Origin of the sequence: Actinomadura madurae (assembly GCF_900115095.1) — a bacterium.
GTDB lineage: Bacteria > Actinomycetota > Actinomycetes > Streptosporangiales > Streptosporangiaceae > Spirillospora > Spirillospora madurae.
The window spans coordinates 1-112819 of record NZ_FOVH01000016.1 but is presented as its reverse complement, the minus strand read 5'-3'; the positions used below and the strand labels follow the sequence as shown (position 1 = coordinate 112819).

General features: G+C 70.8%; 109 protein-coding genes, 1 tRNA gene, 6 pseudogenes and 1 riboswitch (1 of these 117 cut by a window edge). Of the genes and pseudogenes, 78 read left to right on the top strand and 38 right to left on the bottom strand.

What is annotated here, in order from left to right; genetic code table 11:
• Together BM339_RS35610 and BM339_RS35605 are read left to right on the top strand one after the other, a co-directional pair.
• On the top strand, positions 1-134 hold the end of the coding sequence (locus tag BM339_RS35610; RefSeq protein WP_075023738.1) for a CaiB/BaiF CoA transferase family protein. It extends 889 nt beyond the left edge of the window; 134 of the gene's 1023 nt are visible here — the last part of the coding sequence; its start codon lies beyond the left edge, outside the window; it ends in the stop codon at positions 132-134.
• 79 nt (positions 135-213) lie between these two features.
• The gene (locus tag BM339_RS35605; protein WP_075023737.1) at positions 214-1395 is read left to right on the top strand and encodes a thiolase family protein; all 1182 of its coding nucleotides are present in this window, start codon (positions 214-216) and stop codon (positions 1393-1395) included.
• A 71-nt stretch (positions 1396-1466) separates the two neighbouring features.
• On the opposite strand, the gene BM339_RS51920 is transcribed toward BM339_RS35605, so the two are convergent.
• Together BM339_RS51920 and BM339_RS52765 are read right to left on the bottom strand one after the other, a co-directional pair.
• Positions 1467-1982 (bottom strand): LysR family transcriptional regulator substrate-binding protein, encoded by a 516-nt coding sequence (locus BM339_RS51920; protein ID WP_256255640.1) that lies wholly within the window; start codon positions 1980-1982, stop codon positions 1467-1469.
• A 197-nt stretch (positions 1983-2179) separates the two neighbouring features.
• A pseudogene (locus tag BM339_RS52765) lies at positions 2180-2353 on the bottom strand (LysR family transcriptional regulator); the annotation flags it as partial.
• A gap of 109 nt (positions 2354-2462) precedes the next feature.
• On the opposite strand from BM339_RS52765, the gene BM339_RS35590 reads away from it, so the two are divergent.
• The 9 genes from BM339_RS35590 to BM339_RS35545 all read left to right on the top strand — a co-directional run bounded on the left by BM339_RS35590 (position 2463) and on the right by BM339_RS35545 (position 14198).
• A complete protein-coding gene (locus BM339_RS35590; protein WP_256255629.1) occupies positions 2463-4277 on the top strand; it encodes a hydantoinase B/oxoprolinase family protein in 1815 nt (604 codons plus the stop codon).
• A gap of 5 nt (positions 4278-4282) precedes the next feature.
• Positions 4283-6382: a hydantoinase/oxoprolinase family protein gene (locus BM339_RS35585; RefSeq protein WP_075023796.1), complete on the top strand. Its 2100-nt coding sequence runs from the start codon at positions 4283-4285 to the stop codon at positions 6380-6382.
• Positions 6383-6422: 40 nt separating this feature from the next.
• Entirely contained in the window at positions 6423-7724 is a 1302-nt protein-coding gene (locus tag BM339_RS35580) for an MFS transporter (protein ID WP_075023795.1), read from the top strand.
• Between the two features lie 49 nt (positions 7725-7773).
• Positions 7774-9405, top strand: coding sequence for a dihydroxyacetone kinase subunit DhaK (locus BM339_RS48130; protein WP_083598339.1), 1632 nt, complete (start codon positions 7774-7776; stop codon positions 9403-9405).
• Between the two features lie 17 nt (positions 9406-9422).
• Positions 9423-9662 (top strand): (2Fe-2S)-binding protein, encoded by a 240-nt coding sequence (locus BM339_RS35565; protein ID WP_033329715.1) that lies wholly within the window; start codon positions 9423-9425, stop codon positions 9660-9662.
• On the top strand, positions 9659-11110 hold the full coding sequence (locus BM339_RS35560; RefSeq protein WP_083598338.1) for an FAD/NAD(P)-dependent oxidoreductase: 1452 nt from the start codon (positions 9659-9661) through the stop codon (positions 11108-11110). The genes BM339_RS35565 and BM339_RS35560 overlap by 4 nt, the downstream gene beginning before the upstream one ends.
• Positions 11107-12240, top strand: coding sequence for an NAD(P)/FAD-dependent oxidoreductase (locus BM339_RS35555; RefSeq protein WP_177287858.1), 1134 nt, complete (start codon positions 11107-11109; stop codon positions 12238-12240). The genes BM339_RS35560 and BM339_RS35555 overlap by 4 nt, the downstream gene beginning before the upstream one ends.
• On the top strand, positions 12237-13610 hold the full coding sequence (locus tag BM339_RS35550) for an MmgE/PrpD family protein (RefSeq protein WP_075023734.1): 1374 nt from the start codon (positions 12237-12239) through the stop codon (positions 13608-13610). The genes BM339_RS35555 and BM339_RS35550 overlap by 4 nt, the downstream gene beginning before the upstream one ends.
• A 279-nt stretch (positions 13611-13889) precedes the next feature.
• Positions 13890-14198 carry an SH3 domain-containing protein gene (locus tag BM339_RS35545; protein WP_021592018.1) on the top strand — a complete coding sequence of 103 codons (309 nt, stop codon included), beginning with the start codon at positions 13890-13892 and terminating at the stop codon, positions 14196-14198.
• A gap of 21 nt (positions 14199-14219) precedes the next feature.
• Here the strand turns inward: BM339_RS35545 and BM339_RS35540 are convergent, their stop codons facing one another.
• A complete protein-coding gene (locus BM339_RS35540; protein ID WP_075023733.1) occupies positions 14220-15836 on the bottom strand; it encodes a GMC family oxidoreductase in 1617 nt (538 codons plus the stop codon).
• A 74-nt stretch (positions 15837-15910) separates the two neighbouring features.
• Positions 15911-16903, bottom strand: a complete 993-nt coding sequence (locus tag BM339_RS35535; protein WP_024934026.1) for a methyltransferase — start codon at positions 16901-16903, stop codon at positions 15911-15913.
• Between the two features lie 211 nt (positions 16904-17114).
• Between BM339_RS35535 and BM339_RS35530 the strand changes: the two genes are divergently transcribed.
• From BM339_RS35530 to BM339_RS35480, 11 genes and pseudogenes are all read left to right on the top strand, one after another.
• Positions 17115-17912 carry a helix-turn-helix domain-containing protein gene (locus BM339_RS35530; protein WP_143118739.1) on the top strand — a complete coding sequence of 266 codons (798 nt, stop codon included), beginning with the start codon at positions 17115-17117 and terminating at the stop codon, positions 17910-17912.
• Between the two features lie 28 nt (positions 17913-17940).
• Positions 17941-18246, top strand: a pseudogene (locus BM339_RS52760) (aldo/keto reductase); the annotation flags it as partial.
• A 37-nt stretch (positions 18247-18283) separates the two neighbouring features.
• Positions 18284-19303: an FAD-dependent monooxygenase gene (locus tag BM339_RS35520; protein WP_083598336.1), complete on the top strand. Its 1020-nt coding sequence runs from the start codon at positions 18284-18286 to the stop codon at positions 19301-19303.
• Positions 19304-19652: 349 nt separating this feature from the next.
• Positions 19653-20084, top strand: a complete 432-nt coding sequence (locus BM339_RS35515; protein WP_218163838.1) for a fumarylacetoacetate hydrolase family protein — start codon at positions 19653-19655, stop codon at positions 20082-20084.
• Positions 20081-20629 (top strand): amidohydrolase family protein, encoded by a 549-nt coding sequence (locus BM339_RS51915; RefSeq protein WP_083598335.1) that lies wholly within the window; start codon positions 20081-20083, stop codon positions 20627-20629. The genes BM339_RS35515 and BM339_RS51915 overlap by 4 nt, the downstream gene beginning before the upstream one ends.
• A 411-nt stretch (positions 20630-21040) precedes the next feature.
• A complete protein-coding gene (locus BM339_RS50925) occupies positions 21041-21217 on the top strand; it encodes a hypothetical protein (protein WP_218163837.1) in 177 nt (58 codons plus the stop codon).
• 80 nt (positions 21218-21297) lie between these two features.
• The gene (locus BM339_RS52755; protein WP_075023727.1) at positions 21298-21690 is read left to right on the top strand and encodes a cyclase family protein; all 393 of its coding nucleotides are present in this window, start codon (positions 21298-21300) and stop codon (positions 21688-21690) included.
• Positions 21681-21956 carry a hypothetical protein gene (locus BM339_RS51910; protein ID WP_256255626.1) on the top strand — a complete coding sequence of 92 codons (276 nt, stop codon included), beginning with the start codon at positions 21681-21683 and terminating at the stop codon, positions 21954-21956. The genes BM339_RS52755 and BM339_RS51910 overlap by 10 nt, the downstream gene beginning before the upstream one ends.
• Positions 21957-21993: 37 nt before the next feature.
• A pseudogene (locus BM339_RS52750) lies at positions 21994-22125 on the top strand (fumarylacetoacetate hydrolase family protein); the annotation flags it as partial.
• On the top strand, positions 22112-22522 hold the full coding sequence (locus BM339_RS35485; protein WP_256255639.1) for a fumarylacetoacetate hydrolase family protein: 411 nt from the start codon (positions 22112-22114) through the stop codon (positions 22520-22522). The pseudogene BM339_RS52750 and the gene BM339_RS35485, both read left to right, overlap by 14 nt.
• A 706-nt stretch (positions 22523-23228) precedes the next feature.
• Positions 23229-24563: a DUF1996 domain-containing protein gene (locus BM339_RS35480; protein ID WP_075023724.1), complete on the top strand. Its 1335-nt coding sequence runs from the start codon at positions 23229-23231 to the stop codon at positions 24561-24563.
• 129 nt (positions 24564-24692) lie between these two features.
• Here the strand turns inward: BM339_RS35480 and BM339_RS52880 are convergent, their stop codons facing one another.
• Both BM339_RS52880 and BM339_RS52875 read right to left on the bottom strand, forming a co-directional pair.
• The gene (locus BM339_RS52880) at positions 24693-25523 is read right to left on the bottom strand and encodes a transposase family protein (protein WP_420883415.1); all 831 of its coding nucleotides are present in this window, start codon (positions 25521-25523) and stop codon (positions 24693-24695) included.
• A pseudogene (locus BM339_RS52875) lies at positions 25487-25846 on the bottom strand (transposase family protein); the annotation flags it as partial. The gene BM339_RS52880 and the pseudogene BM339_RS52875, both read right to left, overlap by 37 nt.
• Between BM339_RS52875 and BM339_RS35470 the strand changes: the two are divergent.
• Together BM339_RS35470 and BM339_RS49110 are read left to right on the top strand one after the other, a co-directional pair.
• On the top strand, positions 25743-26045 hold the full coding sequence (locus BM339_RS35470) for a transposase (protein ID WP_075023723.1): 303 nt from the start codon (positions 25743-25745) through the stop codon (positions 26043-26045). The pseudogene BM339_RS52875 and the gene BM339_RS35470 sit on opposite strands and share 104 nt — an antisense overlap.
• Complete coding sequence (locus BM339_RS49110) at positions 25988-26611, top strand: IS3 family transposase (RefSeq protein ID WP_143118738.1); 624 nt, start codon at positions 25988-25990, stop codon at positions 26609-26611. Before BM339_RS35470 ends, BM339_RS49110 begins: the two co-directional genes overlap by 58 nt.
• A gap of 300 nt (positions 26612-26911) precedes the next feature.
• Here the strand turns inward: BM339_RS49110 and BM339_RS49105 are convergent, their stop codons facing one another.
• Positions 26912-30079: a WD40 repeat domain-containing protein gene (locus BM339_RS49105; RefSeq protein ID WP_143118737.1), complete on the bottom strand. Its 3168-nt coding sequence runs from the start codon at positions 30077-30079 to the stop codon at positions 26912-26914.
• A gap of 456 nt (positions 30080-30535) precedes the next feature.
• Positions 30536-30820: pseudogene (locus BM339_RS52745) on the bottom strand (hypothetical protein); the annotation flags it as partial.
• 1016 nt (positions 30821-31836) lie between these two features.
• Between BM339_RS52745 and BM339_RS35450 the strand changes: the two are divergent.
• The 3 genes from BM339_RS35450 to BM339_RS35440 all read left to right on the top strand — a co-directional run bounded on the left by BM339_RS35450 (position 31837) and on the right by BM339_RS35440 (position 33419).
• Entirely contained in the window at positions 31837-32169 is a 333-nt protein-coding gene (locus BM339_RS35450; protein ID WP_075023720.1) for a hypothetical protein, read from the top strand.
• 51 nt (positions 32170-32220) lie between these two features.
• On the top strand, positions 32221-32493 hold the full coding sequence (locus tag BM339_RS35445; RefSeq protein ID WP_075023719.1) for a hypothetical protein: 273 nt from the start codon (positions 32221-32223) through the stop codon (positions 32491-32493).
• 614 nt (positions 32494-33107) lie between these two features.
• A complete protein-coding gene (locus tag BM339_RS35440; RefSeq protein ID WP_075023718.1) occupies positions 33108-33419 on the top strand; it encodes a hypothetical protein in 312 nt (103 codons plus the stop codon).
• A 620-nt stretch (positions 33420-34039) separates the two neighbouring features.
• Here BM339_RS35440 and BM339_RS35435 read toward each other — a convergent pair.
• Both BM339_RS35435 and BM339_RS35430 read right to left on the bottom strand, forming a co-directional pair.
• On the bottom strand, positions 34040-34234 hold the full coding sequence (locus tag BM339_RS35435; RefSeq protein WP_075023717.1) for a hypothetical protein: 195 nt from the start codon (positions 34232-34234) through the stop codon (positions 34040-34042).
• Between the two features lie 53 nt (positions 34235-34287).
• A complete protein-coding gene (locus BM339_RS35430; protein WP_075023716.1) occupies positions 34288-34680 on the bottom strand; it encodes an ATP-binding protein in 393 nt (130 codons plus the stop codon).
• Between the two features lie 118 nt (positions 34681-34798).
• Between BM339_RS35430 and BM339_RS52740 the strand changes: the two genes are divergently transcribed.
• From BM339_RS52740 to BM339_RS52540, 4 genes and pseudogenes are all read left to right on the top strand, one after another.
• On the top strand, positions 34799-35206 hold the full coding sequence (locus tag BM339_RS52740) for a helix-turn-helix domain-containing protein (RefSeq protein WP_083598333.1): 408 nt from the start codon (positions 34799-34801) through the stop codon (positions 35204-35206).
• The gene (locus BM339_RS35420; RefSeq protein ID WP_369076970.1) at positions 35121-35612 is read left to right on the top strand and encodes a DUF5753 domain-containing protein; all 492 of its coding nucleotides are present in this window, start codon (positions 35121-35123) and stop codon (positions 35610-35612) included. The genes BM339_RS52740 and BM339_RS35420 overlap by 86 nt, the downstream gene beginning before the upstream one ends.
• Positions 35603-35656: pseudogene (locus tag BM339_RS52545) on the top strand (hypothetical protein); the annotation flags it as partial. The gene BM339_RS35420 and the pseudogene BM339_RS52545, both read left to right, overlap by 10 nt.
• A gap of 26 nt (positions 35657-35682) precedes the next feature.
• Entirely contained in the window at positions 35683-35775 is a 93-nt protein-coding gene (locus BM339_RS52540) for a DUF397 domain-containing protein (RefSeq protein ID WP_337959941.1), read from the top strand.
• A 762-nt stretch (positions 35776-36537) separates the two neighbouring features.
• Here the strand turns inward: BM339_RS52540 and BM339_RS48095 are convergent.
• Positions 36538-37479 carry an HNH endonuclease gene (locus BM339_RS48095; protein ID WP_083598331.1) on the bottom strand — a complete coding sequence of 314 codons (942 nt, stop codon included), beginning with the start codon at positions 37477-37479 and terminating at the stop codon, positions 36538-36540.
• 579 nt (positions 37480-38058) lie between these two features.
• Between BM339_RS48095 and BM339_RS49095 the strand changes: the two genes are divergently transcribed.
• The gene (locus BM339_RS49095; RefSeq protein WP_143118736.1) at positions 38059-38454 is read left to right on the top strand and encodes a hypothetical protein; all 396 of its coding nucleotides are present in this window, start codon (positions 38059-38061) and stop codon (positions 38452-38454) included.
• A 60-nt stretch (positions 38455-38514) separates the two neighbouring features.
• On the top strand, positions 38515-39348 hold the full coding sequence (locus BM339_RS35405) for a hypothetical protein (RefSeq protein ID WP_075023712.1): 834 nt from the start codon (positions 38515-38517) through the stop codon (positions 39346-39348).
• Between the two features lie 55 nt (positions 39349-39403).
• On the opposite strand, the gene BM339_RS35400 is transcribed toward BM339_RS35405, so the two are convergent.
• Entirely contained in the window at positions 39404-40069 is a 666-nt protein-coding gene (locus tag BM339_RS35400) for a GntR family transcriptional regulator (RefSeq protein ID WP_075023711.1), read from the bottom strand.
• 150 nt (positions 40070-40219) lie between these two features.
• Between BM339_RS35400 and BM339_RS50310 the strand changes: the two genes are divergently transcribed.
• The 16 genes from BM339_RS50310 (at position 40220) to BM339_RS35330 (ending at position 51401) form a co-directional block, all read left to right on the top strand.
• Entirely contained in the window at positions 40220-40366 is a 147-nt protein-coding gene (locus BM339_RS50310; RefSeq protein ID WP_157419387.1) for a hypothetical protein, read from the top strand.
• Positions 40367-40477: 111 nt separating this feature from the next.
• Entirely contained in the window at positions 40478-40795 is a 318-nt protein-coding gene (locus BM339_RS35395) for a WhiB family transcriptional regulator (protein WP_075023710.1), read from the top strand.
• Positions 40795-41262, top strand: coding sequence for a DUF3307 domain-containing protein (locus tag BM339_RS35390; RefSeq protein WP_075023709.1), 468 nt, complete (start codon positions 40795-40797; stop codon positions 41260-41262). The genes BM339_RS35395 and BM339_RS35390 overlap by 1 nt, the downstream gene beginning before the upstream one ends.
• Position 41263: 1 nt before the next feature.
• On the top strand, positions 41264-41398 hold the full coding sequence (locus tag BM339_RS51905) for a hypothetical protein (RefSeq protein ID WP_256255622.1): 135 nt from the start codon (positions 41264-41266) through the stop codon (positions 41396-41398).
• 88 nt (positions 41399-41486) lie between these two features.
• On the top strand, positions 41487-41750 hold the full coding sequence (locus BM339_RS35385) for a hypothetical protein (RefSeq protein WP_075023708.1): 264 nt from the start codon (positions 41487-41489) through the stop codon (positions 41748-41750).
• Complete coding sequence (locus tag BM339_RS35380; RefSeq protein ID WP_075023707.1) at positions 41747-42160, top strand: RRQRL motif-containing zinc-binding protein; 414 nt, start codon at positions 41747-41749, stop codon at positions 42158-42160. Before BM339_RS35385 ends, BM339_RS35380 begins: the two co-directional genes overlap by 4 nt.
• Positions 42157-42426, top strand: coding sequence for a hypothetical protein (locus tag BM339_RS49090; RefSeq protein ID WP_075023706.1), 270 nt, complete (start codon positions 42157-42159; stop codon positions 42424-42426). Before BM339_RS35380 ends, BM339_RS49090 begins: the two co-directional genes overlap by 4 nt.
• Positions 42423-43718: a DUF2637 domain-containing protein gene (locus BM339_RS35370; protein WP_075023705.1), complete on the top strand. Its 1296-nt coding sequence runs from the start codon at positions 42423-42425 to the stop codon at positions 43716-43718. Before BM339_RS49090 ends, BM339_RS35370 begins: the two co-directional genes overlap by 4 nt.
• On the top strand, positions 43715-45964 hold the full coding sequence (locus BM339_RS35365) for a P-loop NTPase family protein (protein ID WP_075023704.1): 2250 nt from the start codon (positions 43715-43717) through the stop codon (positions 45962-45964). The genes BM339_RS35370 and BM339_RS35365 overlap by 4 nt, the downstream gene beginning before the upstream one ends.
• 142 nt (positions 45965-46106) lie before the next feature.
• Complete coding sequence (locus tag BM339_RS35360) at positions 46107-46376, top strand: hypothetical protein (protein ID WP_075023703.1); 270 nt, start codon at positions 46107-46109, stop codon at positions 46374-46376.
• Between the two features lie 152 nt (positions 46377-46528).
• The gene (locus BM339_RS35355) at positions 46529-46882 is read left to right on the top strand and encodes a hypothetical protein (protein ID WP_143118735.1); all 354 of its coding nucleotides are present in this window, start codon (positions 46529-46531) and stop codon (positions 46880-46882) included.
• A complete protein-coding gene (locus BM339_RS35350) occupies positions 46879-47568 on the top strand; it encodes a DNA cytosine methyltransferase (RefSeq protein ID WP_075023701.1) in 690 nt (229 codons plus the stop codon). Before BM339_RS35355 ends, BM339_RS35350 begins: the two co-directional genes overlap by 4 nt.
• Positions 47569-47632: 64 nt before the next feature.
• Complete coding sequence (locus BM339_RS35345; protein ID WP_075023700.1) at positions 47633-48595, top strand: bifunctional DNA primase/polymerase; 963 nt, start codon at positions 47633-47635, stop codon at positions 48593-48595.
• A complete protein-coding gene (locus BM339_RS35340) occupies positions 48592-49788 on the top strand; it encodes a DUF3631 domain-containing protein (RefSeq protein WP_075023699.1) in 1197 nt (398 codons plus the stop codon). The genes BM339_RS35345 and BM339_RS35340 overlap by 4 nt, the downstream gene beginning before the upstream one ends.
• Positions 49789-50028: 240 nt before the next feature.
• Positions 50029-50229, top strand: coding sequence for a helix-turn-helix domain-containing protein (locus BM339_RS35335; protein ID WP_256255619.1), 201 nt, complete (start codon positions 50029-50031; stop codon positions 50227-50229).
• Positions 50226-51401, top strand: a complete 1176-nt coding sequence (locus tag BM339_RS35330) for a site-specific integrase (RefSeq protein WP_075023697.1) — start codon at positions 50226-50228, stop codon at positions 51399-51401. The genes BM339_RS35335 and BM339_RS35330 overlap by 4 nt, the downstream gene beginning before the upstream one ends.
• Positions 51402-52059: 658 nt before the next feature.
• On the opposite strand, the gene BM339_RS35325 is transcribed toward BM339_RS35330, so the two are convergent.
• Positions 52060-52133: transfer RNA gene (locus BM339_RS35325), tRNA-Pro, on the bottom strand.
• Positions 52134-52304: 171 nt separating this feature from the next.
• Between BM339_RS35325 and BM339_RS35320 the strand changes: the two genes are divergently transcribed.
• From BM339_RS35320 to BM339_RS35270, 11 genes are all read left to right on the top strand, one after another.
• Entirely contained in the window at positions 52305-53093 is a 789-nt protein-coding gene (locus tag BM339_RS35320) for a hypothetical protein (RefSeq protein ID WP_083598328.1), read from the top strand.
• Between the two features lie 180 nt (positions 53094-53273).
• Entirely contained in the window at positions 53274-55136 is a 1863-nt protein-coding gene (locus BM339_RS35315; RefSeq protein WP_021594580.1) for a PP2C family protein-serine/threonine phosphatase, read from the top strand.
• A 455-nt stretch (positions 55137-55591) separates the two neighbouring features.
• Positions 55592-55749, top strand: a riboswitch (cyclic di-AMP (ydaO/yuaA leader).
• An 11-nt stretch (positions 55750-55760) separates the two neighbouring features.
• On the top strand, positions 55761-56519 hold the full coding sequence (locus BM339_RS35310) for a CHAP domain-containing protein (RefSeq protein WP_075023695.1): 759 nt from the start codon (positions 55761-55763) through the stop codon (positions 56517-56519).
• Positions 56520-56682: 163 nt separating this feature from the next.
• Complete coding sequence (locus BM339_RS35305) at positions 56683-59577, top strand: bifunctional glycosyltransferase/CDP-glycerol:glycerophosphate glycerophosphotransferase (RefSeq protein ID WP_075023792.1); 2895 nt, start codon at positions 56683-56685, stop codon at positions 59575-59577.
• A complete protein-coding gene (locus BM339_RS35300) occupies positions 59561-60856 on the top strand; it encodes a glycosyltransferase (protein WP_075023694.1) in 1296 nt (431 codons plus the stop codon). Before BM339_RS35305 ends, BM339_RS35300 begins: the two co-directional genes overlap by 17 nt.
• 24 nt (positions 60857-60880) lie before the next feature.
• A complete protein-coding gene (locus tag BM339_RS35295; protein WP_024936375.1) occupies positions 60881-62080 on the top strand; it encodes an acyl-CoA dehydrogenase family protein in 1200 nt (399 codons plus the stop codon).
• Entirely contained in the window at positions 62077-62856 is a 780-nt protein-coding gene (locus BM339_RS35290) for an SDR family oxidoreductase (protein ID WP_021598128.1), read from the top strand. The genes BM339_RS35295 and BM339_RS35290 overlap by 4 nt, the downstream gene beginning before the upstream one ends.
• A gap of 11 nt (positions 62857-62867) precedes the next feature.
• Complete coding sequence (locus BM339_RS35285; protein WP_021598127.1) at positions 62868-63485, top strand: TetR/AcrR family transcriptional regulator; 618 nt, start codon at positions 62868-62870, stop codon at positions 63483-63485.
• Positions 63486-63509: 24 nt separating this feature from the next.
• Positions 63510-64664, top strand: a complete 1155-nt coding sequence (locus BM339_RS35280) for an acetyl-CoA C-acetyltransferase (RefSeq protein ID WP_021598126.1) — start codon at positions 63510-63512, stop codon at positions 64662-64664.
• A 2-nt stretch (positions 64665-64666) separates the two neighbouring features.
• Complete coding sequence (locus BM339_RS35275) at positions 64667-65833, top strand: NADH:flavin oxidoreductase (protein ID WP_075023693.1); 1167 nt, start codon at positions 64667-64669, stop codon at positions 65831-65833.
• A gap of 150 nt (positions 65834-65983) precedes the next feature.
• The gene (locus BM339_RS35270; RefSeq protein ID WP_083598327.1) at positions 65984-66790 is read left to right on the top strand and encodes an HTD2 family dehydratase; all 807 of its coding nucleotides are present in this window, start codon (positions 65984-65986) and stop codon (positions 66788-66790) included.
• Here BM339_RS35270 and BM339_RS35265 read toward each other — a convergent pair.
• The 3 genes from BM339_RS35265 to BM339_RS35255 all read right to left on the bottom strand — a co-directional run bounded on the left by BM339_RS35265 (position 66787) and on the right by BM339_RS35255 (position 70949).
• Positions 66787-68451 (bottom strand): glycerol-3-phosphate dehydrogenase/oxidase, encoded by a 1665-nt coding sequence (locus BM339_RS35265; RefSeq protein WP_021598123.1) that lies wholly within the window; start codon positions 68449-68451, stop codon positions 66787-66789. The genes BM339_RS35270 and BM339_RS35265 overlap by 4 nt on opposite strands.
• Before the next feature lie 104 nt (positions 68452-68555).
• Complete coding sequence (glpK, locus tag BM339_RS35260) at positions 68556-70073, bottom strand: glycerol kinase GlpK (RefSeq protein WP_075023692.1); 1518 nt, start codon at positions 70071-70073, stop codon at positions 68556-68558.
• 45 nt (positions 70074-70118) lie between these two features.
• Positions 70119-70949, bottom strand: a complete 831-nt coding sequence (locus BM339_RS35255; RefSeq protein ID WP_021595882.1) for an MIP/aquaporin family protein — start codon at positions 70947-70949, stop codon at positions 70119-70121.
• A gap of 247 nt (positions 70950-71196) precedes the next feature.
• Here BM339_RS35255 and BM339_RS35250 point away from each other — a divergent pair, with 247 nt between their 5' ends.
• Together BM339_RS35250 and glpK (BM339_RS35245) are read left to right on the top strand one after the other, a co-directional pair.
• On the top strand, positions 71197-71964 hold the full coding sequence (locus BM339_RS35250; protein ID WP_024936373.1) for an IclR family transcriptional regulator: 768 nt from the start codon (positions 71197-71199) through the stop codon (positions 71962-71964).
• Positions 71965-72021: 57 nt separating this feature from the next.
• Positions 72022-73548, top strand: a complete 1527-nt coding sequence (gene glpK / locus BM339_RS35245; RefSeq protein WP_024936372.1) for a glycerol kinase GlpK — start codon at positions 72022-72024, stop codon at positions 73546-73548.
• Here the strand turns inward: glpK (BM339_RS35245) and BM339_RS35240 are convergent.
• Positions 73545-74696, bottom strand: coding sequence for an acyl-CoA dehydrogenase family protein (locus BM339_RS35240; protein ID WP_021595886.1), 1152 nt, complete (start codon positions 74694-74696; stop codon positions 73545-73547). The genes glpK (BM339_RS35245) and BM339_RS35240 overlap by 4 nt on opposite strands.
• A 117-nt stretch (positions 74697-74813) precedes the next feature.
• Between BM339_RS35240 and BM339_RS35235 the strand changes: the two genes are divergently transcribed.
• The 7 genes from BM339_RS35235 (at position 74814) to BM339_RS35205 (ending at position 81832) form a co-directional block, all read left to right on the top strand.
• A complete protein-coding gene (locus BM339_RS35235) occupies positions 74814-75509 on the top strand; it encodes a GntR family transcriptional regulator (protein ID WP_075023691.1) in 696 nt (231 codons plus the stop codon).
• 69 nt (positions 75510-75578) lie between these two features.
• Positions 75579-76379 (top strand): enoyl-CoA hydratase/isomerase family protein, encoded by an 801-nt coding sequence (locus tag BM339_RS35230; protein ID WP_075023690.1) that lies wholly within the window; start codon positions 75579-75581, stop codon positions 76377-76379.
• A gap of 20 nt (positions 76380-76399) precedes the next feature.
• Positions 76400-77572: an acyl-CoA dehydrogenase family protein gene (locus BM339_RS35225; RefSeq protein WP_021595889.1), complete on the top strand. Its 1173-nt coding sequence runs from the start codon at positions 76400-76402 to the stop codon at positions 77570-77572.
• On the top strand, positions 77569-78789 hold the full coding sequence (locus BM339_RS35220) for a CaiB/BaiF CoA transferase family protein (RefSeq protein ID WP_075023689.1): 1221 nt from the start codon (positions 77569-77571) through the stop codon (positions 78787-78789). Before BM339_RS35225 ends, BM339_RS35220 begins: the two co-directional genes overlap by 4 nt.
• A gap of 59 nt (positions 78790-78848) precedes the next feature.
• Positions 78849-79709, top strand: coding sequence for a helix-turn-helix transcriptional regulator (locus tag BM339_RS35215; RefSeq protein WP_075023688.1), 861 nt, complete (start codon positions 78849-78851; stop codon positions 79707-79709).
• A 108-nt stretch (positions 79710-79817) separates the two neighbouring features.
• Entirely contained in the window at positions 79818-80822 is a 1005-nt protein-coding gene (locus BM339_RS35210) for an aldo/keto reductase (protein ID WP_075023687.1), read from the top strand.
• Positions 80822-81832, top strand: coding sequence for a quinone oxidoreductase family protein (locus BM339_RS35205; RefSeq protein WP_075023686.1), 1011 nt, complete (start codon positions 80822-80824; stop codon positions 81830-81832). The genes BM339_RS35210 and BM339_RS35205 overlap by 1 nt, the downstream gene beginning before the upstream one ends.
• On the opposite strand, the gene BM339_RS35200 is transcribed toward BM339_RS35205, so the two are convergent.
• From BM339_RS35200 to BM339_RS35180, 5 genes are read right to left on the bottom strand one after another with little or no spacing between them, the layout of a single operon-like run.
• Complete coding sequence (locus BM339_RS35200; protein ID WP_075023685.1) at positions 81786-82364, bottom strand: peroxiredoxin-like family protein; 579 nt, start codon at positions 82362-82364, stop codon at positions 81786-81788. The two genes, BM339_RS35205 and BM339_RS35200, sit on opposite strands and share 47 nt — an antisense overlap.
• 26 nt (positions 82365-82390) lie before the next feature.
• The gene (locus BM339_RS35195; protein WP_021595895.1) at positions 82391-83452 is read right to left on the bottom strand and encodes an NAD(P)H-dependent flavin oxidoreductase; all 1062 of its coding nucleotides are present in this window, start codon (positions 83450-83452) and stop codon (positions 82391-82393) included.
• Positions 83452-84198 carry a CoA-transferase subunit beta gene (locus BM339_RS35190; protein WP_075023684.1) on the bottom strand — a complete coding sequence of 249 codons (747 nt, stop codon included), beginning with the start codon at positions 84196-84198 and terminating at the stop codon, positions 83452-83454. The genes BM339_RS35195 and BM339_RS35190 overlap by 1 nt, the downstream gene beginning before the upstream one ends.
• On the bottom strand, positions 84195-85055 hold the full coding sequence (locus BM339_RS35185) for a CoA transferase subunit A (RefSeq protein WP_075023683.1): 861 nt from the start codon (positions 85053-85055) through the stop codon (positions 84195-84197). Before BM339_RS35185 ends, BM339_RS35190 begins: the two co-directional genes overlap by 4 nt.
• The gene (locus BM339_RS35180) at positions 85052-85798 is read right to left on the bottom strand and encodes an enoyl-CoA hydratase family protein (RefSeq protein WP_021595898.1); all 747 of its coding nucleotides are present in this window, start codon (positions 85796-85798) and stop codon (positions 85052-85054) included. The genes BM339_RS35185 and BM339_RS35180 overlap by 4 nt, the downstream gene beginning before the upstream one ends.
• Before the next feature lie 66 nt (positions 85799-85864).
• On the opposite strand from BM339_RS35180, the gene BM339_RS35175 reads away from it, so the two are divergent.
• Together BM339_RS35175 and BM339_RS35170 are read left to right on the top strand one after the other, a co-directional pair.
• Positions 85865-86692, top strand: a complete 828-nt coding sequence (locus BM339_RS35175) for an SDR family oxidoreductase (RefSeq protein ID WP_083598326.1) — start codon at positions 85865-85867, stop codon at positions 86690-86692.
• Positions 86692-87600 (top strand): SDR family oxidoreductase, encoded by a 909-nt coding sequence (locus BM339_RS35170; protein WP_075023682.1) that lies wholly within the window; start codon positions 86692-86694, stop codon positions 87598-87600. The genes BM339_RS35175 and BM339_RS35170 overlap by 1 nt, the downstream gene beginning before the upstream one ends.
• 22 nt (positions 87601-87622) lie before the next feature.
• Here BM339_RS35170 and BM339_RS35165 read toward each other — a convergent pair whose 3' ends face one another.
• On the bottom strand, positions 87623-89047 hold the full coding sequence (locus BM339_RS35165) for a serine/threonine-protein kinase (protein ID WP_075023681.1): 1425 nt from the start codon (positions 89045-89047) through the stop codon (positions 87623-87625).
• Positions 89048-89261: 214 nt separating this feature from the next.
• Between BM339_RS35165 and hrpA the strand changes: the two genes are divergently transcribed.
• Positions 89262-93194, top strand: a complete 3933-nt coding sequence (gene hrpA, locus BM339_RS35160; RefSeq protein WP_075023680.1) for an ATP-dependent RNA helicase HrpA — start codon at positions 89262-89264, stop codon at positions 93192-93194.
• Positions 93195-93209: 15 nt separating this feature from the next.
• Here the strand turns inward: hrpA and BM339_RS35155 are convergent, their stop codons facing one another.
• Positions 93210-93434, bottom strand: coding sequence for a hypothetical protein (locus BM339_RS35155; RefSeq protein WP_021599100.1), 225 nt, complete (start codon positions 93432-93434; stop codon positions 93210-93212).
• Positions 93435-93489: 55 nt separating this feature from the next.
• On the opposite strand from BM339_RS35155, the gene pip reads away from it, so the two are divergent.
• A complete protein-coding gene (gene pip, locus BM339_RS35150; RefSeq protein WP_021599101.1) occupies positions 93490-94449 on the top strand; it encodes a prolyl aminopeptidase in 960 nt (319 codons plus the stop codon).
• 98 nt (positions 94450-94547) lie between these two features.
• On the top strand, positions 94548-96041 hold the full coding sequence (locus tag BM339_RS35145) for a coiled-coil domain-containing protein (RefSeq protein WP_075023679.1): 1494 nt from the start codon (positions 94548-94550) through the stop codon (positions 96039-96041).
• Between the two features lie 12 nt (positions 96042-96053).
• Here the strand turns inward: BM339_RS35145 and BM339_RS35140 are convergent, their stop codons facing one another.
• From BM339_RS35140 to BM339_RS35130, 3 genes are all read right to left on the bottom strand, one after another.
• On the bottom strand, positions 96054-96269 hold the full coding sequence (locus BM339_RS35140; RefSeq protein WP_021598398.1) for a hypothetical protein: 216 nt from the start codon (positions 96267-96269) through the stop codon (positions 96054-96056).
• A gap of 145 nt (positions 96270-96414) precedes the next feature.
• The gene (locus tag BM339_RS35135) at positions 96415-97104 is read right to left on the bottom strand and encodes a hypothetical protein (RefSeq protein WP_083598325.1); all 690 of its coding nucleotides are present in this window, start codon (positions 97102-97104) and stop codon (positions 96415-96417) included.
• Positions 97105-97619: 515 nt separating this feature from the next.
• Positions 97620-98135: a hypothetical protein gene (locus tag BM339_RS35130; protein ID WP_075023677.1), complete on the bottom strand. Its 516-nt coding sequence runs from the start codon at positions 98133-98135 to the stop codon at positions 97620-97622.
• Positions 98136-98321: 186 nt separating this feature from the next.
• Here BM339_RS35130 and BM339_RS35125 point away from each other — a divergent pair, with 186 nt between their 5' ends.
• A complete protein-coding gene (locus tag BM339_RS35125) occupies positions 98322-99110 on the top strand; it encodes an ABC transporter ATP-binding protein (protein ID WP_021598401.1) in 789 nt (262 codons plus the stop codon).
• A 60-nt stretch (positions 99111-99170) separates the two neighbouring features.
• On the opposite strand, the gene sigJ is transcribed toward BM339_RS35125, so the two are convergent.
• Complete coding sequence (gene sigJ / locus BM339_RS35120) at positions 99171-100076, bottom strand: RNA polymerase sigma factor SigJ (RefSeq protein ID WP_075023676.1); 906 nt, start codon at positions 100074-100076, stop codon at positions 99171-99173.
• Positions 100077-100224: 148 nt separating this feature from the next.
• On the opposite strand from sigJ, the gene BM339_RS35115 reads away from it, so the two are divergent.
• Positions 100225-102402 (top strand): MMPL family transporter, encoded by a 2178-nt coding sequence (locus tag BM339_RS35115; protein WP_177287855.1) that lies wholly within the window; start codon positions 100225-100227, stop codon positions 102400-102402.
• Positions 102403-102447: 45 nt separating this feature from the next.
• Here the strand turns inward: BM339_RS35115 and BM339_RS35110 are convergent, their stop codons facing one another.
• The 9 genes from BM339_RS35110 to BM339_RS35070 form a co-directional block, all read right to left on the bottom strand.
• Positions 102448-103812 carry an AAA family ATPase gene (locus tag BM339_RS35110; RefSeq protein WP_235206589.1) on the bottom strand — a complete coding sequence of 455 codons (1365 nt, stop codon included), beginning with the start codon at positions 103810-103812 and terminating at the stop codon, positions 102448-102450.
• A complete protein-coding gene (locus BM339_RS35105) occupies positions 103809-105281 on the bottom strand; it encodes a hypothetical protein (protein ID WP_075023674.1) in 1473 nt (490 codons plus the stop codon). Before BM339_RS35105 ends, BM339_RS35110 begins: the two co-directional genes overlap by 4 nt.
• Before the next feature lie 7 nt (positions 105282-105288).
• Complete coding sequence (locus BM339_RS35100) at positions 105289-106383, bottom strand: hypothetical protein (protein ID WP_024936672.1); 1095 nt, start codon at positions 106381-106383, stop codon at positions 105289-105291.
• Entirely contained in the window at positions 106380-107213 is an 834-nt protein-coding gene (locus tag BM339_RS35095) for a hypothetical protein (RefSeq protein WP_075023673.1), read from the bottom strand. Before BM339_RS35095 ends, BM339_RS35100 begins: the two co-directional genes overlap by 4 nt.
• Before the next feature lie 68 nt (positions 107214-107281).
• Positions 107282-107887: a class I SAM-dependent methyltransferase gene (locus tag BM339_RS35090; RefSeq protein ID WP_075023672.1), complete on the bottom strand. Its 606-nt coding sequence runs from the start codon at positions 107885-107887 to the stop codon at positions 107282-107284.
• Between the two features lie 18 nt (positions 107888-107905).
• Entirely contained in the window at positions 107906-108295 is a 390-nt protein-coding gene (locus BM339_RS35085) for a VOC family protein (RefSeq protein ID WP_075023671.1), read from the bottom strand.
• Positions 108296-108349: 54 nt separating this feature from the next.
• The gene (locus BM339_RS35080) at positions 108350-109216 is read right to left on the bottom strand and encodes an NAD(P)-dependent oxidoreductase (RefSeq protein WP_075023670.1); all 867 of its coding nucleotides are present in this window, start codon (positions 109214-109216) and stop codon (positions 108350-108352) included.
• Positions 109217-109362: 146 nt separating this feature from the next.
• Positions 109363-110454: a phosphotransferase enzyme family protein gene (locus BM339_RS35075; RefSeq protein WP_256255606.1), complete on the bottom strand. Its 1092-nt coding sequence runs from the start codon at positions 110452-110454 to the stop codon at positions 109363-109365.
• Positions 110455-110576: 122 nt separating this feature from the next.
• A complete protein-coding gene (locus BM339_RS35070; protein WP_021598175.1) occupies positions 110577-110978 on the bottom strand; it encodes a nitroreductase family deazaflavin-dependent oxidoreductase in 402 nt (133 codons plus the stop codon).
• A 172-nt stretch (positions 110979-111150) separates the two neighbouring features.
• Here BM339_RS35070 and paaI point away from each other — a divergent pair, with 172 nt between their 5' ends.
• Positions 111151-111546 (top strand): hydroxyphenylacetyl-CoA thioesterase PaaI, encoded by a 396-nt coding sequence (gene paaI, locus BM339_RS35065; RefSeq protein ID WP_052357972.1) that lies wholly within the window; start codon positions 111151-111153, stop codon positions 111544-111546.
• Positions 111547-111557: 11 nt separating this feature from the next.
• On the opposite strand, the gene BM339_RS35060 is transcribed toward paaI, so the two are convergent.
• A complete protein-coding gene (locus BM339_RS35060) occupies positions 111558-112424 on the bottom strand; it encodes a helix-turn-helix domain-containing protein (RefSeq protein WP_083598354.1) in 867 nt (288 codons plus the stop codon).
• Between the two features lie 189 nt (positions 112425-112613).
• Between BM339_RS35060 and BM339_RS35055 the strand changes: the two genes are divergently transcribed.
• The coding region (locus tag BM339_RS35055; protein WP_143118734.1) for a transposase at positions 112614-112819 on the top strand (206 nt) is incomplete at its 3' end.

Below are 112819 nucleotides of genomic sequence, written 5' to 3'. Positions count from 1 at the left end.
ACGGTGACTGCTGCGTCTCGCCGGTCCTCTCTCTGCGCGAAGCGCCGGCGGACGCTCACAACCGTGCCCGAGGGGTCTTCCGCGAGCGCGACGGCCGCACCGAGCCGGCGCCGGCGCCGCGGTTCAGCGGCTGATCACGTCCCAACCGAGCACGGCGATGCCCGCCGGACCAATCCTCAGACGATCCATGACAGGCAACGGACGGAGAGCGAGATGCGGAACGGGAAAGGGAAGCTCGGCGGCCGCGAGGTCGTGATCGTGGAGGCGGTCCGCACACCGATCGGACGCGGACACCCCGAGAAGGGCTACTACAAGGATCTCCACCCGTCCAACCTCCTCGCCAGGACCTACGCGGAACTGATCTCGCGGACCGGGATCGACCCGATGGAGGTCGGCGATGTGATCGCGGGCTGCGTCCAGCAGTTCGGCACCCAGACGATGAACATCGGCCGCAACGCCTGGCTGGAGGCCGGCCTGCCCGAGGAGGTCCCGGCGACCACGGTCGACCGCCAGTGCGGCTCGGCCCAGCAGGCGGTGAACTTCGCGGCCACCCTCATCGCCTCCGGCGCCCACGACGCGGCGATCGGCGGCGGGGTCGAGCACATGGGCAGGAACTCGTTCGCCGTGGCGGGCGAGGTCGTGGCCGAGCACGGCTCGCCCTACTCGTCCGAGCTGCTCGAACGCCACGACCTGGTCTCGCAGGGCCTCGCGGCCGAAATGATCGCCGACGGGTGGGGAATCCCCCGGCCCGAGCTGGACGAGATCGGGCTGCGCTCGCAGCGACTGGCGCGGCGGGCGACCGACGAGGGCCGCTTCGCGCGCGAGATGATCCCCTACCGGGTCGGCGGCCACACCCACGTCACCGATCAGGGCCTTCGCGAGACGACCCTCGAAGGACTGGCGCGGCTGCGGCCCGCGTTCCGGGAAGACGGCAGGATCACCGCCGGGAACTCCTCGCAGGTCTCCGACGGCGCCGCCGCGGTGCTCTTGATGACCCGTGAGAAGGCCGAGGCCCTCGGGCTGAGGCCGCGTGCGCGGATCTACGACATCACCACTGTCGGGACCGACCCGGTGACCATGCTGACCGGCCCGATCCCGGCCACGCGCAAGCTGCTCGACCGCAACGGAATGAAGATCGACGACATCGACCTGATCGAGATCAACGAGGCGTTCGCCTCGGTCGTCGCGGCCTGGCGGCGCGAGATCGGACCCGACATGGACAGGGTCAACGTGAACGGCGGCGCGATAGCGCTCGGCCACCCGCTCGGCTCGACCGGTGCTCGGCTGATCACCACCCTGCTGCACGAGATGGAGCGCTCCGACGGGGAGATGGGCCTGGTGACCATGTGCTGCGGCGGCGGCCTCGGGACGGGAACGCTGATCCAGCGGGTCTAGGCGTGGTGTCGGTCGGGTGATGGGTGGCCTGTCGCTCGATCTGTGTGGCCTGCCGCTCCTTTGGAGCCTGCTCATTCTGGTGTCGACGTTCTGATGTGGTGAAGGAAGGCGGCGGCGGCCGGTGCGAGGTGTCGGCTTTCACGCCAGATCAGGGACAGCGGCGGCCTTATCGGCGGGTCGAACGGGATGCTCCAGATGGGCTGGAAGGCGAGAGCGACGAAGCCCCGGGGGATGATGCCGAGCCCGAGGCCATGGGCGATCAGGCCGAGCAGGACCGATACCTCGTTGGACTCGATGACGATGTTGGGCACCACACTGGCTTCTCGCAGGACGGTATCGGCGGCATCGCGCAGTCCGGCGCCTTTGCGGAAGCTGATGAGGTCCATGCCGTCGAGGGCATGGGCCGGTGCGGTGTCGTAGTGCTCGAAGGGATGCCCCGGCGGCCCGGCGAGGACGAGGTGGTCGTGGTCGACGACCACGCCGGTGGTCCCGTGGGGGAGCTGGAGTGGGTCGATCGACACCACGGCGAGGTCGATGGTGTCCTGCTGGACCATGGAGACCAGTTCCTGCCTGGTCCCCTCGCGCAGCCTGACACACGTACGCCCGGGTAGCGGCGACGGAAGCCGGCCAAGATCCCGGGCAGGTCGAGTGACGCGGTGGGCAGGGTCGAGCCGAAGGTCACCTCTCCGACGGTGTGGCCCCGAAGGCTGGACAGTTCGTCCCGTGCCGCGGCCACTTCGGCGAGGATTTTGACCGCCCGCGCGGCGAACAATTCGCCCGCCGGTGTGGGAAGGATCTTGGGTCGCTCCCGCCGGAGCAACTGAACGCCCATGTCTCGTTCGAGCTTGGAGACGTGGTGGGAGACGGCGGACTGCGCGATGTGCAGCCGGGACGCCGCTTTCGTAAAAGAACCCTCGTTGAGGATGGTCACCAAGTATTCGAGCTGCCGCAGTTCCATCTCATCTCGCGATCGTCACGTGCTCGAATCTGTCATCGACAGATGCTGGATTGGGCGGGCATGCTACTCCGCATCAGCTACCTGCGACAACAGCGAGGAGTGACCGATCTTGTCCGTCAAGTCACCGTCCGCGGCAGGCGTCATCAACGCGGCAGATGCGTCCGAAATCGATCCGATCACACTCGAGGTCGTGCGCAGCGGACTCGATTCGCTGGCCGACCAGATGGCGCTGACCGTGTCGCACACCGCCTATTCGGGAATCGTCCGCGACGTCCTGGATTTCTCCACCGCTTTCTGTGACGTCACGGGCGAGATGATCGCCCAGGGCCTCACCTTGGTCTGCCATCTGGGTTCGTTTCCCGCCGCGGTGAAGTCGGTGCTGACCAAGTTCAGCGGGTGCATCCACCCCGGCGACATCTACATCATGAACGATCCCTATTCCTCGGGCGGTATCCACCTGCCCGACATCTTCATCATCAAGCCGGTCTTCGTCGCCGACCGGCTCGAAGGCTTCGTCGGCGCCGTCGCTCACCAGATCGATGTCGGCGGCGCGGTGCCCGGCAGCCAGTGCACGGGGGCCACGGAGATCTTCCAGGAGGGGCTCATGATCCCCACCATGAAGCTGTACGAGCGGGGCGAGGCGAACGAGGCGGTTTTCGACTTCCTGCGGACGAACGTGCGGATCCCGTACAAGGTGCTCGGCGACGTCCGGGCCGAGATAGCGGCCGTCAACGTGGGGGAGCGCGAGTACAAGGTGCTGGCCGGGCGCTACGGGCCCGATGTCGTCCGCCGGTGCACGCGCAGCCTGCTGGACCTGAGCGAGCGCATCGCCCGCTCGGACATCCGCGAGATGCCGGACGGCGTCTACTCCCACACGAGCTACATCGACGGGGACGCCGTGCTCGACGAGCCGGTGGTCATCAAGGCCGAGGTCACCATCGAGGGTGACGAGATCACGATCGACCTGACCGGGAGCTCGCCGCAGGTGGCGGCGGGAGTCAACTCGCCCATCGCGTTCACCGAATCCACCGCGCGTGGGGCCGTCCGTACGCTGCTGAGCGCCGATGTCCCCAACGCGGCAGGGTACTTCCGGGCGATCCACGTGCTGACCAAGGCGGGAACGGTCGTCCGCCCCGTACTGCCCGCCGCCTGCGCGGTGCGCGGCATCACCGGGGCCCGGATCATGGACTGCGTGCTCGGGGCGCTCGCCCAGGCCGTTCCCGAACGCGTGCCGGCGGACGGAGAAGGCGGCAACACCTGCATCTGCATCGGTGGCGAGGCCGCGCCGGGCGACGAGCGCTTCATCTACGCGGACGCGTTCGCGGGGGCGCGCGGGGGAGCACCGTGGGGGGACGGTGTCGAGGGAATGCCGCACTCGTACGCCAACATCGCCAACACGCCGGTCGAGCTCATCGAGCACGACCACCCGCTGCGCGTGGAGCGTTACGCCATCATCCCCGACTCCGCCGGAGCGGGTATGCATCGTGGGGCCCTCTCCCAGGTCCGTTCCATCCGGATGCTCGCCCAGGCCGGCACCATGGAGATTCGCTCGGACAAGCGGACGCATCTCCCGTACGGGCTGCAAGGAGGGTCGCCCGGCACCCCGTCCGTCAACATCCTGCACCGCGACGGCGCCGAGATGGTCCTGCCGACGCTGGTCAGCAAGCAGATCCTGCGAAAGGACGACGTGGTCGTCCAGGTCCTCGCAGGCGGCGGAGGCTGGGGCGACCCCCTCGATCGGGATGTCGCCGCCGTTGAGCACGACGTCCAGCAGGACAAGATCACCCCGGCGAAGGCGTCCGCCGACTACGGAGTCGTCGTCGATCAGGAGACCGGGGAGGCGGACGGGGAGGCCACGGCGCACCTGCGGGCTCGCCTGCGTACGGAACGGCAGCAGGGCGCCGGCGAGCTGGACGGGGTGTGATGACGATGCCCGGAACGAACACCGGCCCGTACCGAGTCGGCGCCGACATCGGCGGAACATTCACCGATCTGGTTCTCAGCGGCCCCGACGGCATCGTCACGACGGCGAAGGTGCTGTCCACTCCGGATGAATACGGCCGGGGAATCATCAGCGGGCTGAACCAGATGCTCGATACCTCGGGCGTACCCGCGCAGGAGATCTCGGGCATCGTCCACGGGACGACGGTGGTCACGAACGCACTGCTGGAGAACCAGGGCGCCCGCACCGCCCTGATCACGACCCATGGGTTCAGAGACGTGCTGGAGCTGCGGCGGCTTCGGGTTCCGCAGCTCTACAACCTCGCGCACCGACCGCCCCGGCCGATCGTCGATCGGCGCCTGCGCTACGAGATAACGGAGCGGATCGCCGCCGACGGGACGGTGATCGAGCCGCTGGACGTGGCGGCGCTGCGGCGCATCGCCGACGAGCTCGCGATGATGCAGGTCGGCTCCGTCGCCGTGTGCCTGCTGCACTCGTACAAGAACCCGGTCCACGAACGGGCCGCGGCCGAGATCATCCGCGAACGCCTGCCCGATGTGTACCTGTCGCTCTCGGTCGACGTGCTCCCGGAGATCCGTGAGTACGAGCGGACCAGCACCACGGTCGTGAACGCCTTCGTCGGACCGATCGTCAAGAACTACCTCACTGCCCTGCGCCGCAGCCTGGACGGCGTCGGCGTCCCCGCCCCGCTGCTGATCATGCAGTCCAGCGGCGGGGTGATGTCGGCGTCGCTCGCCGCCGAGAAGCCCGCCCACATGGTGGAGTCCGGCCCCGCCGCGGGCGTGATCGCTGCACAGGTGATGGGCGGCCGCAGCCGGCTGACCCGGCTCATCGCCTTCGACATGGGCGGTACGACCGCGAAGGCCTCCTTGATCGAGGACGCCGAGGTCAGCCGGACCACCGAGTACGAGGTGGGCGCGTCCATGAACCATGCGACGCCGTTCGTCACCGGCACCGGGCACGCGCTGAAACTGCCCATGATCGACATTGCCGAGGTGGGCTCGGGCGGCGGCAGCATCGCCACGGTCGACCGCAGCGGGAGCCTGAAGGTCGGCCCGCGCAGCGCCGGCTCCGTCCCCGGGCCCGCCTGCTATGGCCGCGGCGGGTCCGCGCCGACGGTGACGGACGCGAACGTGGTGCTCGGCTACATCAACCCGGGCCAGCTCGCCGGCGGCAACCTCACCTTGCGGCCGGAACTCGCGGAGGACGTGCTGAACGAGCACGTGGCGCGGCCGCTCGGGCTCTCTGTGCACCAAGCGGCGTACGGCATCCATACCGTGGTCAACGCGAGCATGATCCGGGCGATCAAGTCGGTGTCAACGAACCGCGGCCGGGACCCGCGCGATTTCGCGCTGTTCGCCTTCGGGGGCAACGGGGCGGTGCACGCGGCCGCGATCGCCCAGGAGATGGGCATAAGGCAGGTCATCGTGCCGCCGCGCACCGGCGTGCTTTCCGCCGTCGGCCTGCTCGAGGCCGGCATCGAACACCATTTCGTGCAGACGTTCATACACGCAACCGCGGCCGTGCCGCTCGACCGTCTCGACGCCGCCTTCGCCGCACTGGAGCAACGCGCCATGCGCGCGATGGGCAGGGAGAGCACCGCGCAACCAGGTGAAGAGCGGCTGCAGTATCTCGCCGATGTCCGCTACATCGGCCAAGCGCACGAGATAACAGTTCCATTCGCCCGGCGGCCGACCCTCCACGAGCATGTGGCCGCCCTTGAGGAGGACTTCGCCCGCGAGCATGAACGCACGTACGGTCATCGCAGCCCGGACGTGCCGACGGAATTCTTCAACCTCCGCGTCATCGCAAGCGTGGAAGAGCCGCGCGCACCGGTGCTGTCACAGGTACCGCAGATCGCCGACCCCCGTGGCCGGCGCCGGGCCTACTTCGGACCCGCGCTGGGACTGCTCCCCACACCCGTGGTGACCAGGTCGGCCGTGGGCGCGGAACGCACGTCGGGCCCGCTGATCGTCGAAGAGCAGGACGCGACCGTGGTCGTCCCGCCCGGGTGTTCGGTGTCGCGGGACTCCTACGCCAACCTGATCATCGAAATCGCCGGATGACGAACAGCATCAAGACGGGAATCACGTCATGGTCCAGCAGATGGAAAATGAGCATGACCGAAATGAAGTGAAGCCGGCGGCGCTCCGCAAGGCGATATTCGGCGGCGCCATCGGAAACGCCGTGGAATGGTTCGACTACACGGTCTACGGCTATCTGGCCGTCGTCATCGGTGGCGTCTTCTTCCCCTCCGACAACCCCACGGCCTCGCTGCTGGCCAGCTTCGCGGTCTTCGCGATCGCGTTCGCCGTCCGGCCGCTCGGCGGCTTCTTCTTCGGCTCGCTGGGCGACCGGATGGGCCGCCAGCGGACCCTGGCGACGGTCGTGCTGCTCATGTCCGGCGCGACGTTCGCCGTGGGGCTGCTCCCCGGCCATTCGACGATCGGCATCCTCGCTCCCGTCCTGCTCGTCGCGCTGCGACTGCTGCAGGGCTTCTCGGCCGGGGGAGAGGTGCCCGGTGGCGCGTCCCTGCTCGCGGAGTACGCCCCGCCGGGCCGCCGGGGATTCGTCACCTGCCTGCTCCAGGCGGGGTCGGGGCTGGGCATCGGGCTGAGCGCCGTGACGGTGCTCATCCTCAACTCCTCCCTCTCCGAATCCGCCATGGAGTCCTGGGGATGGCGCGTCCCCTTCCTGCTGGCCGGCCCTATCGGCGTCATCGGCCTCTACATAAGGCTGCGCCTGGAGGACACTCCGGACTTCCTGGCCTTGAAAGAGGCAGGCGAGACCTCCGAGGCGCCGTTGACCGAGGCCATCAGCGGTTACTGGCGACGCATCATCCGCGTCATCGGACTCACATTGGTGCAGGTCGTCAGTTTCTACATCGTGCTGGTCTACGCGCAAACGTACTTCACCGGCCAGCTGGGGTTCAGCTCCACCACCGCGTCCGTCTCGGTCATCCTGACCCTGGTGGTCCAGGTCGCGCTCATTCCCGTCATGGGAGTGGTGTCCGACCGCATCGGCCGCAGGCCGGTGCTCGCCGGGGCGAGCCTGGGCTTCGCGGTGCTGACCTATCCGATGTTCGTGCTGATGAACACGGGTGCTCTGGGGGCGGCGATGGCAGGCCTCCTGGTGCTCGCCGTGCTGCTGGCGGTGTTCCAGGGCGCGGCGATGGCCACCCTGACGGAACTGTTCCCCACCCGGGTCCGCTACGCCGGTTTCAGCGTCGGCTACAACGTCTCCACCGCTCTGTTCGGCGGGACGACACCGTATCTCGCCGCATATCTGATCTCCACCACCGACGACCATTTCGCGCCGGGCTATTACCTGATCGTCGCGGCCGTCGTCAGCCTCATCTCCGCGCTGACGCTCACCGAAACCGCCAAGACGCCCCTGTCCGCAACCTGATTCGGAGACCTCGGTGCGTGAATTCACAGTGCATACAGTCGTCCGGACCATGGCCGAAGCAGCCTTGAAGTATCGGGACGAGTGGAATGAACTCGACGCCGCGGCAGGCGACGGCGACTTCGGCACCACCATGGCCCGGGGATTCGGCGCGGTCCTCGACGAATGGGAGGAACTGGCCACCCGGCCGGAAGGCGCGCTCCTGCGCGCCGTGGCGGAGAAGCTCAGCCGCGCGATGGGCGCGAGCAGCGGCCCGCTGCTCGCGGCGTCGTTCCAGCGGGCGGGCGAGGCATGGGAAGCGGCCGAGGGGGTGACCGGCGCGCTCGATGCCGCCGTGGCTGCCATCGCGGATCGCGGCGGGGCGCGCGTCGGAGACAAGACGCTCCTCGACGCCCTGGTGCCCGCCGTCGACGCCGTGACCAGCGCGTACGGCGCCGGTGAGACCCGCCCCGCGAGGCTGGCCGAGGCGGCCGCCGCCGCGGCGCGGACCGGGGCGGCCGCCACGGCGGGAATCGCCGCCCGCCGCGGCCGCGCCGCATATGTCGGAGACCGCGGCATCGGCACGGTGGATCCCGGCGCGGCGGCGGTCGCCGTCCTCGCGACCGAGGTGGCGGCATTGGCCGGCGGAGACTCCCCGCCGCCGGCGCGGAAGGTGACCGAGCCCGCGCCGGTGCCCGAACCCCCGGCCGCAAAGCACCTGGTCAATGACCCGGCCGACGCGGTGGACGACGCGCTGAGCGGGTTCGCCCTGGCTCACCCGGACATGATCACGTGGGACCGGGCGCGCCGGATCGTCGTGCGCGCCGCCCCCGGCGCCGGACGGGTCGGCGTGGTCTCCGGCGGGGGCTCGGGCCATGAGCCGATGCATGTCGGTTTCGTCGGCCCCGGGATGCTGACGGCGGTGGCGCCCGGTCCCGTCTTCGCCTCACCCACGGTCCACCAGATTCTCGACGCGACGCTCGCCGCGGACTCCGGCGCGGGGGTGCTGCACCTGGTCAAGAACTACACCGGCGACGTCATGAACTTCGCGATGGCCGCGGAGCGCGCGGCGGAGCGAGGAGTGGCGGTCCGGACCGTCATCGTCATGGACGACGCGGCGACCCGCGACGTGGCGTCGGAGGTCGGTCCGCGCGGAACGGGGGCGACCGTGCTGGCCGAGAAGATGGCCGGCGCCAAGGCGGAGTCGGGCGGCCGTCTCGACGAGGTCGCCGCGGTCGCCCAGCGAGCGGTGGACCAGGCGGCGAGCTTCGGTGTCGCCCTCGGGTCCTGCACGCCGCCCGGCGGGGAGCGTCTCCTCGACCTCGGCGGCGACGAGATCGAGATCGGTGTGGGCATTCACGGCGAGCCCGGCATGCGGCGAAGCGCCATCGCCCCGGCCGGGAAGATCGTCGAGGAGGCGGCGCGAACCCTGCTGGACTGCTTGCCGGTGACGCCGGGCGACGAACTGCTCGCGTTCGTGTCGGGTCTCGGTGGGACACCCCTGCTCGAGCAGTACCTCGCCTATGCCGAGCTGGAGAGCGCGCTGGGCAGGGCGGGCCACCGGATCAGCCGCCGCCTGGTCGGGCCGTACCTCACCGCTCTCGACATGCCGGGGGTCGTGATCACCCTGCTGCGGCTGGATGACGAACTGACCGGGCTGTGGGACGCTCCAGTCTGCACGCCGGGGCTGCGGTGGGGCGGATGAGCGCGGATACCGTACCGGTGACCATAGACGGAGACGTGCACCGCGCCCGCACCGGCGACACCGTCGCCGCCACTCTTCTGCGGCGGCCCGTGCGCGCGTGGCGGCGTACGAACGGCGGTGATCTCCGCGGTCTGTTCTGCGGCATCGGCGTCTGCTTCGACTGCACGCTGACGGTGGACGGGGAGCCCCACGTGCGCGCCTGCCTGACGCCCGTCCGGGCGGGCATGGTCATCGAAACCCATGGCGGTGCGGTGTGATCACCAATGCGTCCACCGGTACGTGCCGTGACTCGTGCTTCGACGTCGCGGTCATCGGCGCCGGACCGGCCGGGCTGGGCGCCGCCGCGGCCGCCGCGGCCGCGGGCGCCGCCACGATCTGCATCGACGGTCAGCGGCGGCCGGGCGGTCAGTACTACCGGCAGCCGGCCGGGGCCGCGGCGGCATCCGCGGACCGGCGGCAGCGAAGCGGGGCCGCGCTGTACGAGGCAGCCGTGAACGCCGGAAGCAGCTATCTGCCAGGCACCGGCGTCTGGGGTCTGAGCGAGGACCCGCACACGACGACGGTTCGGCGCGTGGAGCTGGTCACGGACGGGCGACTGTCCCAGGTGTCGGCCCGCAGCATCGTCGTGGCCGCCGGGGCGCGGGAAAGGTGCGCGGCGTTCCCCGGCTGGACGCTGCCGGGGGTGCTCACTGCGGGAGGCGTTCAAGCCCTGTACAAGCAGCACCGGATCGTCCCGGGCAAGCGGATCCTGCTGGCCGGCTCCGGCCCGCTTCTGCTGGTCGTCGCCGCCGCGATGGTCCGCGCGGGGGGCGAGGTCGTGGCCGTCGTGGAGGCCGCCCGCGTCGGCGGTCACTCCCTGCGGCATCCCTTGTCGACCACCGCGACCATGGTCCGCCAGCCGGCGAAGATCTGGGAGGGCGTGCACAGCGTGGCGGCCCTGGCCCGGCACGGCGTCCGGGTTCGCACAGGCTGGGGCGTCGTCCGGGCACACGGCCGCACCGAGGTCACCGGGGCGACCATCGCCAGGCTCGACCGCCAGTGGCGGCCCATTCCGGGGACAGACCGCTACCTGGACTGCGACACCATTGCGATACATCACGGCCTCGTGCCCGCCACCGAAATGTTGCAGCTACTCGGCGTGTCTCTGTCCTATCAGCCGGCGCTGGGCGGGCATGTCCCAGTACGGGACGACACCATGGCGACCGACGCGGCCGGCGTGTTCGCCGCGGGCGACGGAGCCGGGGTCGGCGGTGCCGGCCTGGCTCTTGTCGAAGGCGAGATCGCCGGTGCCGCGGCGGCGGCCCACGCGCTGGGCATGCCCTACTCCACGGCCGACCTCACCAGGTCACAACGGGTGCGGCTGCGCCGCGAACGCCGGTTCCAGAAGCACTACAGCGAGCTGTTCCGGTCACGTCCCGGTCTTGCGGACCTTGCCGGCCCCGACACCCCGCTGTGCCGCTGCGAGAACGTGCCGGAACGGGAGGTGTCCGCTGTGATCAACGCGGGCGCCACAACGGTGACGGCGGTGAAATCGCTCACCAGATGCGGCATGGGCAACTGTCAGGGGCGGGTGTGCGCTCCCCTGATCCAGGACTGCCTCACCCGGCACCTCGGTCCGCCGCCGGAACAGCCACCCCCACTGCGTGCCAGGACTCCGCTGGAACCGGTGCCACTGTCCGCGTTCGCCTCCGAGGCGGGGCAATGATCCCACCGGAGCAGATGCCCGCAGTGGTGATCGGCGGTGGTGTCATCGGCTCGGCCGCCGCGTACTACCTGGCGCAGGCCGGGATCAAGCCGATCGTGCTGGAACGGGATCCCATGCCGGCGCAGGCGTCGGTGCGCAACGCGGGCGGCGTACGGGCCCAATGCCGCAGCCGCGTCGAGCGCCTCCTCGCGATGCGCAGCATCGACCTGTGGGCGAAGTTCACCGCGGACACCGGAGATGACCTTGAGTATCACCGGGGCGGCAACCTCCGGCTGGCGCTCAAGGAGAGCGGCCTGAAGACCTTCGCCGCCGAGGCGGTCGAGGAGGCGGCCGACGGCCTGCACACGGAGATCTGGGACCGAGGCGACCTCCGGCGACGGGCCCCTTACCTGTCCCCGCGGTTCGCCGGCGCCAAGTACTGCGCGAGCGACGGACACGCCAACCCGATCCTCGCCACGTGGGCGATGACCCGCGCCGCGGCCCGTGCCGGGGCGGTCATGTGGTGGGGAGCGCGGGCCGAGGGCATCGAGACCCGGGGCCGCCGGGTCGTCGGCGTCCGTGGGTCCGCCGACGGTGCGCCGTTCCGCATCGCCACCCCGCTGGTGATCCACGCCGCCGGGCCCTGGACCTCGAAACTGGCCGCTGACCTCGGACCCCAGTTGCCGCTCACACCGGCGCGCAACGCCATCCTCGTCACCCAGGCCGCGGCGCCGCTGTTCGGCACCTTCGTCTCGTCCCACGAGTTGGGGGTCTACATGCGGCAGGCCCGCGCCGGGCAGGTGCACATCGGCGGAGTCTCCAATGTGCTGGGCACCTTCGACCAGGAGGTCACGACCGGGGAGATCACCTCACTCGCCCGGGCGTGCGAGGTGATCCCGGAGCTCGGCGGCATGAACGTGCTGCGCGTGTGGTCGGGAACCCTCGACATGACGCCGGACCACCTGCCGATCATCGGCCGACCGGCCGGGATCGACGGCTACATCGTCGCGGCGGGTTTCAGCGGCCACGGCTTCTGCCTCAGCCCGGCGGTCGGCCGCACGCTGTGCGATCTGGCGTGCGAGTCCGCCCCGGGCCTGGATATCTCGACCCTGAGTCCGGACAGGTTCTCGACCGGCGGTGGCACGGCATGACCGGCGAGCTCGCACTCGAACGCTTCGCCCGTGAACTGATGTCGTCCCGTGAGCGCCGACCCGGACCGTCCGCCCGCCGGATGGCGCACCGTTGCCTGTCGGATGCGCTCGCCTGCGCCGCCGCCGGCGTCCTCACCCCGGCGTACGAGCGGGCCAGGACAGCGGCGGGCCAGCTGTTCGGCGCGGGCGACGCCACCGCCACGGTCTGGTTCGACGCGGTTCCCGCACCGGCGTTGCAGGCCGCCTTCCTCAACAGCGTCGCGGTGTCGGCGCACGATCTCGACGACGGCCATCGCGCCGCCGCCGGTCATCCGGGCGAGGCGGTCGTCCCCGCGGTCATCGCGGAAGCCGAATCACAGGGCCTGCCCGATGTCGATGTGCTGCACGCCATCGTCGCCGGCTACGAAGCCGGCGTCCGCATCGCCGCCGCGCGAGACACCTCGGCCCTGACCACGCTCGCCACCGGGCGCTGGGCCGGTTTCGCCGCCGCGGCGGTGAGCTGCTGGATCGCGGGGGACGATCCCGGGACCGCCGCGGCCGCGCTCGCGCACGCGGGGTCGCTGTCCCCGCAACTGATCGCGCCGGATCCGCGGCGGGTGGACGGGCTGAAGGAGGCTACTCCGTGGGGAGTCACCGCCGGCCTGGCGGCGGCGCGGCTGGCCCGGGCGGGCATCCCGGCTCCCACCTACCTCCTTGAGGCACACCCCGATTTCCGGCCAGAGCGCCTCGGCGCGGTACGAGTCGACCATGAAGCGGCCATACTCGGTACATACTTCAAACGCTATTCTTGCTGCCGCTGGATCCATCCGGTCATCGATGGGCTCAGCGCGATCCGAGCGCGGCGGAAACTCCGCATCGACACCGTCGAGCAGATCGAGATCCTGACCTTCGGTCGCAGCCTGACGCTGAGCAATGTGGTTCGCCCGCAGACCACCGAAGAGGCCCACTACAGCTTCCCGTTCTGCGCGGCGCTGAGCCTCGTGCGCGGCCCGTCGGCCCTGCTGCCCATATCCGCGAGTTCACTGCACGACGCCCAGGTCATCGAACTCGCCGACCGTGTAGTCGTGCGGGCCGACCCGGACCTGGAGAGGCTGTTTCCAGCGAACACGCCCGCGATTGTGCGCGTATACGCCGGTGACGAGGTGCACGAAAAGCGGATGGACACCGCGCGCGGCGACCCCGGCCTGCCTTTCCGGCCGCAGACACTACGCGCCAAGCACCGGCGTCTGCTCTCACACCTCCCGAGCGGTGCGACCGCGGTGGCGGACGCCCTCAACACCGCCGGCAAGACCGACCTCGGTGCTCTCACAACCGCGCTCCGCGCCACCAACCACAACGACGAGGGCCTGCCGGGTGGGGACCTTTATTGAGGCGGTTTCATCCGCAGATTCGGACTGCCCAAAACGATCTTAGACCGTCGATCGCCCAAAGTCGAGCATGTGCGTCGATTGTCACCCCTCACGCGAAAGCGACCCATGCCAAGAGGGTGGCCGCCCGATGCCGAGAAAAAGGGGCGCCGGTCGACTCTTGACATCGAATAAACGAGAGATCACCATGATCACAAGTCGCTCGAAAGATCCCCTGGCCGCTACGGCAATCCCCTGCGCTGCGGCTATTTCGAGCCGGTGACCTCGACCGAGGGAGAGACAATGCGCAAGCGAGCCGTGTCCGTGATGATTGCTGCGATGATGGCGATGCCCGTCCTGACCATTGCGCCCAGCGCGGCAGCGGTTTCATGTTCGGACCGCAACTTCATTGTGGAAGTCGTCGTCAACAGCGCTCCGGTGCATTCGAACTACTATGGGTCGGCTCCCGTCATCGCGAGGTTCAACGACGGCAAGCTCATCCATATCGACAAGCTGTGCATAAACAATTTCGGTAACCTGTGGTACCACACGGACTGGCCCAGCACGAAGGGCTGGATCTACCGGGACTATGTGGAGTACTACTCGGGCTGATTCCGCCCGTCCTGCCCGGCCTCAGGTGGCGGTGGTGATGAGGTCGGCTGCTCGCCAGGCCAGGGCGGAGACGGGGCCGTTGAGGTTGCCGGCGACCATCGTGGGCAGCACGGAGGCGTCCACGACGCGCAGGCCGGTCACGCCACGGACCCGCAGCCGGGGGTCGACGACATCGTCGTCGTCCGGGCCCATCGCGCAGGTCCCGATGGCGTGGTAACCGCAGGTGCCCTGCTCCAGCCCGGCGGCGATGATCTCGTCGTCGCCCTGGACGCCCGGCCCGGGGACCGTCTCGTGCTCGATGCGGCTTGCGAGGGGCTCGGTGGCGAACAGGCGGCGGATGGCGCGGAAGACGTCGACCGTCCCGGTGCGGTCGTGCTCGGTGGCGAGGTAGTTGGCGTCGATCTCCAATGGAGCGTCGGGATCGGCCGAGGTGATGCGGATGCTGCCCTCGCTGTCGGGCCGCAGGACGTAGCCGATGCACGCCATGCCGGGCTCCCGCTCCATCTGCAGTGGCCGCTCGCCGGGTTCCGGCGGCAGCAACGAGAACGGCGCGATCTGGATCTGGGCATCGGGCCGGTCGAGCTCCGGACGGGTCTTGAGGAAGCCGACGATCTCGAACCCCGGCCCCGCCAGCGGCCCCCGCCGGGTCGCCTCGTACCGCGACGCCGCCGCCTCTTGGCCCGGCTCGGTGCTGAGCAGCCTGTTGTAGCCGAGGTCGCCGGCGAGGCGGAACTGCAGCAGCAGCACGCGGTGCTCGCGGAGCCTGGCGCCGACGTTGGGGCTGTCGACGACGACGTCGACGCCCGCGGGCCGCAGCACGTCCACGGGACCGATGCCCGAAAGCTGCAGGATCTTGGGCGTGGCGATCGCACCTGCCGCCAGGATCACCTCGCGGGCGGCGCGGTGCTCGACGGCCTGCCCGTTCCGGCGGCCCCGCACGCCGACCGCTCGACCGCCGTCGAGCAGCACCCGATCGACGGCGAAGCGGAGGGCGACGGTCAGGTTGGGACGGCCGGCGACCGGGTGGAGGAACGCGTCGGCCGCGCTGCACCGGCGGCCACGCCGGATCGTCGCCATCGCGTAGCCGATGCGCTCCTCGTCGGCCTCGTTGAGGTCGCGCGTCCGGCGCCAACCGAGCCGGGTGCCGGCGGTGATGACGTCGTCGAGCAACGGGTCGGCCTTGTCGGCGGTCTCCTCGACGGACGAGATCCGCAGCGGACCACCCGCGCCCCGCACGTCGGAGCCGCCGAGCTCGTTGTCCTCGATCTCCTTGAAGACCGGCAGCATCTCGTCCCAGGCCCACCCCGGGTTGCCGAGGCGCTCGAGCGCGTCGTAGTCGGCTCGGTGGCCGCGGTTGTAGATCATGCCGTTGACCGAGCTCGACCCGCCGAGGGTCTTGCCGCGCACCCAGTGCTCGACGTGCCGCGACGGTCCGAACGGGCGCACGGGGTAGTGCCATGCGGTGGCCGGGTCGGCCAGCAGCCGGGCGTAGCCCATGGGCATGGCGATGAGCGGGTCGGCGTCGTCGTCGCCGGCCTCGACCAGCAGCACCTCGACCCCGGGGTCCGCGGAGAGGCGGTTGGCGAGCACGCATCCCGCCGGTCCGGCGCCGACGATGACGTAGTCGAACTCTGTCACGGGTGACTCCCTTCGCTGCAGTCGCCCTTCGCGTCGGCGACCGGGCTGACCGACGGCACGGCCGCCCCGCGGGCTCAGGGCTTGCGGGCCATCACCACGCCGTTGGCGCCGGGCGCCTGGAAGGAGACGACCTGGGGATCGACGAAGCCGACGTCGGTCAGCCAGTCGCTGTACTCGGCCGCGGTGTAGTTGCGCCCTTCGGTCTCGACCAGCATGTTGAGGCTCATGAGAGCTGCCGGGACGGGCCCCGCCTTGTCGTCGTCGACGAGCAACTCGCAGATGAGGACCGCGCCGCCGCTGTCGAGCGCCTCGAACGACTTGCGCAGCAGGAGGCGGTCGCGCTCCTCGTTCCAGTCGTGCATGATCATCGAGAACAGGTGCAGGTCGTGGCCGGCGGGGAAGCCGGGGTCCTCGAAGAAGTCGCCGGGCGTCACCGCGATGCGGTCGGCCAGACCGGCGTCCTCCACGTTGCGGGCGGCGATGTCGGCCACGAACTCCAGGTCGTAGACGGTGGCGCGGAGTTCCGGGTAGCGGTGGCACAGCGCGATGTCGAAGGCGGCGGAGCCGCCACCGACGTCGAGCAGCCGGCGGAACCCGCCGGCGTCGAACGCCGCCCCCAGTGCCTGCCCGGTCAGCGTGGAGAGGGAGTGCATGGCCTCCCAGAAGGTGGCCAGCACCTCGGGGTCGGTGCTCTCGAACATCGACCGCTCACGGTCGGGGTCCCAGGTGGTCGGCCGATTGGTCCGGATGGCCTGGGTCAGCTTGTCCCAGCCCGCGTAGAGCCGCCGGTCGAACATGGTGACGAGGCCGCCGAAGTGGCGGGGCTTGCCCGGCACCAGGTACTCGTCGCTGAGGGGGCTGTTGACGTAGCGGCCGTCCTGGTTCTGCAGCAGGCCCAGCGCGGCGCAGCCGGTCAGCAGCATCTCGGCCGGGCGCGACGCGATCCCGAGGCGGTCGGCGAGCTCGCCCGCGGTGGTGCCGGACGTGCCCGACAACTGCTCGAACAGCCCCAGCTCGCAAGCCGAAGCCAGGGTCTTGAACGACCAGAAACCGGTCGCCAACTCCATCAGAGGCAGTGGTGAGGGCGTATGGCCAGGCATGGGTTCCTCCCGAGCGTGTTCGAGGCAGGCTCCCTGCCTCCAGGTCTTCTACCGGCCACGATGCGATGACGAGCGGTTGCGGTATTGAATTTGTTTAACCTCGACCGGTTCCAGGCCGACCCGTCAGGGCGTAGCGGGCGATGCCGGTGGGTTCGTGGGGTTAGGTAGCCTCGTGGCCATGTCGGAGGAGGTGGCATCCCAGGGCCGGGAGCCGGCAGGCGTCGAGCATGAGCTTTCGCCGAGCATCGTGTTGCCGGCGGATGCCCGCCTGCGGCCGTGGGTCGCCCGTGACCACGAGGGGTTCGACGAGGCGGCATTTCCACGAGGCGACTTCGTGGACCCCGCCACGCTGGTGACAGTGCTGGCCGTGAAGGTGACGGACCAGCCGTGGCATCCCCCGGTGCTCGTCAACGCCCCGAGCACGACCTTCACCCGCGTCCAGGGGCCGTGGGCGCCCGCCATCGTGGCGCGCCTGGCCCCTCTCGGCGCCTACAAGCTGCTCGGGCCCGCCCTCTCGGAGATCAGCGGATCGTCGTACGTCGCTCTCGAGGACATCGTCGGCGCGGAGGCCCGCCGGCTCGGCGAGCAGGTTCAATCCGCCCCGACGTGGGACGAGCGTCGCCGGCTGCTCAATGACTTCCTGCTCGACCGCGCCACCAGAGGACCGCAGCCATCGCCCGAGGTGACCAGCGCCTGGCACCTGCTCGTCCGCTCCGGCGGGAGGAGCACGATCACGAGCGTCGCCCGCCAGGTGGGCTGGAGCCACAAGCACCTCATCACGAGGTTCAAGCAGCAGGTCGGCGTGACCCCGCAGATGGCGGCCCGGCTCGTGCGGCTCTCGACCGTGTGGCGGCACCTCGACCACGAGCAGAGCTGGGGCCGCATCGCCGCCGAGTCCGGCTACGCCGACCAGGCCCATCTCATTCGCGAGTTCCGCCACTTCACCGGCACCACCCCCGCCGCGCTCACCACCTGACCACGACACGGTCGCGGAAAACCGCTCTTTGACCTGGAGCGCGCTCCAGGCTGCATGGTGCCCCTATCGACCACTTCGAAGGGGAGGCCACCATGACGACGCATCGATATCACCTGCTCGGGCGTACGGACTCCGGGTCTCACTGATCGCGCTGGGCGCCTTGACGTTCGGCGAGGGCGGCTGGCGCGCGGGTGAGGACGCCGCCGACTCGATCTTCCTCCGCTACATCGAGGCGGGCGGCAACGTCATCGCCACCGCGATCAACTACGCCGGCGGCCGTAGCGAGGAGATGCTGGGAACGTTCATGAACGAGACCGGAATGCGAGACCGGCTCGTCGTCGCGACCAAGTTCGCCGTCGCCACCCGTCCCGGTGACCTCAATTCCGGAGGAAACGACCGCAAAACATCGTGGCCTCGCTCGACACATTCGCGACTACTGCGGCGGCTTCATCGGGCTGCTGCGCCCCGAGCTTTACGAGCGGCGGCGGGCCGCCCTGCCGGACGGCGTCCTGCGGGTCAACCGCCGCGTTGAGCGCCTGGAGCAGGACGAGTCCGGCGTGCGCCTGCACATGGCCGACGGCGACGTCCACGAGTGGGACGTAGTGGTGGTGGGGGCCGGCGGCATCGACTCGCTGGTCCGCCGCAGTCTGTGGGGCGAAGCGCCCAAACGGGAGCACAACCTGCACATCTTCGGCGGCTTCGTTCTGAGCGACGACATCAAGGCCGAACGGGGCCTGTGCCTCGTCACCCACAGCCGCACCACCCAGGGCGCCTGGACGTCCATCCGCCACAAGGGCCGCGACGGCTTCCAGTGGTGGACGCTCACCGCCCACGACGCGCGCGAGGAGTTCACCGGCGACCTGCACGCCACCGCCACCGAACTGGCCCACGAGTTCCCCGACCCGCTGCCGCGGCTCATCGCCGCCACCGACCCCGCCGCCGTCCAGCGCTGGGTGCTCCGCGACCGCAAACGGCTCAAGCAGTGGTCCAAGGGCCGTGCAACCCTTGCCGGAGACGCCGCTCACCCCACGTCTCCGTACGCCGCCTACGGGGCGGGCATGGCCACCGAAGACGGCTACTTCATCGGCCGTCGCCTGGTCGGCGTGGATCTGCGCGACTACCAGGCGGTTCGCGCCGCGCTGCAGGCTTACGAGACCCCGCGCAAGCCGCATACCGCCCGTCAGGTGCAGCAGGCGTTCATCCTCGGCAAGGTTTTCCACCACGCCCCACGCCCCCTGCAGACGGTCCGCGACCTCATCCTCGGCCGTACGCCCCTACTGCAGAAGACGGTCGGGGAGTCCTCACCTGGAGAGATCCTCAAGCAGATCGCCGAGATCGACGCCGCCGAAGGCGCCTTCCGCGCTGCTCTCGGCAAGGCGACCACCGAATGACGAATCCACCACTTCGAGGAGTCCCGTCCACGCAGGTATCCGGCATCGACCACGCAGGCATCTGGGCGCTGGGCGGAGCCTCCCGCGACGGAGGCCGCCCGGTACCGGCGGAGGCCGCCCGGTACCGGCGCTCGGCGCGCACGACCGGTACCTCGACCTGTCCGACCGGGAGAAGCTCGACCGTCCCGCCACGACGGCGGCGCTGCTGGAGGCCTGGGACGAGGCGCTGCCGGTCCTGGAACGACTGGCGGCCGACGAGCAGGCGCCCTGGCGCCTCTCGACGGCCTGACCTGGTACAGCCCGGTCGAACCGCGCAGGGTTTTCCAATGCGGTGCCAACTACCGCACCCATGTGGTCGATCTGGCGGCCGCCGACCACGACTGCTCGGGTCAACGACCTCACCCTGCGTGAGCGGGTCTTCCGCAAGGACATCCCGGAGCTGGGCGCCGACTGGCTGGCCTCGAAGGACTCGCCGACGTTCCTGCCGACCGGCCCGGCCCTCGTCCCGAGCGGGGCCGTCCCTGACCCCTCCGACCTGCGCATCGCCCTGCGCCTCAACGGCGAGGTCAGGCAGGACGAGTCGACCAAGAACTTCGAAGCGGCGCGGATCATCGCGCACTACTCGGACGTCTCGACGCTGCTGCCCGGTGACCTCGTCCTGACCGGCAGCCCCGCGGGCAAAGGCATGACGCACGGCCGGTTCCTGAGTCACGGCGACGTCATGACCGCCACGATCAGCGGCCTCGGTCGGCAGGTCAACCGCTGCGTGGACGAGCGATGACCGTCCCGAGCAGCGACGTCCACGCCCACCTGGCCGTCCCGGCCGTCGACGAGCTGATCGCCGACGAACCGGGCCTGGCCCGCCGGCGGCAGGCCGACGCGGCGACCCTCGGCCCGGCGGCCCTGGCCTACAGCCAGGCGCACATCGCCGACCTGGCGCCCCGGCTCACCGACCTCGATCTGCGCCTGGAGGCGATGGACCGGGCGAAGGTCGACATCCAGGCCGTCACGGCGGTGCCGCTGCTCCACCTGTGGGCCGACCAGCGCCTCGCGACGAGGATCGTCGCCGTCACCAACGAGGCCATCGCCTCCTACTGCCGGCTGGTCGGTGTGGGGACCGTCTCGCTCCAGCACCCCGGCCTGGCCGTGGCACAGATGACGGATGCCATGGAGACCTTCGGCTGCGCGGCGTGCAGATCTCCACCTCGGGCGGGCCGGGCATGGAGCTGGACGACCCGCGCCTGGCGGAGTTCTGGGCGGCGGCCGATGACCTGGGAGCCGCCCTCCTCATCCATTCCTGGGGCTGCGCTCTCGGTGAACGCCTGAACGCCTTCTACCTGTTCAACACCGTCGGCAACCCCACCGAGACGGCCCTGGCCCTCTCCCGGATCGTCTTCTCCGGTCTGCTGGAACACCACCCGGGCTTCGCATATAGTCCGCGCACGGAGGCGGCTACCTGGCCAGCTACTTCGGCCGCGCGGACCATGCCTGGGCCGCCGTCAAGACGCACGCACCACCCAGCGACGAGCGCAAGCGCATCGAAGCCGCCCGGTTCGTCCGCCGCGGCGCGTCGTTCAGCCTCTCCCTGCCGTTCGACGAGAACGGCCCGCAGAACGGCTGGCGGCGCAGGGTCAACCCGGTGCACACCATGATGTCCACCGGCCAGGACACCGCCGAGCGCCTCGGCCTCCCGCACGGCCTGACCGTGGCCGACGACGCGGTGTTCATGCCGCTGCAGTGCAGAACCAATGGGACGGGCTCGGCCACGTCTTCGACCACGGCATCACCTGGAACGTGCGCAGGGGCGCCGACGTGGTCACCAGCGAGGGCGACTTCGCCACCGGCATCGAGCGGATCGCCGCACCGGTGATCGGACGGCGGGGTCCTGCTCGACGCCGGCCGCGCACTCGGTGAGAACGGAGAGCTGCCCGACGGAAGCGCGATCACCAGTGACGATCTCGCCGAGGTGATCCGCCGGCAGGGAGACCTCCGCGGTGGGTCGCGGCGACATCGTCCTGGTGCGCACCGGCCGGCTGTCCCGGGTCCGTCACGGGGACGGATGGGGCAGCTGCGCGGGCGGGCCCGCCCCGGGCCTGTCGTTCGAGACGGCCGGCCGGCTCCACTCCACCGGGATCGCCGCGATCGCCACCGACACCTGGGGCTTCGAGGTGCGGCCCAACGAGTTCCAGGATTCCTTCCAGCCGCTGCACCAGGTGGCGTCGCCGCACATCGGCCTGCTGGCGGGGGAGATGTGGACTGGCGGCCGACTGCGCGCGGGATGGCGTCTTCGAGTTCTTCCTCGCCGCCCAGCCGCTGCCGTTCACCCACGCGGCCGGCTCCCCGGTCAATCCGGTCGCCGTGAAGTGAGGGGACCGCGATGCGACTGACCACTGTGATCACCCCTGGAGGGACACGGGTCGGCGTGCTGGACGGCGACGTCGTCCGGCTGCTCGACCCGGGCGCGGCGCTGCTCGACGTCGTCCAGGGCGGGCAGGAGACCCTGGACGACGTGGCGCGGCGGGTCCGCTCCGGCGACACCGTCCCGGTGGCCGAAGCCTCCTTCGGCCCGCTGTCCCAGCCGCCGACCGTGCGGGACTTCCTCACCTACGAAAAGCACATCGACGCTCTCGCCGGGGGAGTGCCCGACGAGTGATACGAAGAACTGCTGTTCTACTTTCTCCAACTCTGCCGCCATCGTCGCCCCGTACGCGGAGGTCGCCATCCCGCCCGGCGTACGGCAGATCGACTATGAGCTGGAGGTGGCCGCCGTCGTCGGCCGCGCCGGCTCGAACCTGACGCCCGAGCAGGCTGCCGACCAATGACGCGGCGACCACCCTCGGCCCATGGCTGATGACCGCGGACGAGTTCGTCGACCGCGTCGAGGACGGAAGACTGGCGCTTTGCCCGGAAGTGCGCCTCAACGAGACGTGCACCGGAGGCGACACCACCGCCAACATGTCCTGGTCGTTCGCCGACCTGGTGGCCTATGCCTCGCGCTGCACCGCCGTACGGCCCGGCGACGTACTCGGCTCCGGCACGTGCGGCACCGGCTGCATCGCCGAGCTCAACGCACGCCGCCCCGGCCTGGCTCGCTCCTGGCGACGTCGTGCGGATCGACGTCGAAGGGCTCGGGTATGTCGAGGACAGGCTCGTGCCCGGCCCCGCGCCCGTTTCCATCCCCCAGACCGGCGCCGCATCGTTCCGGGTGTGCCGTCATGACCGTCCAGCGTGTGCTCAGCCAAGGCGGCGCTGTCTTTTCCCACCGGGCGCCGAGCGGCCCATCATGATCGCCACCTTGCAGGCCGGGCTCATCGCACCGCTGGGCCATCTGCGGCATTGACCCGGAACCCGTCACCGTCCTCGGTGATTTGCGTGTCGATGTACGAACGCGCTCGTCCCGCCGTCGGTGTACTGGCCGCCCACGAGCGGAAATCAGCCGGACTGAAGCGAGAGGAATCGCTTCGGCCACATCAATCTCCCGCCGAGCAACGCGCAGCGTCGGCGTGCCTGAACGGGCCTTCTCGACCAGCGATATGAAGACCCTCGGTCGTGAGGGCCGCGTTGATCAGGCCGACCGAATGGCTCCAAAAGTCGGCGAGGGCACCGCCAGCTCTAGAAGCCAGGATGAACGACAGGTGCCGGCGGTAGGTATAGCGAATCCGGGAGGGCCGTGAGGACATTCCGTTCCTGTTAAAAGGTGAGCGGAAGTTGTGCCGAAAGATGCTGTGCCTTGGAAGGTCCAGGCTGATCGGCTGATGATTCCTTTCGGGCAAGGAGAACATCACGGTCGGTCACCTCTTACGAGGTTGTTACATGAGCGTGATGGAGGTCGAGTTCCGCAGTCCGTCTTGCCACTGTGATCCCAGTGATCGCAATGAGATCACTTCACCGCTCCCATCCCGCTAGGGAACGGCAAGGAGGAACCATGCGAAAGCAGCACCGACAACAGGGGCGCAGGCTCGCCCAACATCCTCGCGTCACGGCTCTCGCCTCAGCGGTCCTGGCCTCAGGACTCGCCGTCGTCGTGACCGGCGCGCCCGCGCTTGCTCAGGCGCCGCGGCCGCCCGCGGAGCAGTCGATCACCTGCCCGCCCGTAGCCGCCGAACTCCCCCCTGTCTCGGTCGCCGCGCGGGCCGAGGTCGACAGAAACCTGGCACTACTGGACGCTCAGATCGCCCAGGCCAACCGGCGGCTGGCCCGGTCGGCAGGCGAAGGTGGCCCAAACTTCGTCCGAAACGCCATTCTCGGCCCTCTCAAGGACAAGCGACTCGCGACGCTGAACCGCATCGCAACGGCCATCGGCCGCTCTGGATCTCGTCCGAGCGGCCTCGGGAGGCTGGCCGCCTGTTCCCTCAGCGATCGACCCGGCGGTCAGAACTCCGGTAGCCCGACCCCGGCGGACTTCATCGACATCCGCAAGGTCCCGGTCAACGTCCAAGCGCCCCGCAAGACATCCGCCGCGTCCCGCGGCAGCTTCGTCTCTCGCTGCGGGCGCAACGCTCAAGGGCAACACAATTCCGACAACGTCATCACATCGCCCGGAGTCAGCAACGGCGCCCACCACGTCCACGACTACGTCGGAAACACCTCCACCAGCGGCCAGTCCACCGACGCAACCCTGGCGGCCGCCGGAACCACATGCCTCAACGGGGACAAGTCCACGCACTACTGGCCGGTCCTGCGGCTGCGCAACGGCTCCGACTCCGATGCCAACGCACCCGGCGGAGGCAAGGACGGCAACATCGGAAGAATCCTCACACCAGCGAGCGTCACCCTGCGGTTCACTGGAAATCCGAGGAGCAAAGTAGTGGCAATGCCGCGCTTCATTCGGATCATTACCGGAGACGCCAAGGCGTTCACCAACGGCGGCGCCAAGGCCAACGCGCAGTGGACTTGCACCGGATTCGAAAACCGCCGTGTCGCCGACAAGTATCCGCTGTGCCCGAGGGGAAGCCGGGTGGAACGGATCCTGCAATTCCAAAGCTGCTGGGACGGTGCCAACACCGACAGCGCGAACCACCGTGACCATGTTGCCTTCACCACCCGCAACGGCACATGTCCTGCCGGTACCAAGGCCATCCCCGCCCTCGAGCAGCGAATCACCTATGCGGTTCCCCGCGGTGTGGTCTACGCCCTCGACACGTTCCCCGAGCAACTCCACAAGCCCATCACCGATCACGGCGACTTCATCAACGTCATGCCCGACGCCCTGATGAAACGGGCCGTCAATTGCATCAACACCGGTCGGCGCTGCACCTGACCTGACGTGTCTCCCTCGCCTCACCAGGTGCGGGCGAACGAGAGTAGGTCCTCCCTCGTAGCGCTGGATCCGAAGCAACGATCGGCTCTCAGCGTTACGAGGGAAGCGCGCTAACACGACCGGGAGAACTCAACGGTCATCGGGTGGATATCGACCCTCTAGAGCCAGGAGGCGGTAGCTCAGTCTTGCGTGGGTGTCCAGGGCCAGTGAGGTGGGGGCACCGCCATCGAGAGACTGGCGGCACACGAAATGCAGCGTGACAGTTCGGCACCTCGAAGCGCGCACGGGCCGTGGACGCGGTCGGCGAGGTGCCGTCGCACCACTTCGGTGGAACTTTGTGACCAGGTCGGCGTAGTGCTCGTCGCTGTACGGAAGGACCGAAAGCGTGGAGGCATCGCCTTTGTCGCGGCGCGAGCGTGAGCGACGCCATTCAGTCTCATGTGCACCGGCCGTCTCCAGGATCTCCAGTACGGGCGTGACGGCGTCGCAAGGAATCAATGTTGAGACGATGCCGATGTCGCGGCACCCGGAGCAAGTTACCGGTACACGTCCCCTAAGCAGCCGGCACCACCGTCCGAAAACCTTCCAGGGCGCGTCCTGCCCAATCGGTGAGCCTTTCTCAGCGTGATGTGGTCTCGCGGCGTTGCAGGGTGTGGATGGCTTTGGCGAGGCGGCCAGCGCGGGGAGGCAGCAGCGCAGTTTCCGTAGGATTCTCCATAATTTGAGCTGGGCGTTCGCGCGTTCACCGGGTCCGCGGAGCTTGGCGTGTGCGCGGTTGGCGTCCCTTTGTGGCTCGGGCTTGTCGCGTCCCTTGTAGGGCGTGAGGATGTGCGTGCCGGCGCCCTGGAAGGCCTTATCGGCCAGCACAAGTAGCCCGGTGGTGGCCAGCGCGCAGATGAGGCCCCAGATCCGGCGGCTTTCAGGTCGTGGACCGAGCCGCGCAGCGGTCCCGACGCCCACAGCAGCCCTTCGTCTGGGGCAGCGATGACCTGGAGGTTCATGCCGTGGCGGCGGTGCTTTCCCGAGTAGAAGGTCGGGTTGGCAGCGACCCGGTCGATTGAGATCAAGGTGCCCTCCAGCACCAGGCAGGGCAGCCCGGCTTTGACTGAAGCCCACCGGGTTCGGTGAAGTCCTTCAAGCCAGTCATGATCTCGGCTGGCAGGGAGGAGAGTCACCGCGATGGCAGTACCACGCAAGTACCCCCAGGAGCTCCGGGACCGGGCTGTGCGGCTGGCGTTGGAGTCCGACCGTCCGATCGCCCAGATCGCGGCCGATCTGGGCATTCACCGCGAAGCCCTGCGCACCTGGGTCCGCCAAGCCCAGGCTGATGCCGGCAAGCGCCCCGAGCAGTTGACCACCGCCGAGCGTGACGAACTCAAACGGCTGCGCCGCGAGAACTCCGAGCTCAAGCGGGCCAACGAGATATTGAAGGCCGCCACCGCGCTTTTCGCCGCCGAGCTCGGCCAGCCCCGGACGAAGTAGTCATGCCGGTCGACCAGTTGCGTGACCGCTTCGGGGTCGAGCCCGTCTGCCGGGTCCTGGACCGGTGCCCGGGCACCTACTACGGTCGCAAACACCGCCCGCCCTCAGCCCGCGCCCAGCGCGATGCGGTTCTGATCGAGGAAATCGAGGCCGTTCATCAAGCCAGCCATGGCACTTGCGGTGCCTACCGCGTGCACAAACAACTGCGCCGACAAGGCATGCAGGTCGCCCGGTGCACGGTGGAACGGCTGATGCGCGCCCATGGCTTGCAAGGCGTGCACCGCCGCGACCGGCGGCGCACCACCACCCCCGACGAGTCGGCGCCGCGGCCGCCGGACCTGGTCAATCGGCAGTTCACCGCCGACCGGCCAGACCGGTTGTGGCTGGCCGACATCACCTATGTGCGCACCTGGGAGGGGTTGGTGTACGTGGCTTGTCTGCTGGACGTCTTCTCCCGCCGGATCGTGGGCCGGAGTCGGCCGAAACTGAGGATCAAGCCAAAGACTGGATCGACGAAATCCAGAAGGGTGCCCGCGCGGGTATCGACCCGGCCACCTTCACCATGACCCTTGCCGAGTACGGCGAGAGCGTGATGACGCTGGCCACGCGGGGACTGGAGAGCAAGACCCTGGACCCGTACATGGCGGGATGGGGCTGCCGGGTCGTCCCGTCGCTCGGGCATCTCCGGGTCCGCATGATTACCAACGGGGCCGTAGACCGCACAGCCTATGCGTGGATCTCGGACGAATGCCTGGTGGCCCGCCGCCGCAGACATGCTCAGCCAGCATCACTACGTTCGCATTGCTCAGGCTAGACCAGTAATTCAACACTCGAGAAGTACATGCTTAGGCGGCCAAGTCAAGGTGCTAACTTCGACTTACGTTGCCGAAGTTACAAGCTCTATTCGGACCGTGTGACATGGTAGTATTCGCAGCGCTAAATTTAACAAGGGCGACCTCGCCCTTGTTTGTTCCAAGGAGTACCTTTGTCTCGTCAATGGCGAGGCCAGTGATGGAGCCGTGGACTGTCAGACGACCAACTTCTTTGTAGGCAAAAAGGTCGTGCAGTAGCAGTGTTCCGCCTGTCGATGCTGTGGCGAGATATCGGCCGTCCCGCGTGATCGCTGCTGATATGTCGCCAGTGATCTCATATGTGGGGCTATCTGCCCTCGGCCAGATCCGCCTGACGACCTCCCCGGAGGAGATTTGCCACACGTCAACAGCTGCCCATTCGGGAACGTAGAGGCCGCTGACCTGGGCAACGATGACAATGTGGTGTCCGTCTGGGGTGAATCTCACGGCTTTGACGTAGCAGCCGTCCCTTGCGAGCTCGCGGACCAGGTCTCCGGTGTCGATATCCCAGATCCGAATGACGCCGGCGGTGGTACCGGTGACGGCGAGTCGCCCATCGGGCGTTACGTCTACCGCGGTGACGCTGGAATGCCTGTCGGCATCAATGTGTAGCCAGATGGGCCTCTTGGATGGGTATGGCTTTTCGAAGCCGACAGGGGGGAGATTGGGATCGCCGACACCGTCACGCGATTCCCACTTATCATCGACGGGAACGCCAAATCTGGCTAGCTTGCGTACTTCGACTTGAAAGTCCAGGTCAAAAATCTCGATATTGCATTCGACTGTTCCGATAAAACAGTATTTGCTGTCGGGGGGAAGGTTGATCGCTTCGACGCCACGCGGAGCGTTCGCGATGGAATCCGCGCATCCGCTCGAAATCTTCCATACTTTGAGACCGCCGTCTTCGTCGACGGTAACCCCCCGGGTTCCATTGAGCCCGACCGCCCTTACGGCATTCTGGTGACCGTCCCTTGGTGTCCGAGCCGTGCGAGGTGGGGCGGAGAGGACGTAGGGATCACCTCCAATGGATGCCACGACAACCCGCCTACCGTCGGGCGTGATCGCCAGCGCAACGACATAAGGGTCGAAATGCACGCCGATGACCTCGCGACGCCACAGGTCCCAGATGGCGATGAACTGACGCCGTGAGTTGATCGAGTGAACGGCGGCATAATGCCCGTCGGGGGTAACGGCAGCACAGAGGTCCTCACGCACCTGGGCAACGTCGATGTACGCAGGCAACGTTGGCTTTTCGGCGCGCGCGAAGAATTCGACCTCTTCGTGACTCAATTCCCGTACTTCTCCGGTGATTAGATCCCATGAGCTGACTCCTTTCCCAGGGCCTTGAGCAAAGATTTTTTGACCGTCATTGCTGAATTTTACTGCAAAGATTGATTCAGTGGTTGGGAAGGTGCGGAGAACTGCCCCCGTATCCATCTCGTAGACGCAGATATGGTCGGAAAACCCGCCGGCAGCTACCGACTTGCCGTCTGGAGACACGGCAACTGTTGCCGCACCGCGCTCACCCAACTCGAGGGTATTTGCTAACGGCCAAGCGCCTCCAGAACCGGAACTCCACTCGACCCTAAGGGGGGAGATGTCCTTTTCGGGGTTTGTAGTGACTAAGTCAGCGACACCTGCAAATGAGCAATCGTAGCGAATCTGCTGCAAGGCGAGGGTGGGGTAATCAGCCGGCTCCCACTGCCGGAGGGTGGGTGCCTGCCGGATGAGTACGTTGTGAATCGTTTCGATCATGTCACTGTCGACGATATTGTTACGGAGCCTGCCGATCTCGGCCAGCAGTGAGTCGATCCCGGTTGTACTGAGGCGAGCCTGGAGGTAATCAGGATCGGTCAGCGTGTTCTCTATCGCCCGCAGACTGGAATCGGCATTCGTGTCCTTCACGAGTCGATGATGGTCGGTCAGATACCCCAGTAGGTGAACCGTGGCATGTGAATCCGTTACGTCGGTCCGAAAGGTATCGATGATGCGATGAGTCGCTTCTCGTGAATGAATGCCGTACCGCGTGGTCGAGCGGAGATAATCGCGCAACGATTCATGATGCGGCATGAACGGACCATCCGGAAAACTGCCATGTAGATAGGGTGAACAACACTCCAGGGCGCTATCTATGGTTGATAGGTCCATGCCTGAGATTCTGGCCAGTTGGTTACGTGTGAATCCGTCACCACGGCTCTGCGTGAGTAGTGCCAGCAGTGGGCAGATTGATTCGTGCCATTTCTTGGCGTCCGCAGTCACACGACGTGACAAGAACTTCTCGTAAAGCGCAGCCAATCCTTCGGGTAGCGCAAGTTCTTCGTTGGCCGGATCCGCCAGGAACTGATGGACTGCCTGCGCGGCGTACAAGAAGTTGCCGTTCGCTGCCCTGCTGATCTTGAGTGCCAGCGAGTGAGGGTCCTTGATGTGCGTGTCTCTTAGTCGCCGCAGGGTGTAGGTGTGTACGTCGTCGGTGCCACTTGGTCGGAGTTTCCCGAGGTTCAGGTGGTAGTCGGCGGAGAACCTCCTAGCCGTCGTGCCGCCGCGCGTGGTGAGCAGAAGACGTAGTTGCGGTATGGGGTCGTGCTGGATCGTTGACAGCAGCCACGCCAAAGTTGCCGGGTCACCGATTTGCTCATCGCTCTCGTCCACACCGTCCACCAAGATGATCACGTCATGGTCGAACTGGGAGAGTGGCTCCCTGATAAAGTCGTGGAGTAGCTTCCGAGGATTGGTGGCGGGAAGGGTGAGATCGGCTATCCCCGCAACGTTTGAGTTGTATACCTTTTTTGAGAAATTTATATTGATCCTGATGTTGGCGTCGGCTTCCGATCTCACCACCTTCTCGGCATAGCCTGGCACGGTCCAGCAGAGTTGGGTGGCCAAATGTCCGAGGACTGCTCGGGGCTCGAGTGATTGGAAGTGGCTAGCCTGACAGAAGTGCCATGCGTGTAGCCAATTCGAATTAAGTTCCTTAACAGCGGGCGCAGTGCCCGAGGAGATCTGCGCAAGGCGAGAGGCAAATGAGGATTTGCCGACCCCTGGTTCGGACACCACAACAAGGAAGGGGTCTGTGCTGTGGCTATGCCAGTCGGCGACGCGTTCGAGAGCCGCTCTCGGCTCGACGAACAGGTGTGGCTTCTCGAGCAACTCAGGTGGTATGCCGTGGTTGGTAAGTCTCTTCACCACTGACCTCTTCGATTCCAACTACCCGTGAATTTTCGACCTGGTTGATATGTTGCCGCACCTCGACGTCGCCACTCAGTCGAAATCGGCGAACTCCAATTACATCACCGTCTCGAACCTTGCCTAGGCGCTGGTTGATCGCCAACTTTCGCCTGGGTGGGGACTCTCGATCGATGGTTGTTCTTTCGCGAAAGCACTCAAGAGTGACCTGGCAAACGATTAAGGCGGCAAGTCCGATTCCGGTAGACGGTTTCCAGTTATTGGTCCAAATGTTGACGACTACGGCTACCGTGGCGGCGAGTGACACGGATGCAGCTGTTGAAGCTGGGTGGAGGTGAGTTCGAAGCCTACTGAGCAAGATCATCACTTCTTTTGGAATGCTTACTGTGAGGGATGCGGTCTATTGCAGCCGAAGCTTAGTGGTGTCGAGGGAAGTTTGTTGCCGCCTTCTGAAAATTAGAGGACAACGCTTTTCTGGGCTGATCCCATCCTCATCGGTCCTGGTGATGGACGGTGCGGATGGGCTGCAGGATGGCGGATAGGCGGCTGGGTGGGCAGCGTGCCTTGCGCAGGGTGTGCCATCCCTTGGAGCGCAGCGGTACTTCGCTCACTCAGGGCGCAGACCTTGGCGTGGTGCCGGTTGAACGATTTCTTGCGTTTCCCCAGCTTGCGATGCTTCTCGCGCTTGTAGGGAGTACCGACCGCGCCGCCCGCTCCGACATACCCCTTGTCGGCATAGCAGCGATCGCCCGGGCCGTCGCAGCCTCGATGATGCCGTGCTCGCGGGCGGCGGTCAGATCATGAATGGACTCCAGTGCGGCCGGCGACGCCAGATTAGCTCGCCATGCTAGGCGATGGGGCACTGGACGTTGGCGCCATGGCGGTGATGTTTACCCGAGTGGTGGAGCTGGTGGTTAGCGCCCGACAGTCGGTTGGTGGCCACCAGCGTGCCGTCCGGGATGAAGTACGCCTTGCCCTGGGTGATTCGCATGGCTTGCCGTAGGTCAGGTGCCAGGTCGGGGAGCAGTTCGATCGCCTCGGTGACGTAGCGGTGCGCGGTCGCGGTACCGAAGCCGAACGCCGCCGACAGGTCGTGCGTTCGTCACCGACGACCGGCTCGCGATCAGACTCGCCGGCGGGCTCGGCCTCGTTGCCCCCTAAGACCGCCGGGATCTTCAAGCAGTATGCGGACCGCGTTGACCTGGGCACGCAAGCGTTCAGCTTCCTCCTTAGGGCAGTCGAATGCCGCGCCACCTTCCGCCCTCCACGTAGCTCTGCAAGTTCCCCTGTGGCTGGACATCCGGCGGGAGCTGAGACATCTGGTGCGGTGACCACCAACATTCACCGAGGTGGGGTGGCGGCGAAGCCGCGGCGCGCCGGTCGCCAAGCTGGTAGTCGACTTGCGGCTCGTCCAGTATGAGCTGTGAGCAACTTCAGATGCTGTTCGCCAACTGTATAGCCTTTGGTTGAGGTAGCTAGTGAGGTGCGTAGGCAGGACCGCCTGACGTGAGCAACTGCTCTGTTTTGAGCACCGCGCGGTTGGCGGCTGGGCGGCGGCGGTTCGAGCGAGACGGCAGAGCAAGTAATAGGCAACGTTCATTTGTGTGGCTGGACCGGGCGCGGTCCAGCCAGGGCAGAGGGGATCGGGCGCAATCCCCGAGGGGGTGAGGCATACGGTCGAGAGCGGCAAGTCCGTGTCGGGTTCGAGGGCGCCGCGGAGGCGTCGTTCGGTTCGGTCGCCGCAGCGGAGTCGGTCGGTGAGGATCGCGCTGTCCGAGCAGGAGTATGCGGTTTTGGCGGCTGCGGCGGCGAACGAGGGGTTGGCGTTGGGGGCGTTTGCTGCGCAGGCGAGTTTGGCGGCGGCGCAGGGGCGAGTGGTTGCGGAGTACGGCGTGGTGCGGGAGGCGATGGCGGCGGTGTTGTTCGCTGCCGGGCAGGTGCAGCGGGTCGGCGTGAATCTCAATCAGGCTGTTGCGGCGTTGAATTCCGGTGAGATGGTCGAGCAGCTTCGGTGGTACGCGCAGGCGGCGGCGCGCAGCATTGACCGACTTGATGAGCTGGCTCAGGAGTTGCGGCATCGGCTCCCTTGACCGGGCCGGGGGCCGTGGTTGATCGGGAAGATCCGTCGCGGAAAGCGTGTCATGGGGCTGCTGCGCTACCTGTACGGTCCCGGTTGGCACGAGGAGCATCGCGATCCGCATGTGGTGGCGGGTTTCCGGAGCGCGCCGGAGTTGGAGCCGGGGGTGCGGGCGGATGGGAGCCGGGATTTTCGGCGTTTGGACGCGCTGCTCACGCAGCCGTTGGCGCTGCTGGGGGAGCGGAACTATCGGCAGCCGGTGTGGCATCTTCCGTTGCGGGCGGCGCCCGATGACCCGGTCATGTCCGATCAGCAGTGGGCCCGGATCGCTCCCTAAAGTGGTGGACCGGGTCGGGCTCGCTCCGGACGGGGATCTCGGCGCGGTCCGGTGGGTGGCCGTCCGGCATGCCGCCGACCATGTCCACATCGTGGCGACCTTGGCGCGCCAGGACGGCGGGCGGCCCGATGTGTGGAACGACGGTTACCGTGTCCGGGACGCTTGCCGCGCGGTCGAGCAGCGGTACGGGTTGCGGCGGACTGCTCCGGCGGACCGGACGGCGGCTCGACCGGGCGAGCCGGGGCGAGATCGAGAAAGCCGCCCGCCACGGCCGGCCGCTACCGTCCCGCGCTTCTGCGACGCGCAGTTCAGACGGCGGCGGCCGGAGCGAGCAGCGAAGCGGAGTTCTTCCGGCGGCTGCGTGACGAGGGTGTCCTGGTCCGTCAGCGTTTCAGCGAGCGGACGGTCGGCGAGATGACCGGCTACGCCGTCGCCCTCTCCGACGATCTGAACGGCGATGGACGTCCCGTTTGGTACGGCGGCGGGAAGTTCGCTGCCGACCTCACTCTGCCCAGCTTCGCCGCCGGTGGACGGGCGCGGACGGGTCCGTCCGCGCGTCGTCCCCGTTCCGCCCGCTGGATGGGCGGCATCTGTCCGAGCGGACGAGACGGGCTGTGCTGCGGACGGCCGTCCGCCGCGCGGCGGACGAGTCGGCGACAACCAACGAGTTCCTCGACCGGCTCCGGGGCGAGGAGCTTCTGGTCAAGCTGCGCTACAGCCAGATCGTTCACGGGCAGATCACCGGCTACGCCATCGCTTTCGCCCCAGAACACGATGGCGAAGAGCCTACGTGGTATCCCGGCAGCCGTCTCGCCGATGACCTGTCACTGTCCCGTCTCCGCCAGCGCTGGGCCACGCCTCTCGCGCACCGTGAGCCGACCGCCGACCACGGTGAGTTGACGCCGGAGGAGCGCCAGGCGTTCTAGGACGACGCATCCCGCGCCGCCGCCTTCGCCACCGCCGAGATCCGGCGGCACCTTGTCACCAATCCAGATGCTGCACAGGACGCCTGCTGGGCGGCCTCTGATGCCCTCCACGTCGCAGCCCGAGCCACCGGCAACCGGCACCTCCACCGCGCCGCCGATGCCTACGACCGCGCGGCCCGCGCACCCCACGGTCGCGTCCCCGCTCTGACTCCGGCGGGCAACGCCTCAGCGGCACAGTGAAGGACCGAACGGTGGTGTCGGTGATGCTGCTCGTCGCCAACTTCATCACCCTGCTCGACACCATCGCTCAGCTGCGCCACCTTCAGGAGCGTCACGCCCAGGCCGACGCTGCTCGTAGGGCCGCCGCGCATACGCGACAAGCACGACCAGCAGGCCATGCCCCCGCACCCTCGTCGGCCGGTCCGAGCGCGCAAGCGCGCCTGGCCATGGCCGCTTTCCCGAATGCGTGGGCTCCGCTGCCGCAGAATGCACCGAGCAGACCGGCGCCGTCGGCTCCTACGGGCCCAGTCCGCCCCGGTCGACGACGTTCGTGATCAAACGGCTCTTCAGCGCGACGCCTGCCAGCCTCACCTCGGGAGGGGCCGCTTCTCGCCGATCGCTCATCCGGGCTCTCGGAGCTGGAGGATGGCGCGCTCGCAGGCTTCTGGGTCGGCGGTGTGGAGCAGGTCCAGAAATCCGTCCAGGTCGGACGCAGAGATCAGGATGCGCCCCGTCGCCCTCCAGATCCCTTCTCGATCCAGCGTGATCGACCATTCCGGGAAGAGGTACTGGAGTAGCAGCAACGTGACTCGCATCGTCTCCTCACCGGAGCGTGGTCCCAGTGCTTTGTGTCTTCCATCTCGCATGGTCAGCGCAGCTTGGCCCAGACGACCTTGCGGTCTCCGGCGAGGCGTTTGACTCCCCATTCGTGCACGAGCTCTGCCATGAGCTGCAGGCCACGGCCGGAGGTGGCGGCGTAGTTCTGGGGCTGGACGGTGGGATGTCCCTTGCCGGTGTCCGATACCTCGATCACCGGTTGCCCATCGTCCGGGTCAAGGTAGATCCGGACGACGATCGGGCCTTCGCCGTGCTTGCAGGCGTTCGTGGTCAGCTCGCAGACCACGAGGCGGCCTGTGTAGTCGTCGGTGATGCCCCAGCCGGCGAACTGTTCGGCAAGGAACCGGCGCGCGAGGCGTGGTGCCTGGTCGGTGGAATCGAGGACGAGCGTCGGGACTTCAGGAGTTTGCGGTGCTGCGGACATCGGCACGACCTTCGCTGCCAGGACGGTTTCGGTAGCTCACCGCACAGACTGAACTCCGCTGCGTAGCGTTACCATCGAAGCGCCCCAGCACACACGTGGCGCTGACGATCGCTGGTAGGTGGGTTCCCCTCGCTCACGTGGAGGCGAAGAAGTGGCCGCACGCAAACCGACATCGAAGACCGTCTCCTTCGGCGCAGAGGTCACGCGCCTCCGAGAAGAAGCAGGGCTCAACCGGACGGAACTCGCAGCACGGGCAGCAGTCACCCAGAGCTACATCTCGCAGGTCGAGTCCGGACGCACCAAGTGCCGCAGGGACTTCGCCGAACGACTGGACAAGGCGCTGGACTCGGGTACCGCCCTGGTCGATGAATGGGACGAAGTCCTGCGTTCCAGTAGCTACCCGAAGTTCTTCGCAGACTTCCCGCGAGCCGAGGCGTCCGCTGACTCGCTGCGCGTTCGAGACCAGGATTGTCTACGGGCTCCTCCAGACCGAGCCGTACGCGAGAGTGATCCTCGGCAACGATGAAGCCGTCCTCGACCGGCTGCGGCGTCAGAGCACCCTCACCAAGCCGAATGCCCCCACCGTGTTCGTTGTGCTGGACGAGTCCGTTCTTCTCCGCGAGGTCGGGTCGCCAGAGATCATGCGCGAGCAGTTGGAGCATCTGATCGAGATGTCGGAGCGTGAGAACGTCACGATTCAGATCGCTCCGATTGGCTACCAGCGGGATGCCCGGGCCGCCTTCACCATCGCCACGCAGCCCGACCGCAGCGAGGTGGCGTACATCGAGAGCAGTATCGGCGGCGAGACAACTGTGGAGCCGAAAGACCTCACGATCGTCAGCGAGATCTTCAGCAGGCTTCAGGCGGAGGCGCTTTCGCCGAAGGCGTCGGTCGAGCTGATGCGGGAGGTTGTGAAAGAGCGATGGACGTGACCTGGCGCAAGTCGTCGTGCAGCGGTGAGGCCGGGGGCAACTGCGTCGAACTGGCCGACCTCGGCGAGGCGTGGGCATCCGCGACAACAAAGACCCGGTCGGCGCCAAGTTCACCCTGCGCCGCGACGAGTTCGCGAGCCTCCTGGCGATTCTGAAGCGCTGACGCCCGGACATGACACCGAGGAAGCCCCGGCCTGCGAGGGACCGGGGCTTCTGTTGTTGGCCCTCTGTCGGCACACGCCGTGAGCAGGCCAGGGATCAGGGTGCCGCGAGGCTTCGTTGCTGATCGACGCGTAAACGGGCGGCTCGGCGCGAGGGCAGGGCCGGAAGTAGCCCAGGGGAGTTGGGCGGGTTCCATGAAGGAGCACGGTCGCCGTGAGATGACCTCGCGGTGCCGATCGGCGGGGGCGGCCCGTGCCAATGATCGAGAAGGGCTCGGGATCGATCGCAGGTCGCCGAGGGGCAGACGGACGGGCGGCGGGACGTGTGAACATCCGGTGGGCCGGAGCGGGCGGATGCCGGTCTTCCTGGTCCCGTGTGAACCGGGCGAGTGCCGCGAGGGGCGGCCGTTCGCTAACGAACGGCTAACAAACGATCAAGAGGCCGGTCCTCCGAGTGGAGGAAACGGCCTCTGAGCTGGTGTTTCCGTGTCGGGACGGCGGGATTTGAACCCACGACCCCTTGACCCCCAGGCATTTCATAGGCGCCCTTAGCTTGCTCCCCAAGTATGTCGAGCCCTGGCAGGCCGTATTTAGGTGTACAAAGGCGTCCAGGGCCGTGCGGTGGGGTTGTCACCCAGTTAGTCACTCCGCCTGGCGTTCGAGCGCCGTGCTGGGAGCCGCGATCTACGGCGAGCATGAGCGCCTACGCGGCCAACTGCCCGCCCATCATCCCACTGCAGGTTCTGTGCTGCTCGATTGATCGCTTACCAGGCTTCGACAGAGAGCCTGTGATGCTGGTCGAGATAGTCGGCGTTGGGCAATAGGTTGTCGGGGATAGTCAGCGGCTGGTCGTGTAGGGCTTGGAGGTTGCCGAACTTGTGAAGGCGGGGAGCGAGCCTCACCTGCCAGGTAGAGGTGTCGATGACCAACAGTCCGCGGTCCATGAGAGTGTGCAGGTCCCGGCGTAGTAGGAGACCTCCTTCAGGGTCGTGGTGTGGTGTTTCCGCGTATCGGTACAAGTGGGCGGCTTCAAGGGCTTCCTCTGGTTGGGAACCGGTGATGGCACAACATGAACCAAAGCGTGCGAGAAGGAGTTGACGGAACTGTTGTTGGCCGATGCGTGCCTTGTGCAAAATCAGGTTGTGGCCACCAGGTGGTGCGGGGCGAACCCCGCCGTCCTGCTGCCACCAGGTGGGCCCAAGCCCGGCATCGTCGGCCAACTCGGTCCGGAGAGCTTCTAGATTCATAGGCCGTATGGACTGTTGGCCAGAGTTGTTGGGGAAGTACGGCCGGATCCGCTTTACGGGGACGACGGGAGTTAGGGGCCGCCAGGTGCGCCCGTAGTCCGCCTCAAAGACCGTGACGTCGAGTTCCTGAGTGACCGGTTCTTCAAACTCGGCCCCGCACCTCGAACACTTGAAGGCGGGCGATCGCGTCCGCCGCCGCTTGATGGCGGTAGCAGAACAAGCGGTGCAACGCTGCTGAATTTTCTTTCCGGGCCCAGATGCAATCTCGTCCACCCACGCCAAACCCAGCACCCAAGCCTTGTCACGCAGTACGACTAGGTCACCGACACTGACGGCACGACCATTGGGGACCATGTTGTTCCACACGTACCTGTCACCCAGAACATCTTCGTATCCCAGATTGCCGCCAAACTGCTGGTCGGCAGCTTCAACAGTCAACAGGCTCCACGCATGGGTCATTCGGAGATTATTCCACGGGTGTCAAGCAGTTACGAACCGCACACCTCATGGGCAGCGGGCAAGTCCGAAACTGGCCACTGGACTAGAAGAGTTGGCGGGGTGTCCACCTTCACATGGCCCGTCGCGCTCGGTATCCTCAACCTCTAACGAGCGACGTAACCCGTTAAGAATATTATGTTATCGGGGGGGGCTGAAGTGGCGACGAGAGGCAAGTCAACTCCTGGGGCAGTGTGCCGCCTGTGTGATCGTCCTGGATATATTACAAGCGAAGATATAGTCCCGACGTGGCTTAGAAAGCATATTATTCGGACTTATGGACCGTTTCCTGGTGGCCAGGCACCTCGCCGCATAAAGACGCGCATCTGCCGATCCTGCAATGGTGGACTGGGAAGACGATTCGAGAATTTTGCTCCACAACTACTTCGTCCACTAGTAGATGGGGAGGATGTAACTCTAACTCCGGATCAGCAGTCATTTGTGGGTGGGTGGATAACGAAGACATCAATCATGGGTAATTTTGCGGGAGCTAATCCATCCGACTGGGGATTCGACCTATCGCGCTCGATATTGTCCGTAATGATGGCAAGCGGGCATCCGCCTGTAGGTACATCCGTACGTATCGCCTACTGTGACGTCTGGGACCCCGGCGAGAGGGGGGGCAATATCCAAACTATGCTGCCGGGGAAAAAGGCACCACCTCATGACTTCTTCGCAGTAACGACGCTCGGGTATTTGGCATGGGAGATGGTCACAGGGTTGGCTAACTATATATACCCATTCATGGATCAGACGGATAGGATGAATAGTAAACTTGTGAGAATCTGGCCGCCCAGGAAGAGTGCGATAACCCTCTCGCGTCTCAACAACTCGATTGATCACGGGGAAAAGGATGCTCTGAGGGAGGCGTTCATGAGGGCCGCTAAGCCCGGTATGCCAGAGCCCTATATTCGCAAGTGGGTTTTCGGGGAAACCTAAGCCGAATTTCGCGCATGCTTGATGGTGGCGTAGACGAGTGCAGTAGGAGACACTTGCATCATGGCCAAGCTGACCATGACTTCGAGCCGTTGGGACGAGCTCACTGCACTGCTGAAGGATGAGCAGCGACTTCAGTCCGAGTACCCCAAGGTCGCCGAGTACCTGGCGATGGCGGATCGGCTGGCAGGAACGGGCGACCGACAGGCCGATGCAGAGTTCGATCTACGTTTCGTGCACTACATGACTGGTGGCAGAGCCGTAAGTCCTAACCCGTACTGGGACATCGTTGAGCCGCTCGTGACTGAAATTGGCGGCCGCCGAATGGTGAATGGTGGGCGAGCAGAAGGAAGTTCGCGACTCGCATTTGCCCAGATGCTCCTGCAAGCCGCCTACGCGTACGCAATACCCAACCCGCGCACGATCGAGTGGGTGGCAAGTTTTTGTGCGGGCTTTCCGATCGTGGAGCTTGGAGCCGGACGAGGCTATTGGGCTGCGCAGTTGGCTAACGTTGGACTGACCGTTGAGGCGTACGACTCAAATCCGCCAGACAAAAATGAGAATCCTTCCTTTCCTGGAACAGTTGGCCAGGCGGACATCTGGCATCCTGTTGGGGATCTGACTGAGTTCGCGAATCGTGTCCGGTCGGCGAACTATGCACTATTCCTTTGCTGGCCCCCTGGCTGGGGCGACACCATGTCGTCCGAGGCGCTCACGTTGTACGAGGACGCTGGCGGCGAGCGACTCGTCTACATCGGGGAGCCGAGGGGCGGCAAGACGGGCAACGATGCCTTCTTCGACGCCTTGTCGGCTCGCTGGAGACTGGACTCTCTGGATCCACACTTCGTTTCGTGGTGGACAGACAGGGACGTGGCACAGGGCTGGGTCCGCATCTGAGTCCGTGCATGCCAAAGGGGGCGCCGAACGAGTCGGCGCCCCCTTTGGCATAGCTCTACTTCAGGGTCATGCGGAACACGAACGCGTCGTAGCGGTCGCGGGGATATGAGATGTCGGAGAGCATGATGATTCGGTCGTCGGCGGACAGGAACCGTTGGTGAACCGTCTTGACGAGGTCTCCGGGCGTAGTCCGCAGCCACTCGGCATGCGTCTCCGCCGGTAGTTGGTCGGAGATCGTTTCTTCCAGGTAGGCGGCTTCCGAGATGCCGGCGACGTCCCGCGGCTGGTAGGTGTCCGAGATCGAGATCGGTCGCCCGTTCTCGGTGGCTCGGGTGATGACGTGGTTGATCTCCTGCCCTGCCGGCACGCCGAGCGCCTCCGCGAGCTCGGTTGAGGCGGGGAGCTGCTGAGTCTCTCGCTCTACCTGAACCTGCTGCTCGGACTCGTTCTCGAATGACCGTTCGGCGCTCTCCATCTGGCGTTCAGGAGACACGCGTACGAGGTTCGGGCGGTCGGCGACGAAGTTTCCTCGCCTGCGAACGGAGCGAACGAGGCCCTGGCTCTGGAGGAGTTCGAGGGCCTTCCGAACCACGATGTCTGAGACGCCCTGTTCTTGGGCGATCTCGGCGTAGCTCGGCAGTTGGGTGCGGGGTGCGAGCTCACCCCGTCGGATGCGTCGGGCGTACTCGCCTGCAATGCGGACGTAGGCCGGTTCTGCCACTGCGTCATCAACCCCTTGCCTTCTTCGGTGACACGCTGACCAGCGTATACGCACCATCGTATACCTAGAGCTTGTGCGTATACGTAGCTACGTATACGCTGAGGTCACTGGCCGCGCACAAGGGTGATTCGCGGTGATCAGGAGGTTCAGGTGTTTCCGCAGAAGTCCAGCAACATCCCGCAGTGGCTCGCCGGCATCGCGGTCGCGATCTTCGCGATCAACAACCCGGAGAAGGCCGCCGCGCTGGTCAACCAGGTGATCCACGCGATCACGACGTTCTCGGGCTCGCTGGGCTGACCGGCGATGACGACCCGCAACCCGCACCCGCCGCCCCTCGGCGTACAAGCCACCAAGCACGCCGCCGAGGGCCGCCCTACCCGACCGGTCACGACCCGTACGGAGGCATCCATGGCTGTTGACCCGTCCGTTCTGTCGCTGGTGGATCTGGTGACCGAACTGGGGGAGCGCGGCGACTGCCGGCACGACCCCGACCTGCACATGGGTTCGGACGCGTTCGAGGACGAGCCGCTCGCCGAGCGTCTGGCCCGGCAGGACGTGGCGCGGCAGGTGTGCGAGGACTGCCCGGTGTGGGACCTGTGCCTGGACTACGCGCTGCGGATCCGCCCGGCGTTCGGTGTGTGGGCGGGCTACCTGCCGCGTGAGCTGGCAGGGCTGCGCCGTGAGGCTCGGACCCTGCCCGCCGTGGGCCTGGGCGAGGTGGCGTGATGTTCGGCGCTGACCCGATCGTCTTCCCTGCGGTGTTCGTCGCGCTGTACGCCGCGCACGAGGTGGGGGACCACTGGTTGCAGACGCACGGGCAGGCGTGCGGCAAGGGCGCGCCCGGCTGGTCCGGCCGCCTGCTGTGCGCGCGGCACGTCGCCGTGCTGACCGCTGTCAAGGCCGCCGCCGTCACGCTGGTGGCGCTGGTGCTGGCCCTGCCGGTCAGCCCCTACGCCGTGGCCGCCGCGCTGGCGGTGGACGCGGTGTCGCACTACTGGGCCGACCGGCGTTCCACGCTGATGGCGCTGGCCGACTGGCTCGGCCGCACCCTGGTGCGCGGGAAGGGCGAGTTCGCCCGGCTCGGCGACGGCGCTACCGCGCCGACCGGTACCGGCGCCTACGCCCTGGATCAGTCCTGGCACGTGGGATGGCTGCTGGTGGCCGCGCTGCTGGCCTCGCTGGGTGTGGCCTGACATGGCCCGCCCGCAACTGATGACCGCCCGCGCCCGCGCCGCCGTGCGGTACCCGCACGCCCCGATCCGTGTGCTGATCGCGGTGGTGTTCCTCGTGCTGGCCGCCGCGGTGCTGCTGATCGGAGGGGTCCAGTGAAGACCCGCCCGACCGGCCCGCCCGCCGAGGGCGCACCCGCCGCCCTCGGCGACGCCCGGACCGTCCTGGACTCCCCGGAGGTGGAGAGATGACCGCCGTCCTGTTGACCCTGGCCGCGCTCGCCGCGTTCTGCTGGGTGTGCGCCTCGCCGGTCCGGCTGGCCGCTGCTGGTGGGGTGCTGCTGGTCTCGCACCCGGTGCAGACCTTCGCCCTGACCGCTGTGGCGGCTGTGGCGCTGACGGTGGCCGCCGTGGTGTTCACCGTGCGGACGGTGCGTGCCGAGGGCTGGCATCTGGTCACCGTCCAGCGCCCCAACCTGGCGCCCGTGCCGGCAGGGGGTGTGACGGTATGACCCGCCGCCGTAGCTCCGCGCGGTTCTTCGACCCGGCCGGCACCCGGTACGGGATCCCCACCTGGCCGTGGCGCATGGCCCCGGAGCATCTGCGCACGCGCCGTCAGCTCGCCGCCGAGGGCCTGCGTCCCGGCGGTCAGGACGTCGCCGGTCAGGTGCTGTGGAACTCGCGCCGCTACAACGCGCCCGGCGGTGTGCGCGCCGCCTACCTGTACGACGTGCGCCTTGCGCTGCCCAAGCGCACCCCGACCGACCGGCAGCGTGAGGCCCTGGGCAAGGCGCTGGCCGCCCGCCGCTGGTGCCCGACCTGCCAGCGCGACGCCGGTTACGTCCTGCCCCGCCACCTCGGCGAGTGCCTTGAGTGCGCCGAGGGCGCGGCCCTCGGCGATGCGGAGGTGGCCGCGGCATGACCTCGACCACGCCCGCCCCCGTCTACGCCGCGCCGCGCCGGACGCTGCACGCCGGTCCGGTCAAGCGCTGCCCGTCCTGCCGCACGCCGCTGGACGGTGGCCCGGTCCGGTTCCGCTGCCACCCGTGCGGCGTGCCGCTCATGGCCGCCGACCTCAACACCGAATACCGCCCCGCCGGCCACGTGACCGGCCACCCGGCCGGCGACCGCGCCGGCGCCGACTCCAACCCGGTCCGGACCGCCCCCGATGGGAGGCACCCCGCATGACCCCCACACCGTTCCACGTCCCGGCGAACCTCGGCGCACAGGCCACCAACCCGCACGCAGCCGACAACGCCGCCATCCCGCTCCGACCGCTGACGCCCCCCAACGAGAGCCCGACCGACCCGACCGCCTCGCCGCCGACCACGACCGACCGCGCCGAGGGCGAGGCGTCCAAGGGGCGGGCGCTGACCAGTAGCGAGTTCACCGCGGTCGCCGTGGTGGCCGCGCTGGTGGCCGTCCTTGGCCTGCTGGGGTTCGTCAACAGCTTCGCCGCCGTCGCCGAGGCCGCACGCCCGTCGTTCGGTCGGCTGGCCTGGACGGTCCCGCTCGGCATCGACCTGGGCATCGCCATCTTCGCCGCCCTCGACATCGTTCTTGCCCGCCTGGACATGCGGATTCGGTGGCTGCGGTTCATCCCGTGGGCGCTGACCGCCGCAACCGTCTACCTCAACGTCGCCGGGGAACACAGCGTGTTCGGCGCGGTCGCCCACGCGACCCTGCCCGCGCTGTGGGTCGTGGCCGTCGAGATCGCCGCGCACGTGATCCGGATCCGCGCCGGCATCGCCGCCGGAACCCGCATGGACGGCATCCGCACCTCACGATGGATCCTCGCCCCCTGGCCCACCATGAAGCTGTGGCGCCGCATGGTGCTGTGGGAGATCCGCTCCTACCCCGACGCACTCGCCCGCGAACGCGCCCGCGTCCTGGCCCTGACCGACCTGCAGGACACCTACGGCCGGTGGTCCTGGCGCCGCAACGCACCCCGCCGCGTCCGCGCCCTGTACCGGCTCGGTGAACTCCCCACCGCCGAAGTCTCCGCCGAGACGGGCGCGCCGTCCGCTGGACCGTCCGGCGGACCTGCCGAGGACGGTCCCGCCCTGACGCTGTTGGACCGTCCGGCGCTGGAGTCCGGACCGTCCACCCCAACCGGCGACGGACCGTCCACCGCACCATCCCGGACCCGTACGCGGACCACCGGCACCCGGTCCGCCGCACACAAGGGAGGACCGTCCGCCCGCCGGTCCCGGACCCGCAAGCCCGCCGCGTCGCCGCCGGACGTGGACGACCTCATGCCGCTCGGGCGCCGCATCGCCGCCGACCTCGCCGAGACCGACCAGCCCCTGACCCGCAACGCGCTGGCCGTCCGGCTCCGCGAGGCCGGACAGAGCGCCGGTAACGCCCGCGTCGGCGCCCTGCTGGCCCGCCTCAAGACCGAACCCACCGAGGCGACACCCGCCAACCCGTCCGACGCCGAGAACCCCGCCACGTCCGCCGAGGGAGACCATCAGTCATGAGCCATGCCAGGCCCATGGGCGAGGTCGTACGCCTGCCCGTCAAGCACACCGACCACACCGCCGACCCCGACACGCCCGCCCTCGACGCGCCGACCGCCGGACCGGATGGAACCGGCGTCCCGCCCACCGACCCGCCCGCGCCCGTCCCGGTCCCGTCCGGCGACCGCGACGGCGCCGAGGATGACGGCGAGGCGATCGAGGGCCGCGTGCTGGTGGACCGGCCCGACACGTTCCGGCCGGACGTGCGCGCCCGCCGGACGGCCGGTGAGCGTGCGCAGCGACGCCCGATCATCGCCCCATGGCTGCGCGACCGCAGCGAAGCCAAAGCGACCGTGCGGTGGGCGGTCGGGTACGCCGGCCACGTCACCGGCTACCACACCGCCCGCATCCCGCTCTACAGCTTGCGTTTGGCGATGCGGTCGCCGCGCGGCCTGTGGCGGGTGGCCGCGGGCACGTGGCGGTGGACGTTCGACATGGACGCCCGGCCGCTGCGCACGCACGCCATCGACCGCCGCAACGACGAGGCGTATCTCAAGCTGATGAGCGAGCGCAACGACCGCGTCCGCGCCCGCCTCATGGTCACCGCCGCCGGCGCGGCCGGTACGGGCCTGGCCGCCATGTCGGTGGCCGCCGCCGGTGGCGTCACCCAAACCGCCGTGCTGGCCGCCCTGGTGTTCCTGCTCGGCTGGATCGGCACCCCCACCGACCGCCGCATCCTCGACACCGCCGTCGTCTCCACAAAGGCACCCAAGCTCACCAGCGAGATCGTGGTGCGGGCGCTGGCCGCCCTCGGCAACGCCGAGATCAACAAGGCCGTAGGCAAGGGCGGGTCCGGGATCACCTTCCCCGCACCGATCACCCGCGACGGCCCCGGCTGGCGCGCCGAGGTCGACCTACCGTACGGCGTCACCGCGACCGACATCATGGAACGCCGCGACCGCCTCGCCTCCGGACTCCGGCGCCCCCTGGGCTGCGTGTGGCCCGAACCCGCCCATGACCAGCACGCCGGGCGGCTCGTGCTGTGGGTCGGTGACCAGGACATGAACCAGGTGCGCCCGCCGGTGTGGCCGCTGGCCAAGACCGGCGCCGCCGCCGATGTGTTCAAGCCGTTCCCGTTCGGCACCGATCAGCGCGGACGCCCCGTCACGCTCACCCTGATGTACGCGAACATGCTGATTGGCGCCATGCCCGGCGCCGGTAAGACCTTCGCCCTGAAGGTCCCGCTGCTGGCTGCGGCGCTGGACCCGACCGCGCAGCTTCGGGTGTTCGAACTCAAGGGAACCGGTGACCTGGACTTCGCCGAGAAGGTCGCCCACCACTACGGGAGCGGCCCGGACGACACCACCATTGGCGAATGCCTCGCCAGCCTCCGCGAGGTCTATACGGACCTGGAGAAGCGCGCTAAGACGCTCGCCCGGTTGCCCAAGGACGTACGCCCGGAGAACAAGGTCACCCCGCAACTGGCCGCGTCCACGTCACACGGGTTGGGGCCGCTGGTGTTCGTGATCGATGAATGCCAAGAGCTGTTCTCCCACCCCGAACACGGCAAAGAAGCCGGCGAGCTCGCGACCGCGATCATCAAGCGCGGGCGCGCCCTCGGCGTCATCCTGCTCCTGGCGACGCAGCGGCCGGACAAGGCGTCCCTGCCGACTGGCATCTCAGCCAACGTCGGTATCCGGTTCTGCCTGCGTGTGATGGGCCAGACCGAGAACGACATGATCCTTGGCACCTCGATGTATCAGAACGGAATCCGCGCCACCACGTTCACCAAGCGGGACCGCGGCATCGGCTACCTGGCCGGCGAGACCGACACCCCGCAAATCGTCCGCGGCTACTACCTCGACGGCCCCACCGCCGACCGCCTCGCCGACCGCGCCCGCGCCGCCCGCAAGGCCGCCGGCACCCTCACCGGCTACGCCGCCGGCGAGGACACCACACCCGCCGAGGGCGACGGCTCCTCGCTGCTGGACGACATCGCCGCCGTCCTGCTGCCCGGCGAGGACAAGGTGTGGTCCGAGACCGTCGTGACCCGCCTGGCCGAACTGCGCCCCGCCACCTACGGCGCATGGAACGACCTGGACCCGACCGGCAAGGCCAAGCATCTGGCCGCCGCGCTCAAGCCCTACGGCATCGGCACCGGCCAGATTTGGGGACAGGGCGAAACCGGCAAGGGCGGCAACCGGCGCGGCATCACCACCGCCCACATCCTCGACGCCCTCAACGAGCGCGGCGACCGCGCCCGGTGACACCGGCACCGCCCGCTAGGTCTAGCGCCCGGCACCGCTAGACCTAGCGGCCCGGCTAGCGACCTAACCCCGCCACCACCAGCGATCAAGCATCTAGCGGCCCCTACCTGCACCCATGCCGAAAACCGCTCAGGAGGCACCTGTGAGCCCCCTACTCGCCACCGCTAGTCACACCGGCCCCAACCTCGGCGCGTGGCTCCTACTCGCCGTCCTGGCCGCCGTCGCCTACGTGGCCCACTGCGTCATCTGGCCGTATCGGGCGTGCCGTAAATGCAGCGGCGCCGGACGGTTCCGCTCCCCGTCCGGCAAGGCGTGGCGCTACTGCAACCGCTGCAGCGGCAAGGGCGCCCAACTCCGCCCCGGCCGCCGCGTCTGGACCCACCTCAAGGGCATCGACCGCGACCGCCGCTGAACCCACGACCGGCCCCGGCGGTGCCGCCGCACCCGCCCCGACAGACAGACGGGCGGCCCGGCGCACAAGCCACCAAGCACGCCGCCGGACCGCCCTAACCCCAACCGCTCACGTGCCCCAACGAGGACCCGCGACATGGAGGTAGCTCCATCATGACGCACCACCCGCCCGAACTCCCGCCTGTTGAGCAATGGCCCATGCTGGCCGGACCCGACTGCCCCGCCTGCCAGCGCCCCGCCGACGTGGCATGGATCGGCCCCGCCACCCTCGCCGACGGCGCCGAGGTCAACGTCTGGCGCTGCCGCGCCTGCCCCGCAGACTTCTCCATCCCCGCCGTCTGCTGGCCCGTTCTCGACGGCCCCGACTGCCCGCACTGCCACACCGAGGTCACCTGCTGGGCCGCGCTCGCCCCCGACATCCCCGGCGACCTGTGGACGTGCGAGCACGGACACGAGTTCGTGCTTACGCCCGAGGGTCTGATCATCCTGCCCGGGGAGGCCGCATGACCCGGCCGCCGTCCGTCCTGCCTGACCGCCCGTGGAACGGGCTGCGCGTGCTGGACGCCTTCTCCTGCGCCGGCGGTGCCGGGATGGGCTACCACCTCGCCGGATACGACGTCACCGCCCTCGACATCGCCGCGCAGCCGCACAACCCGTTCCCGTTCGTGCGCGCCGACGCCCTCGACGCGCTCGCCGACCGCGCGTTCCTCGCCGGATTCGACCTGATCCACGCCAGCCCGCCGTGCCAGGCCTACACCCTCGCGCAGCGGATCCGCGGCAACCCCCACCCCGACCTCATCGAACCCGTCCGCACCCTCCTGCAAGCGTCCGGGCTGCCGTACGTGATCGAGAACGTCCCCGGCGCGCCGCTGCGCGACCCGGTCACGCTGTGCGGGGCGATGTTCGGCGGCCTGCGCGTCTACCGGCACCGCGAGTTCGAGACCAGCCACCCCGTACCCGCCCCGCCCCACCCCGCGCACGCCGCGCCGCTGCGCAAGATGGGACGCCCGCCCCAGCCCGGCGACTTCGTGCATGTAGTCGGCAACTTCTCCGGTGTCGCCTACGCCCGCCAGGCGATGGGCATCGCCTGGATGACCCGCGACGAACTCCGCGAAGCCATCCCACCGGCCTACACCCGCCACATCGGCGCCGCCCTCGCCGCCCTGCTCACCGTGGGGGAGGTGGCCGCATGACCCGCCCCCGCACCGGCCTGGACTGGCGCGCCTCCGAGGGCCTGGGGCTGGACGGTGAGGCAGCATGACCGCCACCCGCTCCGCCGCCCTCGCTGAGGGCATGGCCGCCGCTGCGCTGGCGTGCGCCGCCCGCGGCTGGCACGTGTTCCCGCTACGTCCGCGGGACAAGCGCCCGCTGGCCCGGTTCACCGACTGGGAGAGGCACGCCACCACCGACCCGGCCCGCATCCGCGCGTTCTGGGGACGTGGCCCGGCGTTCAACGTCGCGGTTGCGTGCGGCCCGTCCGGGCTGGTGGTGGTCGACCTCGACACGCCCAAGCCCGGCGAGCGTCCGCCCGCCGAGTGGGACATGCCGGGAGTCAACGACGGCGCCGACGTGCTCGCCGTCCTCGCCGAGCGACACGGCCAGGCGCTGCCGCTGGACACCTTCACCGTGACCACCCGCCGCGGCGGCGCGCACCTGTACTTCACCGCCCCGCCCGGCGCCGAACTGCGCAACACCTCCGGACGCCATGCCACCGGCCTGGGGTGGCTCATCGACACCCGCGCCGCCGGCGGCTACGTAGTCGCGCCCGGCAGCTTCGTAGACCTCCCGGACGGCACCGGCCCCTACCACGTGGCCAACAACGCGCCGCCCGCCCCGCTGCCGGCATGGCTGGCCCGACTGCTCACGCCCGCCCCGCGCCCCGCTCCGGTCTTGGGTGCTGACTCGGTTGCCGGGCAAGTGGCGGACCTGCCCGCCTACGTCCAAGCGGCACTCAAGGGAGAAGCGGCCCGGGTCACCGAAGCGGTGACCGGTGGCCGCAATTACGCCCTGAACAAAGCCGCCTACAACCTCGGACGCCTCGCCGCCGCCGGCGCCCTGGACGCCGAGACCGCCGAGACCGTGCTGTTTGAGGCCGCCGCCGTCCACTTCGGCCCCACCCGCGCCGACGTCCGGCCCGCCGAGGCACGCGCCACCATCCGCTCCGCGCTCGCCGCCGGCGCCCGCAACCCGCGCACCATCACCAGGGGGAACCCCGCATGAACACGCCCACCGAGCAACCCACCGACCTCGGCGACCGGCCGCCGCTGGACGGCGCCGCACTGCTGGACGGACTACGCGCCGCGCTCACCCGGTACGTGATCCTGCCGAGCGCGCACGCCGCCGACGCCGTCACGCTGTGGATCGCCGCCACGCACGCCCAACCCGCATGGCCGCACGCCCCCCGGCTGGTCATCCGGGCACCGGAGAAGCGGTGCGGAAAGTCCCGGCTGCTGGACGTAGTGGAGGCGACGTGCCACGCCCCGTTCATCACCGTCAACTCCTCCCCGGCCGCGGTCTACCGATCCATCACCGACGACCCGCCCACCCTGCTGGTGGACGAGGCCGACACCATCTTCGGCGCCAAGGCCGAAGGCAACGAGGATCTGCGCGGGCTGCTGAACGCCGGACACCAGCGCAACCGCCCCGCCAAGCGCTACGACGCCAACGCCAACCGCGTCGAGTCCATCCCCACCTTCGCCATGGCCGCGCTCGCCGGCATCGGCGCCATGCCCGACACCATCGAGGACCGCGCCGTCGTCATCCGCATGCGCCGCCGCGCGCCCGGCGAAACTGTCTCCCCGTTCCGGCACCGCCGCGACCGCCCACCGCTCCGCCAACTCGCCGCCGACCTCGCCGCATGGCTACGCGCCGACCTCGCCACCCTCGAAGCGGCCGAACCGCCCATGCCGGTAGAAGACCGCGCCGCCGACACCTGGGAGCCCCTGGTGGCCGTCGCCGACCACGCCGGCGCCCACTGGCCCGACCGCGCCCGCGCCACCATCCTCGCCCTGACCGCCGAGGCCGACGACAACGGCGAGATGTCCAACCGGCTGCGGCTGCTCACCGACTGCCGGACCGCATTCGGCGCCGACACCGCCCTACCGACCGCCGTCCTCCTCGACCGGCTCAAGGCCGACCCGGAAGCGCCCTGGCACGACTACGGCCCCAATGGGCTCACCGCCATGAAACTCGGCACCATCCTGCGCGAATACGAGATCCGATCCGACACCATCCGATTCCAGACCGGACAGGCCAAGGGCTACCGCCGCGCCGACTTCACCGACGCATGGGCGCGCTACTGCCCCGCCGACGATGCCCCGCCCGGCGACGGCGGTGCGGCCACCGTCCTGCCCCTGCCGGGGGTAGGCCGTACCAGCCGTACCAGCCTCAACACCGCAGGTCAGACCCAATGAGGCTTGCACCCCTGGTACGGCTCAAGCCGTACCAACGCCCGCCCCGTGGTACGGCTCAAGCCGTACCACTCGTGAAGCCGTACCGCACCTGACCAGCAGAAACGATGCTGGTACGGCTGGTACGGCTACCCCTCGCCCTCACCACACCTGCCCGGCGCACAAGCCACCAAGCCCGCCGCCGGAACACCCCAACCCCCGACCACGGCACGCCCTCCGGAGAGGCCCACTATGTCCCGTCCCGTGCCCACCCTCGACAAACCCCTCTACCGCATATCCGAAGCCGTCGAACTGCTGCCCTACAGCCGCAGCAAGCTCTACGAACTCATTCGCGCCGGACGTATCCGCACCGTCAAGGAGGGCGCCGCCCGCCTCATCCCTGCGTCCGCTATCGCCGAATACATTGCGCTGCTGGAGCGCGAAGCGGAGGTGTCACCCCGGTGACGAACGACAACGCAAAGAAGCGACGCTCCCGCGGCGACGGCGGATTGCACTGGGACGAGAACCGGCAACGCTGGATCGCATCCGTGACGGTCGGATACACTCCAGCGGGGAAGCGCATCGTCCGAAAGGCAAGCGACAGGTCCAAAACAAAGGCGCTTGCCAAGCTCAAAGAGAAGATGCGCGACTATGAAGACGGGCTAGCTGTCGGGCCGCACAACTACACGGTCGCGGAGGCGGTTCGGTACTGGCTCGCCTACGGGCTGAACGGTCGCGATCCCAGGACGGTCGAGAACTACCGAACTCTCGCCGAAAAGCACATCATCCCAAGGGTGGGCGCGCGGAAGCTCCGCGAGTTGTCCGCCGAAGACGTGGACAAGTGGCTAGCGGAGAAGGCGCCCGACCTCAGCACGCGGTCTCTCCGTCTGATCCACTCGGTTCTCAACCGATCCATACGGAATGCTCTGGCGCGCGACAAGGTCAAACGGAACGTAGTGGCGCTATGTGACGTTCCGACCGGTCGCAAGGGGCGGCCCTCGAAAGCGCTCACGCTCGCACAGGCCGAAGCAGTGCTGAACGCTGCGGAGAGCACGGCCCTTAACGCATACGTGGTGCTTTCGTTGCTCGTGGGAGCACGCACGGAAGAGCTCCGCGCGCTCACGTGGTCTCATGTGGATCTCGACGGCAAGCCGGACGCGCAACCGCCCGTACCCCCGACCGTAATGCTCTGGCGATCGATACGAGCTGGCGGGGACACCAAGACGCGCAAGTCTCGCCGGACGCTGGCCCTGCCGGCGCGGTGTGTGAAGGCGCTACGTGCTCACCGCCAGTCGCAGGACTTCACGAGAAAGTCCGCTGGCACCGCGTGGCAGGAACACGGCCTAGTGTTCGCCTCGCGCGTCGGGACGCCGCTTGACTCGCACAACGTTCGTCGCACGTTCCGGCGCATCCTCGCCAAGGCCGAACTACCGGCCGCGGAGTGGACGCCTCGCGAAATGCGGCACAGCTTCGTGTCCCTGCTCTCCGACAGTGGGGTTGCCATCGAGGACATCGCACGCCTGTGCGGGCACAACGGGACGACGGTCACTGAGACGGTGTACCGGCTCCAGATCCGGCCTGTTATCGAGGATGGTGCGACCGCCATGGATCGCATCTTCCCTGAACTTGGCGTGTAGGTTGAAGCTTGAGCGGTGGTCCCGTTCGGTATTTAGCTCCCTTAGGGCAAACTGCCTACCGAACGGGACCATCTATCCCAGAGCATCAACGACTACTTGATTACTTTACGCTATGCTATTTTATCGTTTTGCAATCAAACTGCACGTACGAGTATCTAGCCGCGACCGTTACTTCTTTTACATTTACTCCAACCTTGGAAAGGTGTGTCTCGGCGAGCATCTTATAGACTTTTAGCAGGTCCTCAACTTTCGATTTTGTTACATTGCAATCTCCATTGGTAACATTGCATTCAACTTGAAGAACTATTTTACGTTCCATGGGATACTCAACCTTTCACAACTTTGAAGTTGAGTGCCCTGGGATGCCCGCAAGGATAGCATATTGATCAAGGTCGCCGTAAGTGGTTTTCCGACTTTCTTGAGTCGGACCGTCGGGCTTGCGGGGGAGTTGGTCTTGGAGCCTGATCCTGTGGACGGTCGCGGGGTCCGTTGGGGCGGCCTCGACGTTTCGTCGGGGGTGCTCCAGTGTGAGGCAGGGAGGTCGGGTCGGTGCCGAGGCACTGTGTGCGCGTTGGGTGGCCTGCGCAACGTAGTCACTCAGTTAGTCAACCGAAGGCGAGAAGGCCGCTTCCGAAGATCTGAAGCGGCCTCTGACCTGTCGGGACGGCGGGATTTGAACCCACGACCCCTTGACCCCCAGTCAAGTGCGCTGCCAAACTGCGCTACGTCCCGGTGCCTGGCGGAGCAGGCGTGATTACTGTAGCGCAGTCCGCGGGGTCTTGCGTACTGAGATACGGGGGCCGGGATCTCTGATAGGCAGGCCGGATGGTGGCTTTGCGGGCGGTGCTGGCCGGGGTGGTCTGCCTCGGGCTGGTGTGCGGGTGCGGTGGAGGGGCTCGGCGGGTGAGCGGGAGTCCGGAGCCGACGAGGTCGAAGGCCCGGCCGTCGAAGGCGCCGGTCGTGCGGGTGCCGGCGGGGGTGCGGGCGTCGTACATGGTGTTCGACCGGCGGGCCGGGCGGGTCGTGCTGGAGCGGCGGGCTGCGCAGACGTACCGGTCGGCGTCGGTGGTGAAGATCCTCATCGCGCTCGACTACCTGCGGCGGCATCGGATGTCGGCGGCGGATCGGGCGTTGCTCGTGCCGATGCTGCGGTCCAGTGATGACGGGGCGGCCACGGAGTTCTGGCGGCGGGGCGGGCAGGCGGAGATCATCGAGCGGATGGTGCGGGAGGTCGGGCTGGCCGACACCGCGCCGCCGCCCGCGGAGAAGCCCGGGTTCTGGGGGTATACGGCGCTCAGTGCGCGGGACGTCGTGAAGACGTACCGGTACCTGCTGGAGGAGGCGCCGGCGGCGCATCGGGAGTTCGTGCTGGAGCAGTTGCGGAAGGCGACGCCGTGCGGGACGGACGGTTTCGACCAGACGTTCGGGATTCCGCAGGCACTGGAGCGGCCGTGGGCGGTCAAGCAGGGGTGGTCCGGGTTCGGGGAGGTGCCGGCCGAGCCGTGCCGGAGGGGGACGCGGCCGGCGGCGTGGCGGCCCGATCTCGGGCTCGGGCGGCCCGTGCTGCATACGACCGGCCTGGTGGGGGACAAGGTCGTGGTGGTGTTGACGCTGCATCCGGCGGGCTCGTCGTTCCGCACGGCGGCGGCGCGGATCACGACGCTGACGAGGCAGGTCCACCGGGCGGCCTGACGGTTGCGTTCGCGGATGGTCAGCGGACGGAGCCGAAGGGAAAACCCGGGCAAAGATCTGGATTGTTTACCCGGATTTGGGCGATTAGTCCTTCGCTGGCGTATGTAGCTTTTTTCTCCCAGGGCAAGTGATGCCGAACGGGGGGCAGGGTTGGCGGAAGCGGATGGCACCCAGCCCGGGGTGCACGTTGCGGACCTGGAGGACCTGCGGGGCGCCGCGCACGACCGCGCGGTGCTGGCGGAGGCGCGGGTCGTGCTGGCGCGGCGCCTGGGCGTCCCGCCGGGGGAGGCCCTGCAGCACCTGATCTGGCTCGCCCGCGACCTGGACATCGAGCTCTCCGAGGCGGCGGCGCTGCTGGTCAAGGACGGCGGCGGCGGTCCGGTGGGCGCGGTGCCGGCCGGGCGGCGCCCGCCGCGGGCCGAGGGCGGCACGGCGGAGCGCCAGGCCCTGCTGTCGGACGCCGAGGACGTCCTGCGCCGGGTGACCGCCGAGGACACCGCGGGGGACGCGGAGATCCTCGCGGCGCTGCCGGACGACCCGGTGGCCGGGGCGGTGCTCGACGGGGCGCTCGATTCGGCCGCTCATCTGGTGCCGGTGCGGGGGCCGGACGGCAACGTGGTGGACTTCCTGTACGCCTCCCTCAACAGCGTCGCCCGGGACATGTTCGGGCGTGGCCCGGAGGAGCTGACCGGGCGGCGGCTGCTGCAGACGGACCCGGGGGCGGCGCTCGGCGGCCTCTTCGACGAGTACGTCGACGTGCTGGAGTCCGGGCAGAGCTTGGAACGTTCCTCTTTCCTGCACACCACGGCGCAGCGCGGCCTGTCGCGCTCGTCCCGGACGAGTGCGCGGTGCGTCCACGTGCCGACGGGCGTCTGCGTGACCTGGCGGTTCCACTTCGCCGAGGACCGGGTCGTGCGGCGGCTGGAGCGGGTCGAGCGGCTCGCCCTGATCGGGTTCGGCGAGTGGGACCTGGCCACCGGCGAGGCGGACTGGACGCCGCAGATGCTGGCCAACTACGGCCTCGCGCCGGACGAGGTGCCGCCGATGCCGCACGACCTGCCGAAGGTGGTGGCGGACGACGACCTCCCGCTGGTGGAGGAGGCCGTCCAGACGATGTTCTCGCGGCGCGAGCCGGTGGAGGCCGAGCACCGCGTGATCGGCCAGGACGGGACGCCGCGGCACCTGTGGGTGTTCGCCGAGCCGGTGCTCGGGGAGTCGGGGCTGCCGATCTCGATCAACATCGTGTCGCAGGACATCACCCGGCGGCGCGGGGTCGAGCGGGCGCTGGCCGAGACCCGGCGGCAGATGCTGCGGCAGCAGGCGCGGACGGCGCAGGAGCGGCGGGTGGCGGTGACGCTGCGCCGCGCGATCCTGCCCGACGAGGACGAGGTGGAGCAGCTTCCCGGCCTGGTCACCGGGCTGCGCAGCCTGGCCGCGGAGAGCACCGCGCGGATCGGCGGGGACTGGTTCGCGACCCGCACGCAGCAGGACGGGCGGGGGATGTTCGCGATCGGCGACGCGGCCGGGCACGGGCTGCCCGCGGCGGCGGCGATGGCGCGGACCCGGAACGGCCTCCTGGGCCTCGCCTGCACCGGGGAGGCCGCGGGACGGCTGGTGGGCTGGCTGAACGAGCTCGTCGGCAACATGGACCCGCCCGCGACCGGCACCGCGATCGTGGCCCATTTCGACCCCTCGCGGCGGGTCCTGGAGTGGACCTGCGCGGGGCATCCGCCGCCGATCCTGGTCCGGGACGGCCAGGCGATGCCCCTGGAGGTCGTCCGCGATCCGATGCTCGGGGCCATGCCCGGCTGGGAATACACCACGATCAAGACCGGGCTCCACTCGGGTGACCTGCTCTTCCTCTACACCGACGGGCTGGTGGAGCGCAGGGACGCGGACCTGGACGAGCGCATCGTCCGCCTCACCGGGATCCTGCGGGAGTCCTCGACGCAGCCCGCTCGCGTGCTGGACGAGGTGCTGGCGCGGATGGAGCACGACCGGGCGGCGGACGACACCACGCTCTTCGCCCTGTACGTGGAGTGAGCGGCGGCCCGGCCGACCTGCGATGATCACCTAATGTGACTTATGCCTCACTCGGGCGGGCGCTGGGGGGCGATGACGGTCGGTGAGGGCCGGATGACCATGCGCTCTAAAGATCGTCCCGGGGTTCCTTTACCTTTTGCGAGGGCGCGGTAAGCCCTTCTGGCAAAGGGCTGGGAGGCAGTCCGATAAAGATCGGGAACACGCGCTTACATGACGGTGTTGGTACTCCCTTGGAAGGGCTTTGAGCAGGCAAGACGCTGCTTTGTGCCTGGTTTGCTTTTCTTGGCCAGGTTGGTACCTTCTATCCGAATCAAGCAGCGCAGCCCATGCGTTGCCGCCGGTCGTCGAGGCGGCCGAGGATCGCGGAGCGGAAACCGCACGCGATGCGCGCCACAGGACGCGCGCCCCCACATCAAGATCAGTCAGAGATACATCCGAGAAATGAGCACCGCTGCCGCGGTGCAAGGCCGAGTCCGTCCCGGTCGAGACCGACCGGAACGGAGCCGGGGACCCAGGTTCCAGGGGTGAATCGGCGTGCCCGAGAGGCGCGCCGTAGGGCTGCTTCCATGCCCGAATCCGTCAGCTAACCCGGTAGGCGTCATGGAAGACAAGGAGATTCCCTGCATGACCGGTCGTTTCGATCGACTTTCCCTCAAGCGTTTCACGCCCGAGGACAAGGCCGTCGGCGTCGCCGTCGGCGCGGTCCTCGCCGGCGCCATCGGGCTCGGCGTCGCCGCCCCCCTCGCGGACGGCAGCGCGGTCGCCGAGACCGCCGCCCAGGCGGCGTCCGCCAAGAAGGGCGCCGTGTCCGCCGAGTCCGGCCAGGCGAAGGGCACGACCATGTCGGCCGCCGAGGCGCGCCGCGAGGGCTGGAAGGTCCCGCCGCACGCGGTCAAGCCCGCCGAGGTGATCAAGCTGGCGAAGAGCCAGGTCGGCATCGACGAGGGCAAGGGCGGCCAGACCAAGTTCCACAAGTGGTACGTGTCGACCCCGCACGCCAAGGCCACCGCCCAGCGTGACGGCGGCTTCTCGGTCAAGGCCTACAACGGCGCCCAGTGGTGCGACATGTTCGTGTCCTGGCTCGGCGCCCAGACCGGCGTCCAGAACATGGGCTGGGACGCCTACACCGTCAAGCACGCCACCTGGTTCAAGGACACCGGCCGGTGGGGCCACAAGGCCAAGCCCGGCGCGGTCGTCTTCTTCGACTGGGACAAGGGCTCCGGTGGCAGGATCGGCGGCATCGACCACGTCGGCCTCGTCGTGAAGGACAACGGCGACGGCACCGTCAAGACCGTCGAGGGCAACACCGGGAACGCGGTGCAGGAGAAGGTGCGCCAGAAGTCCCAGATCGTGGGCTACGGCTACCCCGACTACGCCGCCTGACCCCCACGCGACATCGCCGAAGGCGCCCGGTCTCCACCGGGCGCCTTCGGGCGTTCCGTCGGGTAATACGACGCATTGACAGCCTTTGATCTCCCTTGGACCTCACTGTGGCGTTCCTGGAAAGGAATCACAGGCACACGGCAGTCGGTGAAGGGGGATGCCCATGCGGGTGCGCCCGGATGTCAGTGTGGTGGTGATCGCCTACAACGACGCGGAGAGGCTCCCGCACGCGGTGGCCTCGGCGCTGGCGCAGTCGCTCGGCGCCGTCGAGACGGTCATCGTCGACGACGGGAGCACCGACGGGACGGCGGAGGCCGCCGACCGGCTCGCCGCGGCCCATCCGGGACGGGTGCGAGCCGTCCACCTGCCTTCCAACTCGGGTGGCTGCGGCCGTCCCCGCAACCGCGGCGTCGAGGCGTCGGCGGGACGGTACCTGATGTTCCTCGACAGCGACGACCTGCTGGACCGGCACGCCTGCCTCAACCTGCTCGCCGCCGCCGAGGACACCGGCGCCGACATCGTCTCCGGCCTCTGCGACCGGATCTTCCTCGACCTGCCCGCGGGCGCCAAGGGGCGCGTCCGCCCCTGGTACCCCTGGCTTTACCAGCGCAGCGCCGTCTACGAATCGCTGGGCGACAACCCGAATCTCCTCTACGACACCCTCTCGACCAACAAGGCGTACCGGCGGGGGTTCCTGGAGGAGCACGGCCTGCGGTTCGTCGAGCGCCTGCACTACGAGGACCTGCTGTTCACCGCCGAGGCCTACCTGGCGGCGGGACGGACCGCGCTCATCCCGCACCGCGTCTACCAATGGCTGGTCCGGGAGAGGGTGCCCGCGCCGTCGATCTCCAACCGGCGCGCCGAGCTGGCCAACTTCGCCGACCGGCTGGAGATCCACCGGCGCATCGACATGCTGTTCGCGCTGCGCGGCGCCGACGAGCTGCAGCGGGCCAAGGACGTCAAGTTCGTCAACCACGACCTCGTGCTCTACCTGCGTGAGCTGCGCGACCGCGACCCCCGCCACCGGGCGGACTTCCTCGACCTGGCGGCCGCTTACCTGGACGAGATGGACCCGAGGGTCTTCGAGGAGGCCAACCCGCTGCCCGCGATCGCCGCCTACCTGGTCCGGGAGGGCGATCACGCGGGGGCGCTCGCCGCCGCCGAGTACGACCCCGGCAAGCGGCCGGAGCTCCGCGCCCGGCTCGTCGAACGGGACGGGCGGGTCTTCTGGGGCGCGGGCCGGCCGCACGGCGCGCTCGGCCGCCGCATCCTGGACGTCACCGGGTTCGGGTTCCACGTGCGTCCCCTCAAGGACCTCCGCCCGGCGAACACCCTCACGCGGCTGGAGATGCGCGGCGGGCGCGCCCTCATGGCCGGGCACGTGCTCAACCCGCTGGGCCGGATCCCGCCGGACGCAGAGCTGGCCGGCTCGCTGGAGTTCCGCGACCGGCGCCGCCGGGCGCCGCGGGGACGGGTCCGCGCGTCGATCCGGCACGAGGGCGACCGGCTCGCCTGGCGGGCCGAGTTCGCCCCGGACCGGCGGATCCGGCCGATCGGGATCATCGACCCGGTGTGGGACGTGCGGCTGCGCCTGCGGGTGGACGGCGAGGAGGTGGTCACCCGCCTCGGCGCGGGCCGCGGATCGCCGTCCCTCGGCGGGGTCGCGCTGCCCGTCAAGCCGCGGTTGACGAGGTTCGCCGCCGACCGGCTCCGCCCCTACGTCACCGGGGGAGGCCACCTGGCGTTCGCCCTGGAGACGGGGAGCCCGTGGGCGCGGCTCGCCGGCGCGGCCGCGCGCCGCGCCGCCCGGTCCCCGGCGGGACGGCTGTCGTGGGGCCGCGGCCGGCGGCTGGGGCGCAGCGTGCGGCGGACGCTGACCGCCCGGAAGACCAAGATCGCCGTGTTCAACCGGGTGCTGAGCCGGCTGCCCGTCAAGACGGGCCTCGCGGTCTTCGAGAGCCACCTCGGCCGGCACTACTCGGACAATCCCAAGTACATCCACCGGGAGCTGCGCAGATCCGGTCGCCCGGTGACCGCCGTGTGGTCGTACGCGTCGTCGCCGAAGGGGTTCCCGGACGATGCCCGGCTCGTCAAGCGCGGATCATGGGCGTACTTCCTGGCACTCGCGCGGGCCCGGTTCTGGGTCGACAACCAGGGCTTCCCGGACGGGCTCCGCAAGCGCCCGGAGACCACCTACATCCAGACCTGGCACGGGTCGGCGTTCAAGCTCATGGGCCTGGACCAGCCGCGCATCAAGGGCGGGCCCGCCGCGGAGCGGGCACGGCTGCGGCGGATGGTGGAGCGCTACGACTGCTTCCTCGTGCGGTCCGAGCACGACGTCAGGACGCTCTGCAACGGTCTCGGCGTCCGCTCCGAGCTGCTCCCGGCCGGGTACCCGCGCAACGACCCGCTGGTCAACGGTCTGGACGACGATCCGGAGCTGGCCGCGGAGGTGGCCGCCCTGCGCGACGCGCTCGGCCTGGACGGCGGACGCCGCGCCGTCCTGTACGCGCCGACGTTCGCCACCGGGCCGCGGGGACGTCCCGTCCGGCTGCTGGACCCGCCCGTCGACCCGGACGCGTTCGCCCGGGAGCTGGGCGAGCGGTACGTCCTGCTCGTCCGGCCGCACTACCTGTGCCGGGCCAACGTCCCGCCGGGCGCCCGCTCTGTCATGCGGGACGTCGGCGACGTGCCCGACGTCACCCCGCTCCTGCTGATCGCGGACGCGCTGATCACCGACCACTCCTCGATCATGTTCGACTTCGCGCTGCTGGACCGGCCGATCGTCCTGCACCTCCCCGGCGGGCGGGACCGCGCCGGCGGCTACTTCGACCTGGAGCGGCACGCGCCCGGGCCGATCACCCGCACGGAGGACGAGCTCGTCGCCGCGCTCGCCGGGCTGGACACGGCGGAGGCCGTGCACGCCGGGCGGCGCCGCGCGTTCGCCGCGCGCTTCGGCGAGCACGACCGCGGCACCGCCGCCCGGACGGTGGCGGACCGTTACTTCCCGGCGGCACGGCCGGGCTACAGGGGGGACCGCCATGACCGCACCGCGTGACGTCTTCATCGTGTGCAACAACGCCGACGACATGGGCGGCCTCCAGCGCTGGGCGCACCACATGGCGCGGCTGCTGGCCCTGCGCGGCGACCGCGTCACCCTCGTCGGGATCACCCGCGGGCGCGAGCCGTACCACCACGGCCGCGACGGGTCCTACGCAGTCGAGGTGCTGCACGGGGATTGGCGCTCGCCCGTGCTCGCGTGGCGTCCGGGGACGCCGCGAGATCGCCTCAACCTGGCGGCCCGGGTCCGGGAGGCGCGGCGGTCGGCCGCCCAGCGCCGCGGCGCTGGGCGCCTGTCGGAGCTGTTCGCCGCCGCGCGGCCGGGGGCGGTGGTCATCGCGGCGCAGGTGTGGGCGATGGAGTGGGTGCGGCTGGCCGACACGTCCGGGCTGCGCGTCGTGGCCATGAGCCATGAGTCGTACCAGGCCACCCGGAGGTCCTCGCGGTACCGGCGGGTCAAAGAGCACTACCCCGCCGCCGACCGGATGCTGGTGCTCACCGCCGAGGACGCCGACGCCTGGGCCCGGGACGGCATGACCAACGTGGACCACATCCCCAACCCGCTGCGCGTGACACCGGACGTGTACCCCACGCTCGACCTGCCCGTCGTCGCCTGCGTGGGGCGCCTCTCCTATGAGAAGGGCGTGGATCTGCTGCTGGAGGTGTGGGAGCGGGTCTCGGCGCGCCATCCGGGCTGGCGGCTGCACATCTACGGGGACGGCCCGGACGGGGCGGAGCTGCGCACGCGGGCGGCGGCCGCCGGGCTGTCCGGATCCGTGGAGTTCCGGGGGGTGGTGCCGGACGTCGAGGAGGCGATGGTCGAGGCGTCGGTGCTCGCGCTGCCGTCCCGGGCGGAGGGCCTCCCGATGTCGGTCCTGGAGGCGATGGCCTACGGACTGCCCACGGTCGCGTTCGACTGCGCTCCGGGCGTCCGGACCCTGATCGAGGACGAGCGGGACGGCCTGCTGGCCAGGCCGGGCGACGTCCCCGCGTTCGCCGCCGCGCTCGACCGCCTCATCCGGGATCCGGAGCTGCGCCGCGCGCTCGGGACCGAGGCCCGCGCGTCGGTCATGCGGTTCCGTCCGGACGCCGTCCTCGCCCGCTGGGACCGCCTGTTCGACCTGCTCCACCGCGAGCTTCCGGCCGCCGGACCGGAGACCGCGCCGGAGCCCGTCCCAGCGCAGGAGGCCGCCGAGGCGCCCGCGCCGGGACGGGCGGTGCCCCGCCGCGTCCCGGCCCCGGAGGCGGAGCCCGCCCTGGGGGGAGATTCTTTCTAACAACTGTTTGGTAGAGTTCGCCGCGTGGAGCAGAACGAGTCCCCGGCGGACCGGGCCTTCCGGGCGGAGGTCCGCGACTGGCTGCGCGGCAACCTGGCGGGCGAGTTCGCGCACGCCCGCGGGCTCGGCGGGCCCGGCCGCGAGCACGAGGCCTTCGAGGAGCGGCTGGCCTGGGAGCGGCACATGGCCGCGGCCGGCTGGACGTGCGTCGGCTGGCCCGAGGAGCACGGCGGGCGCGGCGCCACCGTCGAGCAGCAGGTGATCTTCCACGAGGAGTACGCGCTGGCCGGCGGCCCGGCCCGGGTCAACCACATCGGCGAGAACCTGCTCGGCCCCACGATCATCGCCTTCGGCACCGACGCGCAGCGCGCCCGCTTCCTCCCGCCGATCGTGGCGGTGGAGGAGCTGTGGTGTCAGGGCTACTCGGAGCCGGACGCCGGGTCGGACCTCGCCAACGTCCAGACCCGCGCCGAGCTCGCCGGCGACCACTGGCTGATCAACGGGCAGAAGGTGTGGACGTCCCTGGCCCTCGAAGCCGACTGGTGCTTCGCCGTCTGCCGCACCGAGCCGGGGTCGTCCCGCCACCGGGGGCTGTCGTACCTGCTCGTCCCCATGAAGCGGGACGGCGTCGACATCCGGCCGATCGTGCAGCTCACCGGCACCTCCGAGTTCAACGAGGTCTTCTTCGACGGGGCCCGGACCGATGCCGACAACATCGTCGGCGCGCCCGGCGAGGGATGGAAGATCGCGATGGCGACGCTCGGGTTCGAGCGCGGCGTCGCGACCCTCGGCCAGCAGGTCGGGTTCCGGCGCGAGTTCGAGGGCGTCGCGGAGCTGGCCCGGCGCACCGGGGCCGTCAAGGATCCGCTGCTGCGCGACCGGCTGACCAGGGCCTATATGGGGCTGGAGATCATGCGGCTGAACGCGGTGCGAACCATGGCGGGCGTCGCCGCGGGCGCCCCCGGCCCCGAGTCGTCCATCTCCAAGCTCGTCTGGGGCACCTGGCACCGGGAGCTGGGCGAGCTCGCGATGGACGTCCTCGGTGCCGCGGGCATGGTCGCCGACGGGGAGCCGTACAACCTGAACGACTGGCAGCGGCTGTTCCTGTTCTCCCGCTCCGACACGATCTATGCCGGGTCGAACGAGATCCAGCGCAACATCATCGCCGAGCGCGTCCTCGGCCTGCCCCGTGAGCAGAGTGCGAGCAGAGAGGCCCGCGGATGACACCGCCCCCCTACGTCCCCGCGCACGGCCTGCTCAAGGACCGCGCCGTCGTGATCACCGCGGCGGCCGGGGCCGGGATCGGCGGCGCCGCCGCCCGCCGCTGCCTGGAGGAGGGCGCCCGCGTCCTGATCTCCGACGCGCACGAGCGGCGGCTCGCCGCGTCCGCGCGGGAGCTGGAGAAGGAGTTCGGCGACGGCCGGGTCGCCGCGCTGCCCTGCGACGTCACGTCCGAGGAGCAGGTCCGGGCCCTGTACGACCTGGCCATGGAGCGGTTCGGGCGCATCGACGTCGCCGTCAACAACGCGGGCCTCGGCGGGACCGCCGACCTCGTCGACATGACCGACGAGCAGTGGGGACGCGTCCTCGACATCACCCTCAACGGCACCATGCGCTGCACCCGCGCCGCCCTGCGCCTCATGCGGGGCCAGGGGTCGGGCGTCATCGTCAACAACGCGTCGGTGATCGGATGGCGGGCGCAGAAGGGCCAGTCGCACTACGCCGCCGCGAAGGCCGGGGTCATGGCGCTCACCCGCTGCTCCGCGCTGGAGGCCGCGGACTTCGGCGTCCGGATCAACGCCGTGTCACCGTCCCTCGCGATGCACCCGCACCTGGTCAAGGTGACCTCGGAGGAGCTGCTGGACGAGCTGACGCGCCGGGAGGCGTTCGGCCGCTACGCCGAGCCCTGGGAGGTGGCCAACGTTATCGTCTTCCTGGCCAGCGACTACTCGTCGTACATGACCGGCGAGGTGGTCTCCGTCTCCTCCCAGCACCCATAGGAACCACGACGATGAGTCCACGACGGCGCGACGCCGAAGGCACCGCCGCCGCCCGCGCGGGGCGGCGGGCCGAGCTGCTCGCCACGGCCGCCGAGGTGTTCGCTTCCCAGGGCTACTCCGCCACCACCGTCCGGCAGGTCGCTGACGCCGCCGGCATCCTCGGCGGCAGCCTCTATTACCACTTCGACTCCAAGGAGTCGATGGCCGACGAGATCCTGTCGACCTTTCTGGACGACATGTGGGCCGCCTACGACCGCGTCCTGGACGCCGGGCTCAACGCGCGCGACACGCTGGCGGCCATCGTCGTCGAGTCGTTCCGCTCCATCGACAAGCACCGCCCGGCCGTCGTGCTCTACCAGAACGAGTCCAAGCACCTGGCGACGAGCGAGCGGTTCCGCTACCTCCTCGACTCCCAGCGCCGGTTCGAGGAGATGTGGCTGACGCTGCTGGACCGGGGCGTCAAGGAGGGCGTGTTCCGCGCCGACCTCGACCGGAGCCTCGTCTACCGCTTCATCCGCGACACCGTGTGGGTCGCGGCCAACTGGTACCAGCGCGGCGGCCGGCTGTCCGCCGACGACATCGCCAAGCAGTACCTCGCCATGTTCCTCGAAGGCATCCAGGCGAGCTAGGCCCCTGTACGAAGGAGACCCCCGATGGCCGAGGCATACATCGTCGACGCGGTCCGCGCCCCCGTCGGGCGCCGCAACGGCGGGCTCGCCGGCGCGCACCCCGCGGACCTGGGCGCGCACGTGCTGACCGCCCTCATGGACCGCACGAAGGCCGACCCGTCCGCCGTCGAGGACGTCGTCTTCGGCTGCGTCGACACCCTCGGCCCGCAGGCCGGCGACATCGCCCGCACCTGCTGGCTCGCCGCCGGGCTGCCCGAGGAGGTCCCCGGCGTCACCGTCGACCGGCAGTGCGGCTCCTCGCAGCAGGCCGTGCACTTCGCCGCGCAGGCCGTCCTGTCCGGGACGTCGGACCTGGTCGTGGCGGGCGGCGTGCAGAACATGTCGCAGATCCCGATCGGGTCGGCGATGACGGCCGCCGCGCCGCTCGGCTTCACCGAGGGCCCGTTCGCCGGCTCCAAGGGCTGGACGCGCCGGTACGGCGACGCGGAGGTGTCGCAGTTCCACGGCGCCGAGATGATCGCCCGCGACTGGGACATCTCGCGTGAGGAGATGGAGGCGTTCGCCTACGAGTCGCACCGGCGCGCCATCCGCGCGATCGACGAGGGCCGCTTCGAACGCGAGATCGTCCCCTACGAGGGCGTCACCACCGACGAGGGGCCGCGCCGCGACACGTCCCCGGAGAAGATGGCCGGGCTGAAGACCCTCGTGGACGGCGGACGCCTCACCGCCGCCGTCTCGTCCCAGATCTCCGACGGCGCCGCCGCGCTGCTCATCGCGTCCGAGCGAGCGGTCAGGGACCACGGCCTCACCCCGCGTGCCCGCATCCACCACGTCTCCGCGCGCGGCGAGGACCCGATCAGGATGCTGTCGGCGCCGATCCCCGCCACGGCGCACGCGCTGAAGAAGACCGGGATGACCATCGGCGACATCGACGCCGTCGAGATCAACGAGGCGTTCGCGTCCGTCGTGCTCGCCTGGCTGAAGGAGACCGGCGCCGATCCGGCGATCACCAACCCCAACGGCGGCGCCATCGCCCTCGGCCACCCCCTCGGCGCCACCGGCGCCCGCCTCATGACCACCCTGCTCCACGAGCTGGACCGCACCGGCGGCCGCTACGGCCTCCAGACCATGTGCGAAGGCGGCGGCCAGGCCAACGTCACCATCCTCGAACGCCTCTGACCATGGACGTCTTCGAACCGGCCCGGCTCGGGCCGCTGACCCTGCGCAACCGCGTGATCAAGGCGGCCACGTTCGAGGGGATGGCGCCGCTGTCCCTGGTCACCGACGACCTGATCGAGTACCACCGGCGGCCCGCCGCCGGGGGAGTGGGCATGACGACCGTCGCGTACTGCGCGGTCGCGCCCGAGGGACGGACCGAGCGGGGCCAGATCTGGATGCGGCCCGACGCCGTCCCGGGGCTGCGGCGCCTCACCGACGCCGTCCACGCCGAGGGCGCCGCCGCGTCCGCGCAGATCGGCCATGCCGGGCCCGTCGCCGATTCCAGCTCGACCAGGCTGCCCGCCATCTCGGCCGGACGGTTCTTCAACCCGCTCGGCATGGCCTTCACCAAGGTCGCCACCGCCGCGGACATCGAGCGCGTCACCCGCGCGCACGCGGCGGCGGCCCGGCTGGCGATCGAGTCCGGCTTCGACGCCGTCGAGATCCACTTCGGGCACAACTACCTGGCCAGCGCGTTCCTCAGCCCCCGGCTCAACCGGCGCAAGGACGGGTTCGGCGGCCCGATCGAGAACCGCGCCAAGGTCGCGCTGGGCATCGCCCGCGCGGTCCGCGACGAGGTCGGCGACCGGATCGCGATCACCGGCAAGCTCAACATGCGGGACGGCGTCCGCGGCGGCCTGGAGATCGACGACAGCCTGTACGTCGCCCGGAAGCTCCAGGAGGACGGCACCGTCGACGCGCTCGAACTGACCGCGGGCAGCTCACTGCTCAACCCGATGTACCTGTTCCGCGGCGAGATGCCGATCCCGGAGTTCGCGGCGAGCTACAAGCTGCCGATGCGCGTCGGCATGCGCGTGTTCGGCAAGAGGTTCCTGCGCGCCTACCCCTACAAGGACGCCTACCTGCTGGAGCACGCCCGCCGGTTCCGGGCCGAGCTCGACCTCCCGCTGATCCTGCTGGGCGGCATCACCGACCGCGCGTCGATGGACCTCGCGATGGCGGAGGGGTTCCAGTTCGTCGCCATGGCCCGCGCCCTGCTGCGCGAACCCGACCTCGTGAACCGCATCGCCGCCGACCCGTCCACCCCGTCCCTGTGCATCCACTGCAACCGCTGCGTCCCCACCATCTACCAGGGCACCCACTGCCCGGTCAGCACGGAGTCCGTCTGATCCGGAGTGCGCTCCGCCGACCCCCATGACCTGCCGCGCGCCGGGGTGCGGTCCTCTGCGACCGATCCCGCCGAGGCCCGCCGCCGTGGGAGGTGCCGGCCGAGCCGACCGGGGTCAACGCGTTCGGATGGCGCCTGCGACGATGGGGCCGTGATCGATATCGCGGGATGGGCTCCGGAGCCGCAGGAGATGAGCGAGGTCATCGACGCCGGGCCCTCGGTGGCGCTGGCGGGCGTGCTCGATGCGGAGCCGCCGGGGGAGGGGCTGCCGCCGCTGTGGCAGTGGCTGCACTTCCTGGAACGGCCCGCGCAGCGGGACCTGGGGCCGGACGGGCATCCGCGCGAGGGACGCTTCCTTCCGCCGATCCCCGAGCGACGGCGCATGTTCGCCGGCGGACGGTTCAGAATCCACGAGCCGATGCGCGTCGGGGAAACCGTGACGCGACGGTCCGAGCTCGTCTCGACAGCGGTGAAGCAGGGCCGCAGCGGCGAGATGCTGTTCGTGACCGTCCGGCACACCTTCCTCCGGGACGGGACCGAGATCGCGGTCGAGGAGCAGGATCTCGTCTACCGCAGCGGTGACGCGGCGTCCCGCCCGCCGGCGGTGTCCTTCGAGGCGCCCGAGGCTCGGGCTCCATGGACGCTGAGCATGACCGCCGACCCGGTCATGCTGTTCCGGTTCAGCGCGCTCACCTACAACGCCCACCGCATCCACTACGACGAGACGTACGCGACCGGCGTGGAAGGGCACGGCGGGCTCGTCGTCCACGGGCCGCTGCTCGCGATCCTCTGCCTGGAACTGCCGCGCCGGGCGGGCCTGAAGGTGAACGAGCTGTCGTTCCGCGCCCGCAGGCCCGTCTACGCGCGGCAGCCGTTCGTGGCGGCCGGCTCCCCGGAGGGAGAGCTGTCCATCGAGGCCCCGGGCGGGGTGACCGCGATGACCGCCGCGTTCGCCTAGGCGGCGGTGACCGGCGCCTCCTCGGTGACCGGTCCGCCGCGCCGCTCCGACGCGATCCACAGGACGTACCGCTTGATCTCGTCGGCGACGTCCTCGTCGCTCCAGCCGAGCACCGGCGCGATCAGCTCCGCGACGCGGGACGCCGCGGCGACGCCGCCGTCCCACTCCTCGATCGAGACGCGCAGCCGCCGCGCCAGGACGTCCTCCAGGCGCAGCGCGCCCTCGTGCGTCACCGCGTAGACGGCCTCGGCGCACAGGTAGTCCTCGGCGCCGGGGATCGGGGCGCCGAGCGCGGAGCTGTCCGCGACCAGCCGCAGGACGTCGCGGGCGCACGCCCCGTACCGCCGCAGGAGGTGCTCGACCCGCGCGACGTGCAGGCCGGACTCGCCCGCGAGCCGGCGCCGCTCGTTCCACAGCACCTCGAACCCGGTCGCGCCGAGGATCGGGAGCCGTCCGGTCACCGACGCGGGGACCGAGTCGTCCAGCCGCTCGGCCACGACGTCCACCGCGTCCCGCGCCATCACCCGGTAGGTGGTGAACTTCCCGCCGGTGACGACGACGAGGCCCGGCACCGGTTCGGCGACGGCGTGCTCGCGCGACAGCCGGGTGGTGTCGTCCATCTCGCCGGACAGCAGCGGCCGCAGCCCGGCGTACACGCCCTCGATGTCGTCGTGCGTCAGCGGGGTCCGCAGCACGGCGTTCGCCTGGTCGAGGAGGTAGCCGATGTCGGTGTGCTCGGCGACCGGCCCGTCCGGCCCGTCCTCGTGCGGAGTGTCGGTGGTGCCGACGAGCCAGTGCCGCCCCCAGGGGATGATGAACAGCACGCTCTTGGACGTCCGGGTGATCAGGCCGGTGTCCATGGGGATCCGGTCGCGCGGGACCACGAGGTGGACGCCCTTGGACGCCTGGACGCCGAACGCGGGCCGGGACCCGGTCATCGCCTGCGCGCCGTCCGTCCACACGCCGGTCGCGCACACCACGCTCCGGGCCCGCACGTCGATCTCCCGGTTGCCCTCCAGGTCCAGGACGCGGGCGCCGGTGACCCGCTCGCCCTCGCGGAGGAAGCCGGTGACCTCGGCCCGGGTGGCGACGCTCGCGCCGTACTGCGCGGCGGTCCGGGCGACCATCATCGTGTAGCGGGCGTCGTCCACCTGCGCGTCGTAGTACTGGACGGCGCCGACCAGCGCGTCCGACCGCAGCGCCGGGGCCTCCCGCAGGGCGCCGCGCCGCGTGAGCTGGCGGTGCCGGGGCAGCGAGCGGGCCCCGCCCATCGTGTCGTAGAGGGTGACGCCGGCGCTCACGTACGCCCGCTCCCAGACCCGGTTGCGCAGCGGGTACAGGAACTGGACGGGGCGCACCAGGTGCGGCGCGAGCCGGTGCAGCAGCAGGCCGCGCTCCCGCAGCGCCTCCCGGACCAGCCCGAAGTCGCGCTGTTCGAGGTAGCGGAGCCCGCCGTGGATCAGCTTGCTGGACCGGCCGGACGTGCCCGCCGCCCAGTCCCGCGCCTCCACCAGCGCGACCGACAGGCCCCGCGAGATGGCGTCCAGGGCCGCGCCGGCGCCGACGATGCCGCCGCCGACGACCAGGACGTCGAACTCGGTGTCGGCGAGGTCGCGCAGCGTGTCCTCGCGGTACTGCGGGCCGAGGGCTACGGATGTCACTGCATGCTCCCGAAGAAGATCGGTTCAAGTGTGCGATGGCCGGGTTGCGGCGGGTCGTCGTCCGGATGGCCATCCGGACGACGACCCGCCGCGGCCAGGTGCCGTCAGTCCAGATCCACCCAGTCGAGGGTGCGGTCGACGGCCTTCTTCCAGCCGGCGTAGCCGGTCTGGCGCTGGTCGTCGTCCCAGGTGGGCTGCCAGCGTTTGTCCTCGTTCCAGTTCTGGCGGAGCTCGTCGGTGTTGTTCCAGAATCCGACGGCGAGGCCGGCGGCGTAGGCGGCGCCGAGCGCGGTGGTCTCGGCGACGACGGGCCGCGACACCGGGACGCCCAGGATGTCGGCCTGCATCTGCATGCACAGCTCGTTGGCCGTGATGCCGCCGTCCACCCTCAGCGTGTCGAGGGCGACGCCGGAGTCCTCGCGCATCGCCTCGACGACGTCGCGGGACTGGTAGCAGATCGACTCCAGGGTCGCGCGGGCCAGGTGCGCGTTGGTGTTGAACCGCGACAGCCCGACGATCGCGCCGCGCGCGTCCGACCGCCAGTACGGGGCGAACAGCCCCGAGAACGCCGGGACGAAGTACACGCCGCCGTTGTCGTCCACCTGCCGGGCGAGGGCCTCGCTTTGGGCCGCGCCGGAGATGATGCCGAGCTGGTCGCGCAGCCACTGCACGGCCGACCCGGTCACCGCGATCGACCCTTCCAGCGCGTACACCGGCTTCTCGGAGCCGAACTGGTAGCAGACCGTCGTCAGCAGGCCGTTCTTCGACCGGACGAGCTCGTTGCCGGTGTTGAGCAGCAGGAAGTTGCCGGTGCCGTAGGTGTTCTTGGCCTCGCCCGGCGCGAAGCACACCTGCCCGACCGTGGCGGCCTGCTGGTCGCCGAGCGCGGCGGTGAGCGGGATCTCGCCGCCGAGCGGCCCGTCCGCGCGGGTGACCCCGTAGGCGTCCGGTGCCGAGGACGGTTTGATCTCCGGCAGCATCGACCGCGGGATGCCGAAGAACGACAGCAGCTCGTCGTCCCAGCCCAGCGTCTCCAGGTCCATGAGCATCGTGCGGCTGGCGTTGGTCGGGTCGGTGACGTGCACGCCGCCGTCCGTCCCGCCGGTCAGGTTCCACAGGATCCACGAGTCGGTGTTGCCGAAGATCGCGTCGCCGTTCTCGGCGGCCTCGCGGACCCCGTCGACGTTCTCCAGGATCCACTGGATCTTGCCGCCGGAGAAGTACGTGGCCGGCGGGAGGCCGGCCTTGCGGCGGATGACGTCGCCCTTCTCGTCGCGTTCGAGGGCGGAGGCGATGCGGTCGGTGCGGGTGTCCTGCCAGACGATCGCGTTGTAGTACGGGCGGCCGGTGCGCCGGTTCCACACCACGGTCGTCTCGCGCTGGTTGGTGATGCCGAACGCCGCGAGGTCGGTGTGGCTCAGGTTCGCCTTGTTCAGCGTCGACTGGATGACGGCGCGGGTGCGCTCCCAGATCTCGGTCGGGTTGTGCTCGACCCAGCCGGCCTGCGGCAGGATCTGCTCGTGCTCGAGCTGGTGGCGGGCGACCTCGTTGCCGCCGTGATCGAAGATCATGAAACGGGTGCTGGTCGTGCCCTGGTCGAGGGCGCCGACGAAGTCAGCCATGCGTACGGCCTCCTGGAGTGGTCGTGGCGGGCGGGACGGGCCGGTTCACGCCGTCTCGTACTGCGGCTCGGGCTTCGTGGGGGGCTGCTCGGTGCTCTCGTCCTCGCTCGGCAGGAAGCGCCCGATGAGCAGCTTGTAGAGGCCGACCCCCAGCACGCCGCCGATGATCGGGCCGATGATCGGCACCCAGAAGTAGAGATCGCCGTACTGGTCCCGCCACGCGCCCCCGTAGCCGGTGAGGAAGGAGGCGAGCCGCGGGCCGAAGTCGCGGGCCGGGTTGATCGCGTACCCGGCGTCGGTGCCCCACGCCATGCCGATCCCGACCACCAGCAGCCCGATCAGGAAGGGGGCGAGGTTGGCCAGCGGCGGGGAGTTGCGCACGTCGGTGAGCGCCTTGATCACGAAGAGCAGGATGGCGGTGCCGATGATCTGGTCGCGGAACGCGCCCCAGGTGCCGACCGGGAGCGTCCCGTTGCCGGGCAGGGTGGAGAAGACGCCCTGGGTCTTGATGGTGTGGCCGGGGTCGACCTTGGCCAGCACCTCGCTGTAGTTCCAGCGGACGAGCAGCGCCGCGACGAACGCCCCCGCGGTCTGCGCCGCGATGTAGGGCGCCGTCTTGCGCCAGGCGAACTCGCGGAACGCGGCGAGGGCGATGGTGACGGCCGGGTTGATGTGGGCGCCGCTGATCCGCGCCGCGACATAGACGCCGAGCGTGACGCCGAGGCCCCAGGCCCAGGCGATGCTGTCGTGGTCGCCGATCTCGGCGGCGGCGACCTGGGCGACGACGCCGACGCCGAACAGGATGAGGATCATGGTGCCGGCGAACTCGGCGGCGAGCTCACCGGCCAGGGTGGGGATTCTGGGTCGTTCCGCCATGGGCACTCCTCGGCAGGTGGGGTGGACGCGAGCCCCGTGAGGCTGGACTGGACGCTAAGCCGGGAGGAACCGCCTTACAACGGGAGGCTGCCGACAATGTCGAACACTTTCGCCGTGGCCTGGCGCCCGTTACCCTCCCCCATGTGCACCAGATCACAGAATCCGGGCAGTTCGGGGCGCATAGGACGGTGATCGCGGCGGCCGTCGACATTGTCGGCACCTCGCCGGGCGAACTACCATCGAATTCATGCCCGGACCTGTGCAATCGATCGAGCGGGCCGCGGCGATCCTGCGCCTGCTCGCCGCCAGTTCGGGCCGGCTCGGGGTCGGCGAGATCGCCACGTCGCTGGGCCTCGCCCGGGGCACCGCGCACGGCATCCTGCGCACCCTGGAACGCGTGGGGTTCGTGGAACAGGACGACGGCACCGGCAAGTACCAGCTCGGCGCCGCCCTGCTGCATCTCGGCACCAGCTACCTCGACGTCAACGAGCTGCGGTCCCGCGCCATCAACTGGGCCGACGCGCTCGCCTCGCGCAGCGGCGAGGCCGTGCGCATCGGGACGCTGCTGGACGGGAAGGTCCTGGTCGTCCACCACGTCTTCCGGCCGGACGACACGCTCCAGGCGATGGACGTCGGGTCGCTGCTGCCGCTGCACGCCACCGCGCTCGGCAAGACGCTCCTCGCGCACGACGCCAACGCCGCCGCGTCCATCCGCGATACCGTCCTGGAGTCCTACTGCCGGCGGACCATCACCGATCCGCGGGAACTCGCACGGGCCGCCACCCGGGTCCGGGAGAACGGCTGGGCCGCCGAGACCGAGGAGCTGTCGATCGGCGAGGCCGGCATCGCCGCGCCGATCCGCGGGTACGGAGGGCTCGTCGTCGGGGCCATCGGGATCTCCGGCGCGGTCGAGCGGATCTGCGACTCCCGCCGCGTTCCCGAGCCGCGGCTCGTCGCGTTCGTGCGGGACGCGGCCCGCGCGGTCTCCCGGGACCTCGGCGGTTCGCGCTGGTGACGCGGGCACGGCGGCGCGTGGCCGGAGACGGGCGCGGCCAGGGGGAGGGGGCCGATCGTGACCGAACGGTTTGTGATGTCGATCGACCAGGGCACCACGTCGACGCGGTGCATCCTGTTCGACCACGGCGGCCGCCTGGTGTCGGTGGCCCAGCGCGAGCACCGGCAGCACTTCCCGAAGCCCGGCTGGGTCGAGCACGACCCGATGGAGATCTGGCGCAACCTCGAGCGGATCGCCCCGGAGGCGCTCGCCCAGGCGGCCGTCACGACGAACCAGGTCGCCGCGGTCGGGATCGCCAACCAGCGTGAGACGACCGTCCTGTGGGACCGGCTGACCGGCGTCCCGATCGGCCGCGCCATCGTCTGGCAGGACATGCGGACCGGCCCCCTCGTGGACGAGCTGGGCCGCGCCCCCGGCGCCGCCATGGTCACCGAGCGCAGCGGGCTGCCGCTCGCGACCTACTTCTCCGCCCCGCGCATCCGGTGGATGCTCGACCACACGCCCGGCCTGCGGGAGCGCGCCGAGCGCGGCGAGGTCCTGTTCGGGACGATGGAGAGCTGGCTGATCTGGAACCTCAGCGGCGGCGTCGACGGCGGGGTCCACGTCACGGACGTGACCAACGCCAGCCGCACCCTGCTGATGGACCTGCGCACGCTGAGCTGGGACGACGGCCTGCTCGACTTCTTCGGCGTGCCGCGGGCGATGCTGCCGGAGATCAGGTCGTCCACGGAGACCTACGGGACGGCCCGCCGCGTGTTCCCCGGGGTGCGCGTCGGCGCGGCGCTCGGCGACCAGCAGGCCGCGCTGTTCGGCCAGACGTGCTTCGCCCCGGGCGAGACCAAGTGCACCTACGGGACGGGCGCCTTCCTGCTGATGAACACCGGCACCACGCCGGTCAAGTCGGACAACGGGCTGCTCACGACCGTCGGCTACAAGATCGGCGACGACCCGGCCGTGTACGCGCTGGAGGGCTCGATCGCGATCACCGGCGCGCTCGTCCAGTGGTTCCGCGACGGCCTCGGGCTGATCACCACCGCGCCGGAGATCGAGACGCTGGCCCGGTCGGTCGACGACAACGGCGGCTGCTACATCGTCCCGGCGTTCTCCGGCCTGTTCGCGCCGCACTGGCGCAGCGAGGCCCGCGGCATCATCGTCGGCCTCACGTCCTACATCACCAAGGGGCACCTGGCGCGGGCCGTGCTGGAGGCGACGGGCTGGCAGACCCGCGAGGTCGTGGACGCGATGAACGCCGACTCCGGGCTCAGCCTGAAGGAGCTCAAGGCCGACGGCGGCATGACATCGGACAACCTCGTCATGCAGATGGTCGCCGACGTGCTGAACGTCCCGGTCGCGCGCCCGATGGTGGTGGAGACGGTGTCGCTCGGCGCCGCGTACGCCGCCGGGCTCGCCGTCGGCTACTGGGCGGGGCTGGAAGGGCTCCGGCGCAACTGGCACCGCGCCGCCCGGTGGGTCCCCGCGATGGAGCCGGGGCGGCGCGCCGCCGAGTACGACAACTGGAAACGCGCCGTGGAGCGCACGTTCGACTGGATCCGGGCCGGAGAGGACCCCGCCGCCGCGCCCTAGATCCGGTGGCGCTCGACGAGCTGCTTGACGATCACGTTGCGCTGGATCTCGTTCGTCCCCTCGCCGACGATCATGAGCGGGGCGTCGCGGAAGTAGCGCTCGACGTCGAACTCGGTGGAGTACCCGGCGGCGCCGTGGATGCGGACCGCGTCCAGCGCGGTCTGCATCGCCGCCTCGGACGCGTACAGCTTGGCCATGCCCGCCTCCATGTCGCAGCGCTCGCCCGCGTCCAGGCGCTCGGCGGCGTCGAGGGTCAGCAGCCGCGCCGCCTGGAGCCGGGTGGCCATGTCGGCGAGGTAGTTGCCGATGGACTGGTGCTGCCAGATCGGCTTGCCGAACGCCTCGCGCTCCTGGGCGTAGCGCAGGGAGTCCTCCAGCGCGGCGCGCCCGACGCCCAGAGCGCGCGCCGCGACCTGGATCCGTCCCACTTCGAGGCCGCGCATCATCTGGACGAAGCCGCGGCCCTCCTCGCCGCCGAGGACCGCGTCCAGCGGCGCCTCGTAGCCTTCGAAGGACAGCTCGCAGCTCTCCACGCCCTTGTAGCCGAGCTTCGGCAGGTCGCGGGAGACCGTCAGCCCGGGGCCGTGCTCGACCAGCAGGATGCTTATGCCCCTGTGGCGCGGCGAGGCGGACGGGTCGGTCTTGCACATCAGCGCGATCAGGCCGGACCTGCGCGCGTTGGTGATCCACATCTTGGCGCCGTCGACGACGTACCGGCCGCCGTCCCGCCGCGCGACCGTGCTCATCGCCTGCAGGTCGGAGCCGCCGGACGGTTCGGTGAGCGCCATCGTGGCGCGCAGCTCGCCGGTCGCCATCCGGGGCAGGTGGCGGGCCTTCTGCTCCTCGGTGCCGAACAGCGCGAGCAGGTGCGAGACGACCGTGTGCCCGCCGAACGCGCCCGCGAGCGTCATCCAGCCCCGCGCCAGTTCCTCCGTGACGAGCGCGTAGCAGGCCTTGGAGACGCTGACGTCGCCGTACGGCTCGGGGACCGCTAGGCCGAAGACGCCGAGTTCCTTCATGCGGTCGATCAGCCGTGCGGGATAGGCGCCCGCGTGCTCCAGCTCCCGGGCGGCCGGCCGGACCTCCCGGTCGACGAAGTCCGCGACGACCTCGACGATGGCGCGTTCCTCGTCGCTGAGCGTGACCACGGTACCGGTCTCCTCCCGGTCGCTGACCTCATATATTTGATTCGAAAATACCGGGCTGTCAAAGAACGCGGACCGGTGCCCGCCGATAGTGTGGCGACCCCACCGCGCAGGGAGACGATGAGAGTGGCGATTTCCGGTGGCCAGGCCCTCGGCAGGCGCCGCCAGCTGAGCGACGAGGTGGCCGACTACGTCCGCGAGCTCATCATGTCGGGCCAGGTCAGGCACGGGGAGTTCCTCCGCCTGGAGCGGGTCGCCGACGACCTCGGGATCAGCGTCACCCCCGTCCGGGAGGCGCTGCTGTCGCTGCGCGGCGAGGGCTTCGTCACGCTGGAGCCGCGGCGCGGGTTCATGCCGGCGCCGCTGACCCGGCAGGACGTCCAGGACCTGTTCGAGGCGCAGGCGTACTTCGCCGGCGAGCTGGCCGCCCGCGCCTCCGGGAGGATCACCGAGGGGGAGCTGGCATCGCTCGACCGGACGCAGGCGCAGCTGGAAGAGGCGTCCGGGGCCCGCGACTCGGCGGCCATCGAGCGCGCCAACCACGAGTTCCACCGGGTGATCAACCTGTGCGCCGGGTCGCCGAAGACGGCGTGGCTGCTGCGGCTGGTGGTGCGGTACGCCCCGCGCCGGTTCTACTCCAGCATCGAGGGCTGGACGCAGGCGTCGGTCGACGACCACCACCTCGTCCTCGCCGCGCTGCGCGCCGGGGACGCCGACGGCGCGCGGCAGGCCATGCGCGCCCACATCCGGCACGCGGGCACCCTGCTGGTCGTGCACCTGGAGGGGCAGGGCTTCTGGAGGGACCAGCCGGGCTGAGGTCCCCGGAGCCCACTTCCACCACCGCCGCCTCCTCACATATCGTATAAAAAATTTTCGGGAGGGTGCATGGACGACCGGGACACCGCGGCGGCGCGCGAACCCGTGGTCACGGCCGAGGACCACGGGGCCGCACGGGTCATCACGCTGAACCGGCCCGGTGCCCGCAACGCGATCGACTTCCCGATGCGCGAGCGGCTCTTGGACGAACTGCGGCGCGCCGCAGGCGACCCGGACGTCCGGGCGATCGTGCTGACGGGCGCGGGCGGGACGTTCTCCGCGGGCGGCGACGTCCGGTCGATGGAGGGCGCCGGTCCCGACGCCGTCCGCGCCCGGCTCGGGCCCGTGCACGAGGCCGTCCGGCTCATGGCCACCTGCGGGACCCCCGTGATCGCGGCCGTGGAGGGCGCCGCCGCGGGGCTCGGGGTGTCCCTCGCCGCCGCCTGCGACCACGTGGTCGCCTCAGAGGACGCCCGGTTCGTCGCCGCGTTCGGCAGGGTCGGCCTGGTCGCCGACGGCGGTCTGCTCTGGACGCTCCCGCAGCGCGTCGGCATGGGCCGCGCGAAGGAGATGCTCGTGTTCGGCCGGACCGTGTCCGCCTCCCGCGCCTACGAGATCGGCCTCGCCGACTCGCTCGCCCCGCCGGGCACGGCACTCGACGCCGCTCTGGAACGCGCCGCCGAGGCCGCCGCCCTCGCCCCGCTGTCGGTCGCCGCGGCCAAGCGCCTGCTGGCCCGCACCGACCACGGCCTGGATCAACTGCTGGAGGCCGAACGCGAGGAGCAGACCGCCCTGTTCGGCAGTGCCGATTTCGCCGAGGGGCGCGCCGCGTTCGCCGAGCGCCGCACGCCGCGCTTCGAGGGCCGCTAGGAGGCGGGAACGTGAGCAGGATGCAGCAGACCCACGGGCTGTCGGACGAGCAACGGGAGATCGTCGCGACCGTCCGGGCCTTCGTCGACAGGGAGATCCTGCCCGTCGCGACCCGGATGGAGCACGCGGACGAGTACCCGCAGGCGATCGTGGACGGCATGAAGGACCTCGGGCTCTTCGGCCTGACGATCGGCGAGGAGCACGGCGGGCTCGGTGCGTCGCTGCTGACGTACGCGCTGGTCGTGGAGGAGCTGTCGCGGGGCTGGATGAGCGTGGCCGGCATCGTCAACACCCACTTCATCGTCGCCTGGATGATCGCCCACCACGGCACGCCCGAGCAGAGGGCGCACTACCTGCCGAGGATGGCGGTCGGCGAGATCCGCGGCGCGTTCTCGATGTCGGAGCCCGGCTGCGGCTCGGACGTCTCGGCCATCACGACCCGCGCCGTCCCGGACGGCGACGACCACGTCATCACCGGCCAGAAGATGTGGCTGACGAACGGCGGCTCCGCCAACCTGGTCGCCGTCCTGGTCAAGACCGACCCCGAGGCCGGCCACCGGGGCATGACGACGTTCCTCGTCGACAAGACGCCCGGCTTCGGGGAGGTCGCGCCCGGCCTCACCGTGCCCGGGAAGATCGAGAAGATGGGCTACAAGGGCGTCGACACGACCGAGCTGGTCTTGGACGGGTTCCGGATCCCGTCCGCCCGGATTCTCGGCGGGACGCCGGGCCGCGGCTTCTACCAGATGATGGACGGCGTCGAGGTCGGCCGCGTCAACGTGGCCGCGCGGGGCTGCGGGGTGGCGAGGCGGGCCTACGAGCTGGCGCTCGGCTACGCGCGGCAGCGCGAGACGTTCGGCCGCCCGATCGCCGAGCACCAGGCCGTCCTGTTCCGCCTCGCGGAGATGGCGACCAAGGTCGAGGCCGCGCACCAGATGATGGTGATGGCGGCGCGCCGCAAGGACTCCGGCGAGCGCAACGACCTCGAGGCGGGCATGGCCAAGTACCTCGCCAGCGAGTACTGCAAGGAGGTCGTGGAGGACGCCTTCCGCATCCACGGCGGCTACGCCTACTCCAAGGAGTACGAGATCGAGCGCCTCTACCGCGAGGCGCCCATGCTGCTGATCGGCGAGGGCACCGCCGACATCCAGAAAATGATCATAGGCCGCCGCCTGCTGGAGGAGGGCCGATGACCGCGGCGGAACCGGGGTCGCCGGGTGCCGGGGCGCTCCCGCTGGCGGGGGTCACCGTGGTCGCGCTGGAGCAGGCGGTCGCGGCGCCGTTCGCGACGCGGCACCTCGCCGACCACGGCGCCCGTGTGATCAAGGTGGAGCGGGTGGACGGCGGCGACTTCGCCCGCGCCTACGACACCGGCGTGCGGGGCGGGCTCGGCACGCACTTCGCCTGGCTCAACCGGTCGAAGGAGTCGGTCGCGCTGGACCTCAAGCGGGAAGAGGGCCGCGCGATCCTCACCGAGCTGGTCGCGGGCGCCGACGTGTTCCTGCAGAACCTCGCCCCCGGCTCCGCGGCCCGGCTCGGGTTCGGCGCGGACGAGCTGCGGGCCCGCGACCCCCGGCTGATCGTGGTGGACATGTCCGGATACGGAACGCGCGGGCCGTACCGCGACAAGCGCGCCTACGACATGCTCGTCCAGGCCGAGGCGGGGCTGATCTCGGTCACCGGCACCCCGGAGACGCCGGTGAAGGCGGGCTCGCCGCTGGCCGACATCGCCGCGGGCATGTACGCGTTCTCCGGCACGCTGGCCGCGCTCGTCCGGCGCGGCACCACCGGCGAGGGCGCGTCGATCGAGATCACGATGTTCGACGCCGTCGCCGAGTGGATGGGCCAGGCGATGTACACGACCCTCTACACCGGGTCCCCGCCGCCGCGCTCCCGGCTGAGCCACCCCGTGATCACCCCCTACGACGCCTACCCGACCTCCGACGGCGTCGACGTCGTGATCGGCGTCCAGAACGACCGCGGCTGGGCCGCCCTGGCGGCCGGCGTGCTGGACCGCCCGGACCTGGTCACCGACCCCGAGTACGCGACGAACCAGGCACGGGTCCGCAACCGGGCGAAGGTGGACGCGATCGTCGCCGGCGTCACGTCCCGCATGGGGCGGGAGGAGCTGCTGCGGCGGCTGGACGAGGCGGGCGTCCCGAACGCGTCCCTGAACGACGGGCACGGCCTGATCGCCCACCCGCAGCTCGCCGAGAGGGACCGCTGGCGCGAGGTGGGCTCCCCGGTCGGCGAGATCCGCGCGCTCCTCCCGCCGGTCACCTTCGCGGACGCCGAACCGCGCATGGACCCGGTCCCGTCCCTCGGCGAGCACACCGACGCCGTCCTGCGCGAGCTCGGCCGCGACGACGCCGCCATCGCCGCCCTCCGCACCGCCGGCGCCATCGGCTGAACCCGCCGGCTGCACGGCGCACTCACGATCCGCCGCCGACGCGCGGATATCGTGGCGGTATGGCCAGCCCCACTCCCGCCTCCGTGCCCGGCCGCCGCCGCGAGGAACTCCGCGATTTCCTGCGCACCCGCCGCGCCCGCCTCACGCCCGCCGACGTCGGCATGCCCGACGGCGGGCGGCGGCGGACGCCGGGGCTGCGCCGCGAGGAGGTCGCCGTGCTCGCCGGGGTCGGGGTGTCCTGGTACACGTGGCTGGAGCAGGGCCGCGACATCAAGGTGTCCGGGGACGTCCTCGACGCGATCGTCCGCGCGCTGCGGCTGGACGGCGCCGAGCGCGAGCACCTGTACCTGCTGGCCGGGCTGAACCCGCCGCGGGCCGAGGTCGGCCCGGCCGTCCCGATCACCCCGGAGCTGCGGCGGGTGCTGGACGCCTGGTCGCCGCGGCCGGCGTACGTCCGCGACCGGCACTGGAACTTCGTCGCGATCAACGACGCGGCCCGCGAGGTGTTCGGCTACGGCGACACCGACCACAACTGCCTGGTCACGTATTTCACGAACGTCCGGTACCGGTCGATGCACACGCACTGGGCCGACGCGGCGCCCGACGTCGTCGCGCGGTTCCGCGCCGACGTCGCCCGCTACCCCGACGATCCCGAGTTCGACCGGCTCGTCGCGGACATGCTGGCCGCCAGCCCGGAGTTCGCGGAGCTGTGGCCGCGCCACGAGGTGAGCGCGAGCGCGCAGGCCGTCAAGGGGATCAGGCACCCGGACGCGGGGGAGTTGGTCTTCGAGAGCACGCTCCTGCCGCTGGGGGACCGGCCGGGCCAGAACCTGGTGCTGCACAACCCCCGTCCGGGCACCGGCACGCAGGAGCGGCTGGAGAAGCTGATGGCCCGCCGCGGCCTCGCCGCCGCCAGCTGAACCGCGGCCGCAGGGTGGTGGTGCCACACCCAGGATGAGCCGAGTCTGTCTCGGCGCCGGGCCGTCCCGCACGATCGTCCTCAGAAACGGAAACCACGAGAGGACGTTATGAGGACGCGTGATTTCGCCGGGACGCCGGTGGGCGCCGTGGGGCTCGGCTGCATGGGGATGAGCTTCGCCTACTCCGAGTCGGAGCGGGACGACGAGAAGTCCGTCGCCGTGATCCGCGAGGCCCTCGACCTCGGCGTGACCTTCCTCGACACCGCGCAGCCCTACGGCGACGGCCACAACGAGTCCCTCGTCGGGCGGGCGCTGGCCGGACGCCGGGACGAGGCGGTCGTCGCCACGAAGACCGGCCTGGTCGTGGAGTCGCTCGTCCCCTGGGAGATGGTCCGGCGGGGCACGCCGGAACACGTCAAGGCGTCCGCCGAGGACAGCCTGCGCCGGCTCGGCACCGACGTGATCGACCTGTACTACCTGCACCGCGTCGACCCGGAGGTGCCGCTCGCCGACACCTGGGGCGCGATGGCGGACCTGGTCGCCGAGGGCAAGGTCCGCAGGCTGGGCCTCTCGGAGGTCGGCGTCGCGCAGGCGGCCGAGGCGCACGCCGTCCACCCGGTCGCCGCGATCCAGTCGGAGCTGTCGCTGTGGACGCGCGACGCGATGGGCGCGCCCGGCGGGGCCGCCGGCCTCCTCCCGGGCGACGGGCAGGGGGAGGGACCGGGCGACGTGGTCGGCTGGTGCGCCGCCAACGGCGTCGCCTTCGTGCCGTTCTCGCCGCTCGGCCGCGGCTTCCTCACCGGGACGGTCACCGCCGCCGACTTCGAGGACACCGACTACCGCGGCGGCAATCCCCGCTTCCAGGAGGACGCGCTGAAGGCCAACATGCGCATCGTCGACGTCGTCAAGGCGGTCGCGGCGCGCCACGGCGCGACCCCGGCGCAGGTCGCCATCGCCTGGACGCTCGCGCAGGGCGAGCACGTCATCCCGATTCCCGGGACCAAGAAGCAGCGGTACCTGCACGACAACGCCGGCGCCGCCGGCCTGGACCTCACCGCCGCCGACCTGGTCGACCTGGACGGCGTCCCCGCGGCGGTCGGAGCGCGGTACTGATGCGGGCCGTCACGATCCCCGAGTTCGGCGGCGCGGAGGTGCTGCGCCGGGCCGAGGTGGACGTCCCCGAGCCGGGGCCGGGCCAGGTGTCCATCGACGTCGCGTACGCGGGAGCGAACTTCGCCGAGATCCTCTACCGGCAGGGTGTCGCGGACGTGCCGCTGCCGTTCGTCCCCGGCATCGAGGTGTCCGGGCACGTCCGCGCGGTGGGGCCGGACGTCGAGGGGCTGCGCCGGGGCCGGCCCGTCGCCGCGCTGACGATCGTGGGCGGCGGCGGCTACGCCGAGGTCGCGGTGACCTCGGCCGACCTGGTCGCGCCGCTCGACGGCCTGGGGCTCGGCCTGGACCTCGCGGCGGCCGTCCCGTCCAACAGCACCACCGCGTTCCTCGCCCTGGACCGGGTCGCGCGCATCGAGCCCGGCGAGACCGTGCTGGTGCACGCGGCGGCGGGAGGCGTGGGCAGCCAGCTCGGCCAGGCCGCGCGCCTGCTCGGCGCGGGCCGGGTGGTCGGCGCGGTCGGCGGCCCCGCCAAGATCGAGACCGCGCGCGGGTTCGGCTACGACGACGTAGTGCTCCGCGGCGACCTGCCCGGCGAGGTCGCCGCCCTGACCGGCGGGCGCGGGTTCGACATCGTCGTGGACATGGTCGGCGGCCCCGCCCGCCGGGCCAGCCTGGACGCCCTCGCCCCGATGGGCCGGATGGTCGTGATGGGCAACGCGTCCGGGGCGGACGACGTGGGCGTCCCGGCGAACGAGCTGTGGTTCGCCAACAAGACCGTGTCCGGGTTCAACCTCGCCGCGTTCGCGGCGCTCGCACCGGCCGAGGCGGGACGCGCCCTGCGCCGCGCGGTCACCGCGGCGGCCTCGGGCGGCCTGCGGGTCCAGGTCGAGGAACTGCCCCTGGAGCGGGCCGCCGAGGCGCACGAGCGCATCGAGTCGGGCGCCACCACGGGCAAGCTCGTCCTCAAGGTGCAGGACTGGACGGAGCCGGAGCCTGGGCGGCCAGCGTGAGCAGCTCGTCGACCGTCCACTGGTCGTAGGCGTGCTCGCCGTACTTCGCGGCGAGCACGCGGCCGTCCCTCCCGATCAGGAAGTCGGCGGGCAGGCCGAGGCGCCCGCCGTCCTGCCGCAGCCTCGGCGCCCGCTGGCGGCCCCGGACGATCCGCCAGGTGCTGATCGTGGTGGCCTTGACGACCGTCCACCAGACGCGGGGGTCGAGCAGCGCGCGGCGGGCCGACTCGACGCCGAACTCCGCGTACAGGGCCTTCTCCGGGTCGCCGACCACCGCGAACGGCAGTCCGCCGACGTACTCGCGCAGTTCCTCGGCCGACGAGTGGAACACGACGACCTCGCGGATGCCAGCCGCCTCGATCTCGGCGTGCCGGGCGACGATCGAGCGCAGGTGCAGGTTGCAGATCGGGCAGCCCGCGAACCGGCGGAACTGCAGGTGGACGAGTCGGCCGGGGGCGGGTACGGGGAGTGGCGGCCCCTCGACCGGGGTCAGCTCCCGCGCCGGGACGTCGGAACCGGGTGCCAGGTGCATGAGGGCTCCCTTTAGGTGTACGGCGCCTAACGTGCCAGCAGGGCCTGCTGGGCGGCGATCGCCTCCGCCGCCCCCTTCATGATCCCCTCGATCAGCTCCGCGCAGGTGGGCAGGTCGTCGATGACGCCGACGACCTGCCCGGACGCCATCACGCCGAGGTCGGGACGGCCGTCCACCATGGCCGCCTTCAGCAGCATCGGGGTGTTGGCCGCCATGAGGACCTGCGACCACGACAGGTCCTTGCCGTGCTTCATCGCCTTCCCATCGGCGATCATCTCGCGCCACGACATGCCGGACAGCCGCTTGAACCGGGCGCCGTTGCGCACCGCCCGCAGCAGCCCGCCGACGCGGCCGGACGACTCCAGCGCGTCGACCAGCCCGCTGCGCAGCACCCGGTGCGGCATGCCGTCCACCTGCCGCGTCACCACGGTCTCGCCGCTGTCGAGGTAGACCCGCTTGACGGCGTCCGGCACCGAGCTGTCGGACGTCAGCAGGAACCGGGTGCCCATCGCGACGCCCGCCGCCCCGTACGCGAGCGCGGCGGCGAGGCCGCGGCCGTCGAAGAACCCGCCGGCGGCGATCACCGGGATGTCGACGGCGTCCACGACCTGCGGCAGCAGCAGCGTGGTGGCGACGGCGCCGGTGTGGCCGCCGCCCTCGCCGCCCTGGACGAGCACCGCGTCGGCGCCCCAGCCCGCGACCTTCTCCGCGTGCCGCCGCGCGCCGACCGACGGGACGACCACGAGCCCGGCGTCCTTGAGTTTGGCGATCAGCTCCCTCTTCGGCGCGAGCGCGAAGGAGGCGACCTTCACGCCCTCCTTGATGAGCAGGTCGATGCGGTCGCCCGCGTCGCCGGCGTCGGCCCGCAGGTTGACGCCGAACGGCGCGTCCGTGCGGTCCTTCACCTCGCGGATCGCGCCGGCGAGCCGGTCGAGCGTCATCGTCGCGGACGCGAGGATCCCGAGGCCGCCCGCGTCCGCCACGGCCGTGACGAGCCGGGGACCGGCCACCCACCCCATGCCGGTCTGGACGACCGGATGCCGCACCCCCGCCAGCCGGGTCAGCGGCGTGTCGAGCACCTGCTCCATCAGGAGGGGACCTCTCTCTCGCGCAGCCCCTTCGGGTCGAGGACCTCGCGCATGATCCGCAGCTCCTCGCCGTCCGGCGGCCTCGTCTCGGGCACCCCGCCTGGAATCGCCAGCTCGAAGCCGGTGGCCGACACCACGTCGCCGACGCTCACGCCGGGGTGGACGGAGCGCAGCCGCATGCGCCGGTCCGGGGTGTCGAAGTCGAGGACGGCCAGGTTGGTCACCACGGCGCGGATCTCGTGCGCGCCTCGGTCCCAGCCGATGCCGCTCACCATGTCGACCTTCTCGGTGAACACGCGCGTCGAGTGCTTCGGCACCCAGTAGCTCGTCGGGTTCAGCAGCGTGTTGCCCGGCCCGCCGCGCACGCCGAGGAGCTGGCGGGACGGCCGTTCCCAGTCGCCGATGCAGGAGATGTTGGTGTTGCCGTGCGCGTCGATCTGGCTCGGCCCCATCACCACGTGCCGCCGCCCGTTGAGGACGAGCCACAAGTGGTCGCGGAACGGCAGCCAGCCCTCGACCGTCTCGGCCGACCCGCCGAGGGGGACGGGCTCGGCGCTCAGCGCCGGGCCGCCGTCGGTCGTCAGCAGGTCGGGCGCGAACGTCGCGCGCGCCAGCCGGGACCCGAGCATCGGGACGAACCCGGCCACCGCCGCCGCGACGATCTCCCCGTCGCCGCGGAACAGGTCTGCGCACGCGGCGGCGCACACCTCGGCCCTCGTTGCGCCGGTCCTCGTCGGAGTGCTCATCGGGACTCCTCCCGCCAGACACGGACGGCGTCCTGGTACGCGGCCTCGTCACCGGACAGGAAGCGTTCGCTGAACGCCGCCCACTTCTCCGGATCGGCCGCCGACTGCGCGTAGAGCTTCTGGAACCTCTCGTCCCGCCCGAAGTCGGGCGCGCAGTCGGTGAAGTGCGCCCCGTTCGGGGTCTCCACGACGCCGGTCACCTGCGAACGGTTGATCAGCAGCGACTGCACCGGCCCCTCCTTGGCGAAGTCGGCCGTGTCGACCAGGCGCTCGCACGACACGTAGGTCCTGTCGGCCGCCTTCGCGAACAGGTCGTCCATGTACGGGTCGGGGCCGAGGTACTGGGCGTTGCCGCGCGCGTCGGCGCGGTTCATGTGGACCAGCGCGACGTCCATCTTCAGCGCGGGGACGGCGACGAGTTCCTGGCCGTCCTCGTACGGCGACCGGATCGTCCGCAGCTCGGGGTTGACCCGCATCACGTCCGAGCCGAGCCCGACCGGGGTGGGCAGGAACGGCAGCCGGTGCGCCGCCGCGTACAGCCCGAACATGAACATGCCCTCGTCGTACTCGGTCAGCTCGATCGACCCGGACTGCCGCGCCTGCCGGAAGTGCGGCTCCAGCGGGACCGAGTCCATGGTCACGAACGCGGTGACCAGCCGGCGGACCTTGCCCGCCGCGCACAGCAGCCCCACGTCCGGGCCGCCGTAGGCGACCACCGTCAGGCCGGTGACGGGGGAGCGCAGGATCGCCCGGACCAGGGCCATCGGCTTGCGCCGCGAGCCCCAGCCGCCGATCCCGACCGTCATGCCGCTCTCCAGCGACGCGGCGACGTCGTCGGCCGACAGCACCTTGCTCATCGGGCCTCCCGCGCGACGAAGGCGTTGCGGTGCTCGTCGCCGGCGCCGACGAGGTTCAGCTCGAACGTGAAGCCCTGCTCGTAGCGGTAGCTGCGCTTCACGTCGACCGGGTCGATGCCGTTCAGCGACTCCTTGGCGCGCCGGATCACGTACCGGTCCTTCGCGGCGATGGACGCGGCGACCTCCATCGCCTTGGCGCGCAGCTCGTCCGCCGGGACGACCTCCAGCACCGAGCCGTGGTGGTGCAGCTCCTCCGCGGTGACGTTGCGGCACGTGTAGACCATCGCGCGCATCAGGTGCTGCGGGACGAGCCGCGCCAGGTGGGTGGCGGCGCCGAGCGCTCCCCGGTCCACCTCGGGCAGGCCGAAGTAGGCGTCCCGCGAGGCGACCACGATGTCGGCGTTGCCGGCCAGGCCGACGCCGCCGCCGAGGCAGAAGCCGTGCACCGCGGCGACGACCGGGACCTCGCAGTCGTAGACGGCGGCGAACGCCGCGAAGCAGCCGCGGTTGGCGCCGACCAGCGCGGTGTGGCCGTCGGTGCTCTGCATCTCCTTGATGTCGACGCCCGCGTTGAAGCCCCGGCCCTCGGCGCGGAGCACCACGGCGCCGACCTCCGGATCGCGGCCCGCCGCGAGCACGGCGCCGGCCAGCTCGTACCAGCCCGCGACGGTCAGCGCGTTGACCGGCGGCGCGTCCACGACGATCTCGGCGACCCCGTCCAGGGTCGTGGTGGAGACTCCCATGCGCTACCTTTCCACCAAACATTTGTTAGAACAGAAGGTAGCAGAGGCACCCGAGGGGGAGGCGGCATGGCACTGACGCTCGACCTGGGCGGCAGGACCGTCGTGGTCACCGGCGGCGTGCGCGGGGTCGGCGCCGGGATCAGCCGCGCCTTCCTGGAGGCGGGCGCCGACGTCGTCGCCGTCGCCCGGCGCGAGCCGGAGGAGGTCCCGGAGGCGGGCGGGCGCGCCGCGCGCTTCGTCCCCCTGGACGTCCGCGACCCCGACGCCGTGCAGGAGTTCGCGGACGGCCTGGATCACCTCGACGTCCTGGTCAACAACGCCGGAGGCGGCCCGTACCTGCCGCTCGCCGAGGGTCGGCTGCGCACCCACGTCAAGATCATGGAGCTGAACCTGACCGCGCCGCTGATCATGGCCCGGGCGCTGCGGCCGAAGATCCTCGCCCGCGGTGGCGGCTCGGTCATCAACATCGGCAGCGTCAGCGGGGTGCGCCCGTCGCCCGGTTCCGCCGCCTACGGCGCGGCCAAGGCGGGCCTGCACAGCCTCACCCGGTCCCTGGCCATCGAGTGGGCGCCGCACATCCGGGTCAACACGCTGATCCTCGGGATGGTCCGCACGGAGGCGTCGCGGACCCACTACGGGGACGACGAGGGCATCGCGGCGGTCGGCCGGACCGTCCCGATCGGCCGCCTCGCCGACCCCTACGAGGTCGGCGCCGCGTGCGTGTTCCTCGCCTCCGACCTGGCGTCCTACGTCACCGGCTCGTCCATGCAGGTGCACGGCGGGGGAGAGCGCCCGCCGTTCCTGGACGCCGCCACCGTGAACAAGCCGCCCGTGAACGAGTCATCCGTGAACGAGCCGTCCGCCGACCAGCCGCCGGCACCGAAGGAGTCGTGATGATCTGCAAGGACCGGGTGGTCGCCGTCACCGGCGCCGGGCGCGGGCTCGGCCGCGCGCACGCGCTGGAGTTCGCCCGGCAGGGCGCCCACGTCGTCGTCAACGACCTCGGCGTCGCCCGGGACGGCACCGGCGGCGCCTCCGCCGGCCCCGCGCACGACGTTGTCCGGGAGATCGAGGCGCTCGGCGGCCGGGCCGTCGCGCACACCGGCGACATCGCCACCGACGCGGGCGCCGCCTCGCTGGTCGCGACGGCGGTCGACACGTTCGGCCGGCTGGACACCCTGGTCAACAACGCCGGGTTCCTGCGCGACCGCATGCTGGTCAACCTCGGCGAGGACGAGTGGGACGCCGTCATGCGCGTCCACCTCAAGGGCCACTTCCTGCCGCTCAAGCACGCCGGGCGGCACTGGCGGGCGGAGAGCAAGGCCGACCGCGCCGTGGACGCCCGCGTCGTCAACACCTCGTCCGGCGCCGGGCTGCTCGGCAGCGTCGGCCAGGGCAACTACTCCGCGGCGAAGGCGGGCATCGTCGGGCTCACCCTCGTCGCGTCGGCCGAGCTCGGCCGGTACGGGGTGACGGTCAACGCGATCGCGCCGGCCGCCCGCACCCGGATGACCGAGGAGGTCTTCGCGCAGACGATGGCCGCGCCCGCCGAGGGCGCGTTCGACGCCATGGCGCCGGAGAACGTGTCCCCGCTCGTGGTGTGGCTCGGCTCCGCCGGGTCGCGGGACGTCACGGGGCGCGTCTTCGAGGCCGAGGGCGGGAGGATCTGCGTGATGGACGCCTTCCGGCACGGCCCGGCCGCCGACAAGGGAGCCCGCTGGGAGCCCGCCGAGGTCGGCGACGTCGTCGCGGACCTGCTGGCGAAGGCGCCCGCCCCCGAACCCGTCTACGGCGCGGGCTGACCCCGCCGTCGCGCTCGGCGGCTCAGCGGGGCCGGTAGTCGTCCATGTACCGGCGCACCTTCTCGGTGTACGGCTTGAACCGGTCCGGGACGCCGCCCGCCTTCACGACGGTCTTCGACGAGCTGCGGTAGGTGGCGGCGAGGTTCAGCGCCGGATCGCCCGGCACGCCCTTGAGGTCCTTGCCCCAGTAGCACAGGAACCGGCCCATCGCCGGGATCGACAGCTCCGGCGTGATCTGCGCCGGCCTCGGCTCCGGGTTGTCGAGCCCGCCCGGCTGCCAGAACACCAGCACGCGGGGCGTCCACCGCGCGATGCCGTACTCGTCCTTCGCCGGGTCCGCCAGGTCCGGGTCGAAGCCGCTCTCCGCCTTCAGCATCGCCGCGATCAGCGCCGGGCTCAGGCCGGGCATCTCGCACCACGTCCCGGCCTGGACGATCAGATCCCGGTACCGGGCCGGGACGTCCGATCCCGGGCGCAGCCACCGCGCGTGCCGGTCCCCGGCCGCGGAGCCGCCGCCGTCCCCGCCCGCCAGCCCCCAGACGGCGGCGGTCGCCGCGAGCGCGACGACGAGGGCCCCGGCCGCCGCCGCGATCATCGTCTTCGGCCGCCGGCCCGGGCGTCCGGCCCCTGCCGGAGGCGACCCCGTCAGGGGATCGGTGCCGACGCCGCCGGCGGCGCTCGCCAGGGCCTCGCCGAACTCGGCCGCCGACGCCCAGCGCCGTTCCCGGTCGGGCTCCAGCGCGCGCAGGACGGCCGCGCTCACGGCGGGCGGGATCGCGGGCCGGGTGTCGCCGGGCGGGCGCGCGGGGACCGCGGGCGGCTCGCCGGTCAGCAGGTGGTGGGTGAGCGCGCCGAGGCCGTAGATGTCGGCGCGCCTGTCGGGGGCCCCGTCGACCTGCGTCTGCTCGGGCGCCATGTACCCGGGCGAGCCGGCCGGCAGCGTCAGGCTCGACAGGTGGTCCTCGGTCCGGGCGATGCCGAGGTCGGAGATCATGAGCCGCTCCCCGCCGCCGGGCGCCGACCGCAGCAGCACGTTGGACGGCTTCAGGTCGCGGTGCACGACGCCGAGGTCGTGCAGTTCCTGGACGCCCAGGCTGATCTCCCGGGCGGTGCGCAGCGCCTCGGCCGGCGGGAGCGGCCCGCCCGCGAGCCGCTCCGCCAGCGTGCCCCGGTCGGCGTAGGTCATCACGAAGTAGGGGCGGCCGTCCGGCAGCTCCCCGATGTCGAAGACCTGCACCAGCCGGTGCGAGTCGGCCCGGCGCAGCAGCCGTGCCTCCTGGACGAACCGGTCGCGCACGTCGGTCCGCAGCGTCCAGTGCTCGGCCAGGATCTTGATCGCGACGGGGGAGTCGAGCTCCGGGTCGTGGCCCAGCCACACCGAGGCGAAGCCGCCCGAACCGAGAAGGCGGTCGATCCGGTAGCGGCCGGCGGCGGTCGGGTGCTCCACGTTTCCCCATCATGAACGATCGCCCCGCCGGGCGCAGTGTCTTGGAGTGAACGAGCCGGTGCGAGGGGTGGCCGTCACGGGTGGAATGCGCCCGCTTCGGAGGGCGTTGTCCCCACGGGAAAATGGATCGCCCGCCACCGGCCGATCCGGCTACGGTCAGAAGGTTTGCGGGGAGCGTGGGCGGGGGCCCGCGCCCCTATCCTTGTCGATGACTATGGGGACGAGTGTGAAACCGCCGCTCGCCGACCTGCGCGCGCGCCTGCCGCGGCTGATGCTGCGTGACGAGCACCGGCTGCGCCGCCGGATCGACGGCGTCCAGAAGATGCGGGACGCCCGGCGCCAGGCCAGGGTCGCCGAGGAGATCACCGCCGACATCGAGGCCGCCGAGCGGCGCGTCGAGCGGCGGCGCGGCGCCGTGCCCGCGATCACCTACCCCGCGCAGCTGCCGGTCGCGCAGAAGAAGGACGACCTGCTCGCCGCCATCCGCGACCACCAGGTCGTGATCGTCGCGGGTGAGACGGGCTCCGGCAAGACCACCCAGATCCCCAAGATCTGCCTGGAGCTCGGCCGGGGCGTGCGCGGCTCGATCGGGCACACCCAGCCGCGCCGGCTCGCCGCCCGGACGGTCGCCGACCGCATCGCCGAGGAGCTCGGCACCGAGCTCGGCGACGCCGTCGGCTACAAGGTGCGCTTCACCGACCGCTCCAGTGACGGCACGCTCGTCAAGCTGATGACGGACGGCATCCTGCTCGCCGAGATCCAGACCGACCGGCTGCTCCGCCAGTACGACACCCTGATCATCGACGAGGCGCACGAGCGCAGCCTGAACATCGACTTCCTGCTCGGCTACGTCAGGGAGATCCTGCCCCGCCGCCCCGACCTCAAGGTCGTCATCACCTCGGCGACCATCGACCCGGAGCGGTTCTCCGCGCACTTCGGCGACGCCCCGATCGTGGAGGTGTCCGGCCGGACGTACCCGGTGGAGGTCCGGTACCGGCCGATCACCGACCCGGAAGACCCGTCCGCCGATCCCGACCGCGACCAGATCCAGGCGATCGTCGACGCGGTGGACGAGCTGGGCCGCGAGGCGCCCGGCGACGTCCTGGTGTTCCTCAGCGGCGAGCGGGAGATCCGCGACACCGCCGACGCGCTCACCAAGCACTTCACCCGGCGAAAGTCGGCGACCGAGGTCCTGCCGCTGTACGCGCGCCTGTCGTCGGCCGAGCAGCACCGGGTGTTCCGGCCGCACCGCGGCCGCCGGGTCGTCCTCGCGACCAACGTCGCGGAGACGTCGCTGACCGTGCCGGGCATCAAGTACGTCGTCGACCCCGGCACCGCGCGCATCTCCCGCTACAGCCACCGGCTGAAGGTGCAGCGGCTCCCGATCGAGCCGGTCTCCCAGGCGTCGGCGAACCAGCGCAAGGGACGCTGCGGGCGCGTGTCCGAGGGCGTGTGCATCCGGCTGTACTCCGAGGAGGACTTCGAGTCCCGCCCCGAGTTCACCGACCCGGAGATCCTGCGGACGAACCTCGCCTCCGTCATCCTGCAGATGACCTCCCTCGGGCTCGGCGACATCGCCGCGTTCCCGTTCGTCGAGCCGCCGGACCGCCGCAACGTCAAGGCCGGCGTCGACCTCCTGCACGAGCTGGGCGCGATCGACCCGGCCGAGAAGGACCCGCGCAAGCGCCTCACCCCGCTCGGCCGCCGCCTCGCCCAGCTTCCCGTCGACCCGCGGCTCGGCCGCATGATCCTGGAGGCGGACCGCAACGGCTGCGTCCGCGAGGTGCTGATCATCGCGTCGGCGCTGTCGATCCAGGACCCGCGCGAGCGTCCCGCCGACCACCAGCAGGCCGCCGACGACAAGCACCGCCGGTTCGCCGACCCCACGTCCGACTTCCTGGCCTACCTGAACCTCTGGAACTACCTGCGCGAGCAGCAGAAGGAGCTGTCGGGCAGCGCCTTCCGCCGGATGTGCAAGCACGAGTTCCTGCACTTCCTGCGCGTCCGCGAATGGCAGGACCTGCACGGCCAGCTCAAACAGGTCGCCAAGTCGCTCGGCGTCACGATCAACACCGCCGACGCGCCGCCCGACCGCGTCCACACCGCGCTGCTCGCCGGACTGCTGTCGCACATCGGGCTCATGGACACCGAGAAGAAGGACAAGCAGCGGCGCGGCCACGAGTACCTCGGCGCCCGCGGCGCGAAGTTCGCCGTGTTCCCCGGATCGTCGCTGTTCAAGAAGCCGCCGCGCTGGGTGATGTCGGCCGAGCTGGTCGAGACGTCCCGGCTGTGGGGACGGATCAACGCCAAGATCGAGCCGGAGTGGGTCGAGCCGCTGGCGGGCCATCTGGTGAAGCGCAACTACAGCGAGCCGCACTGGTCCAAGAAACAGGCGGCCGTCATGGCTCGCGAGAAGGTCACGCTCTACGGGGTGCCGATCGTCGCCGACCGCCGCGTCAACTACGGGCGCATCGACCCCGTGCTCTCCCGCGAGCTGTTCATCCGGCACGCCCTCGTCGAAGGCGACTGGGAGACCGGTCACCGGTTCTTCCACGACAACCGCGCGCTGCTGGACGAGGTGGAGGAGCTGGAGCACCGTGCCCGGCGCCGCGACATCCTCGTCGACGACGAGACCCTCTTCGACTTCTACGACGCGCGCATCCCCGAGGACGTCGTCTCCGGCCGTCACTTCGACGCCTGGTGGAAGAAGGCCCGGCGCGACGACCCCGACCTGCTCGGCTTCGAGAAGTCGATGCTCATCAACGAGACCGCGGGCGGGGTCAGCGAGTCCGACTATCCCGACGTGTGGAAGCAGGGCCCGCTTCGCCTGCGCCTCACCTACCAGTTCGAGCCGGGCACCGACGCTGACGGCGTCACCGTGCACGTCCCCGTCCAGGTCCTCAACCAGGTGCGGCCCGACGGCTTCGAATGGCAGGTGCCGGGCCTGCGCGCCGAGCTCGTCACCGAGCTGATCCGGTCGCTGCCCAAGCAGCTGCGCGTCAACTTCGTCCCGGCCCCCGACTACGCCCGCAAGGTCCTCGACCGCGTGGCGCCGCGCAGCGAGCCGCTCCTGGACGCGCTGGAGCGCGAGCTGACCGCGATGACGAGCGTGCCCGTCGCGCGGGAGGCGTGGGACCCGTCCCGCCTGCCCGCCCATCTGCGCATCACGTTCCGGGTCGTGGACGACAGGGGACGCGGCCTGGGCGAGGGCACCGACCTCGACGAGCTGAAGCGCCGCCTCGCCGGCCAGGTGCGCGGGACCCTGTCCAAGGCGGCGTCCACCATCGAGCGCTCCGGCCTCACCGAGTGGACGATCGGCGAGCTGCCCCGCACCTACGAGCGCAACCAGGCCGGGTACGACGTCAAGGCGTATCCGGCGCTCACCGACGAGGGCGCCGCCGTCGCGGTCCGCATGTACGAGACCGAGGCCGAGCAGCGCCGCGCCATGTGGCTCGGCACGCGGCGGCTGATCCTGCTGAACGCGCCGTCGCCGGTGAAGCTCATCCAGGGCCGGCTGACCAACAAGGGCAAGCTCGCGCTGAGCCACAACCCGCACGGCTCCGTCACCGCCCTCTTCGACGACTGCGTCACCGCCGCCGCCGACCGGCTCATCGCCGAGGCGGGCGGACCCGCCTGGGACGAGGCCGGGTTCCGCGCCCTGCACGACCGGGTGCGCGCCGACCTGCACGACGCCACGGCCGAGATCGTCGCGCTGGTGGAGCGGATCCTGGCGGAGGCGCACGAGGCCGACCGGCGGCTGCGCGGCACGACGAGCCTCACGCTCGTCCCGGCGCTGACCGGCATCCGCGGCCATCTCGGATCGCTGATCCGTCCCGGGTTCGTCACCGCGACCGGCTGGGCCCGGCTGCACGACCTTCCCCGCTATCTGCGCGCCCTGCAGATCAGGCTCGACAAGCTCCCCGAGAACCCCGGCCGCGACCGGATGCTCGCCCATCAGGTCGACGTGCTGGAGGAGGAGTACGAGCAGACGCTGCGGCGCCTTCACCCGTCCCGCCGCGAGGACGAGCCGGCCCGGCAGATCCGCTGGATGCTGGAGGAGTTCCGGGTCAGCCTGTTCGCCCAGCAGCTCGGCACGCGCTACCCCGTCTCCGACAAGCGCGTCCGGAAGGCGATGGCCCAGCTCTGACCCGGGCCGTCCCGGTCAGGCCGGCTGGCGGGCGAACAGCTCCAGGTGCCCGCACTGCGGGCACCGCCAGGCCTCGATCTGCCAGCGCTGCCGCCCCATGCGCTTCGCGCCGCCGAAGATGCCGCGTTCCAGCGGCCCGGCGATCCAGCGGGCGTAGCCGCGGGAGTGCTCTCCGGCGTCCTCGATGAAGCCCGGCTCCAGGCCCTCGGTCCCGCACTGCGTGCACCTCGACTGTTTCATTCCGCGGAGGCTAGTGCCGGCCGGAGCATGATCATAATTCGAGTATTAGTGGGACATGACGCTTCGGGAGTTCTACCCGCCGATCGAGCCGCACGAGTCCGGGCTCCTCGACACCGGCGACGGGAACCGGATCCACTGGGAGTCGTGCGGGAATCCCGAGGGCAAGCCCGCGCTCTTCCTGCACGGCGGGCCCGGCGGCGGGCTGCTGCCCGACAACCGGCGGTTCTTCGACCCGTCCGCGTACCGGATCGTGCTGTTCGACCAGCGGAACTGCGGCCGGAGCCTCCCGTTCGCCGGCGACCCGGCGGTCTCGCTGGAGAACAACACCACTCCCCACCTGGTCGCCGACATCGAACGGCTGCGCGAGCACCTGTCCATCGACCGCTGGCTCGTGTTCGGCGGGAGCTGGGGGAGCACCCTGGCCCTCTCCTATGCGCAGGCACACCCCGCCCGGGTCACGGAGCTGGTACTGCGGGGGATCTACCTGGTCCGCCCGCAGGACGAGGCGTGGGGGTTCACGCCTGGCGGCGCCGCGCATCTCTTCCCGGCCGAATGGGCGGCGTTCCGGGACGCGATCCCGGAGGGAGAGCGGGGCGACCTCGTCGCCGCCTACGGGCGCCGCGTCCGCCACCCGGACCCGGCGGTGCACGTCCCGGCCGCCCGCGCCTGGATGGCCTGGGAGGACACCGCGAACACCCTCCTGCCCGTCCCGTCCCCCGACCTGGACGACGCGGTCGTCGTGGCGTTCGCCCGCATCCTGCACCACTACATCGCCAACGGCGGGTTCCTCCCGGAAGGAGGCCTCCTCGCCGGCGTCGACCGCATCCGGCACATCCCCGCCGTGATCGTCAACGGGCGCTACGACATGAAGACGCCCCTGGACCAAGCGTGGGATCTGCACCGGGCATGGCCCGAGGCCGAGTTCCACGTCGTCGAGGACGCCGGCCACGGAGGATCGGAACCCGGCACCCGCGACCGGCTCATCGAGGCCACGGACCGCTTCGCCCGCCGGTGATCCGGGGCCGCTCTCCCCGCGCCGCCACGACGTGGTCGCCCCCACAACTACCTCGCAAGTCACTGCAGCACCTCGAAGTAGTGCGTATGGTTCATTCCATGCCTAACAGCGAAGAGCGCGACAATAGCGGCCCCGCGGGGGCGGCCGCGGCTCCTGCGGGCGCGGTCGCCGAAGGCTCAGGGGAGAGCACCGAGACGGCGGTCGCTCGGATGGGCGACCCGGTGACGGTCTGGCCGTGCGCCAACTGCGGGCGCCCCGTCCCGCAGCCGGTCGGGGCCGTCCGCGCCGTCCGCTACTGCCAGGACAACGAGGGCGCCTGCGCCCGCGAGGCCCGCGAGCGCCGCGACCGGGGCCGGGACGCGCCCGGCCTCACCGGGCAGGTCGCCTCGGCGTGGGAGATGGTCGAGCGGCTGGAGAAGGCCGCCGACGCGCTCGCCGACTCGCTGACCGCCGAGCTGAGCGTCGCCGGGGTCGAGCGGCGCGTCGCCGAGGTGCGCGCCGAGGCCGCCCGCGAGCTCGCCATCGCGCAGAGCGAGCGGGACGCCTCCCAGCGCAAGGCGGAGGAGGCCTGGCAGGAGGCGTTCTCGGCCCGCAAGCGCGCCGAGTCGGCCGAGGCGGACGCCTCCCGCCACCGCGAGGAGGCCAAGGTCGCCACCGCCAAGCGGGACGCCGCGCAGCAGGCTTGGGAAGAGGCGCACCAGGTCGCGCAGCAGGCGATGACGGCCAAGCTCGCCGCCGAGAGCGAACGCGACCGGGTCGCGGCCCGGGAGACCGAGCTGCTCGCCGCGCTGGAGGCGGCGCGGGCCGAGCTCGTCGGCCTGCACGCCAAGCTCGCCGAGGCGGAGGGCGCCGCCGAGTCGCAGCGCGTCGAGGCCGCGGTCGCCAAGCAGGGCGCCGACGACCTGCGCAACGCCATGCGCGACACCGAGGCGCAGCGGCAGCGCGCCATGCAGGCCGCGAGCAAGGCCGAGGCCGAGCGCGCCACCGCGCTGCGCGCCCAGTCCGAGGCCGAGGCGGAGGTCGTCCGCGCCAACGCGCGCGCCGACGAGGCCGCCAAGGAGCGCGACGCCGCCCAGACGCAGGCCCAGGCCGCGCTGGCCGAGCGGGACGAGCTCACCACCAAGACCAACGACCAGGCGGTCCAGCTGCGGCAGCTGTCCCAGTCGGTCGCCGAGCAGCAGGCCGCGCTCACCGCCCTCGCCGAGGAGCGCGACGCCGCCCGCGCCGAGGCCGACCGCGCCCGCCGCCAGATCGACCAGTTCACGCACAGCACGCTGTCGTCCAACTTCCCGCCCGGCGGGCGGATGCCGGGCGGCGGCCACCCCGCGCCCCCGCAGGGCCCGCCGCGCGTGCCCCTGCCGCCCGGCACGCAGCCCCCCGGCTCGCGGCCCGGCCCGCCCCCCGCCGGCGCCCCCGCGCCGAACGGGGCGCCGGCCCCCCTCGGGGCGCCCCTCCCGAACGCGGCACCCGCCCCCAACGGGGTGCCGGGCTCGAACACCGGCGGCCACCCCGTGCCGGGCGGCGCACCCCCGAACCACGGCCGCCCCGTCAACGGCGTGGACCGGGAGGATCCGCTCTTCACGGGCCCCTGACCGGCCGGTCGGTCAGCCGTACCTGATCGCCACGAACAGCGCCAGGCTGGCCACCGTCGTGACCAGCATGACCTGGCCGCGCTCCCGCGCCACGGTGTGCCGGAGGGTCGCCGCCCGCCGCCGGACGAGCCGCATGTCCGACGCGGCGCGGCGGGCCCGCTCCCAGTGGACGCCCATGTAGATCGCCAGGGCCACCAGCCCGAGGATGATCAACCCGTCTCCGCGCATGAGTCCGCCTCCGTTTCCGCGGCAGCTCAGATTGAACAGCGGATCCGGCGGCACCGACAGTGTCCGGCGACACATTTCCGCGCATTGGTCGGAACCGGACCGGGTCGGCCGCCGGATCATGGGCCGGACGGCCGCCCCGGAGATCTCAGCGCCCGAACGACGCGGGGTCGACCTCGATCCAGATCTGCTCGGCGCGCCCCAGCAGCCTGCCCTCCGCCCCGTACAGCGCCGTCGCCGCGTGCATCTTGCGGCCCTCCCGGCTCCGCGCGAGACCCATCACCACGCACTGCTCGCCCGCCTCCGGCACGTCCATGACCTGCGCGGTCATGGTGCCGAGCACCGCGGGCCTGCCGGCCACGTCGAACGACCAGCCGCCCGGGCAGTCCAGCGCCGCCCACACCAGCTCCCGCTCGGGCGTCCGCTCCGGCACCCACGGCGCGGCGACGGTGCCCTCGCCCACGGGCCCCGGTTCGAGCCGCAGCCCGTCCCCGGGCGCCCGGTCCGGCCCGCACACGAAGCAGCCGGGGAACGGATGGTTCTCCGCGGCCCGGTACTTCTCCGCCGCGACCAGCGCGTCCTCGAACGGGACGGGCGCGATGGGCGGCACCACGATCGCCCCCGCCAGCGCCTCGGCGATCAGCAACTCACCGTCCCAGAGCCGCGCGCTGTGCCCGCGCTCGTCCTCCACCGTGACGGTCAGTTCCGTCTCCAGCGGCGGCGGCTGCCGCAGCGTCACCGTCACCGTGTCGATCGGCACCCGCCCCGCGAGCCGCCCCGCGACGTAACCGCCGTTCCCCGACCCCTCCGGCCCGTGAAACCGTCTATCAATGATCACTTTCGCCCCCGTGCTGACGCACCCCACCAAAACGGCACCGATCCTAATAACCCCCACCGACACCGATCCCCCCCGGGGGTAGCAGTGTTCATGGCAGTGCCCTCCTCCTTCGGGCCTGGCGGCCCTCCATCGTCGGGCACCGCGGGCGATCGCTGCATCGCTCCGGCTCGCCTTGCGGCTCGCTGCGCGATCAGGGTCTTGCTTCGCTCGCCCCTGCCTTCGGACGCGATCGCAACCATTGAGGTTGTTGCGGGGTTGCGGTGGTGGCTGAGGGGTGCGCGCGACCGTCCCGTCCTGTGGTCTCGCCCTGCTTGAATCTGCTCCCGGACGCGAGCGCGGCTATGCGGTTTACGCGTGGGGTGGCCGTGGGGTCTCGCTTTGGCTCGTCTTGTGGCTCGCTTCGTTGACCCTGCCTCTGGGTGGGATTGCGGGGCGTGGGGATGGCGTGGGGTGGGCTTGGCTTTTGTGCTCGTTGGGCAGGTGGGGGCGCGCTAGGCCCGAGGAGAAGAGGAAAGCTAGACAGCTCTCGAGGGTTGGGGGCGGCCCGGGCGGGTGGTGAAGAAGACCGAGAGGGAGCCTTGGAGGCGGGCGCGGACGGTCTCCTCGTCGACGGGGCCGTCCTCGGGGACGGGGGTGCGGTCGAGGGCGCGGGCGATGAGGAGTTCGACGTTGCGGTCGGCGACGAGGACGGAGCAGGTGTCGCACGCGTACCAGGGGTAGAGCATGTTGAGGACGGCGACCGCGGTGTCGTCGTCGGACAGGTGCGTGGTGTCGAGCTCGACCTCGAACATGTCGGTGTCGTCGGGGTCGAGCGTGGGGTAGTAGAGCCAGCTCGGTCCGGACACGCCGCAGAAGTCGCAGACGTGGTCCTGCGGGGCGGCCTCGCCTACCGCGAGTTCCAGCTCGTGGTCCCACGGCTCCACCCGCCGGTTGTGGCGGTAGCCGACGCCGTCCAGCGAGCCCTCGCGGTTGTGCGTCACGTCGTGCACCTCGCCGCCGCACCGGGCGCACATGAAGCCGATGTCCTCCATGTCCCTCCCCTGATCGCTGAGGCACCGATCTCACAGTATCCGCCCGGACGCCTCGCTCGTGCCAGGCGGCGGCACTCGGGTAGCTTGAAGATCGTCACGACGCCTCCGTCCCGGCGATCCCGGTCTCCGCGCGTCACGCGCGCCGCTCACCCCGCGCGCTAGTCATACCCACGAACGGGAGGTTCCGTGCCCGACGTCGTGCTGAACGCGGACAAGATCGATCTGGTCCGGGAGCGGCGGCCGCTGCTCGACCGCGTCACGATGACGGTGCTGCGCGGCGAGCACTGGGCGCTGATCGGGCCGAACGGGGCGGGCAAGAGCACGCTGCTCGGCATTCTCGGCGCCTACACGCATCCGACGCGCGGGTCGGCGGAGATCCTGGGCCGCCGGCTCGGCCGGGTGGACGTCCAGGAGCTGCGCAGGCTCATCGGGCAGGTGAACCCGCGGCATCCCCTGGAGTCGGCGCGGACGGTCCGGGAGATCGTCCTCACGGGGGTGACGGGCACCATCGAGCTCGTGCCGCGGTGGACGCCGTCCGAGGACGACCTGCGCCGCGCCGACGAGCTGATCGAGCTGATGGGGCTGACGCCCAGGGCGGACGCGCGCTGGCCGACCCTGTCGCAGGGCGAGCGGGGACGGACGCTGATCGCGCGGGCGCTCATGCCGGATCCGGCGCTGCTGCTCCTCGACGAGCCCGCCACGGGCCTGGACGTCGCCGCCCGGGAGCGGCTGCTCGCGAGCCTCGACCAGCTGCGCGCCGACCGTCCCGGCCTGACGACCGTGCTCGTCACGCATCACCTGGAGGAGCTCCCGACCAGCACCAGCCACGCGCTGCTGCTGCGCGAGGGGCAGGTGCTCGCCTCGGGACCGGCCGGGGAGGTCCTCACGACCGAGCTGGTCAGCGCGTGCTTCGACCACCCGATCACCATCACCCGGCACAACGGTCGCTGGGCGGCGACGGCGGGACACGCCTGAAGGGCCCTCCGGGTACCACACCGAGGCATCCGCGAGACGGATGTCCGGCCGAAGCCCGTCTCAGCCCAGCTCCGGAACCTTCGCGAGCTTGTCCGGGTTGCGGATGAGGTCGATCGCGGTGATCAGCCCGGCGTCCACCGTGAACGCCATGACCGACAGTCCGCCGTCGCCGTCCCGGGCCACCAGCCCGGGAACGCCGTTGACCTCGGCGGGCAGGATGTCGAACGGGCCCGCGGCCTGGGCACGGGCCAGCAGCATGCCGGCCACGAGCCCCGCCTCCCGCACGGCGTGCCGCAGCGTGACGACCTTGCCCCCGCCGTCGCCGCGCAGCACGACGTCCGGGTCGAGTAGCGCGATGAGGCCCGGCAGGTCGCCGTTCTGGCAGGCGGCCGCGAACGCCGTGACCAGCTCCCGCTGTTCGGCTTCCGTCACCGGTGTCCGCGGACGCCCGTCCTCGACCTGCCGGCGCGCCCGCGAGGCGAGCTGCCGCACCGCCGCCGGTGTGCGGCCGACGACCTCGGCGATCTCGGGGAAGGGGACGCCGAACACGTCGTGCAGTACGAACGCGGTGCGCTCGGCGGGCGAGAGCCGCTCCAGGACGACGAGCAGAGCCATGCTCACCGACTCGTCCAGCGTGACGCGGTCGGCCGGGTCGTCGGAGCCGGCCACGACCAGCGGCTCCGGCAGCCACATGCCGACGTAGTGCTCCCGGCGTGCGCGCGCGCTGCTCAGGGTGTCGAGCGCCAGCCTGCTGACGGTGGTCGTCAGCCACGCGGCGAGGTCACGGACGGACGCGGGGTCGTCCAGCCCGCGCAGCCGCAGCCACGCCTCCTGCACGCAGTCCTCGGCCTCCACCAGTGAGCCCGTCATCGTGTAGGCCACCCGCAGCAGCCGCGGCCGGTTGGCCTCGAAGGACCGCGCCAGCATCTCCTCGGTGTCTCGTACGTCCCGCTCCGTCAGTCCCATGAGCTGTAGACGACGTAGCCGGTCCGGGTGTGACAGGGCATCCCTCCGGCGGGGTGCCCTGTCACACCTCGGAGGGCTGCGTCGTCAGGCAACGAAGCCTCATCAGGCCGACCCATGGACGCCGACGACCCTCCGGGGGGAAGAGATCATGACACTGACCCAAACGGACCGGGAAGAGAACACCCGACCACCTGCGCGGCGAGGAGTGTTCGCCCGCGTCGCGGGGTTCGCCCACCGCCGCCGATGGCTCGCCCTGATCCTGTGGGTGGCGGTCCTGGCCGGCGTCTGGGCCGCCGCGTCGGTCACGGGTGACGACTACCGCAACGACTTCTCCCTCCCCGGCACCGAGTCGCAGCAGGCCGCCGACCTGCTGGCCGAGCACGGCGCCGCCCGTGCGGGGGACACCGTCGAGATCGTCCTGCACGACGAGGGCGGCCTGCGCGAGCCCGGCGTCCAGAAGCGCGTGGGGGACATGCTCGACGAGGTCGCGGGACTGCCCAAGGTCGGCCAGGTCCGCAGCCCGTACGACGGCGAGGGCGCGATCAGCGGGGACGGCACGATCGGCTACGCCACCGTGGTGCTCGACGTTCCCTCGCAGGACATGCCGAAGAACGACACCCAGCGCATCTTCGACACCGCTCAGGAGGTCGAGGGCGACGGGCTCCAGGCCGAGCTGGGCGGCGATGCGGCCCGGCTGCTGGGGGAGGGTGGGACCGGTTCCGCGGAGGGCGTGGGGTTGATCGCGGCGCTGGTCATCCTCGTGCTGATGTTCGGCACGGTCATCGCCGCCGGGCTGCCCATCATCATCGCCCTCTTCGCCGTCGGGTCCACGGTCGGCGGCATCGTCGTGGCGTCGCACGTCTTCACGATCGCCGAGTGGACCCCGCCGGTGATGATCCTGGTCGGCCTCGGCGTCGGCATCGACTACGCGCTGCTCGTCTTCGCCCGCTACCGCGCCGAGCTGGTGCGCGGCGCGGAGCCGGAACGGGCCACCGTGAACGCGCTGGACGCCGCCGGCCGCTCGGTGTTCTTCGCCGGCTGCACCGTCATCCTGGCCCTGCTCGGCCTCGTCGCCTTCGGTCTCGGCTCGCTGCAGGGCATGGCGCTGTCGGTCGCGATGACCGTGCTGATGACCATGCTCGCCGCTCTGACCCTGCTGCCGGCCCTGCTCGGCGTCTTCGGCCGCCGGTTCGCCCGCCAGTTCACCCGGCGCGCCGAGCGGCGCGAAGCCAAGGGCAAGGCCGTCGAGGGCACCGCATGGCGGCGGCTCGCCGCCGTGGTGCAGCGGCGCCCGCTGGCCTCCCTGCTGGCCGCCGCGGTGGTCCTCGGGGCACTCGCCTTCCCGGCGCTGGGCATGCGGCTCGGGTTCTCGGACGCGGGCAGCGACGCGCCCGAGACGACCAGCCGGCAGGCCTACGACCTGCTCTCCGAAGGCTTCGGCCCCGGCTTCAACGGCCCGCTGCTGGTGGTGGCCGACGGCGGTTCGGGCGGCGCCGCCCAGTCCGGTGCCGAGGCGACCCGCGCACTGAGCGGCACCCCGGGCGTGCAGGCCGCCGCGGACCCCGTGCCCACGCCGGACGGCGAGGCCGCGACCATCCTCGCCTTCCCCTCCTCCGCACCGCAGGACGAGGAGACCTCCGAACTGGTCGGCACCCTGCGCGACGACGTACTGCCGGAGCTGTCCGATCGGAACGGTGCCCGGTACCTGGTCGGCGGAGCAACGGCCGCGTCCGAGGACTACGCCGGCAAGGTCGCCGACCGGCTGCCGCTCTTCATGGCCATCGTCGTCGGCCTCTCCGTGCTCCTGCTGATGGCGGTGTTCCGCTCGGTGCTCGTCCCGTTGAAGGCTGCGCTGCTGAACCTGCTCAGCATCGGCGCCGCGCTCGGCGCGATGACCCTGGTGTTCCAGGACGGCCGGCTCGGCGTGGAGCCCGGCCCGATCGAGGCGTACCTGCCGGTGATGGTCTTCGCGATCGTCTTCGGGCTCTCCATGGACTACGAGATCTTCCTGATCTCCCGGATCCACGAGGAGTGGACGCGCTCCAAGGACCCCTCCCACGCCGTGCGGGAGGGACTGGCCCACACCGGCTCGGTGATCACCGCGGCCGGCGCGATCATGGTCGTGATCTTCGGCGCATTCATGCTCAGCTCGCAGCGGCTGCTCCAGCAGGCCGGCTTCGGCATGGCGGTGGCGATCTTCGTGGACGCCGTCGTCATCCGCTGCCTGATCGTTCCGGCGGCGATGGAGCTGATGGGCCGCCGCGCCTGGTGGCTGCCGGCGCCGCTGGCCCGGCTGCTGCCCAAGGTCGAGCTGGAGCGGCACTAGGCGCGGCGCCACCGGTCGCCCGTTCGCCGATTGTTCGCCCAGGCGCTAGCCGCCCGCGACGCGGTGCCGGGCCAGGTGGGCGAGGACCGACTGGTTCGCCTCCCACCCGTCCGGGAACTTCACCGGCACGCCGAGGTGCACCGGTTCGGCGGACGGATGCGCGTCCAGCAGCTCGGGAATCCCCGCCCGCGCCACGACGACGCAGGCGTGCCGGTGCCGCGACGTCAAGACGCACAGCCGCCCCGACTCCAGGTGGAACGCGGTCGCGTCGCGGCGCCCCGACAGCGGATGCAGGACGACCGTCACGTCGTACTCGCGGCCCTGGAGGCGGTTCGCCGTGTCGACGGTGACGCCCTCGCCGTGCGGGCCGAGCGCGGCGCGGATCGCGGTCACCTGGTCGCGGTGCGCGGCGCCGATCGCGACGCGTCCCGCGTCCACCTGCCCCGATCCCAGTTCGGAGTGCGCGACGGGGCCGCGCTGCAGCAGCCGGACGGCGAGCGCCGCCGTGGCCCGGACGGCCTCGGCGTCGGTCCGCAGCGTGTGCCGCGCCGGCAGCTCGTACAGGGCCCAGCCGGTGGACGCCGCCTCTTCGAGCGCGCGGTCGTAGGTGGTGCCCATGCCGCGCGCGGCGTACTCCAGCCGCCGGTCGCCCGGCCCCGTCCCGGCGCGGAAGCCCGTGAACGGGTAGAACGCCTCCGACACGACGGGCGCCGCGGACGCGGGCAGCCGCCACGACACCGGCAGCCGGTGCACGGGCAGGTCCGGGTTGTGCGCGAGCAGGACGGACACGGCGCTGCGCAGCGGGTCCCAGGACAGCCCCGCCCAGCGCTCGACCTCCACGGTGGAGAACGGGTCGAGCTGGCCGGGGTCGCCGACGAACAGCGCCCGCTCGAAGCGCCCGGCGATGCGCAGCAGCATGTCCGAGCGCATCTGGTAGGCCTCGTCGACGATCGCCCACGGCCACGACCCGTCCGAGAGCGTCGCCCACTTCGCGGCGGTCGCGATCACGACGGTGTGCTCGGCGAGGTCGTCGGCCTTCTGCGCGACCCGCACCGCCGGATGCGCCAGCACCCGCTCGGAGGGGAGGTATCCCGACGCCGACAGCCGCCCCAGCGTGATGCCGGGATGCCTCCCCGCTATCCGCTCGATGAGGTCGTCCACCTGCTCGTTCGTCTGCGCGACGATCATGAGCCGCTCGCCGGCCTCGGCCAGGTGCGCGGCGGCCCGCACCACCAGCGTCGACTTGCCCGCGCCCGGCGGGGAGTCGACCACCACGCCGCGGTGCCCACCGCCGAGATCGGCCAGGACCGCGTCGACGACCCGGGCGGCCGCCTCCCCGGGAGCGAGCGGCGACGGGTCCGGATCGTCCGCCGCCACCGGCGTCAGGTGGCGGCCCGCGTGTTCGGTCACGACCATTCCTCTTCGGCGTCCTCGTCGGTCGGCACGTAGTCGGCGGGCGGCCCGCCGTGCGTCCACGGCGTGTCGTCCCGGTCGGGGAACTTCGCCGCGCCGAACGAGCCCTCCGTCAGCGACGTGAAGCACACCCGGTCGCCCACCTCCGGCACGGCGCCCGCCTCCGGAGTGAGCTTTCGGCCCATCCCGCCGGTCAGCTCCAGCACGACGCCGCCGCCGTCCAGCTCCACGATCCTCCCCTTGAGCGCGGGCCGGGCCGCGTTGCACACCGTCGTCCCGGCGTCCAGGCGCACCGGGTCCCGGGTCTCCACCCGCAGCAGCGGGCGGAGCTTCGGCCGCTTGCCGGTCTCGTCCAGCCGGGTCGGGTCGCATTCGGTGACCGTCCCGCCGAACGCCTGGCCGGCCAGCCGGTGCTCGGCCATCACCAGGGGGTCGTCGAACGCTCGCTGCGCGTCGTAGGCGTCCTGCGCGCGTTCGAGGTCGTGCAGCCGCCGCGCCGCGCGGACGGGCGGGTCGCGGCGCGCCTGGGGATACGCCTCGCCGAACGTCTGGTGGTAGTAGGTGAAGGCGTCCCGGTCGCGCTCCCACCGCCGCGGGACGCTCGCCCCCTCCGGCAGCGCACCTAGCAGCCCGACTGCCCGCCACATCAGGTCCCACGTCGGGATGAGCTGGCCGGCGAGCGCGGTGCGCAGCCGCTCCTCGGCGCGCGAGCCGGTGCCCGCCCGGTCGTAGGCGGCGATCGCCGGCGCGAGGACCTCGTTGTCGAACGTCGGGTCGGTCGTCGGCCCCGCCGGCGGGCAGACCACCGGGTCCTCGGCGCGGGCCGCGGCGGCCGGGCCGTCCAGGCCGTCCGGCGGGTCGATCCAGCCCATCAGCGCGGCGAGGTTGCCGTCCTCCAGCGAACTCTGGCCCGTGGCCCAGTGCAGCCGCAGCAGCTCGGTCATCGCGCCCAGCAGCGACGACCCGGGATGGTCGTGGCGGTCGGCGAACCACGTCAGCCAGCGGCCGAGCACCGGCACCGCCGGGTCCACCGCGTACGGGCCCTCGGTGCTGCGGAACCTCGTCGAGCGGCCCATCAGCCGCAGGAACGCGACACCGCCCCGGTTCGGCACGAGCAGCTGCGGCGCGTCCCCGTACCGGATCCTCTCGTCGCCGTCCTTGCCGGGCGGCAGCTCCTCCACCGCGCCCCGGCTCGTCTCGATGTGGTTCAGGACGAGCTTGGCGAGGCTCGCCGCGAACGCGAACCGCAGGTCGCGGTTGCGCGGCTGCGGGACGACCAGCAGCGTCGGGTCGTCCGGCGCGCTGCCGGCCAGCACGGCCAGCGGCGCGGCCGCCTCCCCGGAGAGCTTCAGCGGGACGAGGACCAGCGGCGCGTCCGAGACATGGCAGTGCCGGACGGTCGCGACGGGCTGCGCGATGCCGGCGGCCACCGCCTGCAACCGCGCGAGCGAGGACAGCGCGCTCATGGACGGATCACGCGGCCCCGTGCAGGGCTTCCGCGCGCAGCCGGGCCGCGGCCCGCAGCTGCGCGGCCGTCTCGGCCAGGTCGTCGGACGGGTGCAGCGTCCCGTCCGCCAGCGCGAGCGCGGTGCCGACCGTGTCGACGCCGCCGAGGTCGTCGCGGACGGACCGGCCGAGCGCGCCCGTCGCCCCGCACGCCCGCGCCTCGTCCCGGCAGAACAGCGCCATCTCGCACCCCGACATGCACTCCGGCGAGTACCGGGCCTCCACCGCGCGGACCGACGTGGCGAGCGCCTCGCCGGGCTCGAACGTCAGGTCGCCGGGCAGCTCCACCAGGATGTCGTCGATCCGGGTGAGCCGCGCGAGCTGCCGTTCGAGGACGGCGAGCTGCGGCCGCACGTCCAGCGGCGTCGCGGTCGGGCGGTTGGAGAAGTTCTCCGGGCAGACCAGGAAGACGTCGTGCGAGACGCGCGCCGGGTCGTGCCCCAGCTCGGCCACCAGCCGGCGCAGCGCGAGCACGTACACCGCCGACTGCCTCGCCGCCGCCGCGACCTGCTCGGGCTCGGCCTGCCCGTCCACCACGGCGAACGACTTGACCTCGATGACGTGCAGCCGGCCCGCGAACTGGAACGCGATCACGTCCGGCTCCAGGTAGGCGGGGTGCCCGGCGATCTCCAGCCGCAGCAGCGGATGGTCGAACAGCGTCCCCTCGCCGCTCTCCAGCGCGCGGGCGACCAGCCGCCGGGTGCGCGAGTGCCGCAGCTCCCGGCCCTCGTTGCCCGCGACGACCTCCAGGTCGTCGTAGGAGACCTCGGGGACGTCGAGGCCGAGCCGCTCGCGCAGCAGCGTCAGCAGCTCCGCGCACCCGTCCGCCTTCACCTGCGCCTCGAACACGTTCCCGCGCGTGATCGCGAACTGCGACTGGCCGAACGGCGCGGGGAAGCCCAGCTCCCGCGCCACCGCGTCCTTGTCGACGCCCGCCGCGTCCATCACGCCGCGGCGGGCGCAGCCGGGGTTGGACGTCAGCGCGGCGATGGTGCGGGCGTCGTGATTGCGCGGGGGCGCTCCGCCGCGCAGCCGGTCCAGGTCCGGCGCGGTCTCGGTCATCGGTCCGTCTCTCCGTTGATGGCGGGGCGCCGGCCGGAGTCCCGCAGGGACCGCAGCCGGCTGCCGAACAGCCGTTCCGCGTCGTCGAGCCGTTCCCGGGCGCGGGCCGCGGCGGCCTCGCGCCGCCGCCGGTCCGGCTCCCGGTGCACGTCCAGCTCGGCCCGGGCGGCCTCGGCCAGCGCGGACGGCTCGACCGTACCGACCGTACCGGTGACCGCACCGGGAATGTTGGACGCGAAACGCCACAGCAGCCGCTGCACTCCGGGCGGCGGCGTCCCGCGCCCGGCGTGCTCGGCGAGGCGCACCGCCGACGTGAGGAAGTCGGTGCGCGGGCTCAGCGGGCCGACGATCCGCTGCTCCAGCGGCCACGTGCTCACGGTGAGCAGGCCGCGGGCCGGTGCGAGAAGGTCGGCGGTCAGCGCGGCGCACAGGTAGTACGGCCGGGCGTAGGGGGCGGTGCGGAACGAGCGCTCCTCGTCGCGCCGCAGGCTCGTCAGCCGGCTGCCGGGAATCTCGCCGGGGAAGAAGGCCGCGTACACCGATCCGATCAGCTTGGGCGCGGCGGGGACGCCGAGCAGCGTGAGCGCCTGGTGGACCTGCTCCCGGACGGGCAGCAGCCCGCGCTCGCCGCTGTCGGAAGGCTTCGCCGGCGGGTCGCCGGCGCCGAGGACCGCGTCGTCCCACGCGCTCTCGGCCCGGCGCAGCTCGGTGCGCAGCGCGCGGGCCCCCCGCCGGTCGCCGGACGCCATGGCCCGGCGGACGGCGGCGCGCAGCTCGGCGATGCGCGCTTCCAGCTCGTCGGGGGTCGGGACGCCGGGGGACCGGGGCATGGCGCAGACAGTACAGGTGCTTCCGGACACTTCCAGTGTTTTCCAGCTTTGGCGTGGCGCGATCTGGTTCAGCGCGGCTTCCGCCACACGAGGGAGTACCGCCACAGCAGGTGCCTACGGAAGACGGCGCCGGGCAGGACGCGTTGCGCCTCGTCCCGCACCTCGGCCCAGGTCATGGCGGGATCGGCGATCGGCGCTCCCGGTCCGCCGCGGGAGCGGCGCAGGTTCCGGAGGCGGAGGGCGTGGTGGGCCGGGAGGCCCATTGCCGAGAACGCCCAGTCCCGCGGCCCCTTGTTGCCGGCGAGGCTGATGACCACGAGGCCGCCGCCCGGCCGCAGCGCGTCGCGCATCGCGGACAGCCCCTTGGCGAAGTCCATGTGGTGGATGGCCGCGACGCTGCAGACGAAGTCGTAGTGGTTCTCGGGCAGGTCGTGCTCCAGCAGGCCGGCCTCGACGAACTCGACGTTGCCGATGCCCTCGCTCAGCCTCCTGGCCTTGGCGACCATCTCCGCCGACCGGTCGAGCCCGGTGACGTGCGCCGCCCGCGGTGCGAGGCGGCGCGCGAGCAGGCCGTCGCCGCAGCCCACGTCCAGTGCCTCGCCGCAGCCGCGCGGCACGTTGCGCAGCACGACGTCGTGGTAGTGGGTGTTGTGGTTCCAGTACTCGTCGGTCATCGGCGCCGCCGGTGGGGGTCAGGATCGCTGGTCGCGGCGCAGGGGGTGCGCCTCCGGGACCTCCACGATAACGATCTTGACGCCGTCGGGGTCCTCGATCCACATCTCGACCAGCCCCCACGGCTCCTCGCGCGGTTCCCGCGTGACGCGCGCCCCGGCCGCCGCGAGCCGCTCGTGCTCCGCCCGGACGTCCCGGACCTGCAGCCAGATCATCGGGGACGGTCCCGTCCCGCCCGCGCCGTGCCCGGACACCTCCAGGAACCCGGGGCCGAGGAAGAACACCACGCCGGGGGAGGCGGCCGGGCCGAACTCCCGGTAGACGGCGAGGCCCAGCACGTCGCGGTAGAAGCGCTGCGTGCGCGCCGGGTCACCCGGGCGAAGCAGGATGCGGCTGCTCAGAACGTCCATGCCCACCATCCTCGCCCGGGTGCCGCCCGGGTGCGGGCACCGGGATGCCCGGTGTCAGCCGGTGAAGCTCGCCCGGTAGGTGGCGGCCATGTCCTCGTCGCCGTGGCCCTGCTCGATCACGCGCCGGAACCGCGTGCCCGCCGCGTCGTTCACATCGACCCGGATGCCCGCGCTCGCGGCGGACTCGTGGATCAGCCGGGTGTTCTTCTCCGCGTTGCGGACGGCGAAGCTCGGCTCGAAGTCGCCGGCCAGCATCGCCTTCATCTTCATCTGCAGGTAGACGCTGTCGAGCGGGCCGCCGGTGAGGACCTCGCCGAGCAGGGCCGGGTCGAGCCCGAGCCCCTCGGCCAGGGCGACGGACTCGGCGACGACCGAGGTCAGCGAGATGGCGTAACTCACCGCGGCCAGCTTGAGCCGGGTGCCCGCGCCACTCGCGCCGTCCTCGTCCAGCCACAGGGTCCGGGCGCCGACGGCGCCGAAGACGGGCTCCAGGACCTCGCGCGCCTGCTGCGGGCCGGCGGCCAGGATCATCAGCTTGCCCTGCTCCGCGGGCTGCTTGGTGCCCTGGACGGGGGAGTCCACGAACGTCAGTTCGTGCTCGGCGGCGAACCCGGCCAGGGCCGGGACGTCCGCGACGCCGACCGTCCCCATCTGCGCCCAGACCTGTCCGCTGCGCAACGCCGGGACGGCGTCCTTCATGACCGACAGCGCCGTATCGGCGTCGTTCAGCATCGTGATGACGACCTCGGCGTCCCGGACGGCCCCGGCGGGGGAGTCCGCGACGGCGGCGCCGTCGGCGGCGAGCGGCTCCGCCCTGTCCCTGGTGCGGTTCCACGCCACGACCTGATGGCCGTTCCGGAGGAGGTTCCGGGCCATCGGGGCGCCCATGATCCCGGTGCCGAGCACGGCGATCTGCGTCATTCTCCCGCTCCTTTTGGACTAATCAATTCAAAATGGTGGGGGCGCCAGCTTGGCACAGCGGGCGCATGTCGTGCATCCCCGAACGGGTCCCTACCCGGCCGCGGCGGAGACTCGCCGCGGCCACGCGCCGGACACGACCGGCCGGTTCAGCCGTAGGCGGGGCTCTCCTCCAGCACGTCGGCGGGCGCCGCGGTGTACGGCGCGGCGAACGCGTCGAGGGTGCGTTCGAGCTGGGCGGACCACCAGGGCACGAGGGACGCGGGGCCGCGCTCGGCCGTCCCGTCCTCACCGAGGTACCGGTGGCGCAGCGCCGCCACGTCGCAGAGCCGCTCCCACCATTCGCGGTGCACCGCCGACTGGATCTGGCCGGCGTCCAGCGGGTACGCGGACCGGTGCCCCCGGACGAACGCCTGGACGCGGTCGAGATCGAGGCCGCGCTCGTCCTCGCAGGCGAACAGCCGCGCCGCCGACCGGACGACCTCGCCCGCGACCGGGCCCGTCGTCAGCCCGTCCCAGCCGAGGACGGCGGTGACGTTGCCCGAGCCGCCGTAGCGCAGGTGCCCGGCGTGGAACGAGCCGTGCAGGTGCCCCACCGTGCTCACCTCGATGTCCGGCGGCTGGTGGCCCGCGAACTCGGCGAGCAGGTCGCGGCGTTCGCGCAGGCGGCGGACGGTCAGCGCGTCGAAGTCGGTGCCGCCGTCGCCGTCCGGGACGTCCCGCAGCATCTCCTCCACGGCCGCCGCGGCGTCGGCGGCGCGCGGCGTCGGAACGAGCATGCTCTGCTGGACGGGCGCCGTCAGCTCGTCGAGCGTGGCGTGCAGGCGGCCGAGCAGCTCGCCCAGCGCCTCGCACTGGGCGAACGTCAGCTCCAGCCCGCCGCGCCCGCGGCCCCCGACCCACGGGTACAGGACGTAGCCGCGGCCGGCGGCGGTGACCAGCGTCCGGCCGCCGCGCGCCGGCACCGGCGCGAGCACCGGGAGGCCCGCGGCGTCGAGCGCGGCCGTGACGCCGTGCCGGAACAGCACGCGGCGCCTGTCGGGCCGCTCGTACTCCTTGAGGAAGTAGGCATCGCCGGCAGCGTCGACCCGCCAGCTCCGGGGACCGCGCCCGGAGCCCAGCGGCGTCGCCTCGGCCGGCGCGCCGATCTCCCAGCGGCTCAGCAGCCGCGGCGGCGGCTCGGCGCCGCCCTCGCCGACGCCGCTCCCGCGTTCACTGTCAGAGCTGTATGACGTCGGCACGTCGGCACCTCGGCTGGGTCGGACGGACGGCGGTCGAATGGATGTTCTACGCCGACGCTACACGTCCCGGCCGCGCCGCGAAAGCGGACCGCGCGGACCCGCGGACCGCGCGGTCCGCCGCCTCAGACGCGTTCCAGGATGACGACGGGGATGGGACGGCTCGTCTTCTTCTGGTACTCGTCGTAGTCGGGCCACGTGGCGGCCATCTTCCGCCAGAGCGGCGGCTTCTCCTCGGGCGTCGCCGTGCGCGCCCGAGCGGTGAACCTGTCGCCGCGCACCTGCACCTTCACCTCGGGGTCCGCCTCAAGGTTGAGGTACCAGGACGGGTGCTCGTCCGCGCCGCCGTTGGACGCGACGACCAGGTAGGCGTCGCCCTCCGGCTGGTAGATGAGCGGAGTGGTGTACTCCTTGCCGCTGCGCCGTCCCTTGGCGGTGAGCAGGAGGGTGATGGTGCCCTGCCAGTCGTGTCCCTCCTCGCCGTCCGTCGCCTGGTAGCGGTCGACGTGCTCCTTGCCGAAAAGCATGCATTCTCCCTGTGTTCGGACCTAGAGGCGATCACTGTCGTGAACAGCCGGACCCGCAACGACCTTCCCGATGGGCCGCGTCTCAAATGCGCGCCGTCCGCATCGGCGTGCCGATCACTACCCTGGGCTGGTGGACGACGCGGCAGAGCTGGCGTGGCGGTGCGCCGAGACGATGTACGCCCGGGACAAGGTGGCGCAGGACCTCGCGATGGAGATCGCCGAGGTGGCGCCGGGGCGGGCGCGGCTGCGGATGACGGTCGCGGACACCATGGTGAACGGCTACGGCATCGCGCACGGCGGCTACCTGTTCCTGCTGGCCGACTCCGCGTTCGCCTACGCCTGCAACACCCATGGGGCGGTGACGGTCGCCGCGTCCGCCGACGTGGTGTTCGTGGCGAGCGCGCACGGCGGGGACGTGCTGGAGGCGACGGCGGTGGAACGCGTCCGGTACGGACGGAGCGGCGTCTACGACGTGACGGTCCGCCGCGTCGCGGACGGAGCGGTCATCGCGGAGTTCCGCGGCGGAAGCCGCAGCCGGGACCAGCGCGTCATCGACGGCCCGCCGTGATCCGCACGGGGTCAAAGGTCGTTCAGGACGTCGGTGAGGTAGCGCACGGTGTCGTCGGGGCGCTCGGCGGTGATGCACAGGTTGTTCATGGCGCGCATGTAGGTGTCGACGTCGGTCGGCTTGTCGAGGTAGAGCGCGCTGGTGAGCTGCTCCAGGTACACGACGTCGGACAGGCCGGGCTCGGCGAAGCGCAGGATGGTGAACGGGCCGCCGGCTGCGGCGTGCCCGCCCGCGCCGAACGGCACGATCTGCAGCGTGACGTTGGGCAGCTCGCACACCTCGATCAGGTGCTGGAGCTGGGCCCGCATCACGGCGCGCCCACCGAGGGGACGGCGCACGACCGCCTCGTCCAGCACGGCCCACAGGGTCGGAGCCCCCGGTGAGGTGAACCGGTGCTGCCGGGTGGTGCGCACCTGGACGCGGCGCTCGACCTCCTCGTCGGACGCGTCCGAGAAACCGAGGCGGACGACCGCTCGCGCGTAGTCCTCCGTCTGCAGCAGCCCGGGGACGAACTGCAGCTCGTAGGTGCGCAGCAGGGAGGCGGCCTCTTCCAGGCCGAGGTACACCTCGAACCAGCTGGGCAGGACGTCGCCGTACCGGTGCCACAAGCCGGGGGTGTTGGCCTCCTTCGCGAGCTCCAGCAGCGGGGCCCGCTCGTCCGGATCGGAGACGCCGTACAGGGTCAGCAGGTCGGAGACGTCGCGCTCCTTGAAGCCGACGCGGCCGAGCTCCATGCGGCTGATCTTCGAATGGGAGCCGCGGATCTCGTAGCCCGCCTGCTCGGTGGAGATGCCGCGGGCCTCACGCAGCCGCCGCAGTTGTGCGCCGAGGAGAATGCGCAGGACGGTGGGGCCGCCGCGGCGCGGATAATCGATCAGCCGTCCGGCCGGATCACCCTCGGACGGAGGTGTTGGGGCAGCTGAATCCTGGGCCAAGGGGTCACCAGCCAGTCGACGGGTCTGCGCGGGGGAGGATCGGCACCGCCCTATGTTAGTGCGTGTTTGAGAAGTTGATCTCGGTCGGTGTGTCTGCGTGATGCGGTGTGCCGGTTCGTGCAGGGTGTGGCGATGGCTCGGACGTCGTGTTACCCGTCGGACCTGACCGATGAGGAGTGGGCGCTGGTGCAGCCGCTGCTGCCACCGGCCGGCAGCGGCGGGCGCCCGGAGAAGCATTCGCGGCGCGAGATCGTGGACGCGGTGCTGTACGTGGTGCGCACCGGATGCCCGTGGCGGCAGCTGCCCGCCGACTTCCCGCCTTGGCAGACGGTGTACTG

What these genes read in the sequence shown, in the direction of transcription:
- BM339_RS35605 (WP_075023737.1), top strand. Translation starts at nt 214, where the DNA reads ATGCGGAACGGGAAAGGGAAGCTCGGCGGCCGCGAGGTCGTGATCGTG.
- BM339_RS35585 (WP_075023796.1), top strand. Translation starts at nt 4,283, where the DNA reads ATGCCCGGAACGAACACCGGCCCGTACCGAGTCGGCGCCGACATCGGC.
- BM339_RS35580 (WP_075023795.1), top strand. Translation starts at nt 6,423, where the DNA reads ATGGAAAATGAGCATGACCGAAATGAAGTGAAGCCGGCGGCGCTCCGC.
- BM339_RS48130 (WP_083598339.1), top strand. Translation starts at nt 7,774, where the DNA reads ATGGCCGAAGCAGCCTTGAAGTATCGGGACGAGTGGAATGAACTCGAC.
- BM339_RS35555 (WP_177287858.1), top strand. Translation starts at nt 11,107, where the DNA reads ATGATCCCACCGGAGCAGATGCCCGCAGTGGTGATCGGCGGTGGTGTC.
- BM339_RS35550 (WP_075023734.1), top strand. Translation starts at nt 12,237, where the DNA reads ATGACCGGCGAGCTCGCACTCGAACGCTTCGCCCGTGAACTGATGTCG.
- BM339_RS35545 (WP_021592018.1), top strand. Translation starts at nt 13,890, where the DNA reads ATGCGCAAGCGAGCCGTGTCCGTGATGATTGCTGCGATGATGGCGATG.
- BM339_RS35535 (WP_024934026.1), bottom strand. Translation starts at nt 16,903, where the DNA reads ATGGAGTTGGCGACCGGTTTCTGGTCGTTCAAGACCCTGGCTTCGGCT.
- BM339_RS35530 (WP_143118739.1), top strand. Translation starts at nt 17,115, where the DNA reads ATGTCGGAGGAGGTGGCATCCCAGGGCCGGGAGCCGGCAGGCGTCGAG.
- BM339_RS35515 (WP_218163838.1), top strand. Translation starts at nt 19,653, where the DNA reads ATGTGGTCGATCTGGCGGCCGCCGACCACGACTGCTCGGGTCAACGAC.
- BM339_RS51915 (WP_083598335.1), top strand. Translation starts at nt 20,081, where the DNA reads ATGACCGTCCCGAGCAGCGACGTCCACGCCCACCTGGCCGTCCCGGCC.
- BM339_RS51910 (WP_256255626.1), top strand. Translation starts at nt 21,681, where the DNA reads ATGCGACTGACCACTGTGATCACCCCTGGAGGGACACGGGTCGGCGTG.
- BM339_RS35480 (WP_075023724.1), top strand. Translation starts at nt 23,229, where the DNA reads ATGCGAAAGCAGCACCGACAACAGGGGCGCAGGCTCGCCCAACATCCT.
- BM339_RS35470 (WP_075023723.1), top strand. Translation starts at nt 25,743, where the DNA reads ATGGCAGTACCACGCAAGTACCCCCAGGAGCTCCGGGACCGGGCTGTG.
- BM339_RS35445 (WP_075023719.1), top strand. Translation starts at nt 32,221, where the DNA reads ATGGGGCTGCTGCGCTACCTGTACGGTCCCGGTTGGCACGAGGAGCAT.
- BM339_RS35435 (WP_075023717.1), bottom strand. Translation starts at nt 34,234, where the DNA reads ATGCGAGTCACGTTGCTGCTACTCCAGTACCTCTTCCCGGAATGGTCG.
- BM339_RS35430 (WP_075023716.1), bottom strand. Translation starts at nt 34,680, where the DNA reads ATGTCCGCAGCACCGCAAACTCCTGAAGTCCCGACGCTCGTCCTCGAT.
- BM339_RS48095 (WP_083598331.1), bottom strand. Translation starts at nt 37,479, where the DNA reads ATGACCCATGCGTGGAGCCTGTTGACTGTTGAAGCTGCCGACCAGCAG.
- BM339_RS49095 (WP_143118736.1), top strand. Translation starts at nt 38,059, where the DNA reads ATGGCAAGCGGGCATCCGCCTGTAGGTACATCCGTACGTATCGCCTAC.
- BM339_RS35405 (WP_075023712.1), top strand. Translation starts at nt 38,515, where the DNA reads ATGGCCAAGCTGACCATGACTTCGAGCCGTTGGGACGAGCTCACTGCA.
- BM339_RS35395 (WP_075023710.1), top strand. Translation starts at nt 40,478, where the DNA reads ATGGCTGTTGACCCGTCCGTTCTGTCGCTGGTGGATCTGGTGACCGAA.
- BM339_RS35390 (WP_075023709.1), top strand. Translation starts at nt 40,795, where the DNA reads ATGTTCGGCGCTGACCCGATCGTCTTCCCTGCGGTGTTCGTCGCGCTG.
- BM339_RS51905 (WP_256255622.1), top strand. Translation starts at nt 41,264, where the DNA reads ATGGCCCGCCCGCAACTGATGACCGCCCGCGCCCGCGCCGCCGTGCGG.
- BM339_RS35385 (WP_075023708.1), top strand. Translation starts at nt 41,487, where the DNA reads ATGACCGCCGTCCTGTTGACCCTGGCCGCGCTCGCCGCGTTCTGCTGG.
- BM339_RS35380 (WP_075023707.1), top strand. Translation starts at nt 41,747, where the DNA reads ATGACCCGCCGCCGTAGCTCCGCGCGGTTCTTCGACCCGGCCGGCACC.
- BM339_RS49090 (WP_075023706.1), top strand. Translation starts at nt 42,157, where the DNA reads ATGACCTCGACCACGCCCGCCCCCGTCTACGCCGCGCCGCGCCGGACG.
- BM339_RS35370 (WP_075023705.1), top strand. Translation starts at nt 42,423, where the DNA reads ATGACCCCCACACCGTTCCACGTCCCGGCGAACCTCGGCGCACAGGCC.
- BM339_RS35365 (WP_075023704.1), top strand. Translation starts at nt 43,715, where the DNA reads ATGAGCCATGCCAGGCCCATGGGCGAGGTCGTACGCCTGCCCGTCAAG.
- BM339_RS35355 (WP_143118735.1), top strand. Translation starts at nt 46,529, where the DNA reads ATGACGCACCACCCGCCCGAACTCCCGCCTGTTGAGCAATGGCCCATG.
- BM339_RS35350 (WP_075023701.1), top strand. Translation starts at nt 46,879, where the DNA reads ATGACCCGGCCGCCGTCCGTCCTGCCTGACCGCCCGTGGAACGGGCTG.
- BM339_RS35345 (WP_075023700.1), top strand. Translation starts at nt 47,633, where the DNA reads ATGACCGCCACCCGCTCCGCCGCCCTCGCTGAGGGCATGGCCGCCGCT.
- BM339_RS35340 (WP_075023699.1), top strand. Translation starts at nt 48,592, where the DNA reads ATGAACACGCCCACCGAGCAACCCACCGACCTCGGCGACCGGCCGCCG.
- BM339_RS35310 (WP_075023695.1), top strand. Translation starts at nt 55,761, where the DNA reads ATGACCGGTCGTTTCGATCGACTTTCCCTCAAGCGTTTCACGCCCGAG.
- BM339_RS35305 (WP_075023792.1), top strand. Translation starts at nt 56,683, where the DNA reads ATGCGGGTGCGCCCGGATGTCAGTGTGGTGGTGATCGCCTACAACGAC.
- BM339_RS35300 (WP_075023694.1), top strand. Translation starts at nt 59,561, where the DNA reads ATGACCGCACCGCGTGACGTCTTCATCGTGTGCAACAACGCCGACGAC.
- BM339_RS35290 (WP_021598128.1), top strand. Translation starts at nt 62,077, where the DNA reads ATGACACCGCCCCCCTACGTCCCCGCGCACGGCCTGCTCAAGGACCGC.
- BM339_RS35285 (WP_021598127.1), top strand. Translation starts at nt 62,868, where the DNA reads ATGAGTCCACGACGGCGCGACGCCGAAGGCACCGCCGCCGCCCGCGCG.
- BM339_RS35280 (WP_021598126.1), top strand. Translation starts at nt 63,510, where the DNA reads ATGGCCGAGGCATACATCGTCGACGCGGTCCGCGCCCCCGTCGGGCGC.
- BM339_RS35275 (WP_075023693.1), top strand. Translation starts at nt 64,667, where the DNA reads ATGGACGTCTTCGAACCGGCCCGGCTCGGGCCGCTGACCCTGCGCAAC.
- glpK (WP_075023692.1), bottom strand. Translation starts at nt 70,073, where the DNA reads ATGGCTGACTTCGTCGGCGCCCTCGACCAGGGCACGACCAGCACCCGT.
- BM339_RS35255 (WP_021595882.1), bottom strand. Translation starts at nt 70,949, where the DNA reads ATGGCGGAACGACCCAGAATCCCCACCCTGGCCGGTGAGCTCGCCGCC.
- BM339_RS35250 (WP_024936373.1), top strand. Translation starts at nt 71,197, where the DNA reads ATGCCCGGACCTGTGCAATCGATCGAGCGGGCCGCGGCGATCCTGCGC.
- BM339_RS35235 (WP_075023691.1), top strand. Translation starts at nt 74,814, where the DNA reads ATGAGAGTGGCGATTTCCGGTGGCCAGGCCCTCGGCAGGCGCCGCCAG.
- BM339_RS35230 (WP_075023690.1), top strand. Translation starts at nt 75,579, where the DNA reads ATGGACGACCGGGACACCGCGGCGGCGCGCGAACCCGTGGTCACGGCC.
- BM339_RS35225 (WP_021595889.1), top strand. Translation starts at nt 76,400, where the DNA reads ATGCAGCAGACCCACGGGCTGTCGGACGAGCAACGGGAGATCGTCGCG.
- BM339_RS35220 (WP_075023689.1), top strand. Translation starts at nt 77,569, where the DNA reads ATGACCGCGGCGGAACCGGGGTCGCCGGGTGCCGGGGCGCTCCCGCTG.
- BM339_RS35215 (WP_075023688.1), top strand. Translation starts at nt 78,849, where the DNA reads ATGGCCAGCCCCACTCCCGCCTCCGTGCCCGGCCGCCGCCGCGAGGAA.
- BM339_RS35210 (WP_075023687.1), top strand. Translation starts at nt 79,818, where the DNA reads ATGAGGACGCGTGATTTCGCCGGGACGCCGGTGGGCGCCGTGGGGCTC.
- BM339_RS35205 (WP_075023686.1), top strand. Translation starts at nt 80,822, where the DNA reads ATGCGGGCCGTCACGATCCCCGAGTTCGGCGGCGCGGAGGTGCTGCGC.
- BM339_RS35200 (WP_075023685.1), bottom strand. Translation starts at nt 82,364, where the DNA reads ATGCACCTGGCACCCGGTTCCGACGTCCCGGCGCGGGAGCTGACCCCG.
- BM339_RS35195 (WP_021595895.1), bottom strand. Translation starts at nt 83,452, where the DNA reads ATGGAGCAGGTGCTCGACACGCCGCTGACCCGGCTGGCGGGGGTGCGG.
- BM339_RS35190 (WP_075023684.1), bottom strand. Translation starts at nt 84,198, where the DNA reads ATGAGCACTCCGACGAGGACCGGCGCAACGAGGGCCGAGGTGTGCGCC.
- BM339_RS35185 (WP_075023683.1), bottom strand. Translation starts at nt 85,055, where the DNA reads ATGAGCAAGGTGCTGTCGGCCGACGACGTCGCCGCGTCGCTGGAGAGC.
- BM339_RS35180 (WP_021595898.1), bottom strand. Translation starts at nt 85,798, where the DNA reads ATGGGAGTCTCCACCACGACCCTGGACGGGGTCGCCGAGATCGTCGTG.
- BM339_RS35175 (WP_083598326.1), top strand. Translation starts at nt 85,865, where the DNA reads ATGGCACTGACGCTCGACCTGGGCGGCAGGACCGTCGTGGTCACCGGC.
- BM339_RS35170 (WP_075023682.1), top strand. Translation starts at nt 86,692, where the DNA reads ATGATCTGCAAGGACCGGGTGGTCGCCGTCACCGGCGCCGGGCGCGGG.
- hrpA (WP_075023680.1), top strand. Translation starts at nt 89,262, where the DNA reads ATGGGGACGAGTGTGAAACCGCCGCTCGCCGACCTGCGCGCGCGCCTG.
- BM339_RS35155 (WP_021599100.1), bottom strand. Translation starts at nt 93,434, where the DNA reads ATGAAACAGTCGAGGTGCACGCAGTGCGGGACCGAGGGCCTGGAGCCG.
- pip (WP_021599101.1), top strand. Translation starts at nt 93,490, where the DNA reads ATGACGCTTCGGGAGTTCTACCCGCCGATCGAGCCGCACGAGTCCGGG.
- BM339_RS35145 (WP_075023679.1), top strand. Translation starts at nt 94,548, where the DNA reads ATGCCTAACAGCGAAGAGCGCGACAATAGCGGCCCCGCGGGGGCGGCC.
- BM339_RS35140 (WP_021598398.1), bottom strand. Translation starts at nt 96,269, where the DNA reads ATGCGCGGAGACGGGTTGATCATCCTCGGGCTGGTGGCCCTGGCGATC.
- BM339_RS35130 (WP_075023677.1), bottom strand. Translation starts at nt 98,135, where the DNA reads ATGGAGGACATCGGCTTCATGTGCGCCCGGTGCGGCGGCGAGGTGCAC.
- sigJ (WP_075023676.1), bottom strand. Translation starts at nt 100,076, where the DNA reads ATGGGACTGACGGAGCGGGACGTACGAGACACCGAGGAGATGCTGGCG.
- BM339_RS35115 (WP_177287855.1), top strand. Translation starts at nt 100,225, where the DNA reads ATGACACTGACCCAAACGGACCGGGAAGAGAACACCCGACCACCTGCG.
- BM339_RS35105 (WP_075023674.1), bottom strand. Translation starts at nt 105,281, where the DNA reads ATGAGCGCGCTGTCCTCGCTCGCGCGGTTGCAGGCGGTGGCCGCCGGC.
- BM339_RS35100 (WP_024936672.1), bottom strand. Translation starts at nt 106,383, where the DNA reads ATGACCGAGACCGCGCCGGACCTGGACCGGCTGCGCGGCGGAGCGCCC.
- BM339_RS35095 (WP_075023673.1), bottom strand. Translation starts at nt 107,213, where the DNA reads ATGCCCCGGTCCCCCGGCGTCCCGACCCCCGACGAGCTGGAAGCGCGC.
- BM339_RS35090 (WP_075023672.1), bottom strand. Translation starts at nt 107,887, where the DNA reads ATGACCGACGAGTACTGGAACCACAACACCCACTACCACGACGTCGTG.
- BM339_RS35085 (WP_075023671.1), bottom strand. Translation starts at nt 108,295, where the DNA reads ATGGACGTTCTGAGCAGCCGCATCCTGCTTCGCCCGGGTGACCCGGCG.
- BM339_RS35080 (WP_075023670.1), bottom strand. Translation starts at nt 109,216, where the DNA reads ATGACGCAGATCGCCGTGCTCGGCACCGGGATCATGGGCGCCCCGATG.
- BM339_RS35070 (WP_021598175.1), bottom strand. Translation starts at nt 110,978, where the DNA reads ATGCTTTTCGGCAAGGAGCACGTCGACCGCTACCAGGCGACGGACGGC.
- paaI (WP_052357972.1), top strand. Translation starts at nt 111,151, where the DNA reads ATGTACGCCCGGGACAAGGTGGCGCAGGACCTCGCGATGGAGATCGCC.